110 protein-coding genes, 5 pseudogenes and 1 riboswitch (2 of these 116 cut by a window edge) are annotated in these 115,343 nt (G+C 49.8%); of the genes and pseudogenes, 52 read left to right on the top strand and 63 right to left on the bottom strand.

Features of this window, described 5'->3' with window-relative positions; translation table 11 throughout:
* The 6 genes and pseudogenes from H581_RS0116220 to H581_RS34255 all read left to right on the top strand — a co-directional run.
* On the top strand, positions 1–271 hold the 3' portion of the coding sequence (locus H581_RS0116220; RefSeq protein WP_028610926.1) for a HelD family protein. 1,805 nt of this gene lie to the left of the window's left edge; 271 of the gene's 2,076 nt are visible here — the last part of the coding sequence; its start codon lies beyond the left edge, outside the window; its stop codon occupies positions 269–271.
* An 87-nt stretch (positions 272–358) separates the two neighbouring features.
* The gene (locus H581_RS0116215) at positions 359–1,195 is read left to right on the top strand and encodes an EcsC family protein (RefSeq protein ID WP_028610925.1); all 837 of its coding nucleotides are present in this window, start codon (positions 359–361) and stop codon (positions 1,193–1,195) included.
* Between the two features lie 2 nt (positions 1,196–1,197).
* Positions 1,198–2,346, top strand: coding sequence for a DUF3900 domain-containing protein (locus H581_RS34265; RefSeq protein WP_245600051.1), 1,149 nt, complete (start codon positions 1,198–1,200; stop codon positions 2,344–2,346).
* Positions 2,347–2,394: 48 nt separating this feature from the next.
* Positions 2,395–2,754: a Lin0512 family protein gene (locus tag H581_RS0116205; RefSeq protein WP_028610924.1), complete on the top strand. Its 360-nt coding sequence runs from the start codon at positions 2,395–2,397 to the stop codon at positions 2,752–2,754.
* Between the two features lie 30 nt (positions 2,755–2,784).
* The gene (locus H581_RS34260) at positions 2,785–4,098 is read left to right on the top strand and encodes a hemolysin family protein (protein WP_051250857.1); all 1,314 of its coding nucleotides are present in this window, start codon (positions 2,785–2,787) and stop codon (positions 4,096–4,098) included.
* 28 nt (positions 4,099–4,126) lie between these two features.
* Positions 4,127–4,932, top strand: a pseudogene (locus H581_RS34255) (undecaprenyl-diphosphate phosphatase).
* Positions 4,933–5,006: 74 nt separating this feature from the next.
* On the opposite strand, the gene H581_RS0116190 reads toward H581_RS34255, so the two are convergent.
* Together H581_RS0116190 and H581_RS0116185 are read right to left on the bottom strand one after the other, a co-directional pair.
* Entirely contained in the window at positions 5,007–5,300 is a 294-nt protein-coding gene (locus H581_RS0116190) for a DUF3817 domain-containing protein (protein WP_028610923.1), read from the bottom strand.
* Positions 5,301–5,562: 262 nt separating this feature from the next.
* The gene (locus H581_RS0116185) at positions 5,563–6,975 is read right to left on the bottom strand and encodes a hypothetical protein (RefSeq protein ID WP_028610922.1); all 1,413 of its coding nucleotides are present in this window, start codon (positions 6,973–6,975) and stop codon (positions 5,563–5,565) included.
* A gap of 205 nt (positions 6,976–7,180) precedes the next feature.
* Between H581_RS0116185 and H581_RS0116180 the strand changes: the two genes are divergently transcribed.
* Together H581_RS0116180 and H581_RS0116175 are read left to right on the top strand one after the other, a co-directional pair.
* Positions 7,181–7,555 carry a DUF6376 family protein gene (locus tag H581_RS0116180; RefSeq protein ID WP_156889597.1) on the top strand — a complete coding sequence of 125 codons (375 nt, stop codon included), beginning with the start codon at positions 7,181–7,183 and terminating at the stop codon, positions 7,553–7,555.
* 25 nt (positions 7,556–7,580) lie between these two features.
* On the top strand, positions 7,581–7,856 hold the full coding sequence (locus H581_RS0116175) for a hypothetical protein (RefSeq protein ID WP_342663414.1): 276 nt from the start codon (positions 7,581–7,583) through the stop codon (positions 7,854–7,856).
* A gap of 155 nt (positions 7,857–8,011) precedes the next feature.
* On the opposite strand, the gene H581_RS0116170 is transcribed toward H581_RS0116175, so the two are convergent.
* Positions 8,012–8,632: a DedA family protein gene (locus H581_RS0116170; protein ID WP_028610919.1), complete on the bottom strand. Its 621-nt coding sequence runs from the start codon at positions 8,630–8,632 to the stop codon at positions 8,012–8,014.
* Between the two features lie 206 nt (positions 8,633–8,838).
* On the opposite strand from H581_RS0116170, the gene H581_RS34250 reads away from it, so the two are divergent.
* Both H581_RS34250 and H581_RS34245 read left to right on the top strand, forming a co-directional pair.
* Positions 8,839–9,093, top strand: coding sequence for a hypothetical protein (locus H581_RS34250; protein ID WP_036718704.1), 255 nt, complete (start codon positions 8,839–8,841; stop codon positions 9,091–9,093).
* A 101-nt stretch (positions 9,094–9,194) separates the two neighbouring features.
* On the top strand, positions 9,195–10,121 hold the full coding sequence (locus H581_RS34245; RefSeq protein ID WP_051250855.1) for a serine hydrolase domain-containing protein: 927 nt from the start codon (positions 9,195–9,197) through the stop codon (positions 10,119–10,121).
* On the opposite strand, the gene H581_RS0116155 is transcribed toward H581_RS34245, so the two are convergent.
* Positions 10,113–10,418 (bottom strand): hypothetical protein, encoded by a 306-nt coding sequence (locus tag H581_RS0116155; RefSeq protein ID WP_028610918.1) that lies wholly within the window; start codon positions 10,416–10,418, stop codon positions 10,113–10,115. The genes H581_RS34245 and H581_RS0116155 overlap by 9 nt on opposite strands.
* Before the next feature lie 495 nt (positions 10,419–10,913).
* Between H581_RS0116155 and H581_RS0116150 the strand changes: the two genes are divergently transcribed.
* From H581_RS0116150 to H581_RS0116065, 17 genes are all read left to right on the top strand, one after another.
* Complete coding sequence (locus tag H581_RS0116150) at positions 10,914–12,239, top strand: 5'-deoxyadenosine deaminase (protein WP_028610917.1); 1,326 nt, start codon at positions 10,914–10,916, stop codon at positions 12,237–12,239.
* A gap of 66 nt (positions 12,240–12,305) precedes the next feature.
* Entirely contained in the window at positions 12,306–13,442 is a 1,137-nt protein-coding gene (locus H581_RS34240) for an XdhC family protein (RefSeq protein ID WP_051250853.1), read from the top strand.
* Positions 13,324–13,962 (top strand): NTP transferase domain-containing protein, encoded by a 639-nt coding sequence (locus tag H581_RS36500; protein WP_169507511.1) that lies wholly within the window; start codon positions 13,324–13,326, stop codon positions 13,960–13,962. Before H581_RS34240 ends, H581_RS36500 begins: the two co-directional genes overlap by 119 nt.
* Before the next feature lie 313 nt (positions 13,963–14,275).
* Positions 14,276–15,184, top strand: a complete 909-nt coding sequence (locus tag H581_RS34230; RefSeq protein ID WP_051250849.1) for an FAD binding domain-containing protein — start codon at positions 14,276–14,278, stop codon at positions 15,182–15,184.
* Positions 15,185–15,203: 19 nt separating this feature from the next.
* On the top strand, positions 15,204–17,492 hold the full coding sequence (pucD, locus tag H581_RS0116125; protein ID WP_028610916.1) for a xanthine dehydrogenase subunit D: 2,289 nt from the start codon (positions 15,204–15,206) through the stop codon (positions 17,490–17,492).
* Positions 17,489–17,992, top strand: a complete 504-nt coding sequence (locus H581_RS0116120; RefSeq protein WP_051250845.1) for a (2Fe-2S)-binding protein — start codon at positions 17,489–17,491, stop codon at positions 17,990–17,992. The genes pucD and H581_RS0116120 overlap by 4 nt, the downstream gene beginning before the upstream one ends.
* A complete protein-coding gene (locus H581_RS34225; protein WP_245600050.1) occupies positions 17,989–18,432 on the top strand; it encodes a nucleoside deaminase in 444 nt (147 codons plus the stop codon). Before H581_RS0116120 ends, H581_RS34225 begins: the two co-directional genes overlap by 4 nt.
* Positions 18,433–18,468: 36 nt before the next feature.
* Positions 18,469–18,969, top strand: a complete 501-nt coding sequence (uraD, locus tag H581_RS0116110) for a 2-oxo-4-hydroxy-4-carboxy-5-ureidoimidazoline decarboxylase (RefSeq protein ID WP_028610914.1) — start codon at positions 18,469–18,471, stop codon at positions 18,967–18,969.
* Positions 18,970–18,986: 17 nt separating this feature from the next.
* The gene (pucL, locus tag H581_RS0116105; protein WP_028610913.1) at positions 18,987–19,946 is read left to right on the top strand and encodes a factor-independent urate hydroxylase; all 960 of its coding nucleotides are present in this window, start codon (positions 18,987–18,989) and stop codon (positions 19,944–19,946) included.
* Positions 19,943–20,317, top strand: a complete 375-nt coding sequence (gene uraH / locus H581_RS0116100; RefSeq protein ID WP_028610912.1) for a hydroxyisourate hydrolase — start codon at positions 19,943–19,945, stop codon at positions 20,315–20,317. The genes pucL and uraH overlap by 4 nt, the downstream gene beginning before the upstream one ends.
* A 22-nt stretch (positions 20,318–20,339) precedes the next feature.
* Complete coding sequence (add, locus tag H581_RS0116095; protein ID WP_036718700.1) at positions 20,340–21,413, top strand: adenosine deaminase; 1,074 nt, start codon at positions 20,340–20,342, stop codon at positions 21,411–21,413.
* A gap of 208 nt (positions 21,414–21,621) precedes the next feature.
* The gene (locus H581_RS0116090) at positions 21,622–22,563 is read left to right on the top strand and encodes an ADP-ribosylglycohydrolase family protein (protein WP_028610910.1); all 942 of its coding nucleotides are present in this window, start codon (positions 21,622–21,624) and stop codon (positions 22,561–22,563) included.
* A gap of 46 nt (positions 22,564–22,609) precedes the next feature.
* Positions 22,610–23,149, top strand: a complete 540-nt coding sequence (locus H581_RS0116085; protein ID WP_028610909.1) for a hypothetical protein — start codon at positions 22,610–22,612, stop codon at positions 23,147–23,149.
* Between the two features lie 38 nt (positions 23,150–23,187).
* Positions 23,188–24,186, top strand: coding sequence for a GNAT family N-acetyltransferase (locus H581_RS37205; RefSeq protein WP_084134597.1), 999 nt, complete (start codon positions 23,188–23,190; stop codon positions 24,184–24,186).
* 75 nt (positions 24,187–24,261) lie between these two features.
* Entirely contained in the window at positions 24,262–24,852 is a 591-nt protein-coding gene (locus H581_RS0116075; protein ID WP_028610908.1) for an AAA family ATPase, read from the top strand.
* Between the two features lie 30 nt (positions 24,853–24,882).
* A complete protein-coding gene (gene fabI / locus H581_RS0116070; RefSeq protein WP_028610907.1) occupies positions 24,883–25,659 on the top strand; it encodes an enoyl-ACP reductase FabI in 777 nt (258 codons plus the stop codon).
* A 92-nt stretch (positions 25,660–25,751) separates the two neighbouring features.
* Positions 25,752–26,159: a pentapeptide repeat-containing protein gene (locus H581_RS0116065; RefSeq protein WP_028610906.1), complete on the top strand. Its 408-nt coding sequence runs from the start codon at positions 25,752–25,754 to the stop codon at positions 26,157–26,159.
* Between the two features lie 407 nt (positions 26,160–26,566).
* On the opposite strand, the gene nagZ is transcribed toward H581_RS0116065, so the two are convergent.
* A complete protein-coding gene (gene nagZ / locus H581_RS0116060) occupies positions 26,567–27,826 on the bottom strand; it encodes a beta-N-acetylhexosaminidase (RefSeq protein ID WP_028610905.1) in 1,260 nt (419 codons plus the stop codon).
* A 167-nt stretch (positions 27,827–27,993) separates the two neighbouring features.
* Between nagZ and H581_RS0116055 the strand changes: the two genes are divergently transcribed.
* From H581_RS0116055 to H581_RS0116030, 6 genes are all read left to right on the top strand, one after another.
* Positions 27,994–29,187: an oxalate decarboxylase family bicupin gene (locus H581_RS0116055; RefSeq protein ID WP_028610904.1), complete on the top strand. Its 1,194-nt coding sequence runs from the start codon at positions 27,994–27,996 to the stop codon at positions 29,185–29,187.
* 104 nt (positions 29,188–29,291) lie between these two features.
* Positions 29,292–29,903: an HD domain-containing protein gene (locus tag H581_RS0116050; protein ID WP_028610903.1), complete on the top strand. Its 612-nt coding sequence runs from the start codon at positions 29,292–29,294 to the stop codon at positions 29,901–29,903.
* Positions 29,884–30,474, top strand: a complete 591-nt coding sequence (locus H581_RS0116045) for an NUDIX hydrolase (protein ID WP_245600049.1) — start codon at positions 29,884–29,886, stop codon at positions 30,472–30,474. Before H581_RS0116050 ends, H581_RS0116045 begins: the two co-directional genes overlap by 20 nt.
* 21 nt (positions 30,475–30,495) lie before the next feature.
* Positions 30,496–30,909, top strand: a complete 414-nt coding sequence (locus H581_RS0116040; RefSeq protein WP_028610901.1) for an HIT family protein — start codon at positions 30,496–30,498, stop codon at positions 30,907–30,909.
* A 98-nt stretch (positions 30,910–31,007) separates the two neighbouring features.
* Positions 31,008–31,775 (top strand): phosphoribosylformimino-5-aminoimidazole carboxamide ribotide isomerase, encoded by a 768-nt coding sequence (hisA, locus tag H581_RS0116035; RefSeq protein ID WP_028610900.1) that lies wholly within the window; start codon positions 31,008–31,010, stop codon positions 31,773–31,775.
* Positions 31,776–31,883: 108 nt separating this feature from the next.
* The gene (locus H581_RS0116030; protein ID WP_028610899.1) at positions 31,884–32,240 is read left to right on the top strand and encodes a hypothetical protein; all 357 of its coding nucleotides are present in this window, start codon (positions 31,884–31,886) and stop codon (positions 32,238–32,240) included.
* A gap of 170 nt (positions 32,241–32,410) precedes the next feature.
* Here H581_RS0116030 and H581_RS0116025 read toward each other — a convergent pair whose 3' ends face one another.
* A complete protein-coding gene (locus H581_RS0116025; RefSeq protein WP_028610898.1) occupies positions 32,411–33,298 on the bottom strand; it encodes a sigma-70 family RNA polymerase sigma factor in 888 nt (295 codons plus the stop codon).
* Between the two features lie 242 nt (positions 33,299–33,540).
* Here H581_RS0116025 and H581_RS0116020 point away from each other — a divergent pair, with 242 nt between their 5' ends.
* From H581_RS0116020 to H581_RS0116000, 4 genes are all read left to right on the top strand, one after another.
* The gene (locus H581_RS0116020; RefSeq protein WP_028610897.1) at positions 33,541–33,966 is read left to right on the top strand and encodes a VOC family protein; all 426 of its coding nucleotides are present in this window, start codon (positions 33,541–33,543) and stop codon (positions 33,964–33,966) included.
* Between the two features lie 304 nt (positions 33,967–34,270).
* Positions 34,271–34,837 carry a GH25 family lysozyme gene (locus H581_RS34215; protein ID WP_036718692.1) on the top strand — a complete coding sequence of 189 codons (567 nt, stop codon included), beginning with the start codon at positions 34,271–34,273 and terminating at the stop codon, positions 34,835–34,837.
* Between the two features lie 118 nt (positions 34,838–34,955).
* Positions 34,956–35,393 (top strand): hypothetical protein, encoded by a 438-nt coding sequence (locus tag H581_RS0116005; RefSeq protein ID WP_028610896.1) that lies wholly within the window; start codon positions 34,956–34,958, stop codon positions 35,391–35,393.
* Positions 35,394–35,396: 3 nt separating this feature from the next.
* Positions 35,397–35,777 carry an MmcQ/YjbR family DNA-binding protein gene (locus tag H581_RS0116000; RefSeq protein WP_245600048.1) on the top strand — a complete coding sequence of 127 codons (381 nt, stop codon included), beginning with the start codon at positions 35,397–35,399 and terminating at the stop codon, positions 35,775–35,777.
* Positions 35,778–35,811: 34 nt separating this feature from the next.
* Here the strand turns inward: H581_RS0116000 and H581_RS0115995 are convergent, their stop codons facing one another.
* Positions 35,812–37,206: a sensor histidine kinase gene (locus H581_RS0115995; RefSeq protein WP_342663410.1), complete on the bottom strand. Its 1,395-nt coding sequence runs from the start codon at positions 37,204–37,206 to the stop codon at positions 35,812–35,814.
* A 131-nt stretch (positions 37,207–37,337) separates the two neighbouring features.
* Between H581_RS0115995 and H581_RS0115990 the strand changes: the two genes are divergently transcribed.
* The 8 genes from H581_RS0115990 to H581_RS0115955 all read left to right on the top strand — a co-directional run bounded on the left by H581_RS0115990 (position 37,338) and on the right by H581_RS0115955 (position 43,142).
* A complete protein-coding gene (locus H581_RS0115990) occupies positions 37,338–37,769 on the top strand; it encodes a GNAT family N-acetyltransferase (RefSeq protein ID WP_051250843.1) in 432 nt (143 codons plus the stop codon).
* A 69-nt stretch (positions 37,770–37,838) separates the two neighbouring features.
* Positions 37,839–38,234 carry a GNAT family N-acetyltransferase gene (locus H581_RS0115985; protein WP_028610892.1) on the top strand — a complete coding sequence of 132 codons (396 nt, stop codon included), beginning with the start codon at positions 37,839–37,841 and terminating at the stop codon, positions 38,232–38,234.
* Positions 38,235–38,426: 192 nt separating this feature from the next.
* On the top strand, positions 38,427–39,389 hold the full coding sequence (locus tag H581_RS0115980) for an iron-hydroxamate ABC transporter substrate-binding protein (protein ID WP_051251031.1): 963 nt from the start codon (positions 38,427–38,429) through the stop codon (positions 39,387–39,389).
* Between the two features lie 205 nt (positions 39,390–39,594).
* Positions 39,595–40,401, top strand: a complete 807-nt coding sequence (locus H581_RS0115975) for an inositol monophosphatase family protein (RefSeq protein ID WP_028610890.1) — start codon at positions 39,595–39,597, stop codon at positions 40,399–40,401.
* Between the two features lie 273 nt (positions 40,402–40,674).
* Complete coding sequence (locus H581_RS37950) at positions 40,675–40,815, top strand: SRPBCC family protein (RefSeq protein ID WP_156889595.1); 141 nt, start codon at positions 40,675–40,677, stop codon at positions 40,813–40,815.
* A 93-nt stretch (positions 40,816–40,908) separates the two neighbouring features.
* On the top strand, positions 40,909–41,640 hold the full coding sequence (locus H581_RS0115965) for a ZIP family metal transporter (protein ID WP_028610889.1): 732 nt from the start codon (positions 40,909–40,911) through the stop codon (positions 41,638–41,640).
* 20 nt (positions 41,641–41,660) lie between these two features.
* On the top strand, positions 41,661–42,626 hold the full coding sequence (locus H581_RS0115960) for a nucleoside hydrolase (protein WP_028610888.1): 966 nt from the start codon (positions 41,661–41,663) through the stop codon (positions 42,624–42,626).
* Positions 42,627–42,629: 3 nt separating this feature from the next.
* Positions 42,630–43,142, top strand: coding sequence for an acyl-CoA thioesterase (locus H581_RS0115955; RefSeq protein ID WP_028610887.1), 513 nt, complete (start codon positions 42,630–42,632; stop codon positions 43,140–43,142).
* Between the two features lie 86 nt (positions 43,143–43,228).
* Here the strand turns inward: H581_RS0115955 and H581_RS38395 are convergent, their stop codons facing one another.
* Complete coding sequence (locus H581_RS38395) at positions 43,229–43,369, bottom strand: hypothetical protein (RefSeq protein ID WP_169507510.1); 141 nt, start codon at positions 43,367–43,369, stop codon at positions 43,229–43,231.
* A gap of 372 nt (positions 43,370–43,741) precedes the next feature.
* Between H581_RS38395 and H581_RS0115945 the strand changes: the two genes are divergently transcribed.
* Positions 43,742–44,125 carry an iron chaperone gene (locus tag H581_RS0115945; RefSeq protein ID WP_036718685.1) on the top strand — a complete coding sequence of 128 codons (384 nt, stop codon included), beginning with the start codon at positions 43,742–43,744 and terminating at the stop codon, positions 44,123–44,125.
* 704 nt (positions 44,126–44,829) lie between these two features.
* On the opposite strand, the gene H581_RS36495 is transcribed toward H581_RS0115945, so the two are convergent.
* From H581_RS36495 to H581_RS34200, 6 genes are all read right to left on the bottom strand, one after another.
* Positions 44,830–45,711, bottom strand: coding sequence for a GNAT family N-acetyltransferase (locus tag H581_RS36495; RefSeq protein ID WP_051250838.1), 882 nt, complete (start codon positions 45,709–45,711; stop codon positions 44,830–44,832).
* 535 nt (positions 45,712–46,246) lie between these two features.
* Positions 46,247–48,142 (bottom strand): copper resistance protein CopC, encoded by a 1,896-nt coding sequence (locus tag H581_RS0115930; RefSeq protein ID WP_028610884.1) that lies wholly within the window; start codon positions 48,140–48,142, stop codon positions 46,247–46,249.
* Positions 48,143–48,210: 68 nt separating this feature from the next.
* Positions 48,211–50,901: a heavy metal translocating P-type ATPase gene (locus tag H581_RS0115925; protein ID WP_028610883.1), complete on the bottom strand. Its 2,691-nt coding sequence runs from the start codon at positions 50,899–50,901 to the stop codon at positions 48,211–48,213.
* Positions 50,902–50,937: 36 nt separating this feature from the next.
* Positions 50,938–51,258 carry an ArsR/SmtB family transcription factor gene (locus H581_RS0115920; protein WP_028610882.1) on the bottom strand — a complete coding sequence of 107 codons (321 nt, stop codon included), beginning with the start codon at positions 51,256–51,258 and terminating at the stop codon, positions 50,938–50,940.
* 374 nt (positions 51,259–51,632) lie between these two features.
* Positions 51,633–51,971 carry a DoxX family protein gene (locus H581_RS39680; RefSeq protein ID WP_425414620.1) on the bottom strand — a complete coding sequence of 113 codons (339 nt, stop codon included), beginning with the start codon at positions 51,969–51,971 and terminating at the stop codon, positions 51,633–51,635.
* A 26-nt stretch (positions 51,972–51,997) separates the two neighbouring features.
* Positions 51,998–52,351 carry a hypothetical protein gene (locus H581_RS34200; protein ID WP_245600047.1) on the bottom strand — a complete coding sequence of 118 codons (354 nt, stop codon included), beginning with the start codon at positions 52,349–52,351 and terminating at the stop codon, positions 51,998–52,000.
* A gap of 332 nt (positions 52,352–52,683) precedes the next feature.
* Here H581_RS34200 and H581_RS0115910 point away from each other — a divergent pair, with 332 nt between their 5' ends.
* Together H581_RS0115910 and H581_RS0115905 are read left to right on the top strand one after the other, a co-directional pair.
* A complete protein-coding gene (locus H581_RS0115910; protein ID WP_028610881.1) occupies positions 52,684–53,079 on the top strand; it encodes a MerR family transcriptional regulator in 396 nt (131 codons plus the stop codon).
* Between the two features lie 15 nt (positions 53,080–53,094).
* Entirely contained in the window at positions 53,095–54,078 is a 984-nt protein-coding gene (locus H581_RS0115905; RefSeq protein WP_028610880.1) for an arsenic resistance protein, read from the top strand.
* A 487-nt stretch (positions 54,079–54,565) separates the two neighbouring features.
* Here H581_RS0115905 and H581_RS0115900 read toward each other — a convergent pair whose 3' ends face one another.
* The 21 genes and pseudogenes from H581_RS0115900 to H581_RS0115815 all read right to left on the bottom strand — a co-directional run bounded on the left by H581_RS0115900 (position 54,566) and on the right by H581_RS0115815 (position 80,765).
* Positions 54,566–55,159, bottom strand: coding sequence for a chloramphenicol phosphotransferase CPT family protein (locus tag H581_RS0115900; protein ID WP_028610879.1), 594 nt, complete (start codon positions 55,157–55,159; stop codon positions 54,566–54,568).
* A gap of 618 nt (positions 55,160–55,777) precedes the next feature.
* Positions 55,778–56,413, bottom strand: a complete 636-nt coding sequence (locus tag H581_RS0115895; protein ID WP_028610878.1) for a LysE family translocator — start codon at positions 56,411–56,413, stop codon at positions 55,778–55,780.
* A gap of 142 nt (positions 56,414–56,555) precedes the next feature.
* Positions 56,556–56,872, bottom strand: a pseudogene (locus H581_RS39675) (class I SAM-dependent methyltransferase); the annotation flags it as partial.
* Between the two features lie 311 nt (positions 56,873–57,183).
* Positions 57,184–59,300: pseudogene (locus H581_RS34195) on the bottom strand (catalase).
* Positions 59,301–59,861: 561 nt separating this feature from the next.
* Complete coding sequence (locus H581_RS0115885) at positions 59,862–62,453, bottom strand: glycoside hydrolase family 9 protein (RefSeq protein WP_028610877.1); 2,592 nt, start codon at positions 62,451–62,453, stop codon at positions 59,862–59,864.
* A 350-nt stretch (positions 62,454–62,803) separates the two neighbouring features.
* Positions 62,804–63,961 (bottom strand): sulfite reductase subunit alpha, encoded by a 1,158-nt coding sequence (locus H581_RS34190; protein ID WP_084134596.1) that lies wholly within the window; start codon positions 63,959–63,961, stop codon positions 62,804–62,806.
* A 123-nt stretch (positions 63,962–64,084) separates the two neighbouring features.
* Positions 64,085–64,237 (bottom strand): annotated as a pseudogene (locus tag H581_RS39670) (ferredoxin--NADP(+) reductase); the annotation flags it as partial.
* A complete protein-coding gene (locus H581_RS0115875) occupies positions 64,233–64,463 on the bottom strand; it encodes a ferredoxin (RefSeq protein WP_028610876.1) in 231 nt (76 codons plus the stop codon). The pseudogene H581_RS39670 and the gene H581_RS0115875, both read right to left, overlap by 5 nt.
* A gap of 89 nt (positions 64,464–64,552) precedes the next feature.
* A complete protein-coding gene (locus H581_RS0115870) occupies positions 64,553–65,335 on the bottom strand; it encodes an SDR family oxidoreductase (RefSeq protein WP_028610875.1) in 783 nt (260 codons plus the stop codon).
* Between the two features lie 63 nt (positions 65,336–65,398).
* Entirely contained in the window at positions 65,399–66,727 is a 1,329-nt protein-coding gene (locus tag H581_RS0115865) for an SCP2 sterol-binding domain-containing protein (RefSeq protein WP_036718681.1), read from the bottom strand.
* Between the two features lie 60 nt (positions 66,728–66,787).
* The gene (locus H581_RS0115860; RefSeq protein ID WP_245600046.1) at positions 66,788–67,186 is read right to left on the bottom strand and encodes a MarR family winged helix-turn-helix transcriptional regulator; all 399 of its coding nucleotides are present in this window, start codon (positions 67,184–67,186) and stop codon (positions 66,788–66,790) included.
* Positions 67,187–67,456: 270 nt separating this feature from the next.
* The gene (locus H581_RS0115855; RefSeq protein ID WP_281169553.1) at positions 67,457–67,633 is read right to left on the bottom strand and encodes a DUF896 domain-containing protein; all 177 of its coding nucleotides are present in this window, start codon (positions 67,631–67,633) and stop codon (positions 67,457–67,459) included.
* Between the two features lie 365 nt (positions 67,634–67,998).
* Positions 67,999–68,082, bottom strand: coding sequence for a hypothetical protein (locus H581_RS39665; protein WP_156889631.1), 84 nt, complete (start codon positions 68,080–68,082; stop codon positions 67,999–68,001).
* 69 nt (positions 68,083–68,151) lie between these two features.
* Positions 68,152–70,767, bottom strand: coding sequence for a phosphoenolpyruvate synthase (gene ppsA / locus H581_RS0115850; protein ID WP_028610871.1), 2,616 nt, complete (start codon positions 70,765–70,767; stop codon positions 68,152–68,154).
* A 336-nt stretch (positions 70,768–71,103) separates the two neighbouring features.
* Positions 71,104–71,856 carry an amino acid ABC transporter ATP-binding protein gene (locus tag H581_RS0115845; RefSeq protein WP_028610870.1) on the bottom strand — a complete coding sequence of 251 codons (753 nt, stop codon included), beginning with the start codon at positions 71,854–71,856 and terminating at the stop codon, positions 71,104–71,106.
* 14 nt (positions 71,857–71,870) lie between these two features.
* Positions 71,871–72,539 (bottom strand): amino acid ABC transporter permease, encoded by a 669-nt coding sequence (locus tag H581_RS0115840; RefSeq protein ID WP_028610869.1) that lies wholly within the window; start codon positions 72,537–72,539, stop codon positions 71,871–71,873.
* Between the two features lie 49 nt (positions 72,540–72,588).
* Positions 72,589–73,437: an amino acid ABC transporter substrate-binding protein gene (locus tag H581_RS0115835; RefSeq protein ID WP_028610868.1), complete on the bottom strand. Its 849-nt coding sequence runs from the start codon at positions 73,435–73,437 to the stop codon at positions 72,589–72,591.
* A 571-nt stretch (positions 73,438–74,008) separates the two neighbouring features.
* Complete coding sequence (gene atzF / locus H581_RS0115830) at positions 74,009–75,766, bottom strand: allophanate hydrolase (protein ID WP_028610867.1); 1,758 nt, start codon at positions 75,764–75,766, stop codon at positions 74,009–74,011.
* The gene (gene uca / locus H581_RS0115825; protein WP_028610866.1) at positions 75,763–79,377 is read right to left on the bottom strand and encodes an urea carboxylase; all 3,615 of its coding nucleotides are present in this window, start codon (positions 79,375–79,377) and stop codon (positions 75,763–75,765) included. Before uca ends, atzF begins: the two co-directional genes overlap by 4 nt.
* On the bottom strand, positions 79,370–80,041 hold the full coding sequence (locus tag H581_RS0115820; RefSeq protein WP_028610865.1) for an urea amidolyase associated protein UAAP2: 672 nt from the start codon (positions 80,039–80,041) through the stop codon (positions 79,370–79,372). The genes uca and H581_RS0115820 overlap by 8 nt, the downstream gene beginning before the upstream one ends.
* A 1-nt stretch (position 80,042) precedes the next feature.
* Positions 80,043–80,765: an urea amidolyase associated protein UAAP1 gene (locus H581_RS0115815; RefSeq protein WP_028610864.1), complete on the bottom strand. Its 723-nt coding sequence runs from the start codon at positions 80,763–80,765 to the stop codon at positions 80,043–80,045.
* A 76-nt stretch (positions 80,766–80,841) separates the two neighbouring features.
* Positions 80,842–80,948, bottom strand: a riboswitch (guanidine-I (ykkC/yxkD leader).
* Positions 80,949–81,214: 266 nt separating this feature from the next.
* Between H581_RS0115815 and H581_RS0115810 the strand changes: the two genes are divergently transcribed.
* Positions 81,215–82,549 carry an APC family permease gene (locus H581_RS0115810; protein ID WP_028610863.1) on the top strand — a complete coding sequence of 445 codons (1,335 nt, stop codon included), beginning with the start codon at positions 81,215–81,217 and terminating at the stop codon, positions 82,547–82,549.
* A 274-nt stretch (positions 82,550–82,823) separates the two neighbouring features.
* Here H581_RS0115810 and H581_RS0115805 read toward each other — a convergent pair whose 3' ends face one another.
* The 23 genes from H581_RS0115805 to H581_RS0115685 form a co-directional block, all read right to left on the bottom strand.
* Entirely contained in the window at positions 82,824–83,246 is a 423-nt protein-coding gene (locus H581_RS0115805; protein ID WP_028610862.1) for a VOC family protein, read from the bottom strand.
* Between the two features lie 328 nt (positions 83,247–83,574).
* Positions 83,575–84,282, bottom strand: a complete 708-nt coding sequence (locus tag H581_RS0115795) for an FAD-dependent oxidoreductase (protein WP_028610861.1) — start codon at positions 84,280–84,282, stop codon at positions 83,575–83,577.
* A 15-nt stretch (positions 84,283–84,297) separates the two neighbouring features.
* Positions 84,298–86,553 carry an ATP-binding cassette domain-containing protein gene (locus tag H581_RS0115790; RefSeq protein WP_028610860.1) on the bottom strand — a complete coding sequence of 752 codons (2,256 nt, stop codon included), beginning with the start codon at positions 86,551–86,553 and terminating at the stop codon, positions 84,298–84,300.
* A gap of 163 nt (positions 86,554–86,716) precedes the next feature.
* Positions 86,717–87,115: an SRPBCC family protein gene (locus H581_RS0115785; protein ID WP_028610859.1), complete on the bottom strand. Its 399-nt coding sequence runs from the start codon at positions 87,113–87,115 to the stop codon at positions 86,717–86,719.
* Positions 87,112–87,441, bottom strand: coding sequence for an ArsR/SmtB family transcription factor (locus H581_RS0115780; protein WP_028610858.1), 330 nt, complete (start codon positions 87,439–87,441; stop codon positions 87,112–87,114). Before H581_RS0115780 ends, H581_RS0115785 begins: the two co-directional genes overlap by 4 nt.
* Positions 87,442–87,903: 462 nt before the next feature.
* Positions 87,904–88,146 carry a hypothetical protein gene (locus H581_RS0115775; RefSeq protein ID WP_028610857.1) on the bottom strand — a complete coding sequence of 81 codons (243 nt, stop codon included), beginning with the start codon at positions 88,144–88,146 and terminating at the stop codon, positions 87,904–87,906.
* 262 nt (positions 88,147–88,408) lie between these two features.
* Positions 88,409–88,924: a hypothetical protein gene (locus tag H581_RS0115765; RefSeq protein ID WP_028610855.1), complete on the bottom strand. Its 516-nt coding sequence runs from the start codon at positions 88,922–88,924 to the stop codon at positions 88,409–88,411.
* A complete protein-coding gene (locus tag H581_RS0115760; protein WP_028610854.1) occupies positions 88,921–89,337 on the bottom strand; it encodes a MerR family transcriptional regulator in 417 nt (138 codons plus the stop codon). Before H581_RS0115760 ends, H581_RS0115765 begins: the two co-directional genes overlap by 4 nt.
* A 171-nt stretch (positions 89,338–89,508) precedes the next feature.
* Positions 89,509–90,423 carry an N-acetylglucosamine kinase gene (locus H581_RS0115755; RefSeq protein ID WP_028610853.1) on the bottom strand — a complete coding sequence of 305 codons (915 nt, stop codon included), beginning with the start codon at positions 90,421–90,423 and terminating at the stop codon, positions 89,509–89,511.
* 36 nt (positions 90,424–90,459) lie between these two features.
* Entirely contained in the window at positions 90,460–90,606 is a 147-nt protein-coding gene (locus H581_RS37935; RefSeq protein ID WP_156889593.1) for a hypothetical protein, read from the bottom strand.
* A gap of 22 nt (positions 90,607–90,628) precedes the next feature.
* A complete protein-coding gene (locus tag H581_RS0115745; RefSeq protein ID WP_028610852.1) occupies positions 90,629–91,768 on the bottom strand; it encodes an exo-beta-N-acetylmuramidase NamZ family protein in 1,140 nt (379 codons plus the stop codon).
* A gap of 11 nt (positions 91,769–91,779) precedes the next feature.
* Positions 91,780–92,484, bottom strand: a complete 705-nt coding sequence (locus tag H581_RS0115740; RefSeq protein ID WP_028610851.1) for a PIG-L deacetylase family protein — start codon at positions 92,482–92,484, stop codon at positions 91,780–91,782.
* Complete coding sequence (locus tag H581_RS0115735; protein ID WP_342663409.1) at positions 92,481–93,461, bottom strand: GNAT family N-acetyltransferase; 981 nt, start codon at positions 93,459–93,461, stop codon at positions 92,481–92,483. Before H581_RS0115735 ends, H581_RS0115740 begins: the two co-directional genes overlap by 4 nt.
* A gap of 36 nt (positions 93,462–93,497) precedes the next feature.
* A complete protein-coding gene (locus H581_RS0115730; RefSeq protein WP_036718676.1) occupies positions 93,498–94,691 on the bottom strand; it encodes an anhydro-N-acetylmuramic acid kinase in 1,194 nt (397 codons plus the stop codon).
* Positions 94,692–94,700: 9 nt separating this feature from the next.
* Entirely contained in the window at positions 94,701–95,561 is an 861-nt protein-coding gene (locus H581_RS0115725) for a carbohydrate ABC transporter permease (RefSeq protein WP_028610848.1), read from the bottom strand.
* A 17-nt stretch (positions 95,562–95,578) separates the two neighbouring features.
* Complete coding sequence (locus H581_RS0115720; RefSeq protein WP_028610847.1) at positions 95,579–96,484, bottom strand: carbohydrate ABC transporter permease; 906 nt, start codon at positions 96,482–96,484, stop codon at positions 95,579–95,581.
* Positions 96,485–96,576: 92 nt separating this feature from the next.
* A complete protein-coding gene (locus H581_RS0115715) occupies positions 96,577–98,019 on the bottom strand; it encodes an ABC transporter substrate-binding protein (RefSeq protein WP_425414606.1) in 1,443 nt (480 codons plus the stop codon).
* Positions 98,020–98,070: 51 nt separating this feature from the next.
* Positions 98,071–98,982: an N-acetylmuramic acid 6-phosphate etherase gene (murQ, locus tag H581_RS0115710; RefSeq protein WP_028610845.1), complete on the bottom strand. Its 912-nt coding sequence runs from the start codon at positions 98,980–98,982 to the stop codon at positions 98,071–98,073.
* Positions 98,983–99,310: 328 nt separating this feature from the next.
* Complete coding sequence (locus tag H581_RS0115705) at positions 99,311–100,174, bottom strand: MurR/RpiR family transcriptional regulator (protein ID WP_028610844.1); 864 nt, start codon at positions 100,172–100,174, stop codon at positions 99,311–99,313.
* A gap of 171 nt (positions 100,175–100,345) precedes the next feature.
* Positions 100,346–100,825 carry a DinB family protein gene (locus H581_RS0115700; RefSeq protein WP_028610843.1) on the bottom strand — a complete coding sequence of 160 codons (480 nt, stop codon included), beginning with the start codon at positions 100,823–100,825 and terminating at the stop codon, positions 100,346–100,348.
* Between the two features lie 158 nt (positions 100,826–100,983).
* A complete protein-coding gene (locus H581_RS0115695; protein WP_028610842.1) occupies positions 100,984–101,292 on the bottom strand; it encodes a hypothetical protein in 309 nt (102 codons plus the stop codon).
* 253 nt (positions 101,293–101,545) lie between these two features.
* Entirely contained in the window at positions 101,546–104,230 is a 2,685-nt protein-coding gene (locus H581_RS36490) for an SGNH/GDSL hydrolase family protein (protein WP_051250834.1), read from the bottom strand.
* 96 nt (positions 104,231–104,326) lie between these two features.
* Positions 104,327–104,788: a VOC family protein gene (locus H581_RS0115685; protein WP_245600044.1), complete on the bottom strand. Its 462-nt coding sequence runs from the start codon at positions 104,786–104,788 to the stop codon at positions 104,327–104,329.
* 132 nt (positions 104,789–104,920) lie between these two features.
* Between H581_RS0115685 and H581_RS37930 the strand changes: the two genes are divergently transcribed.
* Entirely contained in the window at positions 104,921–107,005 is a 2,085-nt protein-coding gene (locus tag H581_RS37930; RefSeq protein ID WP_028610840.1) for a helix-turn-helix transcriptional regulator, read from the top strand.
* A gap of 145 nt (positions 107,006–107,150) precedes the next feature.
* Here H581_RS37930 and H581_RS0115675 read toward each other — a convergent pair whose 3' ends face one another.
* Positions 107,151–107,834, bottom strand: a complete 684-nt coding sequence (locus tag H581_RS0115675) for a GNAT family N-acetyltransferase (protein ID WP_245600043.1) — start codon at positions 107,832–107,834, stop codon at positions 107,151–107,153.
* A 250-nt stretch (positions 107,835–108,084) separates the two neighbouring features.
* Here H581_RS0115675 and H581_RS0115670 point away from each other — a divergent pair, with 250 nt between their 5' ends.
* The gene (locus H581_RS0115670; protein ID WP_028610838.1) at positions 108,085–109,074 is read left to right on the top strand and encodes a helveticin J family class III bacteriocin; all 990 of its coding nucleotides are present in this window, start codon (positions 108,085–108,087) and stop codon (positions 109,072–109,074) included.
* Positions 109,075–109,215: 141 nt separating this feature from the next.
* On the opposite strand, the gene H581_RS0115665 is transcribed toward H581_RS0115670, so the two are convergent.
* The 4 genes and pseudogenes from H581_RS0115665 to H581_RS0115650 all read right to left on the bottom strand — a co-directional run bounded on the left by H581_RS0115665 (position 109,216) and on the right by H581_RS0115650 (position 114,909).
* Positions 109,216–109,773, bottom strand: coding sequence for a DEAD/DEAH box helicase family protein (locus tag H581_RS0115665; RefSeq protein WP_028610837.1), 558 nt, complete (start codon positions 109,771–109,773; stop codon positions 109,216–109,218).
* 51 nt (positions 109,774–109,824) lie between these two features.
* Positions 109,825–110,283, bottom strand: a pseudogene (locus H581_RS37185) (GrpB family protein); the annotation flags it as partial.
* Positions 110,284–110,859: 576 nt separating this feature from the next.
* Positions 110,860–113,280, bottom strand: coding sequence for an RNA polymerase recycling motor HelD (gene helD, locus H581_RS0115655; protein WP_028610835.1), 2,421 nt, complete (start codon positions 113,278–113,280; stop codon positions 110,860–110,862).
* 855 nt (positions 113,281–114,135) lie between these two features.
* A complete protein-coding gene (locus H581_RS0115650; RefSeq protein WP_028610834.1) occupies positions 114,136–114,909 on the bottom strand; it encodes an NAD(P)H-dependent oxidoreductase in 774 nt (257 codons plus the stop codon).
* Positions 114,910–115,051: 142 nt separating this feature from the next.
* Between H581_RS0115650 and H581_RS34180 the strand changes: the two genes are divergently transcribed.
* On the top strand, positions 115,052–115,343 hold the 5' portion of the coding sequence (locus H581_RS34180) for a winged helix-turn-helix transcriptional regulator (RefSeq protein ID WP_051250832.1). 122 nt of this gene lie beyond the right edge of the window; 292 of the gene's 414 nt are visible here — the first part of the coding sequence; the start codon lies at positions 115,052–115,054; its stop codon lies off the right edge, out of view.

Raw genomic sequence — 115,343 nt, 5'->3', positions numbered from 1 at the left:
GGAATGCGACCGCATCTATCGGCATCTCGTCGAAAGCGGCTTCGAGGCTTCGCTCGTGCAAAGCAAGCAGCCGGCATACGGCGGCGGTTTATCGGTCGTGCCGGTCTACTTGTCGAAGGGACTGGAGTTCGATGCGGTATTGATCGCCGATGCCGGCGAGGCGGCATATACCCGTCTCGATTCGAAGCTGCTGTATGTCGGCTGTACCCGCGCGCTTCATAAGCTGAAGCTGCTGCATAAAGGCAAGCTTACCTCATTAATAGGTAGCTAAACGAAAATAGGAAGTTAAACGAATCGGCGCATCTTGTCGGCTGCATTGGCGTATTACCATCGTAAAGAAAGAGGAGAGTGACCGCTGATGCAGCACATGGCTGATACGAATGAAAGTTTACAGGCTTCATTAAGGGAAATCGAGGGTTGGGAGCGCGGGCAGAAGGACTTATGGTTCTGGGAGAAGCTCGGACGGCTCCCGTTCATGCTGCTGGATAAAGTGACCCCCAAGTTTGTCCAAGAGAAAATCGGGCAAGCGGTGGACGAAATCGGCGGTTATATTCAAAATGGCGGCAAGTATCTGGTATCCGAACGTTCGGTTTTGGAGCATCTGCAGCGCAATGCGACTTCAACCGAACAAAAGTGGTCTTTAGCCGATTCTTTCACGCTGGAGTATGCGGCAGCCCTGCCGCTTGGCGTCATGAACGTGACGGCAAGCGAGCTCGCGTCCAGCCGTTCGACGATGGCGACGCTGCAGGGCGCTACGACGGGCTTTGGCGGCATTTTCACCTTAGCGGTCGATATTCCGGCAGTACTAGGGCTTTCTCTCAAGATCATACAAGAAATCGCGATTTGCTACGGCTTTGATCCGAAGCTGAAGGAGGAGCGCGTATTTGCAGTAAAGGTCATGCAGTTCGCCTCATCCGATATTGTCGGCAAAAAAGCGATTCTGGAGGAACTAAGCGCCTATGACGACGGCAAGCGCAATCAGCAGATGCTGTCGCAGCTGCAGGGCTGGCGAGAGGTCGTTGCGGTCTACCGCGATAATTTCGGCTGGAAGAAGCTGTTTCAAATGATACCGGTTGCCGGCATGCTGTTCGGCGCTATTATTAACCGCGGCATGCTGAACGACGTGGCGGAAGCGGCGACGATGCTTTACAGAAAGAGAAGAGTGTTGATCAAGCTGGCGGAGGGCGGAATGTAGAAGTGGATTTTCATTTGCAATATTTATCTTTTTTTGTGATTCATACCGACGGAGAAGAAAGCGCAGCTTCATCGGGCAAGCGGTTCAAGCATTATCAGACGCTGGACGAGGATTCCTACGAGGACAGCGAGATTCAGAAGTTTCTGGATGATGAATTCAAGCGGATTGTGAAGAGGAAGGTCGAGCGCAACCCGAATACGGCCGGCGCGCCTACGAAAATCGGGCGTTTCATGGTGGAACCGGGCTACGAGCTCGGCAGCAATCAGAACTATAATTTATTCCAGCGGCTTCGCGACGCGGATTCGAAGGAGCGGTTCATCGGCATCGCCGACGAGCTTGTCCGGATTTATATGGATACGAGCGCCGTTCGCGGCGGCGCGTTTATTATTGCGTTATCCAAGTTAAATACGTATTTTGACGAGCCGTTTTTATTTTTGCTGAAATGCGACTTCGAACCGAAGATCGCGCGCATATCCGATGAGCGCAATCTGATCTCGCAGGTGGAAATGGCCATCAGCGCGCGCAGCATAAAGTCGATTCAATATCCGCATATGCCCGAGGAAGGCATGCTGGAGCATTGGGAGCTGAAAATTCACCAAGCGTCGCATGCACGGTATTTCGAGGATTTCTTGAAATACGTCTCCTATGAGAAGCCGCTTCCCGAGGTGATGGGCGAGCAGGTCGTGGAGATGGTGCATCAGTATATGGCCGATAAGTGGCAGGAGGATGAGAGCACCGAGCGGCGCGAGGAAGAGAATGCGGTCGAGGTATGGGCCGCCAGCGAGAAGCGCGATCTGCAGGAGTGGTGGCCTCAGGAGCAAGTGGAGGTAGCGGCAGCCTCGCTTGTCGAGCAAAAACCCGATTTGCCGTTTTCGTTCAAGCTGGACAGCGTGACGATCAGAGGACTGCTCGCCGATTTCGGCGCATCGATTCATTTTGCCAAGCACAACGGCCGTTACGTTGTCGTCATCGAAGGCGATTCCTTCCAATTCGATAAAGGCATGTCCCCGGTAGAACTGCTGCAGCCGCTTGACCTGACGGCGATCATGCCGCTTATCGGAAGCAAGAAGCCGCCGGAGGACGCTCCATATCCGGCCGGAGGCCAAGAAGCGGAGAGCGGCGCAGGCCGCAATGACGAAGCACCCTGGTAAACCGTCTTCATTCGTATGAATTCCACAAATAAGGGAGAGACTGCATAAGTGGACAACCTATTTTTTATCGAAATTGGCATGGGATGCGACCTGCACGGTCAAAATATTACAAAGGCGTCGGTTCGGGCGGTACAAAACGCGATACACCACAATTCAATGCCGGGACTGCGTTCCGTCCTTCCGGGCGGCAGTCTGGACCATATGAAGGTGCGCGTGAAGCTGGCTCTGCCTTGCGATAAAGAGCTGCTGGATATAGAGCAGGTAAAGGCTGCGCTCCCTTACGGTCAAGTGTCCGTAGAGGTAATCGAAGGCGGAATGCTGACGACAAGCGGCGTTGTCCTGCCTGACAAGGATGATAAAAACGATTTGATCTACGTCGTTATTGCATCGGTCGAGGTAGGCTTCTAATCGCATCACCATAGCAAGAGGGAGATAACGATGGTTCTAAAGCTTGTCGTATTTGCCGCGCTGCTGGCGTTTACCGCGTTCTTCGTCGCGACGGAATTTGCGATTATTCGGATGCGGTCGAGCCGCGTTAATCAAATGATTGCGGAAAAGGTGAAAAATGCGAAGGCCGTAGAGCGGGTTACGTCGAATCTGGACGGGTATTTATCCGCTTGCCAGCTGGGCATAACCATAACGGCACTCGGTCTTGGCTGGCTCGGCGAGCCGACGATCGAGCAAATCCTTCATCCGATCTTCGAGCGTCTGCATATTGAAGGCGATTTAAGCGGACTGCTGTCGTTTATCATTTCTTTCGTTATCGTTACTTATTTGCATGTCGTGCTCGGCGAGCTGTTTCCGAAGACGCTTGCGATTATTATGTCGGAGCGCATCAGTCTTCTCACGGCGCCGATCATTATCGTATTCTACAAGGTGATGTTTCCTTTTATCTGGCTGCTGAACGGATCGGCGAACGGACTTGTCCGATTGTTTGGCTTTAAACCTGCGAACGAGCATGAAACGCACTCGGAGGAAGAGATTCGGATTATTTTGACCGAAAGCTATGAAAGCGGAAAAATCAATATGAGCGAGTACGGCTACGTGAACCGTATCTTCGAATTTGACGAACGGCTTGCGCGCGAGATTATGGTACCCCGGACAGACATGGTATGTTTATATATCGACCAGTCTCGCGAGGAGAACGTGGAAACGATTAAGCGGGAGCAGTATACCCGGTTTCCGGTCGCGAAGGGCAGCAAAGACAATATCATCGGTATTTTGAACACGAAGCAATTTTTCCTCCATTACGACACCGATCGCGAACTGGACATCCTCAAGCTGCTGCAGCCGGTTATGTCGGTGCCGGAAGTGACGCCGATTAAGAAGCTGCTGAAGAAAATGCAGCAGGAGCGCGTACACATCGCCATGCTTCTGGACGAGTACGGCGGCACGGCGGGTCTTATTACGATCGAGGACATCATCGAGGAAATCGTCGGGGAAATTCGCGATGAATTTGACGAGGATGAGGTCAAGGAGATCGAGAAGATCGAACAGCAGCGGTTTCTCGTGGACGGCAAGGCGCTTATAAGCGAAGTGAACGCGGCGGCCGGCACCCATCTGGAAAGCGAGGATGTCGATTCGATCGGCGGGTGGCTGTTCAACCTGAAGCCGGAGCTGCCTGTGGACGAGCCATGGACGTTTGATAATATGACCTTTATTATTCGCGAGCGCGATAGCAACCGGATTCGAAAGATCGAGATTCAGACGGATTTATCCGAAAATGAGATGGGCGAATACGGACATGCATAAGCTTGTATAGGAGCCATTATTTAATCGGATGAAGAAGGGAAGTGGGGCGTTGGAGGATGTAATAAATGCCATTATTATGGGCATTGTGGAGGGATTGACGGAATTTTTGCCCGTTTCGTCAACCGGACATTTGATATTGACGGCGGAGCTGTTGAACTTTACGGGCGACCGGGCAAAGACGTTCGAGGTGGTCATTCAATTCGGGGCGGTGCTTGCCGTACTTGTGTTATACCGGCAGCGGTTTGCGAGTCTGCTTAATTTCAAGATTGGCAAAGGCTCCGGTCTCAATGCCTTACATATTCTACTTGCGATGATTCCTGCCGGCGTATGCGCCGTGCTTTTGCACAGTGTCATCAAGAAGTATTTATTCGTTCCTCAAACCGTCCTGATTGGACTTGTCGCCGGAGGCATCCTTATGATTATCGCAGACAGGGTGAAGAAGAAACCGGTCGCCGAGGAGCTGGATGATATCACCTATAAGCAGGCTTTTGCGGTTGGCTGCTTCCAGGTGCTTGCCTTATGGCCGGGATTCTCCCGTTCCGGTTCAACGATCTCCGGAGGGATGCTGTTCGGCGCCAGCCAGAAGGCTGCGGCAGAATTTACTTTTATCGTATCGGTGCCGATCATGGCCGGAGCAAGCGGCGTTGACCTGCTCCAAAGCCGTGAATACCTGACGATGATTTGCCTTTGTTTCTAGTCGGCTTGATAGCCGCATTTATCGTTGCCATGATTGCAGTCGTCACGTTTATTAATTTGATGAAAAAAATCAAGCTTTCCTGGTTCGCCTATTACCGGTTTGCGCTTGCCGCACTTTTTTATTTTATTATATTGTAAGGAATAGGACCCGCATTTGCTGCGGGTCCGTTTTGTCAGCGTAGAAGGCATACAAGCTGTTCAAATGATAGACTTTAGGTCTCGTTCCTTAGCAGCTTGCGGTCCAGGATGAACGGGCCGAACGGGATGAAAGCGGCGATAAAGGCGAGTGCGGCCTTGCCGATCGACCAGCGGTGAACGATCCATACATGAAGGCCGGCCAGCATATAGAGGACGAACAGCAGCCCGTGCAAGCTGCCTGTAATCATGACAGCCTCCGGGATGTCCGCCCAATATTTGAGCGGCATCGCGATAAGGAGCAGGAGGAGGAACGAAAGTCCTTCCAGCAACCCGACGAAACGAAGCCTGCCTATTGGGGTTTTCAACATTTAATAACCTCCTAAGTCTATGAAGTGCTGAATGGGACCAAGCCCGTCATCCATCATTTTACGACTTCTTCGCCTGCTTGTCCCACCGATTTGTGAACATTTAGGATCTATTTGCGATTTTAAAGGAAACAAAGCCGTGAATGTATGTATGATAGGCGGCGCCTTGAACGATCTCGACCGCAAGACGGGATCTGCCAACAAGCTTTAGCTGCAGCGGACCCCGTTCTTATTACAAATAAAAGCGTTTAACAGGCTTTGTCTTTTAAATCAAGAACATAGCGACAATCGTCGTAACGACGAGCCCGATGAGCACCGGCTTCAAATTTCGGCGGGCGAGCTCGAACGGATCGACTCCGCAAATCGCCGCAGCGGGGATGAGCGCCCAAGGGATAATGGTGCCGCCGCCTACCCAAATAGCAGCTACTTGACCAAGAGCTGTAAGGGTCGCGAGGCCTGAACCGATCGCATGCCCGAACAATTGAGCGATCGAGCCTGCGAGCGAGATGCCGGAGAAGCCCGAGCCGTCAAGGCCGGTAACGGCACCGACAACGGTAAGCGTGATAGAGCCGACTACGCCGTTCACGGGCACGACATTCGCCAGAGCGACGCCCAGATCATTGACGATACCAAGCGAAGCTTCCGGCAGCTTCTCGCCGAACATGGCTAGAAACCCGGAGTCTCCAAGGTAAAAGAATGCGGCGATCGGGATGACCGGACCGAATACCCGGAAGCCGAACAGGAAGCCTTCGATCAAATAATTGGTCGTTTTCTCAAAGCCTTTGCCGCGGTGCGTGAGCATCGTAATGAGCAGCATAATGAGAATGGCTGTGCCGCCGATAAGAGCAGTCGCATCCCCGCCCTGCAGATCAAGAACGAACATGGCCACAACGTCCAAGGCAAACAGGATCGGAATTAGGACGGCGAGCCACCGCTTCGTGACGGGCGATAAAGCGTTGCGATCGGCACTCGCTTCCGAATCAAACGCTTGACCGGTGTTATGGGTTGATGCAATTAAACCGTCCTTCCAGGTGCCAAGCTTCTGGTCGCGGCGCATCATCCAGAAAGCGGTTGTCGTCGTGACTACCCCCATGACAATGACGAGCGGGATGCTGGCCTGCATGACTTCGCTCACCGGAATGCCTGCCGCATCAGCCGTCAGCTTAGGCGCGCCCTGAATAATATAATCGCCGGATAAGGCGATGCCGTGACCGAAGAGATTCATGGCGACAGCCGCGCCGAGCGCGGGCAGGCCTACTCGGATCGCAACCGGAAGCAGTACGGCTCCTATGAGCGCGACGCCCGGTGAAGGCCAGAAGAACCAGGAGGTGACCATCATAATGAGACCGATCCCCCAGAAAGCAAGCGCTGGCGTTCTGAGGAAACGGGTGAAGGGAGAAATCATCAATTCGTTTATACCTGTCCGAATGAGCACGCGGCTCATGGCGACGATGATGGAAATAATTAAGATCGTACCCAGCAGTTCTTTAATGGCATAAATAAAGCTGTTGAAAATACCGCTGACGGATCCGCTGGCAGATGTGGTCGCGAGGATCCCGATTCCTAAAATTCCCGCGATACAAATGAGTGTCGTATCGCGCCGCATCAGCATAAAGCCAATTATGGCAAGAATGAAACCTAAATAAATCCAGTGAAGAGCCGATAATTCAACAACCATCTCGATCATCTCCTTGTGACATACACGAAACCAGTCAATAACCGGTGCCGTATAGTAATGTATGCCAAAGGCAGGATAGGCGTTCGCCTCGGTGAACAGACCATATGAAGATGAATGCAATGAAATGAGGAGTGGTAAAATGATAAGGAAAAGCGTATCCATGCTGTTACTCTCCATAATGCTTCTTACATCTGGCTGTGGTATTATGGATCAAGTGGGACAAACGGTAAATTTTGCTACCGAAACGACGAATTACCTTCAATCGTTGACGGACTTCGGTCAAGATATGAACGCTCTTGCAGAGCAGGCGATGAATGATCTCGATGCTCGGACCGACCTGAAAGAAAGGCTTCTTGCCCTAAAGGAACAAGTGACTCAGTACGAAGCGCTTCAAGTACCGGATTATGCGAAGGAGCTTCATGAATCGGTCACTGCCTATAACGAAACGCTGCAGCAAGGACTGGATCAGGCGCTAACGAATATCGAACAGGGAAGAGCCGTCTTCGAGTCGACGGGAATTCCGGATACGATCAACAAAATTAACGAGCTGCTAAGCCAGATCAACCAGCTCGCACCGTAACCAACGAACAGGAAGGAAGAATAACGTGATTAACGTCAATGTACGGGATGCATCCATGACGTATTCGAAGGAAGACGGATACGTCGGCAAAGTTCAATTCGGCGTCGAGGGCCACGTGAATGAATATGAAATAACGCTGCACAGCAAGAAGGGCAATGAATGGGGCTACGGATTGTTTTTCCTGCACGAGTCAGGCCAGGAGGAGCAGCTGCTGGCGCTCGAGGACATCATTGAGGAAGACGACGAATTGTTTGATTTTTTAGTCGAAACGGCACAAGCGAAGCTTGAGAAGCAAGTGTAAACGCATAGGTTTCGTAAAGCAATAAAAAAGGGCATTCTCATGAGGTCGGCGACCTTCCGGGAATGCCCATTTACTATTGCGGCTGGTTGTTTTAGGATGATTTTAGGTGAATCGGGAAAATAAAAGAGGATGAGTTTAAAGCCCGAGATTAGAATTTACATGGTACTTTCAATTTTTTCATCCTTCTGCGTTCTTTTTCTCCAAAATCTGAAGGCAATAAATCCGAGAACAGCGGCAATTAATGCATATACGACCCATATGCCGTATTTATAGATGTCATTTGCCAGCATCTGAACCTTATCTCCGACGAATGAGCCGACGATGAAATAGATGAGCGTCCAAACGAATGCGGACGGGTAGGCGAAAAGGGCGAATCGTCTGTAGGGCATCTTGTTCAAGCCCATCACGTATGGCGTTACATGTCTCAGAAAAGGAAGGCATAAGCTGATGCTTAACGCGTAGCCGCCGTACCGCTCGCTGAGCTGCTCGGATTTGGCAACGAACGCGGCTATATTTTTTTTGCTCCGGAACCATTCCGATAATTTGCTGCCCGCAAATCTGCCGATGCTGTAACCGAAGGTCATGGCCGAGCAAATGCCGAGACAGGTCATAATGAAGGCGGGTACGGGAAGCAGAACGCCGGATTCCGCCAAGGCGCCGCCTGTCATGACAACCGCTTCATTCGGTATCGGCAATCCGATCAGCCCGAGACACAAAACCAGAAATAAGGCGAAGTAGCCGATTTCCTCTATAATGTTTAATAAGATATCATACATAGGTGCAACATCCTAACTTTCCAATGATTTGAAAATCCTTCAAAAGCTCAATGACTAGAATATCATAATCCTTTCATCATGGATACCATTCTTACGCGGCGGAAGCAAGAAGGATTCATACTTTAACCAATTCGTAACTATTTCGTTTTGTCCTGCGGATACAATAGAGGATGGGCTTTAATGCTTGATGAAAGGCGGCTATCCTTATGCTTGATTTCCAGAAAAAAGTTGAGATCCTCAGGCGGTACGAATCGCTGTGTTATACCATTTGCGTGTCCCTTCTTCACGATGAAGCGGAGGCATGCAAAGCCGCGGAACAAGCGCTTCTTCTGCTGTTTGCCGATCAAGCGTTCTTGCAGGAGACGGATGAGGGCAAGCCGCGTTATGTGCTTCGTTTATGTACGAAGGAGTCGTTAAACCGGAAAATGAGAAATGGCTTGAAACAATCGGCATCCTTCTGACAGCTATCTTAATATTTCACAATTGCGCCGATCATAATAGAAGATACAAGATACAGTGCATGTTTACCGTACAAATGCTGTATAAGGAGGACAGGCGAGTGATGCGACTGGTTCTAGCAAACTGGCAACGGCAGCTGACGGATTGGAAAATGAAATCAGTGCTTGTCCACAAGGAAGGGCGGCTCGTTGCGGAATGGCATGAGCGCGGCAAAGACACGATCGGACCGCTCTATTCGTGTACGAAGAGCATCTTGTCCGCTTTAATCGGAATAGCGCTGGAGCGGGGTGATTTGAGCGGTATCAATCAGCCGATCACTGATTTCCTGGAGCACCCGCCCGAATTGGGCGAGGCTCTCAGCCGGATTAACATCGCCCATCTGCTTACGATGACGCCCGGTTTCGACTGGCCGGACTTCGATAAGCCCTATAAGCCGTTCAGGGCATCCGACGATCCGGTGCGATTCGTATTCGAGCGGCCGCTCATTTCGGAGCCGGGAACGGCTTTTGCTTACAACTCGGGCGGATCTCATCTGCTGTCCGCGATATTGACGAAGGCTGCGGGGAAATCTGCGCTTCAGTATGCCAAAGAGAACTTGTTCGGCCCGCTGCAATTCCGCGCGGCCAGATGGACGGAGCGCAGCGGAGTGAACGAAGGCGGTACCGGGCTTTACTTGTACGCCAGCGATCTTGCCAAGATTGGCCTATTGTACGCGCAGCAGGGGAGCTATGGAGCCCGGCAGCTGATCTCCCCGGATTGGGTTGCGCAATCGACAAAGCTCCATCATCGCGGCCTTCTTCAATATGAACCGCCGATTTATGGCGGCTACGGCTACCACTGGTGGCATTCGCCGAAGGAACATAACGGTCATGCCGACTGTTACTTCGCTTTTGGCCATGGAGGGCAATACTTACTCGTCTCGCCCGAGCATGAGCTCGTCATCGTCATACGCAAGCAGGTGACGAAGCGCAACGACGCGATGTTGTCCCGCCGCCTCATTTTTGAACACATAATCCCGGCCTTAACGTGATTGATCGTCTTCGCCCCAACTATCCTCTTTTCCACCTTCCTTGGAGATGATTTCCTGGTACAACTCGCTTAGCGACGGGGGAATAGGGTGAAAACCGTTTTTTTTGCCTCTATGAGGAGGGCGTATGTTTCGATCGAATAAATAGACCACGATCATAAGAATCAGAGAGGTGACGAACATCGCCGTTCCTGATCTCGACGAATCCGTCAGCCCCAAGACGAGAACCGAGAAGAGAATGGCCGGCAGTATAAAAAGAAACAGGGTCAGGATGATAACAAATCTCCAGAAATAATTCATGATCATCTCCTTGTGGTCCTTAATCCATTTCTTCTATTTATATGTTCCTACGGGTTATCCACATTTCTAGACAAGTTGAATAAATGATTGACATCAGCTCCATCGCTGCGAGAGCAAAATCATTCTTACGTTGATAGGCAACGGTTTGAATAAGGAAGTCGCGTAAAATAATTTATTCATGTTAGATTGAGGCGAGGTTTGTGGCAAATCAAATAAAAAATTTAGTGAAACGTATTGCCTAACGTCATAATCTGCATTATGATGTTAGTTAAACTTACACAACGAAAGGAAATGAGTGGAATTCCTTTCCGATTGATTGGCTCGGATAAACTTGTTGGGTTAGGGCGCGGTTGGCAAGCGAACTCGTATTCCAATCTCTTTGTTTACTAAAGTCTGAATTTTCTTACTAATTGAATACTTTCTTCATCCTGCACTTCTAGCTGAAGCATATGCTGTTGGTAAGGGGAAATGGTTGTTACGAGGGGGAATAGGGTAATGGCTGGCATACTTATTCGCAACGCCGTTGTTATGACGATGAATGCGCAGAATCATATTTTCAAGGGCGATGTTTGGATTGAAAACAACCGTATTCGTCAAATGGGCGAAAAATTAGACATCAGCGGTGCCGACCGGGAAATAGATGCCGGCGGCAAGGTGCTGCTGCCGGGTTTCGTGCAAACGCATATTCATTTGTGCCAAACGTTATTTCGGGGCAGAGCGGACGACTTATCGCTCATCGAATGGTTGAAGGAGCGGATCTGGCCGCTTGAAGCGGCGCACAGCGAGGATTCCGTCTATTATTCCGCCATGCTGGGGATTGGCGAGCTGATCCGCAGCGGCACGACGACGATTTTGGACATGGAGACAGTGAATTATACGGAATCCGCCTTCCAGGCGATTAAAGAAAGCGGCATCCGGGCTTTATCCGGCAAGGTCATGATGGATCATGGGACGGAGGTGCCGCTCGCTCTTCAGGAAGATACGCAAAAATCTCTTCAGGACAGCGTCGATTTGCTGGAAAAATGGCATGGAGCGGCAGGCGGCCGCATTCAATACGCCTTTTGTCCGCGTTTTGTCGTCTCCTGCACGGAGGAGCTGTTGATCGGAGTCCGCGATTTGTCCGCCGAATACGGCGTTATGGTGCATACCCATGCCTCGGAAAATCTGGGGGAAATTGCGATGGTCGAAGCGGAGCGCGGCATGCGCAACGTCGTGTATCTCGATCATATCGGTCTCGCGAGGCCGAATCTGGTTCTCGCGCACAGCATATGGCTGGACGAAGAAGAGAAACGGATTATACGCGAGCGCGGCGTGAAAGTGACGCACTGCCCGGGGTCTAACCTGAAGCTTGCTTCGGGCGTCGCGGAGATTCCGCTGCTGCTGGAGCAGGGGATCGATGTCGGTATCGGGGCGGATGGCGCGCCTTGCAATAACAACCTGGATATGTTTCAGGAAATGCGGCTGACCGCTTACATGCAGAAGGTGAAACATGGCCCCACGGTAATGAACGCCAGGACGGTGCTTCGGATGGCGACGATGGGAGGCGCGCGGGTGCTGGGCCTGGAGAATGAGATCGGCAGCGTCGAAATCGGCAAGCTGGCGGATTTGCAGCTGCTCGATTTGGAGGATTTTCACGTCTATCCTTCATTTGATGCGGATTGGCACTCAAGGATTGTATACGCGGCGACGCGGGGCGATGTCGATACCGTTATTATCGACGGGCAGATCGTAATGGAGAACAAAATAGTGAAAACCGTGGACAAACGGATTGTGCTTAAGGAAGCGGACCGTTCCTTGCGGAGGCTGGTGGAGAGACTTTAAGGCGCCGGGTATGGCGGATGGCGGATTTGTGCCGAAGAATGGCTAAGGTTTTAAGGAGGGACGGCGATGGATATGCATGAAGTGCTGGCAGCGGTGAATGCGGATGATCAGCCGTGTGTTCTGGCGACAATTGTTGGCGTGGATGGTCATTCCTACCGCAAGACCGGGGCGGTTATGCTCATCAAGCTGAGCGGCGGGCAGGTCGGCGCGATTAGCCCCGGCTGCCTGGAGCAGGATGTAATCGAGCGGGCGCCTGAGGTGTGGAATTCTGGCAGCTATTCTCTTATCGATTACAATATGGATCCGGATGAAGATGTCATATGGGGGGAAGCCGTTGGCTGCGGCGGCAAAATCAAGCTGCTGCTGGAGCCGGTAATCGGCGTGCTGCGCAGCTTGCTTCTCGAGGCAGCTAAGCGCACGGCTTCCGGAGAGTCCATTTGGCTGGAACGGAACTGGAGCGGCGGGACAATGGCTTATTCTCTTGCGGCTGACGAGTGTTACGCGGGAGAGCTTCCTGAAGCCGCAGCTGCTCGCGAAGCTTCCGGGACCATACTGGCGGTAAAGCTTCAGCCAAAACCGCGGCTTGTCCTATTCGGCGCCGGGCGCGATGCCGGAGCGATCAGTCCGCTGGCGAAGCAGGTCGGATTTCTTGTCGTGGTGGCGGATTGGCGTCCCGAGCTTTGCTCTCGGAAACTTTATCCGGAAGCGGAATGCTTCTTGGGCTCTCCCGGACAAATCGCGGAGAACCTTGGGTTATGCTCCAAGGATTATTTAATTGTGTGCAGCCATCATCTTCAGCAGGATAAAGAGATGATTCGGCTTGCTCTCCCGCTCCAGCTGGCTTATATCGGGGTACTGGGCTCGAAGAAGCGGATACGGATGCTGTTCGAGACTTTTCTTATTCCGTCTAACGTGAGAGCCCCGATCGGACTTCCGATCGGGGCGGACGGCCCGTATGAGATCGCGGTCAGCATCGCGGCGGAGCTCGTATCCGTACGGGCGGGACTTCAAGCGAAGCCTCTGGGAAAGGCGGTGAGAGATGGAGATTTCGGGTCTGTATCTGGCGGCTGGACAGAGCGTAAGGATGGGAACGCGCAAGCAGTCGCTGCAGCTGTCGACAGGCAGGCCGCTCGCCAGCTTGGCGCTGCGCGCCCTATTGTCCAGCCCTCTTGCGGAAATAGCGATAGTTGTGCATCCGGATGATCCGGCAGAGTGGCTCTCATCACGGATGGAGGAGGACGCGGATCATCAACGGGAGAACATTCCTCCTGTTCATCTCGTTGTAAGCGAGGAGTCGTCCCGCGGGATGTCGTTCTCCATCCGCAGCGGCATGCAAGCGTTGCTGGCGTCACGACCTAAGCTTGATGCGGTCGTCATAGCGCTGGCCGACCAGCCGTTCGTGACGGCGGAGATGGTTAGCGGGCTTACGGATTATTGGCGTAAGCATACTCATTTGGATTTTGTGGCCTCGTCTTTAATAACGCAGGCAGGAGGAGAAGCTGTGCTGATGCCTCCAGCTCTGTTAACCCGGTCTATGTTCGGCGATCTTCTTCAACTGGACGGCGATTCGGGTGCCCGGGGACTTTTCCGGTTGCCCCGGTATCGCGGCGTCGGATTGCCTGTGCCGAAACCTTGCAGCTTAGTCGATATCGATACGCCGGCGGATTTCGAGTTGGCCAAAAAATTGTATTTGGGCGGAATAACGAAGAACCAATCGAATTGAATGTTAATAAAATTGACATTAATTCGATTTTTTTGTGCAAGATGCAGAAAATCTCAACAACTCTCTAAACCCGATTCGCGCGCTGCTGTGCGCTTATTTCTTCGGTGCTCTAGATATGCTCGGCTTTCGCATACAATTAATAGGAAGCGACATTCCTTCCTACTTTTTAAAAATGATTCCTTATATCGTTACGATACTTGTACTCATGTTTCTTGGCTGGCGCAATCGCAATAAACCGGCCGGATCGCCCGAATCGCTTGGCGTTCCGTATGTTCGGGAACAACGTTTTTGACGAAACGGGGAGGCGGGAACGATGGGCATGAACGTACGGGAGACCATGTCGTCTCCTCATGTATGGCATCCGCATACGGCAGAAGAAGCCTGGCAGTTCAAACAGACCTACGGTACAGAAAGCGTCTATGCTGCAGGAGTGACGCTGCTACGAACCCAATGGGAGACAGGAACCGCCCCGGTGCCCCTGCATTTGATAAACCTGAGCGGCATTAGCGGATTGAATGACATACGAGTCGGCGAAAGCGGTCTAATCGTAGGCTCTCTAACGACGCTGCAGGCCTGCCGTACTCATGCGCTGCTGCAGCGAAGCTTCCCGATGGTGACGGAAGCCGTCCGGCAGGTTGCGGCGCCATCCGTCCGCAACCAGGCCACGATCGGCGGGAACGTCGCCTCGCTCGTAGGAGATTCGATCACTGCCTTGCTGGCATATGATGCCGCGCTTGTGTGGTACTCGGGTGCAGGGACGCAGCAGGAGGAATTGTCGGATTGGCTGCAGGCGGCAATGCAGCCGGGCTACCGGAATGACCGGCTGCTTCTCCATATCAAGCTGCCGTTTCAAGTCCGTCAAGACGATATGAATGCGAAGACAAGGCGTTTTTGCGCTTATCATAAGATCGGCCGCCGCGAAGCGTTTACGCCGTCGGTCGTCACGGCCGCTGTAAGCGGATGGCTTAGCGGAGCAGGGACGATCGACGCTATTCAGATTGCGGCGGGCGGCGGTCAGACCGTTCCGAGAAGATTAATCGAAGCGGAAAGGGAGATTATCGGACTGCCGGTAGACGAACAGCTCCTAACGCACTTATATGAACGAATGATGACGTTATACGCACCGAGAGAAGATGTATTTGCATCCGCTGCATACCGCAAGCAGACGGCTGCGAATGTGATCGTAACCGAATTGTGGAAAGCGGCAAGCAGCGTAACATAAGGCAGGAGGGGTGAAGGGTATGCTGTTAAATCGTGCCGGAAGCGGAGGAAGATGGCGGATTCGGCCTGACGGGCCGGGTAAAGTGACCGGTTCACTCGCTTATTTGACGGATATGACCAGCGACGACATGCTGTATGGCCTTGTGCTGAGAAGCGCGTATCCGCATGCGCGCATCCGGTCGATCCACACGGATAAAGCCAAGCAGCTGAAGGGTGTCCGCGCGGTGCTGACGTTTCTGGACGTACCGGGCCTCAACGCTTTCGGCATTGCGCATCCGGACCAGCCCGTGTTGTGCGAGGACCGCGTCAGGTACGTCGGCGATGCGGTCGCGACCGTAGCCGCGGAATCGCTCGCGGCCGCCAGGCTGGCTCTCGAGATGATCGAGGTGGATTACGACATATTGCCGGCGGTGGACGATCCGGAGCAAGCGCTTCTGGCTGACGCGCCGCTGCTGCATCCGAAGGGGAATGCGATGCACCGCACGTCCTTCGCAAGAGGCGATATCGAAGAAGGCTTTAAGCATTGCGCGCATATCGTGGAAGAGGTTTATGCGACGCCTCGTCAAATGCACACCTATATGGAAACCGAAGGCGGATTGTTTGTCCCCGGGGAGGACCGCAGGCTGACCGTGTACTCCCCGACGCAGCACGGATATATGGATCGCATGCAGCTGTCCCGCATTTTGGACATCCCGCAGGAGGATATCCGGATCGTATCGAGCCCGATCGGCGGGTCGTTCGGCGGCAAGGATGAACTGAATGTACAGCCGTACGGCGCTCTGCTGGCGCTGTACACCGGACGGCCGGTTAAGCTGCACAATTCGAGATGGGAGTCGGTGCGCGCCGGCTTGAAACGGCATCCGATGAAGATCGCGATGAAGACAGGGATTGACGCGGCCGGCAAGCTGGTCGCCCATCAGGTAAGCATCGTTTCCGATTCGGGACCTTACTCCACGCTTAGCGCCGAAGTGCTGAATTTCGCCACGGAGCATGTGATCGGTCCTTACCGGTATGGGCATCTGGATGTAAAGGGCGTATCGGTATTTACGAACAACGGCATGTCGGGCGAATTCCGCGGCTTCGGCGGCAATCAGGCGATCTTCGCCTTGGAGGGGCAAATGGATCGGCTGGCTGAACGAATCGCCATGGATCCGTGGGCTTTCCGCAAGCTGAATATGCGGAAGCCGGAAGATCCGGGACCGTTCGAGCAGCCCATTGCGATGACGGAAGGCGCGGATCAAGTATGGGATGCGATAAGCGGCTGCTCGCTATGGCAGGAGAGAGAAACGGTCCGGCCGGAAGGTCAAGGCGCGGGCGGGCCTTGGGTGAAGACCGGCATCGGAGCCGCGTTTACGATGCACGGCGCCGGTCTGGGCGTCGGCATTCCGGATCCGGCGGGCGGCCGGTTAGAGCTGGCGGCCGACGGGAAAATCGAAGCGGTATTCGGTTATGAGGAGTTTGGCCAGGGGCTGATTGCCACGCTCGAGCTTATGCTTATCGAGCAGTTCCAGCTCGCGGCCGGGGATATCCGAATTATTATCGGCGATACCGATGTCGTGCCGGAGAGCGGCTCGACGACCGCTTCCCGCGCAACGGCGATGATGTGGAAATCGCTGCAGCGGCTTCGGGCTCCTTTTACGGAACAAATGCTGGAGAGGGCCGGCAAGCTCCTGGAGCTTCCTGCCGATCGGCTTCGGCTGGGCGAAGGCGGCGTTCGGGCGATCTCGGGCGGTCAGCTTCTATTAACCTATCGGGAGCTGGCGGCTGCGGAGGGAGAACCGATTCGCTGCGAGACGGCGTTTCAGTTCCCGACATCGCCTACCGATCGGGTAGGCGCGCATTTTATGTATACCTACTCGGCTGTTGCCGTGAAGGCGGAGGTGAACACGTTGACGGGACGTGTCAGGGTGCTTCAGCAATACCATGCAGTGGCAGCCGGGCCGGTGATGAACCCGCAGGGCTTCCTGGGTCAGATCGAGGGCGGGAGCAGCATGGCGCTCGGCTTCGCGATCATGGAGGATGCCGTCATGGAGAAGGGCTATTATATGACGCGGAATCTGGATACTTACCTCGTCCCGACGATCGCCGATCAGAGGGGCGGCATCGATGTGGAGCCGATTGAGCATCTGCCGGAATATGACGAGTACGGACCGCGCGGCATTGGCGAGGTCGGTTCCGTCACCTTGGCTCCGGCAATTGCATCCGCAATCCGGCAAGCATGCGGCAAGTGGGTTGCGAAGCTGCCGGTTGTCCCAGGATTCCTGCAGGAAACGCCGTTTTTTATAAGAAGGGCGGTGAATGAAGAATGAGCGAACATCCTTCCTCCGGGATTCAATCGAACGATGAGCTGCGGATCACGGTAAACGGGACTGATCGAACAATTACAGCCGCTCCTTCGACCCGACTGCTGACGATTCTTAGGGATGATCTCGCGCTCACGGGTACGAAAATCTCCTGTGAGATCGGACGCTGCGGGGCTTGCATGGTTTTGGTCGACGGCAAGGCGGTTAACTCCTGTTTAACGATGGCTTATCAATGCAGCGGGAAACAAATCACGACAATCGAAGGCGTGTCTGCCGGCGGTCTTGATCCTATTCAACAGGCTTTCCTTGAAGAGGGTGGCTTTCAATGCGGCTACTGCACGCCGGGAATGGTTATTGCGGTTAAAGCTTTGCTGGATGAGCATCCGGATCCGTCGGAGGATGAGATCGCGGAGGCGTTATCCGGAAATATATGCAGGTGCACCGGGTACGGCGGCATCTGGCGGTCCGTAAAGCGGGCCATTGAAGAGAGGCGGTTGGCAACATGAGCGAGAGAGCGGCGCATATCTCCTATTTGAAACGCTGTATTGAAGTATCCAGGATGGCGAGACTGTCAGGTAATACGCCATTCGGCGCGATTCTGGCCGACGCGGAAGGGGAGATCGTGCTCGAGCAAGGCAATATCGAGATTACGGAATCCAACTGCACCGGTCATGCCGAGCGCACGTTAATGGAGAAAGCCTCGAAGAGTTACACGAAGGAACAACTGTGGCGGTCGGTTCTATATACGACGGCGGAGCCCTGCGCGATGTGCGCCGGTTCGATTTATTGGGGAAACGTCGGCACGGTCGTGTACGGCATATCGGAGAAGCGGCTGGCGGAATTGACCGGCGACGACGACCAATCCTACGCTGGACCTGCCCTGCCGCACCGTGTTCGCGCAAGGGCGCAAGTCTATTCAAGTAATCGGGCCGTTTCCGGAGGTTGAAGCGGAGACGGTTGCGGTTCATGAGGGGTACTGGAAATGAAAATAACGATCGGGCAAATAAACGGAATGAACAGAGAGCAGTTCGTGGACCGGCTCGGCGCGATCTTCGAGCATTCGCCCTGGATCGCCGCGGCAGCGTGGGAGTCGCGGCCGTTTGCCTCTGCGGTGGAGCTGCATGCGGCGATGATGAATGTCGTTCGGGAATCCCGGACGGAGACGATTGTGGATTTGTTCCGCGCTCACCCGGATCTAGGCACGCGGCTTGCCGTTGCCGAATATTCGGCGGCGGAGCAGCAGGGGGCGGGGCTGCATCAGCTGTCCCCCGAGGAATGTGACCGGCTTGCCGGAATGAATCGGACCTATGTCGGGAAATTCGGATTCCCGTTTATTTTGGCGGTGAGAGGGAAGACCAAGTCGGAAATCCTGGCGGCGATGGAAGCGAGGATGCGGCATACGGTCGGCGAGGAAGCGGCGCAAGCGCTGCTCGAAATCGGGAAAATCTCCTTCTTTCGCTTAAGCGAGCTTATGACGGACTAAAGAGAGGATGAGTGACGATGCTCAAATTACGCAGCGGACGGACTTTGTATTACGGGAAAGGCGACGTGCTCAGCTATCGGACGTATGCGGCTCCGTTAACGGTGAAGCCGATCCCCGAGTCTCCTTATACAGGCGATACGAATGTCATATTCGCGCATAATATTACATTTTCCGTGGGCGGCGAGTCGCTGCTCGCCTCATTCACGGAAGGCGATAACAAGCAGGTGGTTGCGACCGATTCAATGAAAAACTTTATTTTGAGGCAAACCGCCAGTTATGATGGAAGCACGACGGAAGGGCTTCTCACTTTCCTGGGCAAAAGATTCCTCGAGCGGTATCCGCATATCGACTCGCTGGAAATCAGCGCCGACCGGTTGCCGTTTAACTCCGTTACGGTTGCGGACGGTGAAGGCTGGAGCGATAGCCGGCTGGTCTTCCGGCGATCGCACGATGAGCATTCAAGCTCCTATTTGCACTACCAGCGCACGGTTGATGGCATTCAGCTTGTGAAACAAGAGAGCGCCTTATCCCATATCCAGCTCATCAAGGTAAGCGGGAGCTCCTTCTACGGCTTCGTCCGCGACGAGTATACGACACTGCCGGAAAGCTATGACCGTCCTTTATTTATATTTCTGGATATTTTCTGGACGTACGCGGAAGAGGCGGATGCGAATGACGGAGAACGCGGAAACTATGTTCCGTCCGAACAGATTCATGCTCTTGTGCAAACCGTATTCCACTCCGAGAATACGCCATCCATCCAATACTTAATTTATCGGATAGGCACACGCATACTAGCCAGCTTCTCTCAGCTGTCGGAGGTTCGTTTCGAATCCAATAACCGGACATGGGAAACCGTCGTGGAGCCTGCCGATTCGTCATCCGCCGGCGTATTCACGGAGCCCCGCCCGCCCTATGGCTTTCAAGGCTTTACGATGACGAGAGAGGATCTGGACGAAGGGAATGAGCCGCAATGAACGGGCGCGTCACGACGCATGTGCTTGACTTGACGGCAGGCGGACCCGCTGTCGGGATAACGATCGCGCTTTGGTATTTTGGTGAGTTAGCCTCCCCTCAGACGAAGCCCGTAAAGTTGGGTATATTCAAGACAAACGGTGACGGCCGCGTGGATCGACCGCTTCTGGAGGGGGAAGCCGTTCAGCCGGGAATATATGAGCTCGTGTTCGCCACCGGCGACTATTTCCGGAGCGGCAAGAATCTCCCGGATCTAACGGACTGCTTGTTTGAGGAAATTCCGATACGCTTCCGTATCCGGGATTCGCAATCTCATTATCATGTTCCGCTGTTGGTCGCCCCCGGCGGTTACAGCACTTACAGAGGAACTTAACACAATGAAGGAGGAAGGTCTTATGGTTTTGTCCGTCGGACGCTCATCGGAAGAAGGAAAGTCGTTGCTGTCGAAGCTGCCGAAGGTCGAGCTGCATGTGCATTTGGACGGAAGCTTGAAGCCGGAGACGGTGAAGGAGCTTGCAATAGAGCAGAACGAGCCTCTGCCGATCGAATCCGACGAAGAGCTTCTCTCCTGTATGAGGGCGGATGAGCACTGTGCGGATTTAAAGCAGTATTTAAGCACATTCAGCTTCGTATTGCCCTATTTGCAGACGGCGCGGGCATTGGAGCGGGTTGCGTATGAGCTTATCGAGCAGGCTGCAGGCCAACGGGTCAAATACATCGAGGTCCGCTTCGCGCCGCAGCTTCACCTGCAGAAGGGTTTATCGGTCCGCGAGGTCATACAGCATGTCATTGACGGACTCAAGCGCGGAGAAAGCACGTTCGGAACGATTGCAAGAGCGATTGTCATTTGTATGCGAAGCCATTCCGACGAGATGAATCGAGCGGTCATCAGAGAAGCCGCCGGCTTCAGGGGGAGGGGGGTCGTGGCTGTGGATTTGGCTGGAGACGAGGCCTCGTTCCCGCCGGGGCTATTCCGCGGCTTGTTCGCGGAAGCGAGGCAGCTTGGCCTCAACATCACGATTCATGCGGGCGAAGCGGCCGGCGCCGACAACGTGCTTGAGGCGATTAAGGGCTTGGGCGCGCTGCGGATCGGCCATGGCGTCAGGATGCTGGAAGATCCTGCCGTGATCCGGCTGGTGAAGGAGAGGCGGATTCCGCTTGAAATGTGCCCGTTAAGCAATATTCAAACCAAGGCCGTTGCGGGTTGGGAGGCTTATCCGATCCGCCGTTATATGGAGGAGGGCATTATCGTAACCGTCAATACGGATAACATGACCGTATCGGGAACGACACTCACGAAGGAATACGAGCTGTTAGCCGAGCAGCTCGGGTTCACGCCGGACGAAATCGCACAAATCATCAGGAACGGGGTGAAGGCGGCATTTTTGGAAGAAGAGGAAAAAAGGCTGTTAATACAAAGCGTCGAGCAAGAGCTTGCTGAACTGGGCGTTGGGCAGAAGGACTCGTGAACGGGAATCGGAACAGGAATATGCCGTTGAACCGGCGACCATTTCTGCACATAAGAGAGACTCGGCGTCTTAACAAAGACAGCAGGGTCCTCTTTTATTTAACCAGCAGTGTACGTGGATTGTCTACTGTTTCCAAATGAAACGGGGCTTGGTATACTAAATGGAACCCAACTCATATCATACTTTTTGACGATAGGAGGATGATCGGATGAAAGATAGCAAGGTGCTTGGCGGTATTTTAGGTTTTTGCGTGGGCGATGCTTTAGGCGTGCCTATTGAGTTTAAATCGCGGAGTACGCTGATGAAGGAACCGTTGACGGACATGATCGGCTTCGGAACGCACGCACAGCCTCCGGGCACATGGTCGGATGACAGCTCTCTGTTGTTTTGCTTCATGGAAAGCGCGGTCCAATACCCGCAAATCGACCTGGTAGACTTGGCGGATAGATTCACGAAATGGTACAGTAAAGGATACTGGACGCCACACGGTGACGTTTTTGATGCCGGGATCGCCACTGCCGAAGCCATTGCCCGCTTTAAGGATCACTGCATTCGGCCGGACTTTGCGGGCGGCACGGATGAATACAGCAACGGAAACGGCTCGCTCATGCGGATACTGCCTTTGGCGTATTTGCTGAAGGAAGAAACCTTCGAAGACCGGGCGGCGATTATCGCGCAGGTGTCCTCTCTTACGCACCGGCATCAAGTGTCGATTATCGCATGCGTCATTTACGTAGAGATGGCGATTCATTTGCTTCGCGGAGCAGGTATAGAGGAAAGCGTAGCGCTAATGAGAAAGACCATGCTAGATGCGCACACTGCAACGGATCATACGATTATAAGCCGATTCGACCGGATTCTTATGGGAAACCTGACGTCGCTTCAGATGCAGGAAATCGAGTCGACAGGCTATGTCGTCCATACGCTTGAAGCCAGTATCTGGAGCTTGCTGACGACAGGCAGCTATAGCGAGGCCGTCCTGCGCGCCGTCAATTTGGGAGAAGACACCGATACGACAGGCGCCGTTACCGGCGGCCTAGCCGGCATTTATTACGGTGCGGACGCGATTCCGGCGGAATGGACAAGCAAGCTTGCGAGATTGAAAGATATCTATGACTTGTGTGACCGGTTTGAAGCTGCGGCTGGTTAAGCCGATATAACCCCGTCCACCAACTTGAAGCGAGAGGCGACACGAAATGAACGATTCACTGCTTAAAGCGAAAGAGCTGTTCACAGCCTATTACGGCAATTTTATTCAAATGCACCGGGAGGGCAAGCTGGAGGAATACCGGGCCTATGAGCTGCCCAAGGAGACCGAAACGGAATGGCTGCAGGAGATGCTGAACCGGTTCAGCCGGGAACTGTCCATTACGAACTGGGACGCGATGCTGCGGCTTCAAGCTCTCGCGAGAAACAGTCAAGACAGCCGGCTGCTCGAAAATATGGTCGCCTTCGCTTCCAGGCATCTCATGTCGGCGGACAGTATCGTGAAGCTCATGTATGCCGAAATCACGATTGAGCTGATCATATCCATTCCGAATCCGTATTCAAAGGAATTGATCTTTAGAGCGTTCAAGCTGACGATCCGATTGCTCGAGGACATTATCGCGGGGCCGCTGGTCGCGGATCCCGGTCATGAGCTCCATCTCTTCGGCTTGAAGGACAAAAAATCATTGAACAACCGCGCAAAGAAAGATATAGACGTAATCATCGATTATTTGGATAACCTGGTTTAAAGACATAAGCGATGAAGCAGAAGGAGTTCGTTAATATAATGGATCGTATAAACGTTGTACAAGTTACGCCTCAGAATGAACATTTGCACCGGCTGATCGCGAAGCTGGATCAATATTTATTAACGCTCTACCCGCCGGAAGATATTTTTGGCCTGGATTTTGCAGATCCCAAGCTGGGTGACGTCGTCTTTATGGTAGCGTATTGGGAAGGGCTGCCCGTCGGCTGCGGCGCCATTCGTCCTCTGGATCAAGGTTCCGTTGAGCTGAAGCGTTTTTTCGTGGATGAGTCTTACCGGAATAAAGGAATTGCCGGAGCGCTCCTGACCACGCTGGAAGCAAGGGCTGCGGCATTGGGGTATCGGTGCGTGAAGCTGGAAACCGGGGAAGCCCTGCGGGAGGCAGTCGGCTTCTATAAGAAAAACGGCTATCGGTTAATCGATCGTTTCGGCGAATACGCGGACAGCGAGACAAGTCTCTGCTTCGGAAAGGCACTGGCCCAAGCAAATACGGAACAATTGACTCGAAATCCGGAGCCTGCTTCGGAAGATAACGTTTTGGAGGAACCGGTAACGCTCATCGGCCAGCTGGCCAGATGCTTTGACCATGTCTACTGGGCGAACAATGAGACGATTCGTGCCTTGCGGGATTTTGAGGGAAGCATAGATCAGCCATTGGCGTTATTAGGTCATATCGCGTCAGCGGAGAAGATTTGGTTGGCCAGGATAAATGGGACAGATGCTTCGGGGGCCGCGCTTTGGCCGGATTACAGCATCGAAGACTGCGAGAATCTCTTCTCGGAAAATAAGCGAGGGTTCGATGCTTTATTCGAATCGATCCCGCAGTCGGATCCGGGCAAGCGGATCGTTTACCGGAACGGAAAGGGGACCGAATTTCGGACATCCGTCAGCGATATTTTGACGCATGTTTCCATGCACGGCAGCTATCATCGCGCTCAGATTGCACTCTTGATCAGAAGCGGCGGAGGCGTGCCGGCGAATACGGATTACATCCATTTCGTCAGACAACTGCCGGAATGAACCGAAGCGGTTGAACTTTTGTCAGGTTTTCATTTAGTATAGGTAGGATCGGAAGAAACGGGAGAGATGCTGCGCATGATCGTATGGATTAACGGCGCATTCGGAGCGGGAAAGACGCAAACAGCCTTTGAATTGCATAGGCGAACCGTCAACTCCTACGTCTTCGATCCGGAGAATGCCGGATATTATATGCAGAAAAACATGCCGAAGGGCATCCGCAAGGACGATTTCCAGCATTATCCGATGTGGCGCGAAACGAATTACGCGATGCTGAAATATCTGGACGAGAACTATGACGGACTCCTTATTGCACCGATGACGGTTGTGGATCCGGCCTATTTTCAAGAAATGGTCGGACGGCTTAGGGATAACGGAGTCGTCGTCCATCACTTTGCCTTATGCGCCTCGGAGGATGTTATAAGGAAGCGGCTTCGGGGCCGCGGCGAAAGAAACAATTCATGGGCAGAGCAGCAAATTTCCAGGTGCGCAGCCGGATTGGCCGATGACATCTTTCAGCAGCATATCGATACGGACCATTCGTCCATCAAAGAAAACGTAGAGCGGATCGCTGCCTCTGCCAACATCGAGCTATTTCCGGATCGCCGCGGCGTGGTCAAGCAAGCGTATGACCGCGTCTTGACGCAGATCAGACATATCCGATTATAACAGTCGGATTGAACAATCAGGAGGAACGGAATGTCAAACTTAATGAACAACAAGGTCATTGTCGTCATGGGCGTAGCCAATGACCGCAGCATTGCATGGGGAGTGGCGAAGTCGCTTCATCAACAAGGAGCAAAGCTGATTTTCACCTACAGGAAAGAAAGATCGCTTGAGAAGCTGAAGAAGCTTCTGGAGCAGCATCAGATAGAAGCGCTGCAGACCGTCTCCTGCGATGTGCTTGATGATTACAGCGTAGCTGCGGCTTTCCAAGAAATTGGGCGGGTTTCCGGCGTAATTCACGGTGTCGTTCACTCGGTCGCCTTCGCGGAGAAGGATGAACTGCAGGGCGAATACGTGGATACGTCGAGAGAAGGGTATATGCTGGCGCAAAGCTCCAGCTCTTATTCGCTTGTTGCGGTTGCGCGTGAAGCGAAGCGGCTCATGACGGAAGGCGGCAGCATCGTAACCCAATCCTATATCGGCGCGGAACGCGTCGTCAAAAATTACAATGTCATGGGCGTTGCAAAGGCCGCGCTGGAAGCCAGCGTCATGTATTTAGCCGAGGATTTGGGCAAATACGGCATACGGGTAAATGCCGTGTCCGCCGGGCCGATCCGCACCTTGGCGGCCAAGGGCGTATCCGGGTTCAATGACATTATGTCTACGATTGAAGAGAAAGCTCCGCTGCGGCGCAACATTGACCAGGATGAAGTAGGCGACGCGACGATGTTCTTAATGAGCAGCCTGTCCAGAGGGATAACCGGCGAGGTGCTGCATGTCGATGCAGGCTATCATATTCTAGGAATGTAACTGAGCGATTGATTAGAATTCAATAGAAAACCCCTCCAATATGAGGTATCATGAATTCAGATGTGATATCCAATAATTGGAGGGGTTTTGTTATGGAGCGAGTAGAAGTTACGAATACGATGAAGCAGCTAGGGGTAAACAATGCGTGCGTCACAGATTCTACCTTTGTTAACGTGGATGCCAGCCGTCTTTACATGGAAAATATTAATCTCTCCGGCACGAAAATTACCGATGCGAACATGAGCGATCTGGAGATCGACGGAGCGCAGCTCGGCGGGGCTTACATCCACAATATCGGACTCCCTCCGGAAGATCATCCGAATTACGAGCCGGGGAAGACGCAGCGGCCTTTGCGCTTTGAGAATTGCATGCTTAGCGGGAGCACGATTACCGATTGCAACTTAACGGATGTCGAAATAACGGATTGCAATATTACGGGTCTCAAAATAAACGGGATTGTGATAGAAGAATTACTAAAGGAGTATTCGAACCGTCCATAATGGGGGTGGAAGCAACATTTTGACCGTTTTAAAAGAGATTTCGAGTAGGCTATATAAGTTGAACGAAAGAATCGCAAACGGGAGAGAAGAGAGCAGCGATAACAACGATGTGAATCAATTGTTTAACTTTAGTAGTGGAAAGCCTCCCGCTATTTTTTCGCTTTGAACGCTTATTCACTATCTAGCAGGAAACCCTTCCGATATTTCGACCAGTTTTGACTGATTCTCCAAGAAATGGCCGAATTAGAGGGAGAAATTCCCTTTAGAATCTTCATAAACCAGATTCCATGTCATATAACGGGAGGAAATCCCTTTCATTCATTTCATTCCATCAAAATCTCGCTATAATCAGATAAAAGTTACGAATCGTATATTAGCCGGAAAATGAAAGAGCTGACCCCAGAGGGTCAGCTCTTTCCGCTATCCAGCGCAGCTTCAATGATCTGGTTCACCGCTTGCACATCCACTTCTGCCGTGGCTTCATCCTCGATATGATATTTTTGCTTTAGCTTCAAAATGCGATACACGCTCTGATCCAGCCGATCTTCGGTCAGTGCTCCTTCCTCCACACCCTTCTTCAAGGCTTGAAGGACCTCGACCTGCATCGAGTGTTCATGCCCGATCAATAGAATATCGCTGCCGGCTTGAACCGTGAGGACGGCTGCCTCTCCCATGCCAAAATGCTTCGTAATCCCGCCCATGGTCATATCGTCGGTAATGACAACGCCGTCATAGGCCAGCTCATCCCTCAGCAGGTCCGTGATGACCTTCCCGGACAGAGAGGCCGGATACTTATTATCGATCTTAGGGATAAGCAAATGCGCGATCATGACCGCATCCGCATCTTCCCTGACCGCTTCAATGAAAGGAAGCAGCTCGAACGACTTCAGCTCGCTTAAGCTTTTGGTCACGACCGGAAGCTCCAGATGGGAATCCACCGACGTATCGCCATGTCCGGGAAAATGCTTGACGACCGCTGCGACATCCTTGGACTGAATCGCCCGCATCATTTCCAACCCGTGCTGAGTGACGGTGTCCGGATCGGCGCCGAAGGAGCGGTTCCCGATGACCGGATTGTCGGGATTGCTGTTAATATCCAGAACGGGGGCGAAATCCATATTGAAGCCAAAGGCCTGCAACTCTTCGCCGATCGCCTGTCCGATTCGCTTCGTATATTCGGAATTGTTTACTTTCCCGATCGCCCTCGCTGTTGGCAGCTCCTTCAATTGCTCAGGCATTCGATTGACTTTGCCGCCCTCCTGGTCAAGGCTTAACCAAAGCGGCGCCTTGTTGGCTGCATTGGCTTCCTTCAATTGATTGAGCAAAGAAACGGTCTGGGAAGCGTTGTCGATATTGTCTTTATACAAGATAAAGCCGCCGACCCGGTAACGCTCAATCATTTCTTTGGCATCGGATTGGAGGGTGGTGCCTTCCAAGCCGACAAGCACCATCTGCCCGATTTTCTCATCGACGCTCATTTCGCTAATCCGTTCTTTGATCAGATCGACCGGCTCTTGAGATGGGGGAGGGGCCGCCGTTGGAGTTGGATTTACGCTTGGGCTTGGGTTTGCCGGCAACCCTTCCTGATTGGAATTCGCTGCTTGACTGCAGCCCGCGAAAAGAACGATCCAAATAAGGGCGAACAGGGGAGCGATTGATTTTTTCATGGAAAATTCCTCCTTTGTTGCAATATCCCCACGAACCGCGTACTTCATACTTTATTCGATTATATCCTTTACGGCTGCCTAGACCTACATAATGGCATTTTTTTAATCATAGTATGGAATGTTCAGGTAGACCCGGTTACTGCATGATGTGAGAAGGAGGTTTTCTCTTGGAAAATGTGCCGCGAATCATAAACGGCATTCCACAGCCGATCCGCAGAGACGGCGCGGGAGGAATCGATGCCGGACCGCGCGATATTATGCGCGACATCGAGAATCCGGATATGTTCGTGCCGCCGGACACGGACGCCGGATTGCTTCCGAATTTGAAGTTTTCATTCTCGGATACCCACATGCAGCTGAATCATGGCGGCTGGTCCCGGGAAATTACCGTAAGGGATTTTCCGGTTGCGACTACGCTGGCCGGCGTGAATATGAGCTTAACGGCGGGCGGGGTGCGCGAGCTGCATTGGCATCAGCAAGCGGAATGGGCATATATGCTGCTTGGAAAAGCAAGAATTACGTCCGTAGACCAGGCGGGTCGGAATTTTATCGCCGATGTCGGAGAAGGCGATTTATGGTATTTTCCGCCCGGCATTCCGCATTCGATTCAGGGACTCGAGGGCGGCTGCGAGTTTCTGCTTGTTTTTGATGACGGCAGCTTCTCAGACCTCAATACTTTATCCATCTCGGATTGGTTCGCGCATACGCCGAAAGAGGTGCTCTCGGCGAACTTCGGCGTTCCGGAAAGCGTATTTGAATATATCCCGAATGATCAGGTTTATATTTTTCAGGATTATGTGCCAGGACCGATTGCGAGCGAAAGCGTACCGTCGCCTTTTGGGACGGTTCCGTATAGCTTTACCCACCGCTTGTTAGCACAGCCGCCGATTCGAACGTCTGGAGGCAGCGTGCGGATCGTCGACTCCACGAATTTTCCGATATCGAAGACGGTCGCGGCCGCTCTTGTCGAGATTGAGCCCGGTGCCATGAGAGAGCTGCATTGGCACCCGAACCAGGCGGAGTGGCAGTATTATCTCGCCGGGCAAGGAAGAATGACCGTCTTTGCCGGCAACGGCGCTGCCCGTACGTTTAATTACCGGGCAGGCGACGTAGGGTACGTCCCGTTTGCCTATGGTCACTATATTCAGAATACCGGCACGGAGACGTTATGGTTTCTGGAAATGTTCAAAAGCGACCGGTTCGTGGATGTCTCTTTAAATCAATGGATGGCCTTAACGCCCCGGCCTCTCGTGAGGGACAATTTACGGGTAGGTTCCGGGCTGCTGGATGCGCTGCGCAAAGAAAAGTGGCCCGTCGTCAAGTATCCTGAGCAGGCACCGGCTCCACAAGAAGAGGATTAGCGGAGACGAGGAAGCGTAGCTTCCAAGTCTTTTTTTTGTTTATCCGCCTTACGGGAACGTGGTAAGATATTCCCAAGATTGTTGTTTAAGGAGCGTACCTCTCAATGAACTTGGAACGGATTCAGGAGCTTGCATTCAAAATAATGGGAAAACGGAAATCACATCTCAATCGGGAAAAAGGATTTATTTATTATCATGGACAGCGAGTCGCCAATCTGTCCTTGAATCTGCGTAAACGCCTATTTCCGGATGATTCGTCTAAGGATGACATCATGTTTGCCGGTGCTTTATTTCACGATGTGACCAAGGGGATCGAACCGCATAACATAACCGGAGCGCAGGTTATCAAATCGCTCATACCCCATGAATGCACCGATGCGCAGCTGGAAGAGATTTCGGAGATCATTCTTTTACATAACGCCAGAAACCGCGAAAAGCTGCCGCCTCCTATCCGGGTCGTGCAGGATGCGGACGTGTTGGATCATTTCGGTTCTCTGGAGATCTGGCTGAAATTTATGTACAGCGCCCACAACGAGGAATCGGTTCACGACGCGATCCGGTTATGGGAGAGCAAGGAGCATAAGCAATATTTGCAAGAATCCAGAGATTCCTTGAATTATAACCTTTCCAAAGCGATCTTTGACCGGAAGATGAGCTTCCATCTTGCTTTTCAGCAACGGTTTAGGATGGAATTGAATGGACAATTCGATGGATAAAAAACGGATCGGGAGTGCAGACATGCTGAAGTATAATATTTGCTTCATTAGACGCGGAGACGAAATATTGCTCTTAAATCGCGAGAAGCCGAGCTGGATGGGCTGCTGGAACGGCATAGGCGGCAAGCTTGAACGGGATGAACAGCCGCGGGAATCGATGATTCGCGAAATTAAGGAAGAAACGGCCATATCTGCGTACGAGCTTCATTTTAAAGGCATGGTTACTTGGTCCGGAGGCGGCGGAAATTTTGGAGGAATGTACGCCTATATGGCCGAGGTGGACGGCCATTTCTCCTATGAAACGCCATTGAAGACCAATGAAGGCATTTTGGATTGGAAAAAAATCGGTTGGATACTGGACGAGCATAATATCGGAATCGTATCCAACGTGCCCAAAGCGCTTCTGGCGATGCTGCAAGACAAGGGATGCTACGATCATCATTGTATCTATGACAACGGGCAATTAACCCGGTATAAGCCTAGCCCGATTCCGGCTGATCTGGAGTTCGATGACAAGAAGCGGGAGAAGTATTTTCAAAAATATACCGCGCTGACTGGTGCGGTAAAGTGAATGTAGAAGGCAGGGGAAATTATGGAATGTTTGGGCTGCAAAATCGCGAATCAACTGGTGGAAGTAAATATCGTATACGAGGATTCTCTCGTTACATGCGTCCTGGACATCGCGCCGTTCAATGAAGGGCATCTCCTTATTCTGCCGAAGGCGCATGTTCGTGACCCGGATGAGTTGCCTCTTGAGACATTACACGCGATTATGAACGCCTCCGTCCGTATGAGCCGTCTATTAAAGAAGGTTTATCATCCGGATGGCATTACGATTTGCCAGAATGGCGGTTTGTTTAATGATCTGAATCATTATCATATGCATGTCATACCGCGTTTTGCGGATGACGGCTTTATTTGGTCGGAACCGTTGACCGCTCATGGAGCGGAGAACAGGCTGAAGGCTACATGCAGCAAATTACGGAGTGCGGAGAGCGGAATGTGATAAAGCGATTGCTTCTGCAGGGTTGCGCTCCGCAGGGCTATCGGTTATTTTCATATAAGACAGTTGACTTCGAATACGTATAGAATAGAGGAATTGCGTTGAAATTCAGACCTTGTATCGATCTGCATGACGGGAAGGTAAAGCAAATCGTCGGCGAAACGTTAAATGCCGAAATCATCGAAAACTTCGTATCCCAATATAATTCAGCCCATTACGCCGAGCTGTTCAAGAAGGACGAATTAACCGGCGGGCATGTGATTATGCTGGGCGGCGGCAATGAACAGGCAGGCGTTCAGGCGCTGCAGCAGTATCCGGGCGGGCTGCAGATCGGCGGAGGCATAACCGCGGACAATGCCGCCTCTTATTTGGAGCAGGGCGCGTCACATATCATCGTCACCTCATACATCTTCAAGGACGGACAGTTAAACGAGAACCACCTTTCAAGGATCGTATCCGAGACCGGCAAGGAACGGCTTGTGATCGATTTGAGCTGCAAGGAGAAGGACGGCAAATGGTTTGTCGTGACGAATCAATGGAAGCAGTTCAGCGATTTCGAGGTAAATCAAGAGAACATTGCTTATCTCGAGCAATATTGCGATGAATTTCTTGTTCACGCCGTTGACGTGGAAGGAAAGCAGCGCGGAATTCAGCAAAGCCTGGTCCGTGCGCTCGCGGATTGGGCGACCATCCCTACAACCTATGCAGGCGGGGCGAGATCGCTGGCCGATATGGATCAATTCGACGCGCTTTGCGGCGGCAAATTGGATCTTACGATCGGAAGCGCGCTGGACATATTCGGAGGCAGCCTGTCTTACAATGAAGTTGTGGCTTACAGCAGATCCAAGCAGAATCCTTTTCTTCCATAAAAGTAAGTCACCGTGTAGGTAATAATTCCCTTCTGATCGAAGCGGATTTTCAGTATTCTTATAAGAGTTCTTATAAGAGTCCTTTCCAATGTTCATTGACCGTATCGCATGCTGAACGAAACATTGGTACTTTGCTGCGGGGACAGTGTCATCCTTTCGGATCCGATCACGGGTCAAGGCTGCAACACAGCCTCTTATTGTGCAGAGCAGTTTTATGAGACGCTTATAGCGCACAAGGAATCTCCATGGGATGAACAAGTCGGGATCGATTATTGGAGCCGTTCCCGGACTTATGTAACGGCCGTAACGGAATGGACGAATGCCATGACCGGGCTATTGCCTGAACACATCGTGCAAATGCTTATGCAGGCAGCTACGGATCAAGAGACAGCCGACCGGGTAGTCCTTTGGTTCGAGAACCCGCTGAAAGCTAATATTGTCAATACAGGGTTGAGGATTTTCTAAAGCCATTGTCTCAACCCATTTCGGCTCAACAAGTATTGTTATGATATATGCAGTGGAATCATTTACTGATAAAGCAAGAAAAAACGCATTGTCTGATCGCGACAGTGCGTTTTTTTGTGCTTTTGTGTTCTATTTTAGTGTTTATTGCAGTTCCTTAGCTCTCCAGCCAATCAATCGTTCAAAGCGGCGATGTCGAGCCCGCGAAGGCGCGCCTGGTCGGCAATCATGCCGATCTCGGCGATCTTGCCGTCCACAACCGTGAATTCGAGAATGAATATCGGTTGATCCAAATGACCCGCGATGACGCCTACCGATCCGTTCACGAGCACCGGCTTCATGCTCCGGGCACGATCGGTGAATTGCTGGGCCTGCTTGGCCACGGCCTCTGAACCGCGAACAACCGGCGCATTTGCGACTGGCGCGAATCCGGGGTCGTTTCGAAGTACGACATTCGGGTCTAATACCGAAAGTAGTTTCTCAAAGTCTCCGTTGCGCGATGCGGCGAAGAATGCGTCGACAAGTTCCCGTTTACGCTGAAACTCCGCAGTTTCCGAAGTTGACTCGGTATCCTGAACCCGGCGTCGTGCGCGGCTCGCCAATTGTCTTGCTGCGGCCTCGTTACGCCCGATTATGGGAGCGATCTCCGAAAAAGACAAGGCGAATATATCGTGCAACACGAATGCAATGCGTTCGGCAGGATTTAATTTTTCGAGGACCACGAGCATCGCAAGACCAACAGAATCGGCCATCAGCGCTTCGTGCTCGGGGTCGCTTCCGTCTTGGAGGCTAGTTACCGGTTCAGGTACACTAACCATCGTAAGCTTCTCGCGCCGCGATTTACGAGATCGCAGCATATCAAAACATACTCTTGAAACGATTGTTGTCAACCATCCTCCAAAATTCTCGACTCCGCTCGTATCTGAGCGACTAAGACGTATCCATGACTCCTGTAGAGCGTCATCCGCTTCGATCAGAGATCCGAGCATCCGGTAAGCCACCGCCTGCAGGTGATTCTGATGCGCCTCGAATTGTTCTACAAGCCAATTGTGATCGTTCATGCGCCTCATACCCTCCTTCGTTTCCTCTTTATTTATATGTCGAATGAAACTCAACAGATGTGACGGAGTTGTACGAAAACTACAGTTTTTATTTTGAATTTCTCATCAAAACATGTTTCGCCATTTCTGTCACGTTTCCTTTATGACGTACGACATAGTTAGTGACAAAGGAAACCGGTCTATGTGAAAGAAGAGTCTACCAGTTGTCCTTTGAAAACATTTAAACCAAGGAGATGATTGTTGTGAGTACGAGTTTGATCCCTTTTCTTGAAATGAACGGAAGCGCGAATGAGGCCATCGATTTATACGTAAAGGCGTTGGATGCCGAGGTCACTTATATGCTTCGGTTCAGAGACATGCCGGAAAATCCGGAAGCTCCACTGCCGCCGGAAAAGAAGGACTGGGTGAATTACGCCGTCTTGAAAATTGGCGATTCCGAACTACAGATTACCGATAATGTTACTGGAAGCACCTACGAGAAGGGAACGCAAATCACCATCGTTGTTCAAACCGACGACAAAGAAAAAGCTACCCAATATTTCGAAGCATTGAAGCAAGGCGGTCGAGTGAACGACCCGCTACAAGCAAGTTTCTTCAGCCCCGCTTACGGTAATGTAACGGATAAATTCGGTATCACGTTCCGGATCCTTACAAAAGGACGTCAGTGATCTAACGCGCCACCCCGCATCATAAACACACACCGATAGTTAAAACTATATCTGGGAGAGCCCTAATATTCTAATGGCTCTCCCTATTAACTTGCTGGCTCTATTTCGTTAACCTACTTGCTCCTGGATCATCGAACCGTCGATCACGAATTCAATATCATCACTGACGTTCACATCACCGCGGGAAATGATCATGATTCTGTCCCTTAGATTAAGGTATACAATTGCTGGTATCCGCAAAAAGGATACATGTGGTAAAATACCCCTTGTATAAAGTAGGATCGATTCTCAGATAGGAGGGGCTATGAATCGAAAGAAAATAGTCGTTATCGCAGCAGCGATGATCATCTTGCTCGGATTTTTGGAATACAAGGGCTATATTTGGCACAATAGTATTTTTGCGATGAATTATGAGGTTAGAGGACTGGATGTTTCGCCTTATCAAGGGGCGGTTGATTGGGGAAAAGTAGCCGAATCAGGAAAATATCAATTTGTATATATGAAAGCTACGGAAGGCCATGATTTTACCGACAATACGTTTAATCAGAACTGGGAAGGCGCGAAAGCTGGCGGCATGCTCGTCGGCACCTACCATTTTTTCTCCTCAAGAAGTACGGGGGAGCAGCAGGCAAATCATTTTATTAGCCTTGTGCCGGTTGAGGAAGCCAGCCTGCCGCCAGTCATCGATCTGGAAATATCGCTTACGCATGACTGGATTCGCGATATTTTCAAATACCCGGCTTTGAAGAAGGATCAGGATTGGGTATTGTGGCAGTATTGTAACAGAGGCAGAATCGCCGGCATTGATGCCTATGTGGATATTAATGTTTTTAACAGTGATCAGGCTGCCTTCGAAGAGAGGTTTACATAATGCTTAACGAGGAACGCTACCCTGGTTTGTTACCCGTTTCCAAGAGGTGTTATGATGAGTGATCGGATAACGATAGAAACAATTTTAGCCCATAATGGTACTTGGAGGCACAGCAGCGATGAGACCGGATCACTACAGTTTGCTTTATCGATTCGTTACATGGGCAGGCGGGCAGCCGCATATTGACGGGATCGCCTTAATCGGCCCATGCGCAGACGATGAGAACGAAGAAGTCACAGAGATGAGCTTCGTAATTGTATCGGACAAAAAAACGAAAACGGCGGAAGCGATTCTTCATCAGTTCCCATTCGATGCCATAGAGCAAGCGATGAAAGAGGAGAGAGGCGCGCTTACTTCTATTCGGATCGAATATGGAAGCGGGATCGAGGTTGATTTCGGCATTGTGGAAGAGTCTTGGTTGACAGGGGAGCTGGAGGGTGCGGCTGCTGCTTCTGCAATGGAAGGCTTTAAGGTGATCTGGGAGAAGGAAGAGGAGCTGTTCCAACCGATTGCCGCGTTTATCGAACGGCAGAAATCACGGTTTGAGGGAGGTTGACAAATGAAAGGCATAGAAGGGTTTGACGTGTTTTACCGGGACCATGCGTTTATGAATCGGATTCGCGATATCGCCTTGTCCTTCCCCGGTACGGAAGAAAAGCCGGATGAGCTTGGACATCTTACGTTTAGGGTGAAGGACAAAACATTCGTGCGAGTGGGCTGGAGAGAAGGCATTTACCACACCAGCTTGAGAACGAGTAAGGAAACCCAGCATTTCGTGCTTAGCGAAGAAGGCTCGCCTTACTCCAAGACGCCTTACGTCGGCCAGCATGGCTGGTTATCCATTCAATCGGATGCCGAAGTAAATTGGGAGCACGTTCGTTCGCTGGTCGAGGAAGCTTATCTTCGGACCGCGCCAAAAAAGACGGCCAAAAACAACTGACTCCCGCCAAAGTCAGAAGTCAGTTGTTAACAAGCTATATAGGCAGCCTAACGATGAATGTCGAGCCTTGGCCGACGACGCTCTCCGCTTCAATCGTTCCGTTATGGGCGAGGATGAATTCCCTGGCAATCGCGAGGCCCAGGCCCATGCCCCCGCTGTTGCGGGCTCGCGCTTCGTCTGTCCGGTAGAAGCGGTTGAACAGATAAGGCAGCTGCTCCGGCGGTATCCCGATACCCGAGTCGATGATTTTGATTTGCACAAAACGGTTCAGCCCGTCGGCGCTCCTGACTGCTTCGACCGAAATGAGGATCGTTCCGCCGCTTGGCGTGTAGCGAAGGGCATTGACGAGCAGATTCAGGAATACCTGCGTCAGCCGGTTCGAATCGGCCGATAGGTCGGGAATTTGTTCATCGTAAGTAAGCTGGACGCGAATTTGTTTGTCTTCTGCGTCCAAGCTCATCCGATCGACGATTCGCTGAAGAAGGTCCGGAATGGAGGTCGGACTAAATTCAAACGGAAGCTTCCTGGCCTCGGCCAACGACAATTGATGCAAATCGTCGACCAGCCGGGTTAAGCGGATAAGCTCGTCTTGAAGCGGGAGCAGGCTTTCCGGTTCTACCGGCTGTCCGCTCTGCTGGACCAAATCCAGCTTCCCCCTGATAATCGTAAGTGGAGTCCGCAGCTCGTGGGCAACATCGGCAACTAAATTTTTTCGCACATCTTCCGTACGCTGCAGCTGGTGCGACATCTGATTGAAGGCGACGGCAATTTTCCCGTATTCATCCTTGCTCTCTATCGGCGCTTGAATCCCGAAATCACCTTTCCCGAGCTTGTCGAGGAAAGGTATTAATCGTCGGATCGGAGCCGTCAGTCGGCGGGAGAGCCAGAACGCGACAAGCAAGGAAATGATAATAAAAAGTACGGCAGCGAAGATCAGAAGAACGGTAACCGAATATTTCACGCCCAGACGAAGCTGGGATAAACGTCCGACATCCGGATCGTAATAATAGATCATGCCGATCATATCGCCGCCGGAGGTTATCAGGGTACGTGCGCCGAGCCTTTTCAAAAATTCAAGCTCTTCCTCGCCGCTTCTGTATAGCAGCTTATTATCGTCCGACAGCAAGACGAAGCTTGCTTCTCCATTCTTCTTCCAAATGTTGTCGGGAACGTCAATGGACTCAACCCCGTCCCAAGAATGGCCGTTGCTTGCATAATAACCTGCGAATAAATCGTTTAACTCGCTGACATCCGTCTTGGATGCCTCGCTTACCATGACATCTAATACGTCTTTTAAAATAATTTGCGTCACAAATGCGAACACGAGGCACATGGCTACAATAAAGGAAGCCATCGCGATAAACAGCTTCCGGCTGACGCTCATAAGGGAATACCGCGGAAGCGGATGCATCTTGGCATTATTCGACACCTGCCTTTGCTCTAAGCTAGTTGAAATTCATTATACACGCAACAAAAGAAAATACGGAAACCTTCAACGAAATAATATAACCTTATCACAGGAATATAACAATTCGAAATGCCGGAGAGGAGTCGCAGTACATGATACGCATAAGACGCTATCAACCGGAGGATCTCGCCGTTATCGCGGATTTAATGAAAGATCTCGGATATCCCGCTTCCATTGAAATGATGAGAAAACGAATGAATACGATTGAAAATCTGCAGGACCACCACACCTATATTGCTTTATTCGAGGAGCGGGCGGCCGGCATGATCGGCATCCGCAAGCTTTACTCCTATGAAGAGGACGGTTTCGTAACCCAAATCTCGTTATTAGTGACGAAGAAAGAGCTTGAAGGCAAAGGCATAGGGACGGCGCTCGTCCGGTTCGCGGAACATGTTGCCCGGGAGGATGGGGGGCATACGCTTTATTTGACAAGCGGGATGAAGCCGGAAAGAGAACGGGCGCATACGTTCTACCGGTCACTCGGATTTGAAACGACTGGCTACCGGTTTGTGAAAAAATGGTAAGGTGCTTTATACGTCGGAAAGGTTAGATGAAGAAAAACGCTGGAATGAATAAGAATGGGGGCAAATACGATGATTCAATATCGCAACAGCCGGGACTTAACGGCAACCGATCTCTCGCAGGTGTTTGAGAAATCAGGGATCAAACGGCCGTTCGGGGATTTGGAGCGGCTGCAAAAAATGATCGATAACGCTGATTTAATCATCAGCGCATGGGAGGAAGACCGATTGATCGGCATCGCCCGCGCCGTCACCGATTTTTCCTACTGCTGCTATCTTTCGGATCTTGCCGTAGATCGTAATTATCAGAAGAAGGGAATAGGCAAGGAGCTTGTCAGGCATGTCAGGGAGACGCTCGGTTCCGAAGTGTCCTTGGTGCTGCTTTCCGCCCCAGCGGCGGTGGATTACTATCCGAGAATCGGATTTAGCCACAATGACAAATGCTTTATTATTCCTAGAGAGCGCTAGCAAGTTTCTTCAGCAATCTCGGGCGATTGAACGGAAAAACAGTGTTGACAATGAAAATGATAATTGTTATCATTTAGTTGACTTTGAAAGGGGAATGTCCATTTTCTTTCTATCCATTTAACGTCCTACAAGGGGGAACCGGCAGTGTATTCACGGAACGGCAAGAAACATGTATGGGTATTGATCAGTTTGATGGTAATGTCGCTTTATCTTGCGGCCTGCGGCGGCAATAATGCGAACGGCACGAATAATAGCGCGGCAAGCCATGGAGCCGCTAACGAAGCGGCATCGAATGACCCGGCTGCGACGGAAGCGCCGACAGAACGCAAAGTAACGGATGCCCTAGGCAATGAAGTCACCATTCCTGCAAATCCCGAGCGTATCATCGCTTCCTATTTAGAGGATCATCTGGCCGTATTGGGTATTAAGCCTGCGGCACAATGGTCCGTAGCGAACGGCATTCAAGATTATTTGCAGGATACGTTGAAAGACGTACCGACGATTCCTTATGATCTTCCTTTTGAATCCGTAACAAGCTTTAACCCCGATCTCATTATCATTGCTGATAACGCGGCGGTCGAAGGAGACAAATATACGCAGTATTCCAAGATTGCGCCGACATACACGCTTGGCGATGATATCAATGCCGACTGGCGCAAGGCGCTGCTCAAGATCGGCGAGGTGCTGGGCAAGAGCAGTGAAGCGCAGACAGCGCTTGACGACTACGAGTCGAAGGCAAAAGAAGCGAAAGAAAAATTGCAGGGAGCAGCGTCAGGCGAATCCGTTGCCGCGATCTGGCTGGTTCAAAAGAACTTTTATGTCGTAAGCGACAAATTGTCCAGCGGCGCCGTTCTCTACCATGATCTTGGATTCGAAGTGCCTGAGGTTGTGAAGGAAATATCCGCTGCGGGCACAGGCAACTGGAATGCGATATCGCTGGAAAAATTGGCAGAGCTTGATGCCGATCACCTGTTCCTAATCAACAGCGATAAGGATTCCGGCTCCGAGGCGCTGAAAAACCCGATTTGGCAATCCATTCCGGCCGTGAAGTACGGTAACATCTATGAATACCCTAGCACAGCCAGCTGGTTGTACTCCGGGGCGATCGCGAATTCGCAAATCATTGACGATGTACTGGAAAGCATCGTTAAATAGTGTCATCATTTAAAGTTTAGGGCTATGCCTCCGAAAGTCGACGGAGAGCGTAGTCCTTTTCTCTTTTATAACATTTGCAATCAGGCTAAGTCTTTCGGTCACGGTGAATTGGTTGTATAATCATGGATGAATAAAATGGAATAAGGATGTGATTGTCGATGGCGATGACGATGCAGAGAGCCGACAAGAGTATAGGAGGATTCCGATGCGCCCATTGACGATGCATGCGGCCAGAGAGACCGCAATAGCTGCCGCTTATGAGGCGGGGCGGTTAACGAGAGAGCGATTTGGCACGATTTATGGCTACGAAGAGAAAGATGACCACGGCGATATCGTGACGGAAGTCGATCATTTAGCCGAAAGCATTATTTTACAAAAAATTGAGCGGGTATTCCCTGAGCACCGGATTCGTTCCGAAGAATTCGGTGAAAATGAAACACAAAGCGACTGGCTCTGGCTCGTAGATCCGTTAGACGGTACGAATAATTTCGCGGTGGGGCTGCCGATATTTGGCATATCCATTACGCTGCTACATTTGCAAATACCGGTACTCGCTGTGATTTATGAACCGATGACAGACCGGCTTTATGTATCCGCTGCCGGCGAAGGGACATTATGTAATTCCAAACCGGTTCGTATCGATCGCGTGCAGGCAAAGGAGCTGACTAAAGCCAGAGTGGGCTGGATTCAAGGACATGCCGTTCAGAATGAACCGCGTGCCGTGAAGCTGCGTCATTATATCGATGTGAATACGAAGCGAATGATGCGGCTGTGGGCGCCTACCTTACAGTGGTGCATGCTCGCAAGAGGCGATTTGGACGGCATTATCGTCTATAATTCCGAAGGGGAAGATCTTTACTCCGGTCTGCTTATGGTCAAGGAATCCGGAGGGATCGTCATCGACTATGAGGGTAATCCTTTTATCGGCATGAGGAAGCAGCCCTATTTGATTGCTTGCCGATCCCAACACAAAGATTATTTTATGAATATGGTTCAAGAAGGTTTACATTGAGATTTTAACCTGATCGAATAATAGAATCGTGGTGAAAATACAAGAACCGTCTGGAAACATACGAAGGAAAGAGCGGTAGATGGCATTACGTCGGGATGCGTTAAAGCTGGAGAGACCGTTACAATTGAGGCAAAACATTTTGGCGTCAGACAACGGTTGACCTCAAAAATAACCGAGTATAAAGCTCCCTTTCTTTTTGTCGATGAGATGCAGAGCGGGGCATTTAAGTATCTAAAGCATACTCGCCTGTTTAAGCAGCAAGGCGATAAAACCATGATGACGGATACGCTTCGGTTTGAAGCTCCATTCGGTTGGATCGGATGGATGGTTGAGAGAACGATTCTTAAGTTTTATATGAGAAAATTTCTGGAGCATCGTAACGGTGAACTGAAGCGGCTGGCGGAACAGGCTTAAAGTTCAACGATAGATGGATGTTATTCCCAGAGTAGTGCAGAATAGAAAAGATTACGGATTAGGGTTCATTGCTTACCCGGTTAGGAGAACATCATGACGGAAGCGCTCATCGGAAGCTTCATATCGGCAATGGCTACCGTTCTCGGCGCGGTGCCTTTACTTTTTGTCAAAAGTCTGTCCGAGAAATGGAAGGACGTACTCATCGCTTTTACCGCCGGCATTATGGTATCTGCGTCTACTTTCGGGCTTCTGCCGCAAGCCTTGAAGGAATCAGGATTAATTCCGCTTACGGTCGGACTTATTGTTGGCGTGATCCTGCTTGATTTGCTCGAAAAAAACATTCCGCATATCGACGTCGAGCATAAGAGAGGAATTAGCTCATTTGATTCAAAATCGCTGCTCGTTATTTTCGCTTTGTTTATACATAATATCCCGGAGGGACTAAGTACAGGTTTCAGTTATGCCAGCGCGAACAGCGGATTAGGGCCAATGGTGGCCATTGCGATCGGGGCGCAAAATATGCCGGAAGGGCTTGTCCTGGCCGTGTTCCTTATCCATTCCAAGGTCAGCAAGCTAAAGCTGATGCTGATCGTCACGCTTACGGGCTTGATGGAGGTCGTCTCAGCGATCGTCGGTTATTTTGCGGCGAGCTATGTGGAAGCGCTGATAGGCTACGGCCTTGCATTTGCTTCAGGGGCGATGCTGTTCATCGTGTATAAGGAGCTTATTCCGGAAACGCACGGACACGGGTATGAACGTTCGGCGACGTATTCTTTTATTATCGGATTGTTGGTCATGATTTATATTAGTCATTTCTTTGGTTGAACATCAGGAGGAAGCATATCATGTCAAATCGAAGCAGAATGCTGCTGGACGTCGATACCGGCATCGACGACGCTCTGGCTATTTTATACGCTTTATTATCGCCGGAAATTAAGGTGGAAGGCATTACGACGGGCTTTGGGAATATTGATGTGGAGCAAGCGACGGATAATACGCTGCGAATTATACAGCTGGCCAATTGCGGCTACGAGGTGCCGGTTGCCGTCGGCGCTGCAGGTCCGCTTGAGCGTATCTTTCATGGCGGCGTACCGCATATTCATGGGAATAACGGCATCGGCGATGCCATTCTCCCTGTACCTTCACAGAAACCGGTCGACGAGTCTGCTGCGGCATTCATTGTGAGGAAGGTAAATGAAAACCCGGGCGAGCTCATTCTGGTGACCGTCGGCAGACTAACGAATTTAGCGCTCGCGCTGCAGCTCGACCCCGGCATCGCGAATAAATTTAAAAAAGTCGTGATGATGGGCGGCACGGTTTTGGCGCCGGGCAATGTTACGCCAGTGAGCGAAGCTAATTTATATGGCGATCCGGAAGCTGCTTCCATCGTATTTGAATCCGGGCTCCCCATTACGGTAGTCGGCTTGGATGTTACGCAGAAGACGAGGCTGACGCGTCGGCATATGGAACAATTGGCAGTTGAGGCCAAAACAGGTGATCGGGAAATCATCGCCTTTATGGACGAAGCGCTTCGGAAATATTTTGATTTCTATGCGTTCTCGAACCATTTTGAGGGGGAATGTCCGATGCATGATCCGCTAGCCGTGCTTGTTGCGATGCATCCGTCTCTAGTCCGAATCGAAACGATGAATGCGGTCATTGATTGCGGCACAGGTTATACCGCAGGTATGGTCGTAACGGACCGCCGGGTGCGCTCCACAGTGGGAAGGCCCGTCGATTTCTGCATGGAAGTGGACGTTGAGCGGGCTATGGACAAGCTGTTATCCGTTTTTAAGAGAGGGGGGCGATGAACGATGGAGAAACGGTTCTCCCGAGAATCAAGATGCTACAAAACGGCAAGAGTGTTTCCGCCTGACGTGAATAACCATAACACACTATTCGGCGGCAAATTGATGGCATACATTGATGATATTGCATCGATAGCGGCAACCAAGCATTGCAGGCGCCCGGTTGTCACGGCTTCAACGGATTCGGTCGATTTCCTGCACCCGATCCGGCCGACCGATTCGGTCTGCTTGGAGTCTTTCGTGACATGGACCGGTCGCACTTCGGTTGAGGTATTCGTCAAGGTTATCAAAGAGGATCTTCTGAGCGGGGCAAGAACGGTTGCGGCCACTTCCTTCTTGACATTCGTTGCGCTTGATGAGAATCGCAAGCCGGTTCCCGTACCGGATGTCATGCCTGAGACGGAAGAGGAGCTTAAGCTGTTTGAAACAGCTCCGGAGCGGGCAACGATGCGCAAAAGAAGAAGAGACGAAAGCAAGAAATTTGCCGGTTTCCTGACCGTTAAGCATCCTTGGGACTGATCGGATGACAAACATCGTGATGTTAAAAGAGGTTGATCTAAAGAAATGGAGTGTTAAACTGTCGCCAGTTTACACTCCGTTTTCATTTAACAGCCGTTTCGGTTTGTTTTGTCAGGCTTCTTCGGAACATGCCCCGAATTATCGGAGAGCTTATCCCCGAATTGGTCCAATCTTGAAGGACTCGCTGCAGGACCGTCATTGTCAGGCTTATTATTTCTTCCAGTCATGATGTTCACCTCCAACGCTCATATGATGAGCCTGGAGAGGAATTTTCATGCAAGTTGCCTTTTCATCCTAATTTCTGCATAGTTGACCTTTCAAAGCACAAAATAAATTGATGCTTAGAAAAAAGATGCCGTTAATGAAACGATGGCTTATATGTCTATAAAATTAACACCGCCGATTCACTTAAAGATATCGTAGGATATACGTATTGACGTTGCGGCATGGAAAGAAGACGAATGGATTCAGGAGCCATGACAGCAAAACGGTCATACTTTTTCGGTTGCGATGATCTATAATTGGTACTGAGCTATTTACTTGGATTTTCAGGTTTGAGGAACTTTTATGACTTAATTTAAATTTTAGGAGGGAACAACATGGCAGTTTTTGCGGAAGTTTTTGCAGAATTTTTATCGCATATTGATAACCCGCAACATCGGGCCCGAACGGAAGAAGTTTTGGCATGGGTAACTAAGAAATTCCCAAAGTTAACGCCGCAAATTGCGTGGAATCAGCCTATGTTTACCGATCACGGCACATTTATTATTGGCTTTAGCTTAGCCAAACATCATTTGGCTGTTGCCCCTGAACGGGCAGGGATTAATCATTTTTCTGATGCAATCATACAGGCTGGCTACGATCACACCAAGGAGTTGGTACGTATCCAGTGGGATAATCCGGTTGATTTCTCATTACTTGAGAAAATGATCGAGTTTAATATTTTGGATAAGGCAGACTGTTCAACTTTTTGGAGGAAATAGAAAAAATAAGAGCGCATAAGAAATTCAGTACTACTGCACAAAACTCGTATTTTGTACATATGTCTACAATTCGGTTTAATCCCTTTCGGCCATTGGTTTTTTATATATTGTTACACATTATATGGTGTGATTTTTTCGAGTGAGAAAAATAAGTTCCTTACCTACCCCAAAAAAATAGCGGCGGACTAGACATATAAAATAAAGTCTAAGGCCTGCCGTTATTTTTAAAAGCACAGCTATTGTTGAATATAGAAATCATCATTGAGGATGAGTCCGTACATGATTTATCGCTTAGAATGACTACCATTTCGGTGCCCCTAATATCGAAAAGGTACCCACTCACAACTGCCTGAGCAACTTTCGAGCCAAGGTAAGCAGCGAATTGTTTTACACCATTCTTTTTAACCTCATTGCTCAGGCATTGAAGATGAAAGACTTTCTGCTGCCGATGCTAACAGGCATCGATTCCAGGCCGATCTATGCCAATGTCAATGGATACAAGCACAAGCGCTGCGCTTGCCCGGATCAGAACAAGTGCGCCTGCGAGAAGACGTACTCCGATCCGGATCCACCTGCGGCGTGCAGCGTAAAGAGAAATATCCTACTCCTCTTAAACTCAAGCTACCCTATAGTTGAAGAAGCGAAGTTTAATAAACTATAGGGGGCGTTTCCTCAAGAAGACGGCTCCAACTATTAATTATAGATCAATTATTATTTGTATTTTTAAGACGATGAAATGATTTTGTTTGAGCAAATCGTTCAAACCCAATAGACTTGTAAAATTCATAGGTATCCGTGGAAGTACAAACAACAATTGCAGTTTTTGCTCCTTTTTCACTCAACGCATTGAGAGCAAGCTTACAAACGGAGCTAGCTAACCCCATTCTCCAATATCTCGGATCCGTTCCCACAGGTTCCAGTAATCCAACCCTGTTAACTTCATCAAACCAAATTAAACAAAATGCTACTAACTCGCCATTTGGGGATTCTATTACCCAATCAAGAGATGAATCGTAAGGATAGGCATTCATAACATTCAAGTAACTTTCTTCTGTAACTCTTAATGATTGAAATGCAGCCCTATGTACTGCCACTCGTTTCTTTAAATCCTCAGAGCCCTTGATATGTTGAGCTTTAAACTTATCTGGCAATTTAACAGGGAAAGGACAGCTATCCAATGAAATTTTTGTGAGGACTTCAGGAGCTTCTTCTACTGGGTTGAATAAAGAATCTTCTAAGGCTGAAATAAGATGAGACTCAGTTTCTAGGACAGTTACCCTTTGTTCATTGGTTTCGGTCATTTTTTCAAACCAATCAATGACATCCTTGGATAATTCAGAATAATTCGGGGCAACTTGAAATGTTAAACTGCCAGGTAGTCTAATCCATCCCCAAGCCACTGGTTTACCATCCATTTCCCAAATTGCAGTAATCCAATCATCCTCAAGCCCAAGGTGTCGATAGCGTTGCCAAGCTAAATCGCCAATATGAAAATTAGATTCTAGTGACCAAATAGCTTGTGTGAGTTTCTGCATACGTTTTAAATCACTTGAATCTTTATAAACTCGAATGACGGGTTTATTCATTTATTTAATCTCCTCGATTCTTCTTGGTATTTGTAATTATCTTTTTAATTTTTACATACATAATATGCTTTAGGGTTTTTCTTATTCTTAAAGAGCCTGTTCAAAAAGCTCATAAAACGGATGAAAACAAAAATGCACCGCAGCGGAAAAATGGTAAAATGGAAGTACCACACTTCCCCCCTACTGAAAAATTATGAAAAGCAATGCTGATCAAGATTATTCTAACAAATCGAACCTTAGAGCTGTATGTATTTCTATGGATTGTGTCACAATCTAGAGTTACAGATGCTGATAGTGAATCTATCACGTTTGCCGACGGTCAAAAGCGACAATATGAAGTCATTCAACGTAATATGGTCACTCGGCAAGGATCATAGCTGGAAGGTTTAGATAATGGATCCCCTAGAACCCCTTTTTAATAACCGTTCTAGGGGACATCTTCCCTGCTTTTCCTTCTCCTCATTCACTAGAACTAAACAACCGTTCTACACGTATATTTATATCTTCCTCGGTCATGCCGCCCTCCCATTAATGATCAGCCCTCATTCTCAATTTCGATGTCATTCGGCATGAATCCCGGCATTTGTATCGTGAACGGCGGGTATATCAACCTCTCACCATTGCTCTTGATCGCTTGAAGCTCCATCTTCACCGTTCCGGCTCCATGAAAGATATTCCCGGTAATCTTGTAAAAACCATCTCCCAGTTTGAACGCATTGTTTTCGACTGCGCCGCCGAGATTTGTAGAAAACTTAGCCCGTACGTGTGCAATATCCGTATCATCATTTAATTGTATGGTTACGTCGTTTGCGCCAACCTTGAACGGGTAGATTTGAACGGAAGCTGTAATCCCCTCTTTGGTTTGAGATGCAGGTTCAATGTTTTGGACTGCTTCTTTGGGAGATAAATCTACAAGAAAACCAGCACCTAGCAATATCAAGACTGCGATAATGATTTCTATCCTTACGTTTCTCTTGAATCGAACAGCCATCGTTTCGGCCACTTTCTTTAATAACCTACGTTGCCATACCGCGAACAATAGAATCGCAAGGAATAACAAGACCTTGAAAATGAGCACCTGTCCCCAATAGCTTGTAAGAAGACTTTGAGTGCTAAAAGCCGGGACGTAATTGATTGTCATGATGATTCCGGACAAGCCTATTGCCAAATAGCTAACAAGCGCCCACTTTGAGAAAAGTCGGCCGGCATGCTGCAGCCACTCCTTCCCATTGTGGTTCGGCATACGGATCAATAAAGCCGATAGTCCGCCGATCCAAACGGCAGAAGCAAGAAGATGGATAAGGTCGGCCCCTACCGCCCAAGCGCCTCCATAAGCCGGATCGACGGAGTGGCCGATAAGTGCTTCGCAAAGAACGGATATCGACAACAAAACCAGTCGCAATTTTTTAATCATGATGCTGATGCATACCGTAAGGAGCTGGATCATGGTGATCCACACAAAATTGAAATTAATAAAATCATTAAATACGACCTGCGAGTAACCAACTCTATACATAACCAATACCATTACGATCGCGATTACGCTCAGACCATACATCGTATAGGCGAACCGCACCCAACGCTTCTCTTCGCCTAGATTGTTGTTACCGAGCAATTGCCGGAATAACGCCCCCCCTGTCAGCGTTAGCAGCCCGAAGTAAGAAAGCCAATGCGCCCACTGAAGTAGTCCAAGCTGATCCCACAGTTCATCATAAGAGAATTCCCGATGGCCGGTAATGGATGTGAACTCATCGACTGCAAAATAAACGATATTTACTGTCGTTCTATCCCCGATACGAGGGTAAAAATGAATCGCATAGGTACCGCTGTCCAGCTCTTGATCCAATTCAAGCACGTAGTGTTTGGGTTCGTCAGGATCAACGGTTGGCTTGGCTGTGTCAAGCATCTGTTGTTTATCATTCAGCAGACCGAAATAAGGCATCTCGTCGACGTCTTCGTTATACCATACTTCGATTCGGGTCGGAGTGCCCTGCACGATTGTTCCATCCTCGGGAGTCGTACGTACTAACTGCAGGTTTTGGAACCGTTCTTCCGGGGTTGCCGTAACGACTTTGACCTCGAACGTATACTTCTCTTTCAGGGCATGTCCGTCCATGGCCACGACATCAATGTCTACCGTATATTTGCCGGACGGGAGATTTTGTTGCATTGCAACGAATATGCGGCGATTATTATCAGGATCCAGCTGCGCTTTTCCAACCTGGACTTCCTCTTCCTTTTCGTTTCGAACGATAACGGAACTCCTATGTATTTGCACGGGATCCTCAAATAAAAGCTCGACCTGCTCAGGCGAGGTTTCCATCACCGCGTTCACATTCGGGAAACGCTTTTCGATTGGAGAATGGGCGTCAACTTGCGTCAGAGGAATCATAATAGCAAGTAAAAAAAAGATGAGTGCCAACCGTTTCAATTCGGAGCCTCCAATTTAGTTTTATTCAAGGAAAAAACGAAGGCTTCCCTTCGTTTTCTCCTCTTCATCTAACTTCTAACTCTTAATAACCGCATGCTGTTTAAAATAACGATTAGCGCCGCCCCCGTGTCGCTGATGACCGCGATCCACAACGTCAGCACATCGGGGAAAATGAGGATCAGCGCCGCAGCTTTCACGATAAGCGAGAACCAGATGTTTTGCTTAATAATGCGCATCGCCTTCCGGCTGAGCTTAACCGTGTGAGGCAGCTTCTCCAAATTATCCGCCATTAACACGATGTCGGCCGTCTCCATGGCGGTATCGGTGCCGGCTCCGCCCATCGCGATGCCCAGATCCGCGGTTGCGAGCGCCGGCGCATCATTTATGCCGTCTCCTACCATGGCCACTACGGAGCCTTCTCCTTGCAGTTGCTTGATAGAGGACACTTTATCTTCCGGCAGCAATTCGGCGAAATAGCGGTTTACTCCGGTTTGCGCAGCCACTTTCTTTGCCGTTCCTTCATTGTCGCCGGTCAGCATGACGACCTGACGCACCCCGGCGTTACGGAGGGCCGTAAGGGCCTTGACCGATGTATCCCTTACGGCATCTGCTACAGCAATGATGCCGAGGAGCTTCTCCCTGGTTCCGACGATGACCATCGTATGCCCTTCTTGCTGTAGCGACAAGATCCTTTCGTTCGCGCCTTCGAGATCGGTGCTTAGCTCTAGGAATAATTTCAGGTTACCAGCGAAGTATTCTTGACCGCCGATTTTTGCGCTAACGCCTTTTCCGACGATGTTTCTATACGTGTCGCCTTCTCTCGCTTTTACTCCCGTATCATTGACATATTCGACAACCGCCTTCGCGATCGGATGCGAAGAGTACTCCTCCAGCGTCTTCGCGATTGACAATAGCTCAACCTCTGTTGCACCGTAAGGAATGAACTGCGATACCTTTGGTCTTCCTTCCGTCAAGGTACCGGTTTTGTCGAAAGCAACGGCCGATACTTTGCCAGCAATCTCTAGGAATGCGCCGCCTTTGATAAGGACGCCGTTTCTCGCCGCATTCCCGATAGCCGAAACGATGGCCACAGGAGTTGAGATGACAAGCGCACATGGGCATGCCACGACAAGCAATTCCAATCCTTTATAGAACCATTCTCCCCACGTGCCGAATCCGACAAGTGGTGGAATCACCATCACGACAAGCGCAAATAGGAAAACGATCGGTGTATAGATGCGCGCGAATTTATCGACGAAAGCTTCAGTTGGCGCTTTCTGCTCTTGGGCTTCCTCTACCAGATGAATGATTTTGGAGATGGTCGTATCTTGCACCAGCTTGGTAACCTTAATTTCAAGCGAACCCTGTTCATTGATCGTCCCGGCGTAAACCCCATCGCCGGGTTCCTTGTCGACAGGGATGGATTCTCCTGTAATCGGCGCCTGATTGACGCTGGATTCGCCACTGATGACCTCGCCGTCGAGCGGTATTTTGTCGCCTGGTTTGACAACAATGACATCGCCGACCGAAACTTCTTCTACGGGCCGTCTAATGAGCTCCTGACCTCTTTTCACCCAAGCTTCGGGAGGAGCCAGATCGATTAGACTGCGTATGGAATTTCTTGTTTTTTCGATAGATCTCGATTGCAAGACGTTGCCTAACGCAAACAACCAGACAACGGTCGCTCCTTCGAACCATTCGCCGATCGCCGCAGCCCCAAGCACGGCCGCAGTCATCAGGACGTTCATGTCCAGCGACCGGCTTTTGACGGCGAAGAAGGCGCTTTTGGCAGGCTTATGTCCACTGATCACAATAGCCATCGCATAGAGGACAGTGATAAGAACGGGAGACATAGCGGTATAAGAACCGATAAATCCGGAAAGCAGCAACACGCCCGATAGAATAAGGGCATTCATGCCGGATCGATCCGTTTTCGTTTCAACGGAACGCCTAGTTGTCACAAGCGAAGCTTTATAGCCGGCTTTCGACACTTCTTTGATGATGTCATCGACGGAGTTGTCGTGCTCGATAGTCATTCTCCCCGTCGAGAAATTGACGTTTACGTTTCTGACGGCTGCTTGGTCTTTCAAATGGTTTTCTATCGTTAATGCGCAGGAGCTGCAGTCCATGCCTTCGATGTTGTACGTTCGAGCGTTCCCCTGTTGTTCTATTTTTTCTAGCGTGTAGCCCAGTTTTTTAACCATATCGGGAAGCTGATCCAGCGCGGAGGGTTCTGACGTTACAACCCGCATTTTACCGCTGCTATAATTGACCTGGACACTTGAGATGCCGGGTTCATTTTTAACCGCCTTCTCAATCGTAACCGCGCAAGCCGAACAATCCATTCCGTATACGGCATATTCGCTTTTATGACCGGTTGCCTCGGCGGTATCCTTGATTTCTTCTTCCCTGTTATCGGGAACGTCTTGGCAGCAAGCATCCGTACAGCTAGAAGCCGGTGTCGAATTTACGGCGATGACGTTTAAGCTCTTCTTGAAGGCCGTATTTGGTGTCGCTTGATTTGATGACGAGCAGCAGGAGCTGCTAGTGCCATTAGATCTCGTCGTTTTGGATTCATCCTTCTCCTCTAATTCTTGACTGTCAGCTGAATTCTGGCAGCAAGCATCCGTACAACTGGAATCAGCAGTTGTTTTTACGTCGATGACGTTCAGGCTTTTTTTGAAGGCCGACTTTGGTGTCGCCTCTTGATTTGATGACGAACAGCAGGAGCTGCGTTCTTTATCGGTATCGTCGCTCATAATCCGATCCCTCCGCTCATCTTTTCTCGTAGATAACTAATTCATCATTTTTTCGCAAGCCTCGACCTCTGCCTCGACCTGCCGGAACACAGTATCCATAACGTCAAGAAGCTGCTTGATCTGTTCGTTTCGTAAGCTATAGTACATATATTTCCCTTCTTGTCGGGCGACTATGATGCCGCATCCCTTGAGACAAGCTAGATGCTGAGAGATGTTGGACTGATTCCCCTTGAGTTCCTCAACAAGCTGCGTCACTGTTTTTTCTTCCCGTTTAATGCATTCGAGAATTTGAAGTCTCGTTTTATCACTGAATCCACGCATGAATTTTGCTTTAACGTCGCACGTGTGCAGTTCCATTTAGGGACACCTCCGAATTATTCATATCAGCATTTTCTAATATGAATAGCATATTAGCAATATCTAATGTATGTGTCAATGGATTAATGAAATATATGATTAACTGTTCATATATTATTAAGTTACATGTTCTCTCTTAGACCTTAGAAATAAAAACAGCGACAGCTAAGGACGTGAAACAATGTCCTTTACTGTCGCTGATATTTGCTAACGTTACCCGTTGCTCAATGGCCTTCCACAACAAATAACCTCTTCACCTATGATTCTCAAATAGCCGATAATACATACAAGGGTCTTAACGACAAAAAAAGCAGCTGTGCTGCGGCTAACTGCTCCCTGGATCGATCCCTGAACTATCGTTCCCGACGATTGCACTACTGAGATTTTAGTATACGACTCGGTGGACGCAGTGCCCAAGATACGATAATCAGTACAAGAAATATTAATGGTGATCCAATCTGAACGAGGCTGTCCCCTGCGTAGGCATGAGATGCCGAAGAGGCGATAAGGTCAATGACAAAGCCCGCATAAGCCCATTCTTTCAGGCGTGGAAATCGCGGTATGACGATTGCGACAGAACCCAGGATTCTTCCAATCCCAAGAAACGTTAAAATGTAGACCGGATACCCAAGATGTTTCATTTCCTCTATTTGGTGCTCTCCCTGCTTGATGAAAAGAATGCCGCCGATAAATAAAAGTCCTGCAGCTAATATGGTGCTTATCTAGTATACGGTTGGTTTCATTGTTTCTCCTGTGATTTGCCGATTATAATGTTTATATTTGTTTCAATATCGGTTCTCAAGAATGCTTTTGCTTCTTTATTTCCTGTTAGCTGAAGCAAAACTGGCTCGTCTGTGTTGCTTGCAATGACCGAAAACGTTAGAAATGGGCAGCATTTGCGCTCCATGCTTACCCATTCATTGATAAGCCGCAGCGTTTCCGCGTCTCCAGGGAAGTCATATTGGTACCCGTTTTCAAGCTCTGTGATGCCGAGCCTTCTTGTTTCAAGCTCTCCCCAAATGCTTTTATACTCCACGCGCTGTTCAGTCGTAAAAACGCTGTGACAGCAAGCCACTGGTATTTCCTTTTCCATATCTTATTATGCTCCTTTCGTTTTACAGGAATTGCACCCGCATCCTGTTGTCATGCAAGATGATCCATTTGCTTTCCGTCTTTGATAAATCACGATGCCTGCTATCACAAATAGAATCGCAGTACCCGCAATGACAAATGGATTCAAAAAGAAAGAGGATACCCCTAGAACAGCTAGACCTCCAACAAGCGGCAGTGTGCAACACAAAGCGCATGCCCCTAATAGTCCAAGACCAGCCAGCCAACTCCCTTTTTTCATTTACATCACCTTCCCAATCAAGTTATAATCCAATCATAAAACTTAAAGCTAACTTGAAGTCAAGGGGGATTTTTATGGCTGAACTGAGTATTGGTCAACTCGCGGCAAAAGCAAAAATTAACGCATCTACGCTGCGTTATTATGAATCCGTTGGGCTTCTACCTGCTCCTGAGCGTAAAAATGGTCAACGCCGATATGACGAGGGACTTTTAGATCGTATCCATTTTATTAAAGTCGCACAGCAAACAGGATTTAGCATTCAGGAAATTTCAATTTTACTAGAAGGCTTTGAACCAGGGGAATCATTATCAAATCGGTGGGAGCAGATGGCTAGGCAAAAACGCTCCGAACTTGAAGAGCGAAAAAGACAGCTAAATTCGATGATACAGATCCTAGACAGCGGCTTGAGCTGCAAATGCCTTACTTGGTCGGAGTGCAAGGATAAAATAGAAAATGAAGGCTCGTGTTAGAGGAGAGATGACGAAATGATATCCCGGGAGAAACTTGAGCAAAATCAGATTTTGCTTTATGTCGCGATATTAGTGCTAGCAGCCGTGCTTGGCTTATTAGCCACTAATCTAATGACGACATTAGATAATCACATCTTAATTTCTATCATCATCGCTGTTTTAATGTTTGGCATGTTTACACAGATTCCCTTTACATCTATAAAGGAATCACTTGGAAATCGACGGTTTATCTTGGCCATTCTATCCGCCAATTATATTGCGGTACCGATTGTCGTCTGGCTGTTATCTCAGTTCCTGCCTCAACAGTCTCCTGTATTACTGGGTGTATATCTTGTTTTACTGGCACCATGCATTGATTATGTGATTGTTTTTACTCATCTAGGCCGTGGAAATGAAAAAGCTATGCTCCTTTCAACACCTATACTTTTTGTGACGCAAATGATCTTATTACCTGTTTATCTGTGGATGTTCATGGGCAAAAAAGCTTCTGAAGTTGTGAATCCGGGACCTTTTATAGAAGCTTTTCTTATCATCATCGTGTTGCCACTTCTTCTGGCTATAGGATTACAACTGTTTTCTAATAAAAGTCGTCGTAGTGCTCAAGTCATTTTAGATGCCTCGGCATGGATTCCTGTTCCGTTGATGGCGCTAACGCTTTTTATTGTTGTTTCATCGCAAATTAGCAAGTTATCCGTCTACTGGGATCTAATTATCAAAGTTTTTCCTATTTATATCGCATTCATGCTCATCATGCCGTTCATTACTCGCTTTATCGTAAAATGGTTTAGACTAGATATTAGGTCAGGACGAGCTGTTATATTTAGTTCAGGAACACGTAATTCCCTTGTGGTTCTTCCGCTTGCTCTAGCTTTACCTGAAAACTGGAGCACACTAGTCGCTGCTATTATTGTGACGCAAACCATTGTCGAGCTTGCTGGAGAACTTATCTATGTTCGATTTGTTCCTAATGTGGTTCTACGTGACAAAGTTAATCATTAAGTTCTGAATAAGCAAAGGAGCCCCCAACTTGAGTGGAGGCTCCTTTGCATTTCCACGCTATCCGGTTCCTTCAATGAAAAAGCAGCCGATCGTAATGGCCAGCTGCTGAAGGGTCTTATTCAGCTAACGTTCCTAATTTAGTGAGCTCTTTTGTGAATCTGATTTACTTCGAGAGCACATAACCACGGGTATAAGTAAAAGCGCCAGACCTCCACCGACAAACGAAAATATCGCATAGCATGAATGAGCAACAACCATACTGTCCGAAGAAAATAAAGTTTTTGTACATTTGTCACTAACTCGGTTTAATCCCTTTCAGCCATTGGTTTATCATATATTGTTACACAATATATGCTATGTATTTTCGATCATCAAATAATAAGTTCTAAAACCTCCAAGGATTGTTCAATGAAACAAAACAACCCCCAATCAAATGATTTGATTGGGGGGTTGTTTTGAATATGGTGTTATCTGATGGATACGCCATCTAGGAAACACTAACATTTCTTTTACGTAATTTCTTAAATACCGAGTATTCCTTATTGGACTTAATAAAACTTAATATCTGTTCGGCACATTCTGTTGGATTCATCTCTTCCGTATTTACTTCGAGGTCATATTCATCAAAGCAATATACTTTGCTAAACTGTGAAGCTGCTAGTCCAATGTGTCTATCTCCTCTTGTTTGCTCTCTTCTTATGAGTTCTTCTTTCGAGCATATTACACCTATAAATAACGTAGGCTGATCGAAAAATTGATCACGAAACTCATTAAACCTCTTGTCATTGTCGATTACGGTATCTACTATTACATTAAAACCCATTTCTGATAACAATTTAATTGTCGAATGGTACACTGAGAATATGGAATCATCAAGTATTTGTGAGACAACTTGATGATCTATTTCTCTTGTAGGTTCATCTGGAAATTTATTATTAATAAAATCATTGTAATTATTAAAAAAATCATCAATTGATAAATGATAAAAAAGAATTTCTTTCTGATTTATCAGTTCAGTCGATATGAAGGTCTTTCCGGAACTTGAAGTTCCATTTAGAAAAACTAATATCCCTTGCTTCAATTTAATCATCCCTTCAAAAAATAATCATTGCGTATCTTTCAGATAACGTTAAATTCACAAAGTTCATAAAATTATCCAACTCAGATTAAATAAAAAGTGTTCCATCGTCTTCACTCCCAATTTGTTCACATTAGCGATAAATTACCACCCTTTACCTTGTTGGACTACAAAATTATTAAAACTATCCTCCCGTGAACTCTATTCACTGTTTATTATACAAGTTTTTTCCTGTCGCAAAACAATTATTGACGTATATTCATGTCCAAGACCTGAAACAAGAATATACGTCAATAAGTTCGAAAATGGCTGTATCGTGGGCTTTTCAATTCAAGTATATTCATGTCGCTACACACTTGCTGACGATTGTTTACCATATCCTCATACGCAGAGAGATTTACAAAGATTTAGGATTGTTCAATGACACAAAACAACCCCAAATCAAATTGGGGTTGTTTTGTGTCATTATTGCTATAATATTGTTTCTCAGGAACCGTTACATGTTTCAACGTGGTGTTCTGCGTAATTGAACTAACGTCTCCGTTAACTTCCCGCCATTTTCTCACCTGTAGTAATGCCTGCTCGTTTGTATTTTATTAATTCCGCTAAATTGAAAAAACATTATTGCGTAGCTTTTGTATTAAGTAATTTTATTCCCATCGCAATAAAAATAATTCCTGTTAGCTTATTTAAAACCGTTTCAACTTTTGAATTCTCTCTTAGTTTTTTAGAAGCCATAGAAGAAAAATAAGCTGTGAATATACACCAGATTCCCCCAGTCAAAGTAAACGTAAGACCTAAGATAATAAAAGGAATCGGAATGGTAACACTCGCATCAGTATGAATAAATTGAGGAAGAAATGCTAAGAAGAATAAAGCAACTTTCGGGTTTGTAACATTCGTTATCATACCTTGTAAGAATATTTTTTTATTGTTTTGCTTTGGTAAAGATTTCTGCGCTTTTGCTGTCTTTTTTGCCAGTAACATCTTAATACCTAGATAAGCTAGATAAATAGCTCCTATAATCTTAATCACGTTAAATAAAAAAGCCGATTGCATTAAAATAACCGATAATCCAAAGGCAGCAAGTAATGTATGAACAACTATACCAGCAGAAATTCCAAGGGCCGAATAAATCCCAGCTATTCTGCCTTGTGAAATACTTCTACTTACTATATACATCGTATCTGTACCAGGAGTTAAATTCAACAGAATAGCTGTTACTAAAAATACTTCAAAATTAATTATACCGTACATATTTAGAACCCCTCCTATATACATTTTACTTTATACATTAAAAGAATTTCAATGAAATATTATGATATGCACTGGCTCCTTTTTCGTGCCCGAACGTCAAAAATCTGCCGGTGCTTACCGGCAGATTTAAAACAACCTGGTGCTACAACTTTTCTGTAAGAATGCTAAATGTTTTGGGGATGCCTTTATCGAAGACATCTGAAGATTGGTTAGGCAGTTCTTCAAGAAGCCTGTTGCTTGCTATAGATGTAACGATCTTCCCGAGGGTCCAATTTCGTAAAGGGACTTTCTGCACATATCATTGCGAACATTCACAAATTTTGAGAAGGGAATTTCTTTTTCCTCTATCGCAGTATCGAAGTAATCACCTGTTACCTTATGCTTTCGGATATTGGCCGTTGTGCCTCGTGATGAGATTAGCTTCGTTGTTACTGGGTGAAAATCTTGTAAGACAAGCACTCTATAATGCTACATAGAAAGACCTCCCTGGTTACGCTTAGGCTATTCCCACTGCCTTCCGAACCGAGGAACCTGTCGGCAGAGGAGGTCTATGCGCGGTGGAAACCTCATATGAAACATAGAGCGAGTATATCCTATGCTAGAGCGTTGGTGGAACAAGCTCAGCTATCTATCGCTCAGGATATCGCTCCTGAACAAGTAAAACGGTCCCTTTACAAGAACTAAAGCTTGAAATTGCCCAAATTGATGAACTCGTTAAAACGGAAACGAGAGGGACATGGACCGAGTTAGTTAACCAGGAGATCCCGGCTTCAGCCGGGAATCTGTCCCTTCTTTTGCAGTTCGCGTTCCCAGTGCCGGTGCTGCGCTATACCGCCTATGAACGCTTGGCTGAATGCTTCGAGATCCATCGTATTGCGGATGGTTACAACCCCCAATTCGTTGAACAGCTGCGCTTCCATACTCGGACCGGCAGTAGTCACACCCGAAATTTGAGAAGCCGCCAGCAGATCGATGCCTTCGCTCGTGGCCCCGATCGTCTTGGCGTGCTTGAAGGCCTCATTGACAAAATGTATTGCATCTCCCTGCATCTTTAAAGCGTCCGCACTTTTCTTGCCTCCGGCGACGTAGACCGCATCATAATGGACCGATCCGGCGGTGCTGTAGTTTTTATTCGCCTCGATTTGCTGTCCGTCGTCGCCTGTTATCATCCCGAGATTTTTGTTTATGATATCCGCTTTGACCCCGGCGTGCTTCAAAGCCGCCATCAGCTGCGTCAACTCGTTATGGTTAAACCCGTTATCAAGCAAAATAGCGACCTTCCGGGTACGAGCCGTCTTTGGAGTGTTCATTTGGCTTACAGCCGGAGATGCGGCGGATACAGGCGGTTTGCCTGAGGCAGCCGGCGGGGTAGCGCCGATGCCTTGAGCGATTTGCACCGCCAGTTGGTTATCGACATTGTTGAACATGTCCACCACCCGCTGCCGAATATCCTTGTTCATCACATTGCCGACCTCAAAGTGGAAGGCATCAATGATGTGCTGTTTTTCAATAGCTGACATACTGTTCCAGAAAAGTGTCGCCTGACTGAAATGGTCGCTGAAGCTCTGGCTCCGTTCGCGGACTTTGCGTCCCTCAACTTTCTCCGCGTAGTGGGCATACCCGTCCGGCGTTGGATGAGGTGAGTTCCCCTGAATGGAATTCGGCGAATAACTTGTAGTCCCGCGATCGATTGTCATGCGATGAAACCCGTCGCGCTGATTGTTATGTACAGGGGCGACCGCTTTATTGATCGGGATCTCATGGAAGTTTGGACCGCCAAGGCGGATAAGCTGCGTATCCAGATAGGAGAACAACCGCCCTTGCAGCAGCGGGTCGTTGCTGAAATCGACCCCGGGTACGACATTTCCCGGATGGAAGGCAACTTGCTCCGTTTCGGCGAAGAAGTTGTCCACATTGCGGTTCAACGTCATCTTGCCGATCTTCTTTACGGGGATCGCTTCCTCCGGCCAGATCTTCGTCGGATCAAGGATATCAAAGTCGAAACTGAACTCATCTTCTTCATCGAGCAACTGAACGCCAAGCTCAAATTCGGGGTACTCCCCTTCATTGATCGCATCATACAAATCGCGCCGATGGACGTCGGGATCTTTGCCGGCCAGCTTCTGCGCCTCGTCCCAAACGAGGGAATGCACGCCGAGCAAAGGCTTCCAATGGAATTTGACGAAGCGGGCTTTTCCTTGGGCGTTAACCAAGCGAAGGTATTGACGCCGAAGCCTTCCATCATGCGGAAGCTTCGCGGGATTGCTCTGTCGGAGAGCAGCCACATGATCATATGCGCGGTCTCCGTGTTGCTGACGACAAAGTCCCAGAAGGTGTCATGCGCCGCAGACGCTTGAGGAATTTCGTTGTGCGGTTCCGGCTTAATGGCATGAACGACATCGGGGAACTTGATCGCATCCTGAATGAAGAAAACAGGAATATTATTGGCGACAAGATCGTAGTTGCCGTCTTCGGTATAGAACTTTGTTGCAAATCCCCGCACATCGCGGGCAGTATCGGCAGAACCGCGCGAGCCGACTACAGTGGAGAAACGTACGAAGACCGGCGTCTTCACGGACGGGTCTTGCAGAAATTTGGCCATCGTGTACTCCGCAACCGGTTCATAGGACTGAAAGTACCCGTGTACGCCAAATCCACGCGCATGAACGACACGCTCCGGAATGCGCTCATGATCGAAGTGGGTCATTTTCTCGCGAAAATGGAAATCCTCCATCAAGGTCGGTCCCCGCCCGCCCGCCTTAAGCGAATCATCGGTGTTGGTTACGCGAACTCCTTGATCGGTCGTAAGCGGCTGCGCTTTGTGATCCACGCGATAATCGTTCAACTGCTGCTGCTTCTTCGTTTCATTCTGCTGCTGTTGATCCATGGACTGTTCCCCCTTAATTATGACTAAACAATGCGTCATGCGTTCTCGTTTTTTCCAACCATGCAATCCCCAGGACTCCCACCATTATCCCCAACCGAAGGTACCGTTAAACGATTTACGCTAACCCGGACGGGGTTTAAAAAAAGCTTGGCAAGGGATACCGAATTTTATTTATCGATACTTCACAAGCCCGAAGTTTCTGAGCGATCAACATGCGTTTGCTTGTAAAGATCAATTGCTGAACGTAAGGAAGGGTATGGCGCCTAATTGATAGGCGTCCTTTTTTTTACGTTGAGTTCAATTCAATGGACGTTCTAATTGGAATCTGGGAATAGAAAGTAGCTTGGTCCTTGTATGTTTTTTAACTCAAAGTAACTTTTACTAAAGATAGCGGGTCTCGTTTCGTTATTCGCGTATTTTTAAGGCCATATTGTGTCAGATTCTAAGAACAGGGGGCATTAGTGTCAATAGATTTTGACACATAAAACAAAAAAACCGCGATTTACGCGGCTTTTTATGAGTAAATGATCGTATCACCCAACACATAGTGACCCCTCGGTCTTACCTTGTTACAGTAACGGTAAAGGTCGCGGACGCCTTTGTATCGCTGGAAGTTACAGTGATAGATGTGGACAATGTGCTGTTTTTGCCACTGCCGTTACTGACCCCAACAATATCGAATGTCGTCTCGCCTGTAGCATTGCTATAAACAACATTCTCAACTTTCGCGATTCCGGGATTCTTGGGAACGGCGGTTAGCGTTTTGTCCGTTGCATTGGCTGGTCCTACAGTAGCCTTAACGGTTAACCGACTTCCTACCTTCACCGTTCCGCTTGTTTTATCAAGAGTTATTGTCTGTACCGTCACCAATGCTGGTGCTGGTGTTGTTGCTTGGTCGGCTAAGGTGGCCGCCAGGAAAATTAACGGTGAGTTGTAATTTAACGCTTGTTCATTCGTTTCCCAGTCTACCGTCGAATGATTGTAGGCTTTTGCAGGGAATTTCGCTTGCCAGTTGTTCGGACCACCAACCATGTAACCAGACGGCATATCGATGATGAAGTCTCTCATGAAAATCTCATGATGCGTCTTTTGAATGCGGTTCTCGCCGTAACCAGTAATGTAACTCAACTGCAGGGGGTTAACGCCAAGCAAGTAGTTGAGGTTACTCTGCGCGAGTTTCTTGACTGTTTGAGCATCATATTGGCCTGTAACCCTGCTGCCAATCGCAAAACTCATTGGCATACTGGCAACGTTCGAGTTGGCCCCCCAGTAAAACCCATCATTTGTAGAATTGCCCCATACCGCGTTCACAGTCGTGTTAAGGACATTATTCTTCCAGTTCGTAAAATTCGTCGTGAACCACGACTTCACGGTAGCATCAGGAGCGCTTGCGCTCAAATAATGATAAAAACCGATCATCTCCATCCCGTTTATACCGTGGGAGAAGGTCGCATTCGAAAAGATATTTCCGAAAGCCGTATAGTTTGCCTTCACGTAGTCGCCGTACTGCGGTTCACCGGTTGCTCTATATAACGCTGCAGCCGCGTAGAAGCGATCATTTTTGTCATCGTTATCATTATACGGTCCAGAGGGTTGGGCTATCACCTGCGGATAGGCCGCCAGATAGGTCCAACCTTTCTTTGCCGAGGCCAGCAGAACATCGGCATACGATTGAAGCGCAGGGACACTTCTGAACACTACGGAAGCATGCGCGAGGACCCCTACCGTATTCGCCGTCATTGCAGTTGGGATCAGGGTACCGTCCCCGTCCATAATGAATCGGTTCGGAGCGGGTTCCCGATTCACGTAAGAGTAGAAGCCGCCATTTGTGTGCTGCATTTTCAAAAAGAAATCGGTTTCAAACCTAATCTCATCTAATAAATCCGGAATTCCATTGCCGCTTTCCGGGATGTTCAATTGCCCGTCGGTAAACCGGTCAGGATAGAATTCATACGCCCACAACAGATCGGACACAGCGGTTGCGCCTGCTGTAACGTATTTCCCTGTATCGCCGGCATCCCACCAACCGCCCGAAACATCCTTTGTAATAGATGGATTTGATTGGAGCGGAAGGTTATAGTCTTGCTTGTGTGCTCCAATGCGCGCGTATGCTCCAGCGTGAGTGGCCTCAAGGTCTACATTTGCTCTCTGATAGTAAAAGAACTTCTGTACATCCTTTAGCAACCCGGTATATACACCGTTTCCAATCGTGAAGGGCACAGACGGTGCGGCTACTCCATTTACTGTTACGTAGAAATCGCCCGCCTCGTTTAGCGCTGAAAAATCTGCTTTAAAAACTTTCTCCCCGGATAAGGAATCGTAAGCTTTCACAAGCGATAGCGTACCGGAATGCGCAATACTGCCATCCGACTGACGCCTAATCTCAAAAGCAGTACCAACATCAGCCGATAACTCATTGTAATATCCGCTGACCAATGCGTATTTATCGCCATTGAGCGGATAACCTTCTTGGTTAACTTTAATTGGAGCGGCGGATTTTTCCTTGTCGGGCGATACGACCTTCATATTCGCGATCCAAAAGGTTGCCGCCACATCGCTTACAGCGGCCAGCTTCAAAAGTTGAACCTGCTTCTTCTCGAAAATCGAGTTACTGTCAATAATGGTTTTGAGCGGTATTGATACGTGGGTCCATGTTCGGGTAACCGGAACATAAGTATTTACGTTGGCGGAAAGAGCGTCTTGTCTCGTCTCATCCGGGTTGTTGTCTTGGTCTTTATAAAACTGTCCATTCACAAGTCGTTCATGAACGACATCTTGAAAACCAATAACGAAGCCCTCTCCCCCAGCTTGTCCAACAACATCGAATTCAAGCGTACCGTTCTGGTAATAAGATGAGAAGTCAAACGTCTGCCAGCCATTTACAACGAAATGGCTCGCCCACCATCCTGAAGTGGTCATTCGAAATGCCTGCTGATTTAAGTAGGTTTCACTTACTGTTTGACTGCCGAACTCCCATGCGAAATTGTTGATCGTAATGTCGCGCAACTTGTTCCATTCCGTTCCCCCTGGCGGCAAATATGTGTCTGTTGCGCTTGCGGTCATACCACCAGGTACGGCAGTCATGAAAGCGATAACAATAAACAGTACTAGTGGAAGTAACCTCTTCCTTCTGTGTCTCTTGATTCTGTACACTTGGAGACCTCCCAAATTATATTTAAGCGCTTACTATAGAAAATATATCTAAATAAAGCGCTCACATCGATAATAGTTCATCCCTCTTACCCTTTCATACCCCAACAATTAGAGTAGTTTCCAATAGGAAATTAGAGTTTCTCTAAGGTAAGTACTCCAAGAAATCCTCACCTTCGTAATTGATTACATAATAATATTTACGTAACCAAATTGATGCGTATCGGGAATGGGGGAATGTTCTTGTCAAATTCCTCGAGGGAGTACACGCAAAAAAAGAATGACACCTTTCTCCATTTAATGTGGAAAGAATGTCACTCTTTTTTTCGCGGTGCCGTTAACACCTATTCATTTTAATAAACATCACGTTGATAACGTCCTTGAGCTTGTATATCACTGAGATAAGCTTCCGCTGCTTCGCGGCTCATCGCGCCTTCTTTTTCAATAACTTCGATAAGCGCGTTGTGGACATCTTTCGCCATATATTGTTTATCTCCGCAAACATAGAAGCAAGCTCCGTTTTCCAGCCATTCAAACAAATCCTTGCTGTTTTCAAGCATTTTGTGCTGTACATAAACTTTTTGTGCCGTATCACGGGAGAACGCAGTGTCTATTCTTGTCAAGACCCCGTCTTTTTGATATTGTTCCAACTCGTTTTGATAAAGGAAATCCGATGCCGAATGCTGGTCTCCAAAAAATAGCCATGCTCTGCCCGTTGCTTTAGTTACCGCACGTTCCTGGATAAAGGAACGGAACGGTGCAATGCCTGTCCCTGGACCAACCATAATAATATCTGTATCTTGAGACGCCGGCAAATGGAAGTGTTTATTAGGTTGAATAAATACGGGAAGCGTGTCTCCTTCTTTAAGACGTTCGGCAACTAAAACCGAACAAACGCCTTTACGTTCACGTCCGTGAGCCGTGTAGCGCATAGCACCGATGGTTAGATGCACTTCCTCGGGATTAGCGGCAATGCTGCTTGCAATTGAATAGAGACGCGGCGTCAATTTTCTTAATAGAGACACCATTTCTTGGGCAGAAGCGTTCCATGGCCCGAAATCGCGCAGCATATCAAGCAAGTCACGCCCGTAGATATATTCTTTCAGTTGGTTTGCATTTTCATTTAATAAGAGCTTGCGCAACTCTTCATTCTCGGTAAATTCCACCGCTTGCTGTAAAATCTTTTTCGATAGCAGTGTAATTTCAAAGTAGGTTGTCAGCGCTTCTTTTAACGGAAGTGTATCGCCTTCCTTATTAATTGTTACTAACATTTCTTCGTCCCATTTCATTTCTTCAAGCAGAGAAGCCACCAGTTCCGGATCATTCTCCGGGATAATACCAAGAGCATCTCCCGGGACGTAGGAAAGGCTTGATCCTTTTAACGATAACTCGAGATGTCTTGTTTCTTTATTGGAGTCAGCTCCATTTAAATTTACATTATTAAGAACCTTCGCGTGAAATGGATTTTTTCTTGAGAATGTTGTTGCCGACTGATTTTCCGTAACAAGCATATTCTTCCCCCCAAAATACTAGGATAACACAGGGTTTGAAGATAATGATAGCTTCTCGTTACCATCCTCCTTCTCTCGATCGTATGATGCGATCCATGATACGCTATGTTCATTCGCCATTTTCCGTACTGCATCTTCCAATTCCAGTTTTCGAGGATGGAAAGCTCCATTTCCTGCTGAAATAATAACTGATTTTGAATAATGAACATCACGGTTTATCGCTATCTTAAATGTATCATCTACTTGCTTTTCAATCTGTTCAACTGATTCTTCAACCTTCAAACGACTCTTCAGCTATTTTAATTGATTCAGTTGGACATCCATCAAAAGCATCTTGTAAGTCATCTTCGTATTCATCAGGTACGATGGCTGTTCCTTTATTATTATCTAAAATAACAAAGGCGATCCCCTCATCATCGTAATCAAAAATAGTTGGTGCAGCAGCTCCACATGCTCCACACGCAATACAAGTTTCTTTATTTACAATTGTATATTTTTTCATTTTTACTGCCCTTCCTTTATATGTCTTTATATTCAGCCTACGGCTTTTGAGAGTTGCATTAAAGAGTTTAATGCCACAGTTCCGTATAGTTAACTCTTGGTTTGAGCCAGCATTTTATCAACGGTTTTGTTCATCTGATTTAAAATAAACTGAGGTGCAACACGACTCATGAACTTCAGCAAACTGCTCTGACCCGGCAGGATCTCAAAGCGATCCTTTTCCAAACCCTTGATTGCGTACCTAATCATCTTACCGGCATCCATTGGCTTTACGCCTTTGATCTCGTCGCCATCAAAAGCTTCTAGTAAAGGAGTCTGAACAGCTGGAGGCGCCAATTCAAACACTTTAATAGTAGTATCTTTTAGTTGCATTCGCAGTGATTGTGTAAATGAATGAATACCGGCTTTCGTCGCACAATATACCGGCGATACCGGATAAGGAACAAATGCAAGTCCGGATGAGACATTCATAATCGCTGCGGACTTCTTCGCCTTTAAATGCGATAAGAATTGTTTTACCATACGGATCGAACCGCTGAGATTAATTTCAATCTCGCTATTGATATTCTCTAAGTCAACCTCTTTGGTATGAAGATTTAATGCACGCATAACACCAGCGTTATTGATCAGAAAATTCAGTTCTGGAAATTGATTGATTACTTTTTCAAAAAGGTCGGAAATTGCCTTTGGATCGCTTACATCACACTGAAATGTGTGAACGTTTGGTAGTTTCTTTTTGGCTAAGTCCAGTTTGGACTGATCCCGCCCGGTAATAATTACCGTGTTCCCAAGCTGAACGAGCTGAGTAGCAAGCTCGAATCCAATCCCGGATGTTCCACCCGTTATCAGAATTGTGTTGGAATCCATTTTCATAAAAATCAATCCTTTCTCTATAAATGATTTATATAGCGGCTTTGCATGCTTTACACACTCTTATTAGGCAAAGCATTTCTCAAAGTTCATTAACAATTTTGGGTTCCCTTTGATCCGCAGTTTTCTTGTCAACAATGCCGCAGCCACATTTTTTTCCTTCGCCACGATCTTAAGCCACGTTTTGCTATCCACCGTAATCCGAATATCCGGCTTGCCGTGAAATCCGTCCCGAATTTGGAGCTTATTGTCACGAATGTCGATTGTCGTTTGTCTCGTTTCATCTCCGGTGAATGCAAAATGATAGGTGCTGTTTAAACCCGTTGCCTGCTTCGGCTGGAATGCATGAGGCATCAAGGTGATCAAAAGGCGGATCGTGTTCGGCCTGAGTCCATTCCCTACGCGTTTCACCGTTTTGTGGGGAAAACGTTTCGCGACATACGCTTCCGCATCGGAGCCAGGGGTTACATACACCGTCTCCTCTTTGGCCTGCAACGGCTTTAATACATCATTCATGAACCCTTTACGGTCTTTCAGAAACGGCCCGGTCACATCATCGCCCGCCGGACAAACCGATAAGCAATAAGCCGCTTTGTAGTTAGCCCCGAAACTCAAGCTTTGCCACCAGGAAGTCGTTTCGGTTAGCGGTACTTCATTCCGGTACTCTTTGACGTTCTTACTGTCCACGACCGTTTCCACAAAGTCGCTGAAACCGCCCATAAACTCGCGATAATTGTGCGTAGCGCATGAAGAAAAATTAAATTGTCCGTCCGCACCGATCGCGCCGACAGGGCAGGCAGAAACGCAAAGCTTGCATTCCAGACACGGGTTGTAGTCAATCGGCCGGTCCTCCTTGTTGACCCGGGCATCCATCATAACGGCGCCAAGCAGAATGAAGTTTCCGAATTTCGGATGAATCACGTTGCGATGGATGCCCATATGGCCTAACCCTGCCGCAACGGCAACAGGCTTGAGCGAAACGACCCAGGTCTTGCCGGGAAACTTATCCATCTCCATCGGGAAACCCATGGCTGCATTTAAAGCCCGAATCCCTCGCGCTTCCAATGCGGACACGATGTGATGGGCTGTCACCGCTACCTTATCGCCGGTATGATGAAATTCAATATTGGCAAGGGATCGCGCTGGTGTGCGTATCGGTTCTCGATTCATTCTGGCAACGAAACTGATCATCGTCTTAGCATGCGGAAATGCGGACAGAATGTCATCACGCTGATCATCCAATTCGGAGCGTTCAATGGATATAACCCCGACATCGTCAGCTCCGGCCTCAAGACACAATTCGCGTATCCACTCATAATCAAGTGTTTCGTTGTCAAGAGTGGCGGAATGCGCAGAGGATTCGTAGTAAAGCACAACTGTGGGATGTTTTTTCATTCGGCCACTTTCATCTATCCCTTCTAATTAAGTGTATATACACCTTTTTAGCGAAAAAAATTAATCTCGTCTGTTCAGCTTAACAATGTTAGACAATTGACCAAGCAAACCTTTATAAGGGTCATCGCCCATATAGTCTCGAATACGGATTTGCGCCTGTTCCCATAACGGCAGCGCACGCTTAAGAAGGTCCCGGCCTTCGGGTGTCAGAGCAATAAACCGTTTCCTGCGATCCTCCCCTTCCGTGATCGACACCCAGCCCTGTCTCTCAAGCGGCTTGAGATCCCGCGGCAATGTGGTCCTATCCATCAGAAGTATTTCGGAGAGAGTTGTAATGGTGACAGACCCGGCTTGTTCAAGTGCCATAAGGACAGACAATTGGGTTGCCCGAAGCCCGACTGGTCTTAAATATTCATCATATAAACTGGTAATGAAACGGGACGCTTTTCTTAAATTCAAGCAAGCGCACTCTACTGTATAATCGGTCGTCCCTGAAAAATCTGAAGTTGAATTATGTTCTCTCATAAATATGAGTATATACACATATTGTGTCGATGTCAATCTTTATAATTATCTTTAAACCTGGATGGATCCTTTTTTATTATGTACAAAGAAGCGGCTGGAAGTATCCCGCCGCTTTCTTCTTTTACAATCGTTGTGAAATCATATTGTCCCCACTCTTTTCCATCCGGGCGAAATCCTGCGAATAAGCGAGCATTCGCGAGAAAATCATATCGTACCAAGGGAGTTTAAACACGTGCGACTTTTCTCATCAACGAGCTTTGACGGAGTAACATCATTTCCCTCAGAATCGACTACGGAGATAGCTAATATAGTTGTTAGGAGCTCTCCGCGAATCATCTTCAAATAATCTTGCCGTAGTTTCGATAATGTTCGTTCATTCATAGTTGAATTCATTGGAATTTCTCCTCTGTTAATAAAATCAGCTTAAATGTTGCCTCATTCCTGAAAGTGAAGCTGTTTCAATAGCGCTGAGAAGTTTATGTTGGCGTAAAGCATGTGCAAAATCTGGGGTCGTGCATGTGCCTTCACGCAAGTCCTTAGCGAACTGTTCGTAAATTCTCGCTGTATTACTTGGCATTCCTGTCGGTAGATGATTACCGAAGTAAGATTCAGGAACAGTTAAATCTTGTACTTGGTTCTCTTGATTTCGTCCACCTTTCAACTTTAATTCAGCTAACTGGGTTTGACCACTTGGTGCAGTTATGACCAGATCACCTTTTGAACCATTGATTTCCCAACGCATATTTTCACCACGAGATATTCCGCCGCGATAAAAGACAACCCTCACGCTTACGATAAATAAATCCGTTTTGCTCAAGTGATTTAACCATATTGGTTATAGTTGGAAATTATAGCTATCATTTAAGGTGGCTGATGACTTTACTAAATGTATTCACCCATCACAATATTTCGATGTACCCTTCTGTTCCATGCACGCGAATTCGTTGCCCATCTTTTATCAGTTTGGTAGCATTCTCCACTCCGACAACTGCCGGCAAGCCATATTCGCGCGCGATAACTGCTCCATGGGTCATCAGTCCGCCAACTTCGGTGACCAGGCCTTTTATGGATACAAACAAAGGTGTCCAGCTAGGGTCGGTAAATGAGGTGACTAATATATCTCCATCTTTCAGATCGGCATCTTCCATGTTGAAGATGACACGAGCTCGCCCCTCTATAACTCCGGAAGAAACAGCTAGACCTACAATAGCTTCGGCAGGGAGATTTTCTCGTTTGTATTTACCTGCAATGATTTCACCATCGGACGTGATAACACGAGGCGGAGTTAGTTTTTCATAAAATTTGTACTCGTCTATTCGTTTGCTGATGATCTGGTAATCCAGTTTATTTGTGCGTACGACTTCGTGAAGTTCTTCAAAAGTAAGGTAGTAAATATCTTCTTTTTCATGAATAACGCCCGCTTGTGCGAGTTGTTCGGCTTCTTTCAGTAAAGCCTGCTTATAAACGAAGTAGCGACTAATATAACCATATTTTGGATATTCCCGATAACCAATGAAATGCCGGACTAGGTCGATCATTCGTTTTGTCTCTTTGGCTTTTTGTTCACCATCCGGCAATAGCTTCAATCGATCTAATAACCCTTGTTCTTTCTTCAATGCTTCCTGTCGCCCTTGCTCAAATTTCCGATGACTCGCGTTAAATTCAAAGCTTCTGATATGATTAAGAATCATGGGGACTAGTGTAGTTGGCTTTTCGCTCCACCGGGTTCTAGTGATATCGATTTCACCTGCACATCGCATTCCATATTTGCCCAGATAAGCATTGATAGCGTCCCGGGTTTCCTTTCCACCATCAAACTTAACCAGTTCATCCAAAAAGTGATCCTCTTTTACATGTTTTAAATACTCAATGACTTCCGGATAAGGACGAATCACATCTGCGACATCCAATAGCGCCAGACCCATTTCCGAAGTGATATTGTTTGGCACGGATTGAGAAAGCGTGTCTGCTGCATTTTTTTCGCCTAACCACTCCTTCATTTTTTCGTTGATCCATGATGAGGCATTCATGGCTGTCATAAACACACCAAAGCTTTGTGGATCAGATAAAATCTTCTTTAATTCCTGAATATCTTCCAGGATAAAACCAAACAGATCCGACCCTGATTTCGTTAGGATGTTTTGTTTTAACTCTTCAATCGATGTTTGACTACGCTTAATCAAATCAGAAACGATTGTCGGATCATATTCGATTAATGTTTGATAATCCTCAGGTGGTTTACCTTTATTTCTTTTAGCGGGACCCGGTTCTTTTTCACCATCTGGTGACGATTTGATAAAGTCTTCGCGCTCAATGATGGTCATGAGCGCGTCTTTTATGAGCGGATCGGATTTTCCCAGGACATTTACTAAAGTTTCCCTGCCGGAAGGAGAAGCCAGCATAGCTGTACTATCAACAAACAACCTTCCTCCGGCTTTACGCATGGGTGCAGGAGTAATTAACAGGTAAAAAGACAATCCCAATGGTTTTATGGGGTCAGTCATCATTTGTTGATGACCGACAGATACATAAACGTGATTTTCTTGATCATTCGCTTCAGGGATCGGGTATAAAGTAGTGATTGGCCGACTCTGGACAATGTAAAATGTATCTTGGGCCAAACACCATTCGATGTCCTGGGGGCAACCAAAGTGGGCTTCGATTTGTCTTCCGATGCGCGCCAGCTGTAAAATTTGCTCCTCAGTAAGTGCTTGAGTCTTTTGCTGAGCGGGATCGATCTGCCGGGTCTCCGTTCCGCCTTCTTTTCGTCCATAGACAGCCAGTTTTTTGGTTGCTATCCTCTTATCGACGATTTGCCCATTGCGAACTTTATACCCATCTGCAGATACCAAGCCGGAGACCAGCGCTTCTCCAAGCCCAAAACTGGCATCGATGGATAGCAATTTTCGGTTGGAGGTAATGGGATCGGCGGTAAATAAAATCCCTGAAGCCTGCGGGAAAACCATCCTTTGAACGACAACGGATAAATAAACTTGTCTGTGGTCGAATCCGTTCTGCATACGGTAGATGATTGCGCGATCCGTAAATAGGGAAGCCCAACATTTGCTGATATGCTGCAAGATGGCATCGATGCCGATGATATTTAAATAGGTGTCTTGTTGACCGGCGAAAGAGGCATGCGGTAAATCTTCAGCAGTCGCACTTGAACGCACTGCATAAGCATGTTCATCACCAAACTTGGAGAGATAGTGAGTTACGGCTTTCACAACTTCGGAAGGAATTTCTGCTTCCATCATGATTTGTCGAATCTCCCTGCCGATTTCACCGATTTGATCTCGATCTTCTACTTTTAGCATGGTTAGTCGATCCAACCAAGCATGATACGTTTCGTTTTGTTCGATGGCTCTTTGATATCCCACTGTTGTAACACAAAATCCTTCTGGTACTTGTATTCCTTCCAATTTTGATAATTCACCTAAATTTAACCCTTTTCCGCCAACGAGCAAAAGTTGCGTTTTTTCCATTTCCTTAAAACCGAGAACCAAAGAACCCATTCAGCATCTCTCCTAACCATCAAATTAAGAAAAAACATTTGACAAGAGTGTATCGGCATGGTACACTTAAGATGTAAGATGGAACATTTGTGTCCATGTAATTTGTCAAAGTCGCATTCTGATTATATCATCGTGTCTGTTTATGTGCAATATAGAAGAACCTGATAAAACTACCCAGGTTCTTTTTTGATTTCCCGAAATCTTTAGTCACAGCCTAAGAAATACTAGGATTATTTTCGGGCCCGTCATCGGCTGGATCAAGATTTAAAGGATTTTAGGTTAAAGAGGGGGATGCTGCCAAGCTGGCAGCATCCCCCTCTTTCGTATGTTCTTTAACTAGATTTCATAACTGGCCAATCGATTCAAAAATTGAATGGCACGCGCGCTCTGAGGATTTTCCAAAACATTCTCCGGCGGTCCTTCTTCAATAATAACACCGCCATCCATGAGAATGACGCGATCTGCTACATCCGCTGCGAACTTCATCTCGTGAGTGACGATTATCATCGTCATCCCGTCCGCAGCGAGCTGCTTAATAACCTTCAGCACCTCGCCAACCAATTGAGGATCAAGCGCTGATGTGGGCTCATCGAACAGCAGCACCTCAGGATCAACAGCCATTGCTCTGGCAATGGCAATCCGCTGTTGTTGTCCACCTGACAATTGATGCGGGTAAAATTCCGCCTTATCGGCCAAACCAACCTTAGCCAGCAGCTCTGCGGCGCGTTGCCGAGAGTCTGACTTGCTCTTCTTCTGCACAGTCACTTGCGCTTCCATAATATTTTCAATAGCTGTTTGATGCGGAAAAAGGTTAAACGACTGGAACACCATACCCGTTTGCTTGCGGAGGGCTACGGCTTCCTTCTCCCGAACTTTCTTCCCCGCCTCAAAATCCAACGTTTGCTTACCGACCGTCAATATGCCTCGATCAGGCACTTCTAGAAGATTAAAGCATCGAAGCAGCGTCGTCTTGCCGGAACCGGATGGGCCTATTATCGCGAGCACTTTCCCCCTCTCCAACGTCATATCAATTCCCTTCAGAACTTCCAATGATCCGAAGGATTTATGCAAATTGCGGATTTCGATCATCTATACTCTCTCCCTTAGCTTGCGGAATACCGTGCCAATCGTTTCTCGGTAATATTCTGCAGCCATGACAGTACAGAGCAGAACAACAGATAGATGGCCCCAGCGGCAGAATATATCAGAAGAGGCTCGTACTTAGCTGCGCTAATTTGTTGCGCTACACGGAACATCTCCATATAAAGTATCGTAGCTGCAAGAGACGTATCCTTTACCAGGCTTATGAACGAGCTGCCAAGCGGCGGAATCGCTACGCGAGCCGCCTGGGGTAAAATGACCCGCCGAAGCGCCTGCCACCTCGTCATACCTATTGAATATGCGGCTTCCCATTGGCCTTTATGGATCGACAGAATCGCCGCACGTACGATCTCGGAGCCGTAGGCCCCTACACTGAGCGTAAAGCCGATGACAGATGCAATAAACGGGTCTAATGTAATTCCCGCGTAAGGAAGACCATAGAAGATAATAAACAATTGGACAAGCAGCGGTGTCCCGCGAATGATCCATACATAGAAGCGTGCAACAAGCCGCAGTACTCTAATGGTGGATAATCTTGCAAGAGCAGTAGCAACAGCTACAATGAGACCAAGAGCAAAAGAAACTAAAGCTAGCGGAATCGTAAAAACTACCCCTGCTTTTAGCAGAGGCAGCAGTGAATCTATAAGAATCTCTATTTGACGATCAGTCATATCATAAGCATCCTTTACGCCTGCGGCTGTTAGTCAGCATGGCAATTCATTATTTGGAAACGTCTGCTCCAAAATATTTCTCGGAGATTTTGAGGTAAGTGCCATCGCTCTTGATCTCGGCAAGCGCGCCGTTTACCGCTTCAATCATCGCTTCATTTCCTTTTCTGAAAAGCGCGGCGTTCTTGGCTGCATCCGGTGCTTCATCAACGATTTTAAGCGGCAGGTCGGGCTTTTGTTTCTTTAAATCCAAGAAGGATAGTCCGTCATTTACGGTAGCATCGATACGCCCCGAAGCAAGCAGATCGATCGCCTGATTGAAACCATCCGTCGTCACAATCTCCGCCCCATTCTCGCGGGCAATATCAGCAAGGTTGCTCGTTAACGATTGTCCTGATTTTTTGCCTTTCAGGTCTGCGAACGTTTTAATATCCGTGTTATCTTCAGCAACAATCAATACGGCTTTGGAAACGATATAGTCATCCGAAAAATCATATTTCTCTTTCCGTTCGTCCGTAATGCCCACTTGGTTGAAAATAGTATCAAAGCGCTCAGCATCAAGCCCGGCGATAATGGAATCCCACGAAGTCTCGATGAATTCAGCCTTCAAGCCAAGCCGCTTAGCAATCTCTTCTGCGATCTCGACATCGAAGCCGGTGAGCTTGCCTGACTCATCATGAAACGTAAACGGCGCATATGTGCCCTCCGTACCAATGCGGAGCTTGCCGCTTGCTTTAATCGCATCCCAAGCCGCTTGTCCGGGCAAATTGGAAACATCCTCAGTCGGGCTTGCCGCTGGATCTTGAGTACCTCCATTGTTATTATCCTTCTTGGCGCCGCAAGCTGCAATCAGCAATACGGTAAGTGTTATCAACAATGTTAGTGTGCTTAATCTCTTCATGTTATTACCCCTCGCTATTCTTTTCTGTAATGTATGGACAGTTCGACTACATGAATATTATAATGCAGGTGGTGCTGTGTCAATTCTTTTTTTCCTAGTATTCTTATTTGAATTGTATATTTAAAAGATTTGTTAAGATAAAATCATTATAACCATGTAAAAAAAGGCATAACCATATTTGAAAAGAGGCGCTGTCCCCTATTATTTATTTATCTCTACGTTGTTAGCCGGCGTTCCTTCTTCGAACTGCCGCGGGAGCCTCCGTTGAGATTGTCGAATAATGGATTTAAAGAAAAGGGCCTGATCCGCCTCGTGTCATGGCTGAACAAGTGGGCGACTTAATTGAACGGATTGTATAAGGCGATAAGAAAACATTTCTGGTAAACTTTCAGGCAGCTCCTGTCGTTAGTTAACAAAAAAACGCGACGAACGGATTTAGCCGGTTCATCGCGTATCCTCCTGCAGATTCTTTATTCTACCAGACGGCAATGGCATCGTCTGTCCTCGATTCGGTTCCTCCGTACAATACATCGAGCGAGAACTCGAGAATCCGGTTCTGCAGCGCGATTCGTCAGCTTCGCCCTGACGGCATATTCATCGCCGCCCGCCAGCCGCCCGCCGCCGTGATGTTCAATGCGCCCGCTGCTTCCGCAGCGTAAGCTTCGCATACGAAGCCCGATACAACCGAGCCGTCGCTTAGCTCCACCTTGCCGATGCCGAGCGGTGATGGAATGGCGGCGGTGAATGCGCCGAACGCTGCTGCGGACATGTGCCACAGCTCGACCGCGATCGATGCGCCGTCGCTGCCATCTTCTACGCGAACAAGTCCCGGCTTATTTGGCGCAGTCGGCAGTTTATACAGCTCGTACTTCGCGGCCGTTGCCGCTTCCTTCACAAACACGGCTCCACACCCGGTCATCTGCGGTTCAAGCGCGAAGCCTCGCATATGAAGTCCGCATACCGCTATCGTAATCCGGTCTCGCACGCGCAAGAATCTTGCAGCCGCCGCGGTCAGGTTTGCTTCCTCCTCCGGCAAGCTGAACAACGTTATGCCGAACGGAAGCTGCACGTCGGCATCTCCGGCCGGAATGGCGATCGCGCTAAGATCGAGTAGATTGCAATGGTTCGTATATAGCCCCATCTTGCTGTTTGTTGCAATCGGGTCGGCATTCACTTGCTCGCGCGTCCACGTGCCCCCGCAAGTAGGCAGCACAAGAACGGCGTTCTGCAGCATTTGCCGCGCCAGCCTCTTGATTTCCTGCAGACGATGCTGGGCGCGGAATAGCGAAGCCGCGTCGAAGCCAGGCTTAACGCCCGAGCGAAGGATCGTCTCTGTCACCGGAAACGTCTCGCCCGGATGGCCTTCGACGAAGTCGCTAAGTCCCGCCCACCTTTCCGCCACGAGCGGTCCTTCATACAGCAGAGCGGCTGCCTCTTGCAGCAGCGTCACATCGACTTCCTTCACCGCGACGCCAGATTGAATGACCGCTTGCTTCGCCAACTGCCATGCCTGCTCGTATTCAGCGGCATACGGCCCGTAGAAAGCAAGCGGCTCTAGCGGCAGCAGCCAAGTCTTCGGCTGCGCCGGGCGCGCGAGCGGGCGATCCGCTGAGAACGGATCGCTGTCAAGCATGCCGCGGACAGCGTGATCCACCGCTTCCGCGTCAGCTGCGTTGCGTGCGAATACCGTCACGCAATCAATGCTTCGGCAGGCCGGCACGACACCGGCAGCCGGCCATGCCCCCACTGCAGGCTTGTAGCCGACAAGCCTGTTCAATGCGGCTGGCACGCGTCCCGAGCCAGCCGTGTCCGTGCCCAGCGCGAAGGCGGCTTGCCCCCGCGCTACCGATACGGCCGAGCCGGAGCTCGAGCCGCCGCTTATCATCTCCGGCCGCAGCGCATTATGCGTGTCGCCGTATGGGCTGCGCGTCCCGACAAGCCCCGTCGCGAACTGATCCAGGTTCGCCTTGCCGATCGGGATCGCTCCCGCTGCTACGAGCCGTGCAACGACGGCCGCATGCTCCTCCGGCGTGTATTCGTATGCCGGACAAGCGGCCGTCGTCGGCCAACCGGCGACATCGATGTTATCCTTCACCGCGAACGGAATCCCCCATAGCGGGCTCGTCGCAGGATCAAGCTGTTCAAGCTGAGCCAAATAAGGCGCGATTAGCTCCATAGAAGGCGGCGTGATCCATATATTCATCTTCCGGTCTCGCTCCGAGCGCCGGACAACAGCTTCAACAACCTCCTCCGGGGTAAAATAATGAAGCCTGTATCCTTGCCGCAAAACGTCAATCGTCAACTCGAATGGCACAGCCCCGGTCGTCATACGAGAACAGCCTCCTCTTGCGGATAGATTGCCGCAATGCAATCGCCTGCGAGTACTTGATCTCCCGATTTTACGAAGATCGATGCGATGACGCCGTCCGTAGGCGCGCATTGCGGGAATTCCATTTTCATACTTTCTTCTATTAATATAACGTCGCCTTTGCGAACCGCCTGACCCGGCTCGACGAGCACTTTCCATACGCTGCCGGACATCAGGCAGTTAATGCCCCTGCTGCCTTCAGGCAATGCTTCCCTCTCCGCCGAAACCGCGGTATCCGGCTCGGAGACATGCTCGGCGATGCCAAGCTCCTTCCAATATGCGCGCTCTTGCTGGAAGGCGCTTTGCTGCTTATGGCGGAAGGTTGACGCTCCTTCTTGAATCGTATCCAGCCAAGCCAGATATTCGCCTAGCTTGAACGTCGTCTCCTCCGCTTGCACGACGAATTCGCCGCATGGGAAATCCTCCCTCATTTGAAGCAGCTCCTCTTGCGATACCGGATAGAACTGAATTTGATCGAAGAAACGAAGCAGCCAAGGCTTGCCATGCTCGAAGTTCGGCGTAGAACGGTGCTTGTTCCACATTTGCACCGTGCGTCCGACGAACTGATAGCCGCCGGGGCCTTCCATGCCGTAGACGCATAAGTAGGCGCCGCCGATGCCAACCGCATTTTCCGGCGTCCATGTTCGGGCCGGATTGTACTTCGTCGTGACCAGACGATGACGCGGATCAAGCGGAACGGCAACCGGCGCTCCCAGATAAACGTCGCCAAGACCCATGACAAGGTACGAGGCGTTGAACACGACCTCGGCTACTTCCTCCAGCGAGCCGAGCCCGTTCATCCGGCGGATGAATTCAAGGTTGCTCGGACACCACGGCGCGTCGGGACGGACATTTTGCTGATAGCGTTCAATCGCGAGCTGCGTCGCCGGATCGTCCCACGATAAGGGCAGCTTCACGATGCGGGACGGCACCTCGATCGAATCGAGAGAAGGCAGGCTGAGGTCTAGCTTTAACACGATCGCCGCCGCTTCCTTCACCGTCATGCGAGCCGGATCGAGATGAATTTGCAGCGAACGGATGCCCGGCGTCAGCTCGACGAACGGGAGCTCACCGCTATCTTTTAACGCTTGCATGAGCACGGACACTTGGAAACGGTACAGCAGATCGAGTTCGCGGTCGCCGTATTCAATAAGTAAATTTTCGTCGCCGGAGCAGCGAACCGCTATCGGGAACCTTCGTCCTTCCTCTTCATAAGCGATCAGCGGCATATAGTGTCCGTTCGATTTCGCCGGAACGACAGGCAGTACGGGGCTGCTCGCAAGCCCGTTCAAATATTGCTCTTGCTCGAAACGAAGCTGCTCGGCTTCCTCGACCGTAAGGAGCACGAAACGAACGGTGTCTCCGGGATGAAGCTGGCCGATCTTCCACAGCTCGGCCGATGCCGTTGTTACCGGGCAGACGAAGCCGCCAAGACTCGGACCGTCAGGACCGAGCAGGATCGGCATATCGCCCGTCAGATCAAGCGCGCCAACGGCGTATGCGTTGTCGTGAATGTTGGATGGGTGAAGTCCGGCGTCGCCGCCGTCTTCGCGAGCCCATAACGGCGCAGGTCCGATCAAGCGCACGCCTGTCCTTGAGCTGTTGAAGTGAACCTTCCACGCCGTTTCCGTCAGTTGGCCCAAGTAAGCCGGAAGCAAATACTCCTCCGTACAATGCGGCCCCGGAATAACGCCGATCGTCCATTCCTTGCCAAGCTCGGGCTGGGAGCTGACAGCTAATGCAGGAAGCGGCTTACAGCCTACGCTTTGACGCACTCTTAATACAGCCCCCGGACGTAACGCATTGCCGGAATGTCCGCCGAAACCGCCAAGCGTGAATGTTGCCGCGCTTCCAAGCGTGACAGCCATATCGAGACCGCCCTCAACAAGCAAATACGAACGCATGCCCGCGGCTGCCTCGCCAAGCGTTAAGATCGATCCTGCTTCCGCTTTCACCGGCGTATACATCGGAACGGCGGTATCGCCTAGCGTCGCTCCCATGTCAGCGCCCGTCAGACAAAATGTCATCGTACTCCGAAACTGATAGGAGCCGCCGCGCAGCGTCATCTCAAGACCTGCGGCCTGCTCGTCGTTGCCTAGCAGCCGGTTGCCGATGCGGAACGCGAGACGATCCATCGGCCCGGACGGCGGAACGCCGATGTCCCAATAGCCGACGCGGCCCGGATAGTCCTGCACCGTCGTCTGCACGCCGCCGTCGAGCACCTCGATCGCATGCTCGCTCGGGCTGAACGCCCGCAGCATGTTCGTGTACACGAGCCCTTCACGGAATGGAGCCGTATCGAGAAAAGCCTCGATATAAGACTGATTCGTCGTGATTCCATATACGCGCAGCTCCTTCAGCGCTGCCAGCATGCTGTCAATCGCGCCCTCTCGCGTCGGTGCATGGACAATAATCTTCGCGAGCATCGGATCGTACAAGGTGGTCACATGAACGCCTTGCTGAATCCAAGTCTCGACGCGCGTGCCCGCCGGCCAAATCACTTGATCGATCATGCCGCCGCTCGGACGGAAATCGCGCATGCAGTCCTCTGCATAGAGCCGGACTTGCAGGCTGTGGCCTTGCGGCGAGCCCACCTGCCCGGACAGATTCGTCAGAACGCCGGCAGCCTCCTTAATCATCCACTCCACGAGATCGACGCCAAGCGCTTCCTCGGTCACGCCGTGTTCGACTTGCAAGCGGGTATTCACTTCGAGGAAGTAAAACCGATCTTGCTCCGGATCGTACAAGTACTCAACCGTGCCTGCGCTGCGATAGCCGGCAGCTAATGCCAGCTGTCTGGCGTTCTCTTGCATTTCGCTGCGAATGGCTGCCGGAAGAAGGGGCGCAGGCGTCTCCTCGATAATTTTCTGGTTGCGGCGCTGCACCGAGCAATCGCGTTCGCCGAGCGCTACCGCTTCGCTGTAGCCGTTGCCGAAAATTTGCACCTCGACGTGACGTGCGCGGGCGATGTATTTCTCCAGAAACACCCCGCCGTCATTAAAGTTCGCAAGCGCAAGCCGCGTTACGGAATGGAAAGCTTCCCGCAGCGCGCCCTCGTCGCCGCATATCCGCATGCCGATGCCGCCCCCTCCCGCCGTGCTTTTCAGCATGACCGGGTAGCCGATAAGAGCCGCGCTCTCCACCGCTTCCTCAAGCGTGGAGATAAGCTCCGTGCCCGGCAGCAGCGGCACGCCAGCCTTTTGGGCAATCGAGCGGGCGGTATGCTTAAGGCCGAACAGCTCGATGTGCTCCGGCGCAGGTCCGATGAACGCGATGCCGCATTCCGCGCATGCTCTTGCGAATGACGCATTTTCGCTTAGGAAGCCGTATCCGGGATGAACGGCTTCCGCCCCCGTCTCCACCGCCGTCTTCAAGATCAGCTCGGCGTTGACGTAACTTTCCTTGGTAGGTCCTTCGCCAATCCATACAGCCTCATCGGCTTGCTCGACATGCAAGCTGTCGCGGTCGGCTGTCGTATAGACGGCAACCGATGCGATCCCCATCTTGCGAAGCGTGCGGATAATGCGGACGGCAATGGCGCCGCGATTCGCGATCAATACTTTTCTAAACATCGTCTTCGCCTCCTTCGGCATCCCAGATGATAACTTGCGCCGGTGTCGGATTATAGGCATTGCATGGATTATTGAGCTGAGGACAGTTGCTGATTAATACGGTGACCGGCGCGAGCGCCTTCAGCTCGACATATCGGCCTGGCCCTGACACGCCGTCGGCGAACGTCAGCTTGCCTTCCGGCGTTACGGGCACGTTCATGAAGAAATTCACGTTCGGCGCGAGGTCTTGCTTCGTATATTCGCTGCGGCCGGATAACATGAGCATGAACGTATCGCGGCAGTTGTGCATCGATAGCGTATCGTGAGAGTAACGGACGGTATTGCTTTGCGCGGAGCAAGCTCCTCCGATCGTGTCATGGCGGCCGCAAGTGTCAGCCGTTATTTGGAGCAGCTCGCGGCCCGATTCGGCTACGAGCACCGAGCCCGTCGATAAGTACAGATTTTGCTGCTTCGTCACCGTGCGAATCGCGCTATAGCGATCGGCCGGATCTTCCGACGAGTAGAACAGCGTATCCACCGCCTGGTTGCCCTCCACATCAACGATGCGAAGCACTTGGCCTTCGAGCAGATCGTACATCCAGCCATCGCCGGCAAAAATCGTTTTCTCGTAAATCGCGTTCGCTGCATTCCGTTCGCTAATCGTGAATCGGCTCGTTGCGGTCATTTCAATAAGCCCCTTTCATCAACGCGTAAGCGTTCCAAGTATTTTCGAATGCGCGTCTATTCTCGCCGCAATGATTCACGCATAGGTCGTCTTTGCCGATCGGTTCCGCGTTTGTAATGAGCAGCTCCACTGCGGCATCCGGATATTGGCCTGCAGGGTCCATCGGATTAGGCGTATTGGAGAAAACGACCAGCAGATCCATCTCCGTCCGAATCCTCACCGACCTTCCAGCTGTCTCTTGAGCCACGTATCTCATCGTGCCATCCGGATCGCACACAAGCTTCGAGAAGAAGTTAATCGGAATGGTGAAATCTCTATTCGTCAAATTGTGCCGGAACAATTCCACTTTGAAGTTCTCTTCGGCGCTGCGCAGCCATTCGTTCCTTTCGCTCTGATAACGCGTCATGCCGTACTTCGCATCGATGCTCTCGCGGGTTGTATAACCGGATAACGCATCATGCCAGCCGACCGTATCTTCCGTAATCGAAGCAAGCACCCTTCCTTGGTCGCTCATCAGGACATGGCCCGAAGTCAATAACGCCGTATGCTGTGCCTTAAGCGTATCAGGCATGTTATAGCGTTCGGTTGGTTGAGGCGCATGAAAGAGCAGACAAGCGAGATTGGCTCTGTCCCTTTCAGCCGTCAAGCGAACCGACTTGCCCTTGCTCACATAGGCTGACCATTTGCCGCCTGCCTTGATTGTCGTCGTGTAGGATGCTGTCATATAAGTTCCTCCTTAGGTTTGAATAAAAAAAGGGAAAAAAGCCCGGGAGAATATCAAAAGAAGCTCTTTTGATTCATTCTCCCGGGCTTTTTTCCCGCCGTGTACATCGATGCTTAGATCGATGCGTTCTCTCTCGGACCAGTCAATCGCGGTAAGCGATTCGGAACCCTAGAAAACTTTTCATATACCATTCACAATCTTATGTCACGTATTCTAACATTTGTTCCTTTGTGTGGCAATACAATTTTGCAAAAAAAATTTTATCCCGCCTCAAAAATGCGATCAAACCGTTGATGCGCATGGAATTTACCGTAATTTACAGGATATCTGTTTCGAATTGTTCGGAATTTACCCTCTTGTTTTTTTGAAAATTACCTGCAACAATGTGAGGAAACATAACACAAGGGATAGTAACGGAACGGCTTGGAGTAAAAAGGAGGAGGATACCGATGCAACAATCTACGGAGTTAAAACGGAACTTATCTTTATCCCACGTCGTCACGATGGGGCTGGCCTGGATGTCGCCGATGATTTTTTTCACCAGCTTCGGTGTATTGCATGAAGGCTCGGGAGGCTTGCTGCTTGGTGCCTACGTGCTTGCGTTTATTGCCATTATATTCACCGCCGCCAGCTACGGCCAGATGGCGAAGGCATTCCCCGTATCGGGATCGGCGTACACGTACGTGGCGAAATCGATGAATCCTTTCTTGGGATTCGTCGTCGGCTGGGCGATATTGCTCGATTATTTATTCTCCTGCATCATTGCGGCACTCATGTTCGGCATTAATCTGAATGCCCAATTCCCTTCGGTGCCGTCCTTCGTCTGGATCATTCTGCTGACCGTTGTCGTCATGGTCATTAATATCATCGGCATTAAAACCTCGGCGAATGTCAATAAAATATTCGTTGTGCTTCAGGTGCTGTTCATTGCCGGCTTCTGCGCTCTGCTCGTCTATCAAGCGATGAAGAACGGCTTCACGGCGGGCTTCAACCCGCTTCCGGCAAACGGCGGCATATCGTTGTCCACGCTGCTGGCAGGCGCTTCGCTCGTATGCTTCTCCTTCCTCGGATTCGATTCCATCACGACAATGGCCGAAGAAACGAAGGACCCGAAGAAGACGATCCCGCGCGCCATTATGATTATCGTCCTTCTCGCCGGCATTATGTATTTCGCTACAGCCTATTTGATTCAACAAATATACCCGACATTTTCGTTCAGCAACGTTGATGCGGCCGGCTACGAGCTTATGCAGACGATTGGCGGCAGCACGCTCGCGGCCATTTTCACCTTCGTCATTATTTTCTCCGTTCTGTCCCAAGGCATGTCCTCAATGACGACCGTATCGCGACTGCTCTTCGTTATGGGAAGGACGTCATTACTTCCGAAAGGCAGCTTCGGTTCCGTCCACGCGAAATACCGTACCCCGGTATTCAACATCGTGCTCGTCAGCATCATTACGCTTGGATCGTTATTCATCAGTCTCGAGATTGCGATCAAGTTCGTCAGCTTTGGCGCTTTAACCGCCTTCCTGTTCGTAAACTTGTCCGTCATTTTCCACTACATCGTCAGAAACAAGCGAAAGCGGGCGAGCGATCTCATTCTTCGCCTGCTCTTCCCGCTGATTGGCGCGGCCTTCGTCTTCTATCTCATCACATTGCTAGATTCCGCCTCGCTGCTGCTCGGCTCCGGCTGGCTGGCTCTCGGCCTCGTCTACTACGCATTCAAACGATTCAAGAAAATCGATCAGAAGCTGGCTGTAACCGATCTTGAGAACGTCGTATAAACGTACAGTCCCGCCTGTGGCCCTGTGTTGAACTATCGGTTCCTTTTAGCGCATGAACGGTTGATTTATTAATTTCACCAATTTCTCTCTAGCCTCGTTTAAATGCCCCTTCGCATTTGCGGTATCGGAGGGTTCGATCCAAGCATAAACCCAGCCCTGGTTACAGGCTGGGTTTATAACTTAGTGCCAGATCGTTGTTCATCAAAGCGCGTCAAATCGCGTTGTATCCCTTCGCATGTCGTACAAGCTTTAACGCGCAAGTCTCCGTTTATATTTAACTTTGACTTTCAGTATAAATTTGAAAGGTCACGCCGAATTTGTCAGTTACATCACCAAAACCGGGGCTAAAAGGGGTTTCTTCAAACGGCATATTAACTTGACCGTCTTGCCGCAAGGCTTCAAAAAAACGTTTTGAATTTTCCACATGGTTTGTTGAAATGCAAATTGTTACCTGCTTACCCTTTGGAATAGATGAACCGCTTGGAGCATCCGAAAACATGAGTTCCGTTTCACCAACTCGTAACTTGGCGTGTGCCACGAGATTCTTTAAATCATCAGTGAAAGTATTGGACATTTCCGGCATATCTCCATAAGTAATGATGGTGAGGACTTCGGCACCTATTGCTTGTTCATAAAACTGAATGGCTTCCCTCGCGTTCCCCTCCATATTTAAATAAGGGGTAAGTTTTACTGTCATCCTTGATCAGCTCCTTTTTTTTTCTATCATAACTTATAAATAATGCTTTGATTTCTTTTAGATTGCTATCTTGAATAACCTATTTATTCAACGACAACGCCATATTTTTCATCGATTAAACTCCCTTTCAACGAAAAAAAGCAGACTGCTACTGCAATCTGCTCCATTCGACTGTTCTCCAATAGTTCATTTAACTCCGTTTCTCAACAGAAAAAAACGATTGTTCCGCACCGAACCTCTGAATTTCCCTTTCGAACTTCATTCCTACCTGCTCTAAGAGCTTGCATAAACTCTCCATATTGATTCATTCTTTACTAATAATTCTTTACTAATACCCAAAAAAGGCATCCTTTTTGATATTCCGTTTTGAAATATGATTACTTTGTAAATAAGTGGAAACAGATTCTACCATTGACTTCGGTCCTGCAATAAAGTATTTACCATTGTCCTTATATAAGGCGGTAAACTTATCGATCTTCTGCTCCAAGTCGTTTCTTGAATCAAGGTAAGTTACACTTATTGAAGTATGGTTGGCAATTCCATCAAGTTCATCTTTATATAGATATGACTTTCTGGTGTCCATATAGAGTAGATGTATTTGTTTCTCGTCCCCATTCTTTTCTGCCTCTATTTGCTTTACAATCGACCGGAATGGTGTAATTCCAATTCCGCCTGCGATCAGGAGCGAAGGACTGTTTTCTTGCAGATAAAAGGCCCCTACAGGCCCGCTCATTTTAATTTTCATTCCCTGTTTTAATTCTAACATCGCTTTCTTAAAATCGCTTGGGTCATCGCTAATACGCGTTGTTATTTTAACAACATTCTCTGTGGAAGCAGATGCCAAACTGAAAGGTTTTGTAGCATTTTTTATGGACTTATGAGTAATGCTGAACAATCCATATTGCCCTGCATTCCAGGTTAAATCCTTCTCTTTCTCAAATAGAAAAGTATATACATCATCTGATTCTTTGTAGCTTTCTAAAAATAATAATTCTCTCTTTTTGAAAATTGAGAATAGATCTTTTAAAAAACTCATTTCCCCATCCCCTCTTTATATCAAGTATCTTCCCGTGATCGACTGCTCTGCATGGATGATTTGCGAAGGCAAGCCCTCGAACACGACCTGGCCGCCCTTGCTGCCTCCGTCCGGTCCCATATCGATGATCCAATCCGCTTGACTGATCACATCGAGATTGTGCTCGATGACGATCACCGTATTGCCGGCATCCACGAGGCGGTTCATGATTCCCAAAAGTTGGCCGATATCCGACATATGCAGGCCGGTCGTCGGCTCGTCCATCACGTAGATGCTGCCTTTCTTATGCAATTCGCTTGCCAGCTTGATACGCTGGCATTCCCCGCCCGAGAGCGTGCTGAGCGGCTGGCCGAGCGTAATATAGTTCAGCCCTACATCGCTCATTGCCTGGAGCTTGCGCACAACCTCTTTAAGCTCAAAAAATGCCAATGCCTGCTCAATCGTCATCTCCAGCACTTCTGCAATGGACTTGTCGTTCAGCTTGTACACGAGCACCTCTTCCTTGAACCGTCTGCCTCCGCATACTTCGCATGGCAGCTTCACGCTGTCGAGGAACGCAAGGTCTGTATATACAACGCCCAGCCCTTGGCAGTTCTCGCAAGCCCCCTTGGAGTTGAAGCTGAACAAGCCTTGGTTAACCTTGTTCGCGGAAGCAAACGCCTTGCGCACATCATCCATAATGCCCGTGTAGGTCGCGGGATTCGAGCGTGTTGACACGCCTACCGCCGATTGATCGACGACGATCGCATCCGGATGCTGGCTGAGGAATACTTCGTTAATCAGCGTACTTTTGCCCGAGCCGGCGACACCTGTAACGACTGTCATCACTCCTGTTGGAATATCTACACTCACGTTCCGCAGGTTATGCAGCGTGGCATTCTTGATGGATAGTTTGCCGGATGGCTGTCTGCAATCTTGCTTCAGCAGAAGGGGCCGCTTCATATGGGTGCCCGTCAGCGTATCTGCCTCCAGCAAGCCTTGAAAGCTGCCTTCAAATACGATGGTACCGCCGCGGCTGCCGGCGTGAGGTCCGACGTCTATAATATGGTCCGCCACTTTGATCACATCGGGATCATGCTCGACGACGATTACGGTATTGCCCTTGTCGCGCAGCTTCTGAAGCAATTCATTTAACCGGTGTACATCTCGGGGGTGAAGACCAACGCTGGGCTCATCGAAGATGTAAGTGACATCCACCAGACTGCCGCTCAGATGCTTCACCATCTTGACGCGCTGCGACTCGCCGCCGGACAATGTATCCGTCTCGCGGTCCAGCGTCAAGTAGTCAAGCCCGATATCCACCAGATGCTGCAGCCGCTCCGTCAGCGACTTGACGACCGGCGCGGCGACGGGATTGACGATCTCCCGAATGACGCGGATGAGCTGACCGACCTCCATGGAGGACATCTCCGCGATGTTGAGTCCGTTGATCCTGCATCTAAGCGCGGCCTGACTGAGTCTCGCGCCGCGACAGCTGGAGCACGGACCTTCGGAAATGAATGGTGCAACGGCTTTTTGCGTGCGTTCGGACTTCATCTTCACATCCTGTTTGATGTATTTGTTGGTGAATTTTTCAATGACGCCTTCCACTGTAATATTCGTTGCCTTGCCGGCAAAATCCATCTGTACTTTCCTTGCCTTGGCGTACAGCAGTTGTTCCAGTTCTTCATCCGAATAATCGCTCAGCTTCTTGTCGAGATCGAAGTCCCCCGACTGTACGATCATGTTCCACTCCCAGCCGCCCACCGAATAGTCCGGCAGCATAACAGCCCCTTCATGGAGAGACTTTGACATATCCAGCGCCTTGCTCATGTCGACGCCCAGCCTGCGGCCGATCCCGTTGCACTCGGGACACATGCCCTGCGGATCGTTAAACGAGAACATGTTAACTGGTCCAACATAGGGCTGCCCCGCTCGGGAGAAGAGAAGACGGAGAATGGGAGAAATATCGGTAATCGTGCCCATCGTGGAATGGGAACCGCCGCCCAGCCGCTTCTGATCCACAATTACAGCCATACTCAGGTTCTCGATCGCGTCTGCAGCCGGTTGCGGTATGCGCGGCAGAAAGGTGCGGACGAACATACTGAAGTTCTCATTCAGTAGACGCTGGGATTCAGCGGCGACAGTATCAAAAACGATCGACGATTTGCCGGAACCGGATACACCGGTAAATATGGTGATTTTCCGCTTGGGGATGCGCAAGGATACGTTCTTGAGATTGTTCTCCCTCGCACCCGAGATCACGATATATTCCTGATTAGATTCGCTCATGATTACCATCCTTCCGATCGTGTTAATTTCGGCTTATATACATGCTGGTAGACCTAAACCGGTTGCAAACGACATGCAGCCGGTTTAGGTTGATTCGGGTCAAACAAGGAGCGACTATCGTCCCCATCGTTTAGCATTGAGGAACGAGATTTTTCGAATACGGTTATTGTGCCAACAGCCGTTCAAGCTCGCCGCACCAATTGCTCCAGCCATGCCTAGCGCCTTCGAGTCCGTGAACATTAGAGAATCCGGTTTGATCCAGATGCAGGTTAACCTTCCCGTCTTCTAAAACCTGCAGCGTCCAGTTGACCGTGTGCTTCTCTTCTCCGACGGCCCAAGAATAGGACAGGCGGGTTGGCGGATCTACGATCAACACTTCGCCGTCTATAATTCCATCCCAATATTCGTTCGGCTGGGCGCGAAACTGAAACCGGTGTCCAACGACGGGCTTGAAATCATTTTCCAGGACCCACTTGGCAAGCTTGCTTGAATCGGTTAAGGCGGACCAAAGCTTCCCGATCGAAGTCTTGTACTGAAAGTCCAATTCTAATTTTAAACTCATTCTTCTTCCTCCTCTAACAGTTGGTTCAAGCGCAACATATTCATACTCCAGAACTTGCTGTAGAAACCCACCCAATCTTGAACCTCTCTGAGTGGGGAGGCGTTTAGCCTAAACCGCGTTTCTCTGCCGACTTTTCGGTCAAGTACCAGTCCGGCCTCTTTGAGGATGGTCAAATGCTTGGATACTGCCGTACGGCCCATTTGAAACTGTGCCGTTAATTCATGAAGCGGTATCTCCTCTGCCTCTGCTAACAGTTGAATTAATCGACGCCTAGTCGGATCAGCAATCGCGTCAAATACATCCCGCAACTGGTTGTTCTCGCTCATAATACCATCTCCTAATTATTACCAAGGGACAGCTGGTAATTTCGCCACCTCCTCCGTTTCAAGTGAAACTTATTCAGGTTTCAAACGATCCAAATGACTAACTCCAATTGGACACCATTTAGTGACTCTTTGAGTATAGGTCACCATTTGGTGTCATGTCAATAACATTAATATACGCCTGATTACTCAGGGATTCTTCCCCTGCCAATTCCAACGAATTACAGGACATGTATTGCCTTACTCGCTTCTCTGTAAGTCATGTATCGACGTCCGAATTTTTTGACTAATCTCATTTTTCACGCAACCCCTAGTTTTATACAGGCAGCTTGTACCGTTTAAATGAAAAAAGCCGCTAAAGCGCGGCTTCTAAAAGATAAATGTTCATGTCCTCTGACATTATCAATGTCTCTGTCTCTTAAACCACGTCCTAAGGCCTCTCATTAGTATACTGACTCGCACCGTTTACTTCTCATCGCCAACGCGTTCATTTCCCCTTTTGAAATTCCCTGTTACCTTTGCCATTACTAATTGCGACGCCTTTTCATTTTCTGCTGCTTTCATTTTATTTAAAAACTGGACAGCATTTCTTCCATTCAGGATTTTGACTTGTTTCCCATAATAATCGATAAATACGGTATGATCCTTATTAACCCGATAACGAAAAGGGGCTTCGTCCAAACGGTTTCTTTTATCGGTATGGTCCATTTGCCCTCCAAATTCGCCCTATATTCCTTCAGGGCTCCATTATAAAAGTTTACTGTATGCTTGACGTTCTATCATCAATCGGATTTATGGTTACGGCTCGTATTAGTACGTCGGGGTGTCGGCTTAAAATCCGGCCTTTCGCATCAGCAACACTCGACGCCACTACATGATTAAAGTAGGTTACTCTGTTACTTGGATCTTGAAACTCCACAGTATACTCCCGGTGATGCTGTTCATCCATTTGATTTACTCCTCCTGGGTATCAATAATCGATTCGATACTTCTGTTCCAGAAACGAAAACTCGTTTTTTACAGAAATCGGACGGATTCCGAACACATTTATTTCGTCTGTCTCATTAGATGCGGCTTTTCCTTTTAGCTGCTTAAGGCGATTTACGACTTCATCGTCAATCACAACACCATCCATTTCATCCTCAGTGACTAACCTAACGGGAATGGCAATTAACATCATCCTTAGTGGGTTTCGTACATCCAAATATGAAATGTCAACTGAAATCATATACACGCCGCAAGCGACTTGGTCCTCCGTATAGACTTCCAACAAAATATCGTCCGATTGTGCGAGTTCCATTTTCCCTGCGGGGTCCTCACTGCAGCCATTCAGATTTGGCAAACGTAATAATCCGTCCGGCATGTTAATGTTCATTTGAACCCTTTTGCGATCATATGGGTCAGTGCCGGATAACCGGATCCAGAGATGATTCAGACCGTCCTCATTCTCCATGATGGACTTTGCGAGCCTATATTCCAGAATCACTTCTGCTCTCCCCTTAAGAGCATCGATACCGAGTCAATGACTTTTTGCTTTAGCTCCGCTGAAATTCGGGGGCTCAAGGTAATGATAACATCCCCGGTAATTTGATGCGTTTCGTTTTCGAGCACACGATCGGATTTAAAAAGATGCAGCTGATCGCCGATTTTCTCGATTTCCTCCATAGAGAGATTTTTTAACTTCTCTTGGATAGCTGCTAATGTTTCGCCTGTTCTGCTCAACGTGATAATCGCCCGTAAGTATTGGACATGCGTATTCGTGTAAACTCTTTTATTCCCCGCCAGCTCAAGCGGAGGAATGATCCCGATCTGAGTATAATATCGTACTGTTCTAAGGTTCATCGCAGGATCCTCGTTCTGGATAAGTTCGGCGATCTGTTTAGCGGTATAAGTATCCATTTCCCCTCCTGTTACACTACACTGATAAATTTACACTTAAGTGTGTTATTTACAGTTTACTGTAACTTTATACATGTTGTCAATTGAGGCACGGCAGGCAATAGCCCAAAAAAACGAAACTGCACGGAAGCCGCAGTCTCGTTCCTTGTTTTGTTGTCCGCCCGGCGGTGGTTAAGCTTGTAGCTTCTCCAGCGCCATCAGAGCCGCGCCGTACGCGGCATCGCGCTTGGGCGCGATACAGTTGAGGTGCGGATATTTATGTCCGAGCAGCGCGACGAGCGAAGCGCGCACAACGGCGTTCCGAGTAAGGACGCTGCCCGTCAGCGCAATTTCACCGTCCTGCAAGGCCAACTTCTCCGCGACGGGAACGACCAATTCGTACAAGGCGAGCGAGCTTCGCCTCGCGATGGCATAAGCTTCCTCGTCGCCAAGCGCGCACAGCTCGGAGAGAAGCGGAGCAAGCGCGGCAATGTCCTTTTTGTTCGTCTTCGGATCGTATACGAAGCCGATCAACTCCCGAACCGATTTCACTTTCAGCCTCGCGAATACCATCGGGGCGATATTCCGGTTCGCGATCCGGTCGTCATGCGCTTTCAGCGAGGCCGCGATCAAATCGCGGCCGATGCTGTAGCCGCTGCCTTCGTCGTCAATCAGATGCCCGCCGCCACCGGTCCGGTGCTCCGCCCCGTTTTCGTTGCGGCCGAAGCATATCGAGCCCGTTCCCGCAATGAGAATGATGCCGGAAGAGCTTTCAAGCGAGCCATACATCGCCGTCTCATGGTCGCCGGTAATGGTCAGCCCTCCTGCATAACCGCATTCCCTGACCATGGCGGCCAGCCGGGAGCAGGCGGACGGATTGCTTACGCCCGCCGCTCCGATGCAAATATGCGCGCAATGCTCGAGACCGCCGCATATGTCGCTGATTTTCGCCATCATCTCCCGGACGCTGCCGTGGATGCTTGCTTCGTCCTGACCGTTAAAATTAATCGCCCCGGACGTAAACTTGCCGATTATATTGCTCTTCTCGTCGGCGACGGCTCCCGCGGTTTTTGTTCCGCCGCCGTCCAATCCGGCTATATATCTCATGCCGTCTTCACGCTCCCGTATTCGATTCCATCAGACTTAACCTTCTGTAGGAGCGGTCTCTCCGCTTAGTATGCAGGCCAGCGACCGGAGCATTAGCGCCGTGTAATCAAAGGCGGCAAGACCGCAGTCATTGCCATCCAGCAGCTCCAGATCGTACGGCTTGCCAAGCGCGACCGCGGTCAAGCACAGAGGCAGTCATCGCCGCCTAGTACATATGGTACTGCCGTTTCGTCAACGCAAATCGGCTGCTCTCCTCCCGGAACCGTTCCAGCAGCGTCGCCGGAGAAGCGTCTACCGCGCGATACTTGCAGTCCCCCCCCAATAAATCGATGAACGGCCTGGAGCCTTCCCGGATCGGCGGCAGAAACGTAAAAAGCTTGTAAAGCTCCTTAATCATATACAAAAGCGTAACCCCGACGTCCAGCGGCCGAATCGCGCGCCGGTCCGTTACGTGCACCTGCACGCCGCCGCACAGCTCCCCTTGATGCTTGGAAGCGGTCGGCTTAAAATAAGCGGGACGGAACCGGACGCCCGGCAGCCGCTTGGCGTTCATCTCGTCCGCCAGCCGCTGCGAATCGATAAACGGAGCGCCGATCATTTCGAACGGAAGCGCCGTTCCGCGGCCTTCGGATACATTCGTGCCTTCAAACAGGCATGTGCCGGGATACAGCAGCGCCGTTTCAAAACGCGGGATGCCGAGCGATGGCGGAACCCAGAGCATACCGGTGTCCGGGAATTGCATCTTGCGGTCCCAGCCTTGGCAGCGGACGACGTGAAGGTCGGCCTTCAAGCCCATTTGGTCGTTTGCCATGACGGCCGCTTCGCCTGCCGTAAGTCCGTAACGGACCGGCAGCGGATAATGCCCGACAAACGATTCATAACCCGCTTTCAGCACGTTCCCTTCGACGGTGGCGCCGTCAAGCGGATTTATACGGTCCAGCACGACGAAAGGCTTCCCCGCCTTCGCGCAATCCTCCAAGGCGAGCAGCATCGTGGAAATAAACGTATAATAACGGACGCCCACGTCTTGAATGTCGTAGACGACCATATCGACGGCGTCCAGCATGTCGGCCGTCATCCGCTTCGAATCTTTGCGGTACAGGCTGTATACCGGCACTCCCGTGTAAGGATCGGCGTACGTATCCACCATCCCTCCGGCGGCGATATCGCCGCGCACCCCATGCTCCGGCGAGAACAATGCCGCGAGCTCGTAATGGTCGTGCAAAAGCTGAATTGACGATACGAATTCGGCGTTGATGCCGGTCGGCGCCGTAATAAGCCCCAGCCGTTTGCCTTTGAATAAGGCCCCGTAGTCCGCTATGCTGTCGATACCGTTTTTCACCATGACCTGGCCTCCTACAGCTCGGACTTCAGCAACCGCAGCGTTTCCGGCGGAACCATGAACGTCTCCGCGTACAGCTTGCGGGCTTCGATGCCGCGCACCCGGGCAAGATGCTTGTAGTACTCGAGATAAGGGAACGATTTGCTTCCCGTAACGAACCAGTGCCTGGATACCGCCTCTTCCCACAGGTCAAAGGCAGCCTGGTCGAAATCAACGTAGACGTACGGCTTGTAATCGACCGCGTCCTCCCAGTTCTCCGCATAATAAAGCCTGGCAGCGAAATGCGCGGGCAGCTTCCGCTTCAGCGGCCCAAGCGCCGCGTAATAACGCGCGTCGGTCACGATCTGATTCGTCGTGTTGTGGTCCTTGTGCATGCTGCTTTTATAATGCGTAATGATCACGTTCGGCTTCACTTCCCGGATAACGTCGCATACGTGGAGACGGTTCTCCTCGCTATTTTGCAGCTCGCCGTCCGGCGTATCGAATACGATGGCATCGCCGCCTAGCAATTCGGCGAATTCCTTCGCCTCGCGCACCTTTTGCTCGCGGTATTCGCCGACCTCGCGTCCGGCCGGCACGCCGCGCTCGCCCGCCGTCAGCGCCAGCGTGACGATGCGGTCCCCTTTCAAAGAATGGCTGGCGAGAACACCGCCCGCCGTCAGCTCCGCATCTCCGACATGCCCGCCGATCGCGAATATCGTTTGCTTCTCCACGTTCATTTGAACAGCTCCTTCCGCATGACGGCAAAGGTTTTGACGGTGCGGAATCCGGCCTTCTCGTAAATCCTGGCGGCCGGGTTCGCGCTTCCCGTGTATAAAGACATGTAAGGCGTTCCGATTGCGCGAAAAGCTTCGCACAGCTTAAAAAACAGCACCGTTCCGAGACCGTTCCCTTCATGGTCCGGATGGACGCCGATGCCGGCGAAGCAGCCCCGCCCGTTCGGCTGGCGGATGACCGGACCGGCAAAGCCGGCTGCCTGGCCCTCCTTAGCCGCAAACACGACTGGCGTCCCCTCCGCCGCGCACCGCGTAATCTCCTCGGTCCAGAGCGGATTACCGAGGCCGGTCAGCATGTCGGCGATTCCGCCGATCTCACTGGAGGAGAATACGCCAACCGCGTATCCTTTCTCGGCGGCGGCCGCTTCCTTCAACCGGATATCCTCCGGAACGGCAAAGCAAGACATCTCCAAATACATGGCCTGCTCCACCGCCCGCTCCGCATACCCTTCGCCGAGTAAAAACCGGTGCAGCAGGCTTCCGACCGGAACGCCAGGCGCGTTGTTATGCTCGTGACTTGGCGTATCCGGGATGTACCATGGCAGCTGCATCGGGTTAAAAAACAAAACGTCGGCCTGCGTCTTGCCCAGCTCGGCGAAACGTGCCTCTAGCGCGTGCACCAGCCGCTTATAATTCGCGCCTGTCGCATGCTCGCGCCGCAGCACGATACAGGTGATATAACCGGCTTTGTCGCCCAAAGGCAATTCGTCGCCTGTACAGCCGCAAGAAAATCCGGCCACGTCCCGTCCGTCGAGCCATACGAACGCCGCCTTGGGGTCAAAATACGGGTTGCCCGTGAAGATGCGATTGAAGCTGTCCGCATCCAGCTCCTTATAGCCGTCCCGGGCGGCTTCCTTATTCCATAACGCGATTACGGCGTTCGCGTAGCGCTCATCCCAAGCCTCGACAACCATCTCCATCGCCTCGTTCCGCCAGCCGCCTGTTAACGGCCGGAATTAGTACGATATTTTGCCCATGACGACGGGGCGCTCGGCCCCCGTTACAGACGGCAAATTGTTCGGTCTCCGAGCGATCGCGCAGTCGGCAAGCAGCGCAAAAGCGACCGCTTCCTTCGCATCGCTGCTGCCGCCGATCTCCTCCTGCGTCTGTACGCTCATGCCGTGCGGCTGCATTTCCTCCTTCAGAAAGCTCATCAATACCGGATTGTAGCTGCCTCCGCCGCCAACGATCAGTGCATCCGCCGCGTAACGGTCCCGCACGTAACGCCGGTATGCGTCGCCGATAGACCAAGCGGTCAGCTTCGTAACCGTCGCGACCAGGTCGACGTCGGACAGGCCGTGCCCCGCCCTAAACGCAAGCAGCTTCTCGACGTAAGGAGCGCCGAATCGCTCCCGTCCCGTCGACTTCGGCAAAGGCAATCCGTAATACGGCTCCCGCCGAAGCTCCTCAAGCAGCGCTTCGTTCACCCGCCCTTGGCGGGCAAGCGCGCCGCCTCTATCCATCGCAAGCCCTGGATAAAGCTTCGACACCAGGCCGTCGATCAGCATGTTGCCCGGTCCGGTGTCAAAGGCGAATACTTCATCTTCGGAGCAGCCCGCCGGAAGCACGGTCATATTGCCGATGCCGCCGATGTTCTGCAGCAGCAGCGTACGGCTCTGCTCCCCGTACAGCAAATATTCGGTGAACGGGACAAGCGGGGCGCCTTGGCCGCGGACGGCCATGTCGGCGACGCGGAAGTCCGAGACGCACGGAATTCCCGTGCGGGCGGCGATGACCGCCCCTTCTCCGATCTGCACCGTGTAGCCGATGTCGTAACCGAACGCGCGCTCCGTCTCCGGCGCATGCCATATCGTTTGTCCATGCGAGCCGACGACCGCGATGTCCGCGGGCGACAGCCCCGCGGCGGCGATAACCGACAGCGCCGCTTCGGCGTACAATTCGCCGAGCAGGACGTTCATCCGGCCGACCCGGTCGACCGTTGCGCGCCGCGGATCGAATAGCGCGAAGATGTCCTCCCTGACGGCCGCCGGATAAGGACGGTTCTCGAAGGCTATCAGCTCCGCCCGGAGCCCTGCGCCGTGGCCGGGGCCGACTTCGATCGCGACGACGGCAGCGTCGATGCCGTCTACGGACGTGCCGGACATGAGGCCTACCGCGTAACGCCGCAAACTGCCATTAGATTGTGCCATGTCCTCCACCTATCCTTTCACCGCTCCGACGGTAACGCCTTCGAGGAAATATTTTTGCAAGCTGAAGAACAGAATGAACATCGGTACCGCCGATATCGTCGCTCCGGCCATCATCGGCGCGAAGTAGGTCGTATTGGCGAACCGGAAGTTTTTAAGGCCGACCTGGATCGTCTGCATATCCATCGTATTCGTTACGAGGAACGGCCAGAAGAACGTGTTCCAGCTTTCCATGAAGGTCAGAATCGCCATGACGGCCATGACGGTTTTGGATAGGGGCAGAATGATTTTGGCGTAAATTTGCCATTGGCTGCAGCCTTCAACCTTGGCGCTTTCGATAATTTCGGTCGGAATCGAGGAGATGAACTGCTTCGCCAGGAAGATGTTGTACACCGTCACGAGGCTTGGCGCAATAAGCGCGGTATACGTATTTTCCATCTGAAAAATATTGACGATCAGAATGTAAAGCGGAACCTGCGTCACCTGATAAGGAATCATCATGGCGCACAGCAGAACGGCAAACAAAACGCTGCGGCCCCGGAATCGGATCTTGGAGAACGCATAACCCGCGAGGCTTGCGAATAGGACGTTGGATACCGTCACGCAGGCCGCCACGACAAACGAATTAATCAGCCAGCGGTAAGAATGCTCGCTGTAATCGAAGAAAAACTTGTAGGACGCCAGCGTAAACTTGCCGGGCCATAACGAATAGCTTGCCGCGCCCGCCTCGATCGGATCGCCGAACGAGGAAATTATCATGAAGTAAATCGGAAAAAGGGTGGCCAGTGCGAATGCGAACAAGACTACGATAATAATGCCGTTACGGATGTACAGGATCGATTTATGATCCGTATGTTGTTTGAATAAGGCCATGCCGTCACTCCCTCTCCCTAATATTCCACGTCATTGCCAAGGAACTTAAATTGGATAAAAGAGATGATGGCAATTATGAGCGTTAAGATTAGCGCTTGCGCGGATGCTTCGCCGAACTCGAAATATTTGAACGCATTGTTGAAAATAAGCAGGCCGACCATCGTCGTCGCGTTGTCCGGTCCGCCGCCGGTCATCAGGTACGCATTCTGGAACACCTGGAAGGAGCCGATAACGCCCGTAACCAGCAGGAACAATGTCGTTGGTTTCATGAACGGAATGACAATATGCCGCAGCTTCTGGGAGAAGGACGCGCCGTCAAGCTCCGCTGCTTCATAATAGCTGTTATCGATGCCGATCAAAGCGGCTAAGTAAATGATGATGCTTGTACCATGGCTGGACAACCACGCCATCAGGACGAGCGAGAACATCGATGTCGCGCTGGTGCCGAGCCAGTTCAGATTCCCGATTCCAAAGAAGGCAAGCAATTGGTTCAAGATGCCCGTCTGCAGCGGATCGAAAATCCACAGCCACACCACGGACAGCGCAACGCCTGAAGCAACGGCGGGCAAGTAATACACGGCTTTAAACGTCGTTTGAAGCTTTTTTTTCAGAGGCAAAATAAGAATCGCTACGCCAAAGGACAAAACCAAGCTAACCGGAACCGTTAGAAGCGTATAAACAATCGTGTTTTTGATCGATTTCCAGAACAACTCGTCGTCAAACGAATGGACGTAATTATCGAAGCCGGCGTAGGTCGAACCGAGCGGCTTGTATTCCTGAAAGCTGATTATAAACGCATTGATTACCGGGTACGCCGTAAATAGCGCAAACACGACCAGCGCAACCGCGATAAACGCATAAGCCCAAGCACCACCGTCACCGCTGATTATTCGTTTCTTAACCGTTCTTGCCAGTTGAGCCATCATGCCGGACTCCTCTCCCGGTTCTCCGATACTCGACAAACTTGATAAGGCCGGATAGCCGCTTGCCCGCGCGGCTATCCGAATAAAGCTGCTTAATCCGTCACGACGCCGTCTTCGCCAAATGCTTTAACGGCTGCTTCCTTCAATACTTTAAACATGTCTTCCGGCGTAATCTCGTCTGCGAGCAGCGCCTGGAATTTCGGAATGATGACTTCGTCTTCGAGCTTGATCGCTTCCGCGCCGAGTTCGGCCGGAATATCCGGTCGGGCAGGAGAGGCAATGGACTGAAGCCGCTGCGATGCCGCCGCGTTGTCCGGGTCGCGTTCCACGTCCAGGCTTTCGGCGGCCGTTCTGCCGGAGTCCGTAATTTGTTCGACCAATAGCTCGGTGTTCGTCGTTGCCGCGATTTTGCCGCTCGCAAGGTAGTAAGCCGCTTTCGCCACATTTACTTTATGCTCTTCCGTCGGTTCTTTTTTGCCGCGGAACGTCACGTAGCCGTCTACCGCCGCGCTTGCCACCGGATCGGCGCCAAACGTCGGAACCGGAAGGACGACGTAATTGACCGGGACGCTGCCTTCGACCGCTCCGTCGCCAGCTTCGATTTTTTTGTTGTTCGTTTTCGCCGAGTTTTCGAACGTCGCAAGCCCTTTGCCCGTAATCATCGTTTGACCGGTTAAGAACATATTCCAGCGTTTGCCGGCATCGACCGAGCTCAGCTCCTTCGGCATCGAACCGTCGTCGATCAGCTCGCGCACCGCTTTCAGCACGCCGAGATAGTTTTGGCTCGTGTAAGCGTATTTCAGGTCCTTATCGAATGCGGCGGGCATGCCGGCGTTTTTGATCAGAATGTTCAGATAGTCCTTCGCCGTTACGCCGGAAGTCGCAAATACGAAGCCGTAACGCGACGTTGTGCCGCCGCTCGATACGACCCCCTTCTTGATCGCTTCGCGGAATTCCTCGTACGTCCAGCCATTCTTCTGAACGCTTTTCCAGTCGATGCCCGCTTCCTCCAGAAACTGCTTGTTGCCGCCCAGCGCGTGGATCGACATGTATGCCGGGAAGCCGTACAGGCCGGAGCCGTTCTTCATGTAATTCAGCGGCACCGGGTCGAAGTCGCCGATCATTTCCGGAATCGCTGCCATCGTGATATCCATCAGCATGCCTTGCTCGACGTATTTGGAAATGCCGTCCGAGCCGATGAACGCGATGTCCGGCGGGCTGCCCGCGTTCACCTGCGTATCGAGTTTTTGCGTAATATCCTCCCAGCTGGCTGGTTCAATCTGCAGCGTCAGGTTGGGATAAAGCGCGTTAAAGTCCGCTTCCATTTGATCGAAATTGCTTTGGTAGTTGGCCGATACCGGCGGCAGGAGCGCCGTAATCGTGTCCTTCGCTTCCTCTGTCGCCGCGCCTGAGTCGTTCGTCGCCGGAGCGTTAGAGTTGCTGCCGCCGTTATTGCCGGATGAGCATGCGGATATTGCCGTGAGCGATACCGTTAGTGCCAATACAGAAGCAAATACGCGAAATTTGTTTGTCAAAACCATCTTCCTCCCCCGTAGGTTTCGTAAGTTATGTCTTGCCCATGTTTCTTATTTCGCCGCGCACATGCGAACGGCCGCCTTCAGGCTGCCGTCGCAAACCTTCAACGCCTGCTCCGCTTCTTGCTTGCCTAGCCCGCTCTTCATCATCATGATCGCCAGCTTGCAGTTCATGGACGCCAGTCGCAAATATTCCGCCGCTTTCTCCGCGTCCGCGCCCGTTGCGGCTTGGATGATCCGAACGGACCGGTTCACCAGCTTCTTGTTGCTGGCCTTCAGATCCACCATCAGATTGTTGTACGTCTTGCCCAGCTTCACCATGGTGCCGGTCGTCAGCATGTTGAGCACCAGCTTCTGCGCCGTCCCCGCTTTCATCCGGGTAGAGCCCATAATAACCTCCGGGCCAACGACGGGAGCGATGCATACATCGCAAAATTCCGACATTTTCGACTGCTTGTTGTTCACAACGCCGATCGTTGCGGCGCCAAGCTCCGCGGCTTTCTTCAATCCTGCGATGACGAAAGCGGCGCTGCCGCTGGCGGAGATGCCGATGACGACATCCTTGTCCGTCACCCGGCATCGCTCGATTAACGCGATCCCCTCCTCCTCGCTGTCTTCGAATCCTTCTATTGAAGTACGCAACGCTGTATCCCCGCCGGCAATGTACCCCTGCACCAGCTCAGGGTCCGTCCCGAAGGTGGGCGGGCATTCAGACGCGTCCAATACACCTAATCTTCCCGAGGTGCCAGCGCCTATATAAAACATTCTGCCGCCGTCCTTAAGCCGACGATGAAGAATGTCTACCGCCTTGGCGATTTGCGGAATCTCCGCGGCTACCGAGGCAGGTACCGTAGCATCCTCCCGATTGAAGAGGTCGAGCATCTCTTCCGTCGTGCATTCATCAATCATCTGCGTGTTCGGATTGATTTTCTCTGTCGTTAGTCCCGCAAGGTACTCATCCATAGGGTTTCAATCTCCTACCTGTAGCGTGTCAGATTATTGTTGACTTTTCTGACATCGACTTTGTTATGTTTATATGAAGTGTGGCTTTCGTCCCTGTCAATAGATTTTGAAATATAATTTTAAGTGGATGATTATTTTTGAATTTTTAAACCAACCAGCGGCGTGAAAAAACCTCTATCGAGGCTTTTCGAGGATGAGCGATCGCGTTTAGAGGAAGGTCTATCGCCAATAAGAATTCACAATTCCGACATCGTCGGAAACGTATAAATTCTGATGTGGTATAAAAAAGCAGCGGCCTCCGACCAGGCTGAACCGATGCTTCTATGAATTATTTGCGGTGTTTGGCGGCCAGCACGTTATGCGTCATGGTTAAATACTTTTTCACATGATGGTATTCCGCGCTGGCCACCCCGGCGAACAGCATGTCGACTACCGTCAGCATCGCGATGCGCGACCCCATTGCCCCGCTGCGGAACGTAATTTCCGGCGTGGAGATGTTCAGCACGATATCGGTTTTTTCCGCCAGCTCGCTTTTGCTGTGCTTCGTGATGGAAACGGTCGTGCAGCCGTTCTTCACGGCGATGTCAAGCGCCTCCAAAATATCGGACGTGCTGCCGGAATTGGATATAAAGACGGCCACGTCGTTTTTGCCGAGCAAGGTGGCCGCCGTCAGCTGGCTGTGCCCGTCCGTGTAGGCATGGCATATTTTGTTGATGCGCGAAAACTTCTGCTCCGCGTCCCGGCAGACGAGGCCCGAAGCGCCTATTCCGAACAACGCGATCCGTTTGCATTTGCCAATTGCCTCCACGGCGCGCTCGACTTGTTCGCGGTCGATGACGCTAAGCGTGTCTTCGATCGACTTGCTGTTATTCAGCGAAATATTGGCGATTATCGTGGATAAGCTGTCGCCCGGTTGAATGTCGGTATATCGGTCCTTTTGCTCATCATCCATTGAGCCCAGCGAGGCGGAGACGCTTACGATAAAATTGCGGTAACCGCTGTAGCCCATCGCCTTGCAAAAACGAAGCACCGAAGCGTCGCTTGTTTTACTCTGCTTCGCCAGTTCCTTGACGGAAAGAAGGGGGATTTCCTCTAGATGATTTAGAATGTAGTCGGCCACCATTTTCTCAACCGGGGTCAAGCTGTCTCTCATATCGCGGATTTTAATGAGTACATAGTCGTTGATAGCCATAATCGCCTAAGCGATACCCCCTTTTCGTCAACCATATGATTTTTTACTCCAAAAAATAACCAAATTCATGAAATATTTAATTATACTATAAGCGGTTTCACGAAAATTGACAAGACTCTAGTTTGTCTATTAAAGCAGATCGATATATTGTAATTGTAGGAATTAGCAACATTAAATATCGAACAATCCCCTGCGAATCAAGTTTGCGGTTATCGGCTGCTTTCCGATTTGACGCGACCATACCGATAATTGTCCGATGTGGTGGATCTCATGAGCGAGAACATGTCGCATAATTTCCCCGTATTTAAAGCTCACTGTTTCGCCTTTTGCGTTAAGTTCGGTCAAAATACGAGTTTCCATGCTGCTATCCCAGGCGTTGATGAACGGAACGATTTCCTCATGGCAACGCGCTGAAAATTCTCTTATCTTTTGCACGTCGGCATAGTCCTCGAACGAAGGCTCAAGAGGCTCGGGCTTTCCTTGCAATCCGCTTATCCAACTGTACTCGACATCCACAATGTGAAACAGCGTATAGAGAATGCTGCCCGGGCCCCCTATGCGTCTCTCCAGCAACTCTTTCTCGGTCGCCGAGTCGCACCAGTCAAACCAATCTTTGCGTACTTGCCAGTTATACTCAAATAATTTCAACATAACGTATAGCCTCCTGTAATTTTTCTGCACCGATGATAAGGAGAGCTCAACTTTTTGTCCTTCTTGTTCAAATCAATCAGGAATGGCTCATCGCCGGCCGCCCAGCGATAAGTCCAGCCGCTCTTCCCGGCAGTCTCTTCTTACCATGAAATAGTTTTTTACCCTTCTGTCAAATCCGCCATCAATTCACTCGCAACTTCAATCATTTTGGGGATCACTGCATCGTTGGAAATGGCAACGTACAGATCTCCCATATAATGCCGAAATGGAATCTTTACGTCGCCATAGCTCCACATGAAAAAATCCCCATCGATGGACATGGTACTGGTTGGTCCTGATACTGTAAACACCGGTGAGTACGTAAAATCGGGCTTTGATGCAAAATATCGTTTGCACTCTTCCAAAGAGATGGTTTGCTCAACGGTGTTTTCTTGAAATGATCTGGTTATTCGATAACGCTGACTCACTGAAATGCCTCCAATATTAGCTTTAGGTTCGTTTTATGGTATGTAAATGATAATAACAAACGGCAGTGCAATACGCCACGTTGATATTATGATCCGTCTTTTAAATTCCTATATGCCCCTCTATAATCCGCTTCATTCATCCAAGCGTGACTGCAGCGTTCCACGGACAACTTGGTTCCCTCAATCGGCGGCAAAGGGGGAGCGCCGGCTTATAGCCGACACTCCCCTTTCAGCTTTGACTATTCAATTAGGATTATAACAACGGCAGAATGGCGTTTGCGTAAGCTTGCGCGCCCTTTGGATTCGGATGGCCCATCGAGGCGCGTTTGCATTTTTCCATATCCAGGCCGGTACAGCCTGCCTCCGTGCAGGATACCAGCCGCTCGCCAGCAATGAAATCCTGCGGCGAGAGATCCAGGTTAACGCCGAACAGATACGGATCGACGGTAAGAGCCGCATGATCAGGGCCGAAGTTAGGGTCGGCGAAGAAGATCCGCGGAGTGGCATTCAGCTCACTGTTTTTGCGGTTAATAGCCTGCTGCAGGTACAACTTGGAATCTCTCTCCAGCTTCTCGCAGCGGCTGCAAATCGCTTCGAATTCGGCAAGACCGAACACGCCTCCAGCCGCGCCTCCGCCGGCTCCTCCCACAAGGATGCCGAGGGCGACCAGCAGCGCCTCGACGGCCGCCAGATCGCTCTTGCGGGAGATCGGCGCATAATATCCCGTAACGATGACTTTGGCATTAGGATAATCATTCGTAACTTTGTCCAGTAGTTTATACATGCTCTGATTAAGATGCAACTCCAGCAGCTCATCCAGATTCGCCGGATCGAACGGGTTCAGAATGGTTGTGACGTTCACGTCGTTCATCCCGCCGTCCATCAGAACCAGATCGACTTTATCCTTACGGCCGGTGAACAGGTCGCACTGCTGCAGGATCGTCGGATAGGACGTCGGCACCTCGCCGTCCACCGGCGCTGCGGTATTTGAATCGCCGTCACCGATCGTCGCTCCCGAATGGGCCAATACGCTCGTATACTGCTTGATATTGCCATTATTGGCCTGAATCGCCGCGCCAACGAGCGAGTAGAATTTCTCGTGCTCCTGCATCCCTTGGCCCCAGCTGACGGAGTCGCCGATCACCAGCATATGGTACGTATCGAGCTCCAGATGGAACGTATTAGACAGCGTGCCGTCCGTGAAACGAACCTTCAAGGCGACGTGTTCGCCCGATGCATTGATCTCCGTATCGGAAGGACGAACCAACGTAAATTCGATTTGCGTCGAGCTGATCAGACGGACATCCGGCATTTCGTGATCGTTCACGAGTACGAGCGTTCCTTCCGCGAAGCCGCTTCCCTTCAAGGTAACCTTCATGCCCGGCTTGACGCGGGGCAATACATCCGGCTTCCGCTCTTCCATCCCTTCCTGCTCGATATCCATAATCTGAGGCAGAATAAAGACGGAAGCGCGATTGGACAGCGTCGAATCCGATTGACGGACCTGGATCGTACGCGAGCCTCCGAACATCGGCGGTACCGTAAAATGCAGGAGTGTGTCGCTTATAACCGTCGTAGCGGCTTCGGTACCGTCGATAAGCAGCTTATCGCTCATGGTGAAGCGTTTTCCCTCTACAGTTACCCTATCGTTGGCTTTGACATATAGCGGGCTGACCCCGATAATCGCTGGCACCAGCATTTTTCTTCTGAAATCATCGGGATCAATGTCGAGGAAGCTGACCGGATTAGGCAGGGCGCTGCCCGGCTTTCCATACGGCCCTTGATAGCCGTAAGCACCTTGCGCTCCCGGCTGACCCGGTCTTCGGGGTCCCGGACCGCAGGAGCCCTTCGAAGCTCCAACATCCCCGCCGGCGCCGCCGGCGCCGGGATTGCCCGCAGATCCACCCGCCCCCGCGCTTCCGCCGTCAGTCTGGATATCAAAACCTCCTCTTACGTATTGCTGCAGAACGGACATCGGTGCATATAAGCTCAGCCGGCCACCCATGCCTCCATTGCCGCCAGCGCCTCCGTTGCCGCCAGTTCCGCCGTTACCGCCGTTGCCGCCAGCGCCCGCACCCGCCTTGCAGAAGCCCGCCCAGTCCAGTACGGCCGGCTTGCCTTTGCCGCCTTTACCGCCGTTGCCGCCGTTTTGTCCTTGGCCGCCTTGCGTGCCGTCCTGACCGCGCAGATAAAATCGCGGTCTGCCTGACATTTCAAGCACCCATACTTCCAGCTCCGGCGCGGATGCGCCATCGTACCCGCGGTATCCCGTCCAGCCTTGCGAGCCGTTCGTCCCCGGAATGCCCGCAAGCGTCGTGGACATCGGCGCTTCAAGAGGCGTAGGCGGCGCTGGGCTGACTTGCGGAGGAATAGAACGGAAAGGTTTCTCCCAACTGAACGTAACCTCATCCTCCACTGTCAGCTTCTCTGCAAGGATAATGAGGTAGCGGTGCGGATACTTCAAGACGATGTTCGTTCCTCTCGCGAGATACACCTCGGAGGCGACCCAGTACGCCGTATCGATCGAGATTTCGGATCCGGCCGTCATAGCAGGCAGCGAGAGAAAGGCTTTATCCTTGCTGGTGAACGGAATCGACGTCAGAATATCGGCCTTACCGCTGTAGGTCTCTGTCGTTGGCGTTCCTTTTTGACTGGTGACGATGCGGGTTGCGGATTGCACCATCGCGCCTCCGCTAATAATGCCGGCTCCCGGCTTCGTTACGCCTGGCTGAGGAACGATGTGGCCGCTGATCCGCAGCGTGCCGAGACTGGTAAGGGATGTCACTCCCTTTGATTCCAGCAGCGCTTTATGATAGGACAGCCTGTCGTTTACCATCTGAGGGGCTGCAGTGATTGAGCCCGCCGTTAAAGTCGCGGCGAAAGCATCCGTCTGCATGCCTCCATTCGAAGTGTTGCTTCCGTAAGTACCTTTAGACATTTTGATTACCTCTCCTTTTCATTGGATAAATCTTGCGTAAAGCTCTGCCGGTAAAACATGCGATTCGGATTGGCATTCGTCGGAATGGGAATCGGTTCAGGTGCGGTCCGCCCATTCCTCCAATTGTTCGAACGTCACCTTTCTTCCGGCCGGCCACGCTGCCCGAACGGGCCAAATGATTTGCACATGATTTCCTTCCGGATCGAAAAAAGAAAACGTAGGTCCTTCCTGCTGCCAATACGGCCCCTGGATGAAAATGCCCAGCTCCTTCAATTTGCTCCATACAGCCTTGAAGTCGGTCAACGAATCTGCGCAGAAAGCCAAGTGCATATGATGCGGATTGTTCATGATGATCAGCTCGCGCCGGCCTGAGGTTGGCTCGATGGCGAGCCCGGCTGTCCCGTCCTCGCCGGGCGCCTCCGTCCCTTTCAGCTCCAGCGCCGCTTCATAGAAGGCCGTCAGCCTGCGCACATCATGAGCGTATAGCGTTATGTGTTCCAATCGGCTTACCTTCGCCATGCTTCCTTCATCCTTTCCGGCAGCCTCTCGCCTAAACACATCCTACCACCGCCTTTGTCATTGCGATATTACCCGAAAGGATGCATCCAAAAGAATACCCTTCTGTAAAAATCAGGTGCCAAACGACTGGGGAGCGTGTAAAATAAGGAGGTGGATTTAAGACGATGTGAAATGGAAAAAGTGGGGGAACGGATGATGCAGTTCAATATGGAGGAACTGGAAAGCCGGCTGCTGGTCGGACGCTCCGCGGAAGTTAACGCCTTTATCAACATGCTTAATGACGAGCGGCGAACCAAGAGGCTGATTCACCTCTTCGGAACAGCCGGCGTCGGCAAGAGCTGTCTGCTCGACGAGCTGCAGCGGCAGGCCAGAATAAGGGGAACCGCCTCGATTGCAATGGACAGCGAAGGATTCTGGCGTTCTCCGGATGCTTTTTGCATACATATCTTACGGACCTTAAGAAGCTTGGAGCCTGACGACGAGGGCATGGAAGCTTCTTCCTTGCTCGAGAAAAGTATCCGCAAGCTGAACGAGACGGCGGGATCCGGTCGCCTGGTGCTGTTTCTGGATAATTACGAAACGCTGGAAGCGCTCGATCATTGGCTGCGCGAATATTTTTTCAAGCGGCTTCACGACAATGTGCTGATCGTAACGGCCGGGCGCCATGCCCTCTCCGAAGCGTGGGTTCTCTCGCCCGCCTGGCGATCGCATATCGCAAGAATTTACTTGGAACATCTCCCGTTTGAAGCGGTCGAACGATACGCCCGCTACTGCCATATATCCGATCCGTCGTTAGTCCGGGACATCTGGCGCAGGTCCAAGGGACACCCCTTAACGCTTTCTCTGCTTACGTTCTTCTGGGAGCAGCAGGCACCGGAGGCCGGCGAAGAACGGAGCGCGGAGGAGGAGAATAGCCTGCCGTTCATTGTAAGCCAATGGCTGCGGGAAATTCCGGGCGAGCATATGCGCCCGCTTGTCGAAGCCGCCGCCTTGCTGCGTTATTTCAATCAGGATACGCTCTCCTTTATGATGGGTAAGGAAGTGACTTCCCCGGAGTTTTATCAGCTCATCCGTTTCTCTTTCGTACGGAGAACGGACAGCGGCTGGACGGTTCACGCTTTGATGCGTGAAGCGGTTATTCAAGAATTGCGTCTGCGCTCGCCTCAGCTGTATGACCGGCATCAAACCCGGGCCATCCTTCACGCCTATGAAAGATTTAAACGCTCGCCGAGAAATTTGCGCAATCACGAAGCGCTGGAGCTTACATATTATGCCGGTGACGCTCTGATCCGCGCCTTCATGAACTGGTTCGATCCTACTCCCCGGCCGTTCGAGTCCGTCGGCCGGAGCCACCGCGCCGAGCTGGAACGTTATATCAGGTACCGGCAGGAAACTGCCGAGCCGCAGACGATTAAGCTGTTCGATGCCGCGACGAACCGCCGTTTCGACTTTCAGCTGACTGTGGAGCAGAACCTTTATTCTCTGAAATGGTTCGATCTGGACCGGCTGTTCTCGCTCGAATATGACGTACTTCGCGTCATGAGGAACGACGCGGGAAAGATAGCGGTACTGATCGCGTTGGTACCCATCAACCGGAAAACGATGCCGTATTTGATGGAGCATCCGTGCTCCCGTTCCTATTTCTCCACCCTTACGGAAGAGGAGCTTAAGCGGTTCGCCGTTCCGGAACATACGCGCGCGGGCTGGTTTATCGATACGATCGATCAAGACGATTACGAGAATGCAGCCCAGCATACAGCCATCGGCCACTTTCTCCACGGTTTGATGTTCACCGGCGAGTTTCTGCTGCGAACCCCCGGTCCGCACCCGTTCTTCCAGGCGGCTCATGAGAGTCTCGGCTTCGATACGGCAGATCAGGCCGTCCATACGAACTTCGACGGCATTACGCCGACGCCCGTCTTCGTACGGGATACACAAGGCGATCAACTTCATGCTTACATCCGGAAGCTGGTGAAGCGTTCGGGTCTTCCTATCGAGCTTATGCTCGATGAATCGGACGACAAGGGTACAGACGTTTCGCCCGTCCGCGGCAGCGAAGGCGGCATGACGGAGCTTAGCGGCTTGACTGCCCGGGAGAAGGAGGTAGCCGCTCTCGTATTCGAGGGGCTGACCAATGCGGAGATTGCCGCCCGCCTGTATCTTAGCGAGGTAACGGTGAAGAAGCATTTGAAATCGATCTACGAGAAGCAGAATGTGAGCAACCGGACCCAGCTGGTTCGGAAGATGCTTGTATAACGAAGAGGAGCCGCATCCCTGCGGCTCCTCTTTAGATTCGGCTTAATACGATCCATGCCGAATAGTTTACATAATTTTAGTTATGTAAGGTTCATCCAATGTCATGGATCCTCCAGCCTTCATTGTTAGTATGGCATTGCAAATATTAGTATATAGAAATATCCGTTCCGTAAAGCTGAAGATGAAGTCGTTTTGCTATGGACAGCGAAGAGTAATTATCCCACGATGTACTGTATAAAGGTATTCTTTGAGACTGACTTATGGCTTGGGCCCAAGATAATGATACGCGCATGGCATATCCTTTTCCCCGATAACCTTCCAATGTCTCAACTCCAGCCTCTGCAGCTTTATCGGTTTTTCTTGCGCTAAAACAGACAGATACAGCCATGTTGTTTTCCGTCACCATAAAACAAGGCTCCCGGAATTTTAGCTCCGATAATAAAGTTGAAAATCCGGGTTCCAGAGCGTATTTATTGTCCTCTGTGACCAGAGTAGCGTCAGTGTATTCCGTTACGATTTCATTAAATACATAAGCTGGGCCCATCCAAAAGCCGCGAATTTCAGTATCCTTTTCGAATGCTTTAATCACGTCGACTAGTCGTAAAGTTGAATCCCCTCTGTCCACTAATTGTACGATGTCGCGGGCTAAGGCGTTCGGTACATCGTTTCTAAATCTTATGACACGGCCAATAGTGGTCTGCCCCCAAAAAAATCTGGGCGCCGGTTGATCTATATACTCATTAATTGTTGTGATACGTCCAGCATGATCATGAGTATACAAAACTTCTGCTTGAAGGTTCATTAGTGCTAGATGGTTGTACAAAAGCATTACCTCCTCTATTACGAGTCGTTGCCCCTTTTCAATTTCAATTTCATTATTATCAAAAATCTCTCTCTCCGTAATCTGTCACGTGGGAATCTGTCAAACCGGAAATAAAATTTTAACATTTATTGGTTCTTAAAGGCTATTCAAAGATTTACTCTAATAATGGATAATCAGGTCGTATTCATAAACCAGCGATATATTCAGTATTTGTCGGAAGTCCAATTCTATTATCTATTTTAATGGAGGTATCAGCATGTACCAAGTTCACGCGTTAGGCATTAACAAAAAGCAATTAAAAATAACCGCATCTGTTGTTCTCGCAATTCTTCTTTTTGGGATGTCTGTTTTGCCCGTATTTGCGGCAACTCCTGCAAAAACGGTAAATGCTTCGGCAACACTCGCATACAATCTCAAAGGACTTAATCACAACGTGGCTGTTCAGAAAGCTTACATCGCTTCAACTTATCTCTACGTAACTCAGCGGTCTGGGGGAACATGCTATCTTTCAAGATTGCTCATAAACGGAAGTGACGCCACATACGTTGATGAGATGACCGTCACCAATGCCGGTCATTGCCAAACCCTGGATATGTACACTTACAATGGGATTAACTACTTTTATTTCAGTTCAAAAGCGGACCCTTCCACATCGTATTACTGGTCGCTCCAAGTAGCAAGACTTCAATACTCGCCCGGCGCGACATATGATTATACGGATCTTCATCGGTTCACCTATATGAATTACGCCAATAAGACCGGTACAAGATTAGGTGAAACATACCGTGTCGATGCCGGCGGTAACAGTACACATACTGTTTTCCGCGTACAAACAGCAGAAGGAACCGTAACTTGGTCCATTTATGACACGGTCAAATTGAACCAGCTTCTTGACAGCAATGAACAGGTGCGAATGGACAGTGCGGCGGCGGTAAGCGCCAGCGTTGCCAGCTTTACGCAGTCGGGCAGCGCTATAGTCAGACCGAACGGATCTTTCCAGGGCGCTGACATGCTTAGTAATACGGAAATATATACGTCAGGCGGCGCGGAAGGTGACACTCCGCAGATTGCTATGATGTCAAACACAGGAGCATACAAAACTCTTGTGAATATTACAAATGTGGGGACCCATGAAATCGAGGGAGTGCAGACAAAAAACGGCAACGTTTATTTTACTATAGTTACAGACCCGGTAAATAAAAAAAATACGCAGAAAGTTTATTACGTTCCTGATAGCATATTTTAAATAACCGTTCTTCATTCGATCAGATTGGAATAAAGGCAGCCGATTTTCTGTATTTTGACCGGCTGCCTTGAACTCTTCATATTCTCACCCTTAAATCATTTTCACCATGAAAATAAGTACCCACACCACTTTTCTCCACCTTTATAGCCCAAATCGATCTTTAATGAATTGTGCTGTTTGTTCTGGCGTTCGGTTGGTAGTTTGAATTCGAATGTAGTTCTTCCTTTTGATCTCACCAGGCAACGAGTTCAACCGATGCTTCTCCATCGTTTGAATTAAATCCTTTTCTGATCGATCGACGTCCCGCTTAGTCGGCTTATTCTGCAAGCGATGCGGGGTCTTGTTGCGTACAAGCCTTTCAGCTATGTCAGCCTCGAGTTCCACGAAGCATACCTCATGCCCCTTAGACTCAAAGATGTCACAGACTTGATCGACAAATTCCCAGTCACCTGGCAAATCGAACGCCCAGACATAGGTGAACATGAATCCGGCGCTGGTACTTATAGACATCTGCTCAAAGATTTCCTTACGGAACAGAGCTGACAACCGCCACATCTCAGGTCCGAAGCCAAAATAAGGATGCAGCAGCTCAATCGTCTGATGGTTGTGAAACAACTTCATAGACGTGATTTTTTCAAGTTCGTGGCCCACTGTCATCTTCCCTACAGCCTGAGGTCCGAATATAAGTAAGAACTTCATATTTCCTCCCATGCGGGGATTTTTATAACGGGTAGATTTTGCCACTAGTCTATTAACAAAGGCTTCTTTTCCTTCTTGATATTTATGTGTATCATCTGGAAACTCTTCAGCTAATTTTATTTTTAACTCTCCGTACTTTTTAGCGTCTTCTGGGTGTGTAAGCAAATATTCCTTAAAATCTAAATGCTTATTAATGTTATTATTTCCATCCTGAAAAATATGGACATGATGAGTTCTGTTATCCCCACCCTTTGTAAAATATCGTCTTAAAGCAATTCCCCGTTCTCCCCTATTAGAATAACCTATTTCAGCCATTTCTTCATAGAACAAGTTAACCTTTTCTATATCCTTAACGACAACTAATATATCAATAATTGGTTTAGCATACCCGATAGGGGGAATAGATGTACTTCCAATATGATAAATGGCAACCATTTCGTCAGTAAAAATGCGGCTAATCTTTTCAGATTCCAAGGTGTACATCTCATTCCACTTTTCAGTCCAAGCCATTATTTTTGTTTTCCGCATATTTTCCCCTTTGGATTCCACTCTATTTCTCCTCATTTAGATTATGCGATGTAACATCTAACGAGTCAATTATCCGGGCAGTTGGACCTCGTTGCCGCTTTCAGCCATTTATATTGATTAAATTTTCATAAAGTGGAACATAATGAATATACCCAATTTTTTAAGATTAAGGTGGACGGCTTACATGGTACTATCGATCAGTTTGATCGTTGTATTGGCTTTCTTTGATGATATACATTATAGCCTACTCCTTGGTGGGCATTGGGATTGAAGAGATAGGCCATATTGCCGGGGTTTACACATACAAAAAATGGAATTTATTATATTCATTCACCGTGTACATCTATTTGCAAAGTTTGTTGCTGGTGTATTTCAATATGCTCATGAACCACTATCATAAAACAAAAGCCGAACCCGTCGCTTCGCCTAGCAATGTTCGGCCATAAACTTCTACAATGGCCTTTGCGCCATAGTTCCGGAGGATCGGTAACTTTGAAAAAAGTAATTTCAAGAAATACCCATTCCCCAGTCGTTTTTACCAACAACTGAAGTGTCTGATCATTGAAAAATCTGCACCTCATATAAAGTCGTATCTATTGCCTGGATGTAGGGTGTCCATTCTCCTGTCGCATAAAGCTGAAGCCGATGCATTGCGCGCGTACATGCCGTATAGAAGAGCTTGCGTTCGCTTTCGCGGCGGTACTTCTCGGAAGAAGCATCGTAGATCAGCACGGCATCGAATTCAACGCCTTTGGCGAGATAAGCGGGAATAACCATCGTTCCGTTCTCGAAGGTGGGCGTCTCTTTCTTAATGAGCCGCAGATTCTGACAGCCCATGGACAACAGAAGATTATAAGCTTTGCTGCTCTCAGCCTCAGTCTTCGTAATGACAGCGATGGAGCCGAAGCCTTCGGCTTGAAGAGCTGCGAGATCCGCCGCTATTCGGGTCGCTCGTTCCTCGCCGCTGTCTGTCTTCGAGAGAAGCGGCTTCTTGCCGCTCCTCTCGAACGGTACGATCTCCTCGCCGACCGGCAGCAGCGACCTCGTGAACTTCACAATCTCTCGGGTTGAACGATAACTGCGAGCCAGGCGAATCAAACTCGTCTCTGCTTCGCCATAAAGCCGGATCAGCGGCGAATCTGATTCATGCAAATTCGTTGCTTGAGTGAAGATGGCCTGCCCAAAATCGCCAAGCACCGTCATGCGGGCACGGGGGAACAGTTTTTTGAGATATTCATATTGAAACATCGAATAATCCTGACCCTCATCGACGAATATATGGCGTACTTCCGTATTTGTCCGAACGCCCTCCATGAGTTCTTTTAAATACAGGTACGGGGTCGCATCCTCATAAAACAGCTCGAATCGGCTTAGCTTCTCTTTGGTTTGCTCGCAGATTTCCGTCCAATGTGCGGGTAACTCTGCCTCATTCGTCATCTTCCGGTAATCCTCTTTGTTGCCGAACAGCTGGGCGTACAGTCCATTTACATCTATGAACATTAGACGCTTTACACTACGCCGCAGCGGTTTGAAGCTCTCCTTCACGATCATTCGGCGGAGCAGTTCTTCCTCATTTTCGGCGAAATCAAAGTCACCCTCGTCCCGACGGCGCTTGTTGCGCATCCTGTCATTGGCTTCGGCGTATTGTTCGGCAAAGTCAAAGACACCTTTCTCATGATGCAGCATATTATACGCTTCAGCATACTGCTCCTTGTCGAGATAATTCAACTCCTCCTGCACCCAGAGGGCATCCTGCTCTTTACGTTCCAGCATGGCCATCTGCTTGAGCAACCACTCCTGCAGCAGAAGGACGCGATTAGTCAGGCGGACGGAAGAGTCATAGCTATAAAACTGCGATTTCATTTGCTCTGCGGTGATCAAATCGCGGTCCCGGAAACGGACGCTGTTGAAGAGCATTCCTTCCTTCCCCAGCCATAGCGCATAGCTTTGAAGGGCTTGCAGGAAAGCATCCGAGGCCTTATATTTGATCCCGTTCAGGCGGGCTTCATACCCTTGCGTTGATTCTCCAGTCAGCACGAATTCGATCTGATCGAACGGGTCCTCAAGACGATACGTTGCTCCAAGCCAATATTCAAGATATTCCTGGAAGGTCGTCTGCTGCATATTCTCCTCGCCCAGCTCGGGCAGAACCGTGGATACATAGCTGTTGAACATGGGGTTGGGCGAGAAAAGTACGATCTGGTCAGCCTTAAGCCTCTCTCGATGTTTGTACAGCAAGTACGCCGCCCTCTGCAGCGCCGCAGAGGTTTTCCCGCTGCCGGCTGCCCCCTGCACAATTAACATCCGGCTTTTGTCGTTGCGGATAATGGCGTTTTGTTCCTTTTGGATGGTCGCAACAATGCTCTTCATTTGTGCATCCGCACCTTTGCCCAGCACCTGCTGCAGCAGTTCGTCGCCGATCGTTAAGCTCGCGTCGAATAAATTGTGGAGCTGCCCATTGCGGATCTGGTATTGACGCTTCAGCTCCATCGTCCCCGTGATTTGTCCGCCCGGCGTTTCATAGGCGACCGCTCCCGGGGAATAGTCGTAATATAGGCTCGCGATAGGAGTACGCCAGTCATACACGAGAAAATTCATTCCGTCTTTTTCGACGAAGGACGATACGCCGATGTAGATTTGCTCGCTGAAGCCCAGGCCATTCTCTTGAAAGTCGATGCGCCCGAAGTAGGGAGACGGCAGCAGACGGTTCAAATTCTTCCATTGCTGCGACAGTTGTCTATGGCTGCGCTCCCGTTCGGACAATACCGCAGCTTGCTGCTTAATCAATAAGAAGGTTTCTTCAAAGTCTTCGTCCGTGCTCGTGTTGACCGTAACTTCCTCCCAAAATCGTTTGCGGATGTCCGTCACCTGGCTGCGCAGCCCTGCCACCTCCGGCTCGAGCCCGACGATTTCGGCCTGCAGCTTTCCCGTAACCTGATTCAGCCGTTCCTGTTCTTGCCGCCAATCCTCTGTGTGCATCATCTTTCTGAACACGCTCCTTTTCCGTCTAATAATGGAGATGAGAAATAGAGAAATAACATTTGACAACCCATGAGCTCTCGTGCTACAATGATATTGTAGATAAAATAAACTAATTATGTCTTTTTTTAGACATTATAAGCAATAGTTCTATCATCATAGCATAGTACTCCTCTGTACGCAAATGATTTATAATGACGTTGAAACCGGCAGCTCTGCCGGTTTTTTATTTTGGTCACAAAAAAAGGAACTGCGACAGTTGGCGCAGCTCCTTTTCCTCTCTTGTTATCTCTTATGTGGTATGTGGTCCCGCCAACAAAACGCGGATTTCGTACGTTAAGCCGGAAACGCCCTTAAACTAAGCATTTGTCCGTACGTTAAGAATACAGCACAAGATCGATTGTGTTGTGTAATACATTGTATTAACAAGTGATTGGAGGCTTAATGCAACAAAACTTAGCCCATCATGACCAAATCACGATGCAACACAATTGTAAACGTACGTATTTTGCGTTCTGCTGTCCCAACCCCATGCCCGTCTAGTTAAAATTTTCGTACCCCAAAACGAAAAAATGCTTTTCTTTATTAATATAAATTAAAAACAAAAAAAGATAGCTCTCGTTATCAAGAGCTATCTTTCTTAAGCGCCTATTTATTTGAATCGCGAAGCTTGTACGGCTCCGCATAATAACCTATTCCGATTAATTCATATTCATGCATAGACCGCCACTATCGCCGCTGTGTTATCCTACCCGAGTCTTCCGACTTGTTACGCGCAACTGCAAAGGTACAACTCCAGTATGGTGATCACTGTTCCGATAACCGCTGAACCCCCTTTCTCCGGGGCGCGCTACGCTATTCTGCAATGTGAGCCAACAATCCGGTCTGTCCAACAGCGACATGGTTTGCGAGTACGTGGCGGTCCGGATAGTCTCCACCATTTTGACGCCGGAAGGGGATGGACTCGTCCTCGAAGAGATGCTCGAGACGTGAGCGCCAAGCTACTTTCGCTGCGTCTACATCGGCTGCCGTGATGCGACCGGTTCCGTAAACCGCATGAGTAGGTAGCACATCCATGCCGGAGAAGAAGAGAGTACCGTGGGTGATAGGGAACAGTAGCTGCTCTAGTGGCCCGTTGATGCCTCGCGGCGAATAGTCTATCTCCGGCCCCCCGACGGTCACTGACAGCATTGCCCGCTTTCCTTTCAAGCCACCATTGCCGTAGCGATAGCGATTTCCTTCACCTTTGTAGCCATAAGCCAACCCATAAGCGAACACCCGGTCCACCCAGCCCTTAAGGATGGCTGGCATGCTAAACCACCAAAGCGGAAAATGGAATATCACCGCGTCGGCGGCAACCAGCTTCTGCTGCTCGGATGTAACGTCTGCTGTCTGTTGGTCAGTCGAGTAGGCGTGCCCCGACTCTGTCACGAAGGACAGTCGATCGGGATTAGCTCTGGTCGGGAAGTCGCGTTCATCGAACACTGCCTTCCAGTGCATACCGTACAGGTCCGACAACGCGACTTCGTGCCCTTGTTCCTGAAGTGTCTGCACAGACTCCTCAACGAGCTGGCGGGTCAACGACGTTGGTTCGGGATGCGCATAAACAATCATCACATTCTTCTTCATGATTTCACTCTCCATCTGTTTTTTGCTTACTATACTTTATTATGTGTCGCATGAGTTTCATTATAATGTATAATTTAAATATAAGAAGTACGCACATTAATTGTATATAGTATCAAAAAATATACTATTAGGAGTGAACTACATGAGAAATCGAAAAATTGGATTTGATTATTCTTCCAACTCTGAAGGATGTCCAGTGGAGACAACATTGGATGTAATTGGCGGAAAATGGAAAGGGATCATACTTTATCATCTTATTGACGGCAAAAAGAGGTTTAACGAATTTCGAAAACTTCATCCTTGTATTACTCAACGTATGCTTACTTTACAGTTAAGGGAGTTGGAACGAGATGGAATAATTCACCGCGAGATTTATAAAGAGGTCCCTCCAAGGGTAGAGTATTCTCTAACTGATTTCGGAAGAACTTTGGAAC

Source organism: Paenibacillus harenae DSM 16969 (assembly GCF_000422465.1).
Taxonomy (GTDB): Bacteria; Bacillota; Bacilli; order Paenibacillales; family Paenibacillaceae; genus Pristimantibacillus; species Pristimantibacillus harenae.
The sequence above is the reverse complement of the archived record's forward strand: the minus strand, read 5'-3'. Positions and strand labels throughout refer to the sequence as shown.

Coding starts and splice junctions, on each gene's coding strand:
- H581_RS0116215 (WP_028610925.1), top strand. CDS start 359: ATGCAGCACATGGCTGATACGAATGAAAGTTTACAGGCTTCATTAAGG.
- H581_RS34260 (WP_051250857.1), top strand. CDS start 2,785: ATGGTTCTAAAGCTTGTCGTATTTGCCGCGCTGCTGGCGTTTACCGCG.
- H581_RS0116190 (WP_028610923.1), bottom strand. CDS start 5,300: ATGTTGAAAACCCCAATAGGCAGGCTTCGTTTCGTCGGGTTGCTGGAA.
- H581_RS0116185 (WP_028610922.1), bottom strand. CDS start 6,975: ATGGTTGTTGAATTATCGGCTCTTCACTGGATTTATTTAGGTTTCATT.
- H581_RS0116180 (WP_156889597.1), top strand. CDS start 7,181: ATGGATCAAGTGGGACAAACGGTAAATTTTGCTACCGAAACGACGAAT.
- H581_RS0116170 (WP_028610919.1), bottom strand. CDS start 8,632: ATGTATGATATCTTATTAAACATTATAGAGGAAATCGGCTACTTCGCC.
- H581_RS34250 (WP_036718704.1), top strand. CDS start 8,839: ATGCTTGATTTCCAGAAAAAAGTTGAGATCCTCAGGCGGTACGAATCG.
- H581_RS34245 (WP_051250855.1), top strand. CDS start 9,195: ATGCGACTGGTTCTAGCAAACTGGCAACGGCAGCTGACGGATTGGAAA.
- H581_RS0116155 (WP_028610918.1), bottom strand. CDS start 10,418: ATGAATTATTTCTGGAGATTTGTTATCATCCTGACCCTGTTTCTTTTT.
- H581_RS0116150 (WP_028610917.1), top strand. CDS start 10,914: ATGGCTGGCATACTTATTCGCAACGCCGTTGTTATGACGATGAATGCG.
- H581_RS34240 (WP_051250853.1), top strand. CDS start 12,306: ATGGATATGCATGAAGTGCTGGCAGCGGTGAATGCGGATGATCAGCCG.
- H581_RS36500 (WP_169507511.1), top strand. CDS start 13,324: ATGGGAACGCGCAAGCAGTCGCTGCAGCTGTCGACAGGCAGGCCGCTC.
- H581_RS34230 (WP_051250849.1), top strand. CDS start 14,276: ATGGGCATGAACGTACGGGAGACCATGTCGTCTCCTCATGTATGGCAT.
- pucD (WP_028610916.1), top strand. CDS start 15,204: ATGCTGTTAAATCGTGCCGGAAGCGGAGGAAGATGGCGGATTCGGCCT.
- H581_RS0116120 (WP_051250845.1), top strand. CDS start 17,489: ATGAGCGAACATCCTTCCTCCGGGATTCAATCGAACGATGAGCTGCGG.
- H581_RS34225 (WP_245600050.1), top strand. CDS start 17,989: ATGAGCGAGAGAGCGGCGCATATCTCCTATTTGAAACGCTGTATTGAA.
- uraD (WP_028610914.1), top strand. CDS start 18,469: ATGAAAATAACGATCGGGCAAATAAACGGAATGAACAGAGAGCAGTTC.
- pucL (WP_028610913.1), top strand. CDS start 18,987: ATGCTCAAATTACGCAGCGGACGGACTTTGTATTACGGGAAAGGCGAC.
- uraH (WP_028610912.1), top strand. CDS start 19,943: ATGAACGGGCGCGTCACGACGCATGTGCTTGACTTGACGGCAGGCGGA.
- add (WP_036718700.1), top strand. CDS start 20,340: ATGGTTTTGTCCGTCGGACGCTCATCGGAAGAAGGAAAGTCGTTGCTG.
- H581_RS0116090 (WP_028610910.1), top strand. CDS start 21,622: ATGAAAGATAGCAAGGTGCTTGGCGGTATTTTAGGTTTTTGCGTGGGC.
- H581_RS0116085 (WP_028610909.1), top strand. CDS start 22,610: ATGAACGATTCACTGCTTAAAGCGAAAGAGCTGTTCACAGCCTATTAC.
- H581_RS37205 (WP_084134597.1), top strand. CDS start 23,188: ATGGATCGTATAAACGTTGTACAAGTTACGCCTCAGAATGAACATTTG.
- H581_RS0116075 (WP_028610908.1), top strand. CDS start 24,262: ATGATCGTATGGATTAACGGCGCATTCGGAGCGGGAAAGACGCAAACA.
- fabI (WP_028610907.1), top strand. CDS start 24,883: ATGTCAAACTTAATGAACAACAAGGTCATTGTCGTCATGGGCGTAGCC.
- H581_RS0116065 (WP_028610906.1), top strand. CDS start 25,752: ATGGAGCGAGTAGAAGTTACGAATACGATGAAGCAGCTAGGGGTAAAC.
- nagZ (WP_028610905.1), bottom strand. CDS start 27,826: ATGAAAAAATCAATCGCTCCCCTGTTCGCCCTTATTTGGATCGTTCTT.
- H581_RS0116050 (WP_028610903.1), top strand. CDS start 29,292: ATGAACTTGGAACGGATTCAGGAGCTTGCATTCAAAATAATGGGAAAA.
- H581_RS0116045 (WP_245600049.1), top strand. CDS start 29,884: ATGGACAATTCGATGGATAAAAAACGGATCGGGAGTGCAGACATGCTG.
- H581_RS0116040 (WP_028610901.1), top strand. CDS start 30,496: ATGGAATGTTTGGGCTGCAAAATCGCGAATCAACTGGTGGAAGTAAAT.
- H581_RS0116030 (WP_028610899.1), top strand. CDS start 31,884: ATGCTGAACGAAACATTGGTACTTTGCTGCGGGGACAGTGTCATCCTT.
- H581_RS0116025 (WP_028610898.1), bottom strand. CDS start 33,298: ATGAACGATCACAATTGGCTTGTAGAACAATTCGAGGCGCATCAGAAT.
- H581_RS34215 (WP_036718692.1), top strand. CDS start 34,271: ATGAATCGAAAGAAAATAGTCGTTATCGCAGCAGCGATGATCATCTTG.
- H581_RS0116005 (WP_028610896.1), top strand. CDS start 34,956: ATGAGACCGGATCACTACAGTTTGCTTTATCGATTCGTTACATGGGCA.
- H581_RS0116000 (WP_245600048.1), top strand. CDS start 35,397: ATGAAAGGCATAGAAGGGTTTGACGTGTTTTACCGGGACCATGCGTTT.
- H581_RS0115990 (WP_051250843.1), top strand. CDS start 37,338: ATGATACGCATAAGACGCTATCAACCGGAGGATCTCGCCGTTATCGCG.
- H581_RS0115985 (WP_028610892.1), top strand. CDS start 37,839: ATGATTCAATATCGCAACAGCCGGGACTTAACGGCAACCGATCTCTCG.
- H581_RS0115980 (WP_051251031.1), top strand. CDS start 38,427: ATGGTAATGTCGCTTTATCTTGCGGCCTGCGGCGGCAATAATGCGAAC.
- H581_RS0115975 (WP_028610890.1), top strand. CDS start 39,595: ATGCGCCCATTGACGATGCATGCGGCCAGAGAGACCGCAATAGCTGCC.
- H581_RS37950 (WP_156889595.1), top strand. CDS start 40,675: ATGATGACGGATACGCTTCGGTTTGAAGCTCCATTCGGTTGGATCGGA.
- H581_RS0115965 (WP_028610889.1), top strand. CDS start 40,909: ATGACGGAAGCGCTCATCGGAAGCTTCATATCGGCAATGGCTACCGTT.
- H581_RS0115960 (WP_028610888.1), top strand. CDS start 41,661: ATGTCAAATCGAAGCAGAATGCTGCTGGACGTCGATACCGGCATCGAC.
- H581_RS0115955 (WP_028610887.1), top strand. CDS start 42,630: ATGGAGAAACGGTTCTCCCGAGAATCAAGATGCTACAAAACGGCAAGA.
- H581_RS38395 (WP_169507510.1), bottom strand. CDS start 43,369: ATGACTGGAAGAAATAATAAGCCTGACAATGACGGTCCTGCAGCGAGT.
- H581_RS0115945 (WP_036718685.1), top strand. CDS start 43,742: ATGGCAGTTTTTGCGGAAGTTTTTGCAGAATTTTTATCGCATATTGAT.
- H581_RS36495 (WP_051250838.1), bottom strand. CDS start 45,711: ATGAATAAACCCGTCATTCGAGTTTATAAAGATTCAAGTGATTTAAAA.
- H581_RS0115925 (WP_028610883.1), bottom strand. CDS start 50,901: ATGAGCGACGATACCGATAAAGAACGCAGCTCCTGCTGTTCGTCATCA.
- H581_RS0115920 (WP_028610882.1), bottom strand. CDS start 51,258: ATGGAACTGCACACGTGCGACGTTAAAGCAAAATTCATGCGTGGATTC.
- H581_RS34200 (WP_245600047.1), bottom strand. CDS start 52,351: ATGGAAAAGGAAATACCAGTGGCTTGCTGTCACAGCGTTTTTACGACT.
- H581_RS0115910 (WP_028610881.1), top strand. CDS start 52,684: ATGGCTGAACTGAGTATTGGTCAACTCGCGGCAAAAGCAAAAATTAAC.
- H581_RS0115905 (WP_028610880.1), top strand. CDS start 53,095: ATGATATCCCGGGAGAAACTTGAGCAAAATCAGATTTTGCTTTATGTC.
- H581_RS0115895 (WP_028610878.1), bottom strand. CDS start 56,413: ATGTACGGTATAATTAATTTTGAAGTATTTTTAGTAACAGCTATTCTG.
- H581_RS34190 (WP_084134596.1), bottom strand. CDS start 63,961: ATGCTTGTTACGGAAAATCAGTCGGCAACAACATTCTCAAGAAAAAAT.
- H581_RS0115875 (WP_028610876.1), bottom strand. CDS start 64,463: ATGAAAAAATATACAATTGTAAATAAAGAAACTTGTATTGCGTGTGGA.
- H581_RS0115870 (WP_028610875.1), bottom strand. CDS start 65,335: ATGAAAATGGATTCCAACACAATTCTGATAACGGGTGGAACATCCGGG.
- H581_RS0115865 (WP_036718681.1), bottom strand. CDS start 66,727: ATGAAAAAACATCCCACAGTTGTGCTTTACTACGAATCCTCTGCGCAT.
- H581_RS0115855 (WP_281169553.1), bottom strand. CDS start 67,633: ATGAATGAACGAACATTATCGAAACTACGGCAAGATTATTTGAAGATG.
- H581_RS39665 (WP_156889631.1), bottom strand. CDS start 68,082: ATGGTTAAATCACTTGAGCAAAACGGATTTATTTATCGTAAGCGTGAG.
- ppsA (WP_028610871.1), bottom strand. CDS start 70,767: ATGGGTTCTTTGGTTCTCGGTTTTAAGGAAATGGAAAAAACGCAACTT.
- H581_RS0115845 (WP_028610870.1), bottom strand. CDS start 71,856: ATGATCGAAATCCGCAATTTGCATAAATCCTTCGGATCATTGGAAGTT.
- H581_RS0115840 (WP_028610869.1), bottom strand. CDS start 72,539: ATGACTGATCGTCAAATAGAGATTCTTATAGATTCACTGCTGCCTCTG.
- H581_RS0115835 (WP_028610868.1), bottom strand. CDS start 73,437: ATGAAGAGATTAAGCACACTAACATTGTTGATAACACTTACCGTATTG.
- atzF (WP_028610867.1), bottom strand. CDS start 75,766: ATGACGACCGGGGCTGTGCCATTCGAGTTGACGATTGACGTTTTGCGG.
- uca (WP_028610866.1), bottom strand. CDS start 79,377: ATGTTTAGAAAAGTATTGATCGCGAATCGCGGCGCCATTGCCGTCCGC.
- H581_RS0115820 (WP_028610865.1), bottom strand. CDS start 80,041: ATGACCGCAACGAGCCGATTCACGATTAGCGAACGGAATGCAGCGAAC.
- H581_RS0115815 (WP_028610864.1), bottom strand. CDS start 80,765: ATGACAGCATCCTACACGACGACAATCAAGGCAGGCGGCAAATGGTCA.
- H581_RS0115810 (WP_028610863.1), top strand. CDS start 81,215: ATGCAACAATCTACGGAGTTAAAACGGAACTTATCTTTATCCCACGTC.
- H581_RS0115805 (WP_028610862.1), bottom strand. CDS start 83,246: ATGACAGTAAAACTTACCCCTTATTTAAATATGGAGGGGAACGCGAGG.
- H581_RS0115795 (WP_028610861.1), bottom strand. CDS start 84,282: ATGAGTTTTTTAAAAGATCTATTCTCAATTTTCAAAAAGAGAGAATTA.
- H581_RS0115790 (WP_028610860.1), bottom strand. CDS start 86,553: ATGAGCGAATCTAATCAGGAATATATCGTGATCTCGGGTGCGAGGGAG.
- H581_RS0115785 (WP_028610859.1), bottom strand. CDS start 87,115: ATGAGTTTAAAATTAGAATTGGACTTTCAGTACAAGACTTCGATCGGG.
- H581_RS0115780 (WP_028610858.1), bottom strand. CDS start 87,441: ATGAGCGAGAACAACCAGTTGCGGGATGTATTTGACGCGATTGCTGAT.
- H581_RS0115775 (WP_028610857.1), bottom strand. CDS start 88,146: ATGGACCATACCGATAAAAGAAACCGTTTGGACGAAGCCCCTTTTCGT.
- H581_RS0115760 (WP_028610854.1), bottom strand. CDS start 89,337: ATGGATACTTATACCGCTAAACAGATCGCCGAACTTATCCAGAACGAG.
- H581_RS0115755 (WP_028610853.1), bottom strand. CDS start 90,423: ATGAGATATATAGCCGGATTGGACGGCGGCGGAACAAAAACCGCGGGA.
- H581_RS0115745 (WP_028610852.1), bottom strand. CDS start 91,768: ATGGTGAAAAACGGTATCGACAGCATAGCGGACTACGGGGCCTTATTC.
- H581_RS0115740 (WP_028610851.1), bottom strand. CDS start 92,484: ATGAACGTGGAGAAGCAAACGATATTCGCGATCGGCGGGCATGTCGGA.
- H581_RS0115735 (WP_342663409.1), bottom strand. CDS start 93,461: ATGGAGATGGTTGTCGAGGCTTGGGATGAGCGCTACGCGAACGCCGTA.
- H581_RS0115730 (WP_036718676.1), bottom strand. CDS start 94,691: ATGGCACAATCTAATGGCAGTTTGCGGCGTTACGCGGTAGGCCTCATG.
- H581_RS0115725 (WP_028610848.1), bottom strand. CDS start 95,561: ATGGCCTTATTCAAACAACATACGGATCATAAATCGATCCTGTACATC.
- H581_RS0115720 (WP_028610847.1), bottom strand. CDS start 96,484: ATGGCTCAACTGGCAAGAACGGTTAAGAAACGAATAATCAGCGGTGAC.
- murQ (WP_028610845.1), bottom strand. CDS start 98,982: ATGGATGAGTACCTTGCGGGACTAACGACAGAGAAAATCAATCCGAAC.
- H581_RS0115705 (WP_028610844.1), bottom strand. CDS start 100,174: ATGGCTATCAACGACTATGTACTCATTAAAATCCGCGATATGAGAGAC.
- H581_RS0115700 (WP_028610843.1), bottom strand. CDS start 100,825: ATGTTGAAATTATTTGAGTATAACTGGCAAGTACGCAAAGATTGGTTT.
- H581_RS36490 (WP_051250834.1), bottom strand. CDS start 104,230: ATGTCTAAAGGTACTTACGGAAGCAACACTTCGAATGGAGGCATGCAG.
- H581_RS37930 (WP_028610840.1), top strand. CDS start 104,921: ATGGAAAAAGTGGGGGAACGGATGATGCAGTTCAATATGGAGGAACTG.
- H581_RS0115675 (WP_245600043.1), bottom strand. CDS start 107,834: ATGCTTTTGTACAACCATCTAGCACTAATGAACCTTCAAGCAGAAGTT.
- H581_RS0115670 (WP_028610838.1), top strand. CDS start 108,085: ATGTACCAAGTTCACGCGTTAGGCATTAACAAAAAGCAATTAAAAATA.
- H581_RS0115665 (WP_028610837.1), bottom strand. CDS start 109,773: ATGAAGTTCTTACTTATATTCGGACCTCAGGCTGTAGGGAAGATGACA.
- helD (WP_028610835.1), bottom strand. CDS start 113,280: ATGCACACAGAGGATTGGCGGCAAGAACAGGAACGGCTGAATCAGGTT.
- H581_RS0115650 (WP_028610834.1), bottom strand. CDS start 114,909: ATGAAGAAGAATGTGATGATTGTTTATGCGCATCCCGAACCAACGTCG.